We start from the raw sequence: 114497 nt of genomic DNA, 5'->3' as shown, positions 1-114497 counted from the left end.
GGCCGGCGACTTGCTGGGCAAAGCGTTCGATTTGCCGCCCGGCCACGAGCTTTATCATTCCGTCATCGTGCACTTTGAAAACGGGGTACCGATCCAGGTGGAAGACCGCTGGGTCAACCCGCTCTGCGCGCCGGACTATATGGCGCAGGACTTTACCCATACCACGCCCAACGAATACCTGGTGCGGGCGGCGCCGCTGCAGGCCGCCACTTACAGCATAGAAGCCCTGGTGCCGCCGCGCGAGATTGCCGAGATGCTGGCGATGGATGCGCGCCAGCCCTGCCTGGTGCTGCGGCGCCAGACCCAGTCGGCCGGGCGCGTCGCCTCGCTGGCCACCATGTGGCATCCGGGCCATCGCTACCAATTTGGCGGCAGCGTCCCCGCCTGAGCAATGCTATAGTTGACCGCACGCCAGCGCCCCCGCGCTGGCCAGAAAGGGAAGCCTTGTCGCCACTGAGCCAGAAAGCCGCCCCGCCTGTTCCCGCCCGCGCGCAGCGCCGCGCGCGCCGCCTGTGCGCGCTGGTACTGGCCATCGCCGCCCTGCCCATGCTGCCCGGCAGCGCCGCCGCCGAAGCCGTCACCGTCCAGCTCAAATGGCAGCACCAGTTTGCGTTTGCCGGCTATTACGCGGCCCAGGCCAAGGGCTATTACCGCGACGCCGGGCTGGAGGTGACGCTGCGCGAAGCCCAGCCGGGACAGGAGCCGCTGCAAGCCGTGCTCGACGGCAGCGCCCAGTACGGCGTCGGCAATTCCGCGCTGCTGCTGCGCCGTGCGGCCGGCGCCCCGGTGGTGGTGCTGGCCTCGGTGTTCCAGCATTCGCCCCTGCTGCTGGCCGTGCGGCTCGACGAGCAGGGCAAACGCCGGTCCTGGCCCGGCGCGCGCGTCGCGCTCGGCCCCAACACGGAGGAACTGCGGGTCTACCTGCAGCATGAGAAGGTGCCGCTGGCGCAACTGAATATCGTGCCCGCGGCGCGCGACGCGGAAGACATGCAGGCCGGCCGCATCGACGCCATGTCCGGCTACCTCGGTTCCACCCCCTACGCGCTGGAGCGGGCCGGCCTGCGCTACGAGATCCTGGCGCCGCGCAGTGCCGGCATCGACTTTTACGGCGACAACCTGTATACCACCGAGAGCGAACTGCGGGAACACCCGGCGCGCGCGCGCGCCCTGCGCGAAGCCACGCTGAAAGGCTGGCGCTACGCGCTGCAGCATCCCAACGAGATCGTCGACCTGATCCGTGCCCGCTACCCCGAACGCAAGCCGCGCGAAGAGCTGCTGTGGGAAGCGGCCCAGGTGGCGCCGCTGCTGGAGCAGCACCTGATCGAACTGGGCTACAGCAACCCGCTGCGCTGGCAGGGCATTGCCGACAGCTATGCCGCCGCCGGCCTGCTGCCGGCCGACTTCCAGCTGGACGGTTTCCTGTACCACGAAGCCCCCGCCACCCCGACCTGGCACTATGTGCTGGGGGTGGTGCTGGCCCTGCTGGCCGGCGCCGCCCTGTGGCGCCTGCTGCGCGTGTCGCGCGCCCTGCGCGGCGCCGAAGTGCGGGTCGGCGACGCCGAGCGCATTGCCAGCTTCGCGCTGGAAGGCGCCGGCGAAGGCTCCTGGGACTGGCAGCCGCAGCGCCCGGCCCTGCACCTGTCGCCGCGCTACTGCGAAATCCTCGGCTACGCGCCGGGCGAGCTGCGCCCGGCCAACGTCGAACAGTGGCTGCAGCTGGTGCACCCGAACGACCGCGCCCGCATCGCCGACGAGATTGCCGCGCTGGACCAGCCGGAAGTGGGGCGCACCCCGTTCACCCTGGAATTCCGCATGGCCTGCCGCGACGGCAGCTGGAGCTGGGTGCTGGCGCGCGGCATGGTGCTGGCGCGCGACGCCGCCGGCCGCCCCTTGCGCATGTCGGGCACCCTGGGCGATATCTCCGACCGCAGCGCCGCCGAACTGGCGCGCATGGCCGCCATGCTGGACGCCCTGCCCGGCGCCCTGCTGGTGGCCGACCGCGGCGGGCGGGTGCGCCAGGCCAACGACACCGCCGAGGTGGTGTTTGCCGCCGAAACGGGCAAGCTGGCCGGCGCCTCGATGGAACTGCTGATCCCGGACGTGATGCGCGACACCCCGGGCCGCCCGCGCGAACTGTTCGCCCGCCCGCGCATGCCGGGCCGGGTGCTCACCGCGCGCCGCCTGGACGGCGGCCACTTCCCGGCCATGGTGCACCTGGCGCCGATCCAGCTGGCCGGCCAGGGCCTGGTGGTGGTGTCACTGCGCGACATGACCCAGCGCCAGAGGGCCGAAGAAGCGCTGCAAGCCTCGTCCGAACGCTACCGCCTGATCGTGCAGACCGCGGCCGAAGGCATCTGGATGTGCGACGCCGCCGACTGCACCAGCTTCGTCAACCCCACCATGGCGCGCATGCTCGGCTACGAGGTCGAACACATGCTGGGGCGCCCGATGGCCGATTTCATGGACCCCGACTGCCCGGCCCTGCAGGCCCAGCGCCGGCAAGGCGGCGCGCCGGCCATGCCGCCCGAGCCGGCCGAAGGGCGCTTCTACCGCCAGGACGGCTCTTCGCTGTGGGCCCTGCTCTCCACCACCACCGTCAATGCCGACAACGGCAGCTATGCCGGCACCCTGACCATGGTGACCGATATCACGGACCGGCGCCTGGCCGAACTGGCGCTGCGCCACTCCAGCCAGCGCCTGGCGTCCGTCTTCAACGCCGTCACCAACGGCCTGCTGGTATTCGACGCGGCCGGCAATATCGTCGAATGCAATGCCGCCGCCAGCCGCATGCTGGGGCGCGCCGCCGCGCGCGGCGCCGGCCAGTGGGACGGCGTGCACGAAGACGGGCGCCGCTTTTCCGCGCCCGAGCACCCGGTGGCCCAGGCCCTGGCCAGCGGCCAGCCGGTGCGCGACGTGGTGATGGGGGTGCCGGTCGCCGCCGGCGCCAGTGCCGGCGCCGACACCTGCTGGCTGTCGGTCAACGTCGAGCCGCTGCGCGACGAGCACGGCCCGGGCAGCATGCTGGTGGCCAGCCTGACCGACATCACCTACAGGAAGCGCAGCGAAGACGCCTTGCGCCAGGGCGAGCAGCGGCTGCAGGAAATCATCCAGATGATGCCGATCGGCCTGTTCATCAAGGACCAGGACAGCCGCATGCTGCTGATGAACCGCGCCTGCGAGCAGCAGTTCGGCTACACCTTCGACGAATTGAACAACGGCGACTACAACGCCTTCCACGCGCCGGAGGAAGCGGCCGCCTTCCGCGCGCGCGACCTGGAAGCGTTTGCCGGGCGCGCCCTGATCGACTTCGAGGAAACCATCTGGAACCCGGTGCTGGGCCAGTCGCGCCAGCTGCGCACCTTCAAGAAACCGGTGTACGACGCCCACGGCGCGCCGGCCTACCTGATCGGCATGGCGATCGACATCTCCGACAGCAAGGCCAACGAGCGCGCCCTGCGCGAACTCAATGAACACCTGGAAGAACGGGTGGCGCAGCGCACCGCGCAGCTGGAAGAGGCGCGCCAGCAGGCCGAGGAGGCGAGCGCCGCCAAGGGCCAGTTCCTGGCCAAGATGAGCCACGAAATCCGCACCCCGATGAATGGCGTGATCGGCATGGCCTACCTGGCGCTGAAGACCGAGCTGGCACCGCGCCAGCGCGACTACCTGGAAAAGATCCGTTTCGCCGGCGAGCACCTGCTGCGCATCATCGACGACATCCTCGACATCTCGAAGATCGAAGCGGGCAAGCTGGAGATCGAAGACGTCGACTTCTCGCTCGACCATGTGATCCAGACCCTGACCACGGTGGTGGCGCCGAAAGCGGCCAGCCGCGGCCTGCGCCTGACCTTCGACATCGACCCGGCGCTGCCGCCGGTGCTGCGCGGCGACCCGCTGCGCCTGGGCCAGGTCCTGATCAACTACGTCAACAACGCGATCAAGTTTTCCGAACAGGGCAGCATCGACGTCAGCGTGCGCCAGCTGCTGGCCGACGACATCGCCTGCCTGCTGCGCTTTGCAGTGCGCGACCACGGCATCGGCCTGTCCGAGGCCGAGCAGGGCAAATTGTTCCAGGCCTTCCAGCAAGCCGACAGCGCCATCACGCGCGAATACGGCGGCACCGGCCTGGGCCTGGCGATCTGCAAACAGCTGGCGCAGCTGATGGGCGGCGAAGTGGGGGTGCAAAGCGCGCCCGGCGCCGGCTCCACCTTCTGGTTCACCGCCCGCCTCGGCGTCTCGCCGCGCGGCCTGCCGGACGTGATCAACGAGGTCAACGCCGCCGCCGCCGCCCTGCTCGACAGCGCGCGCAGCACGGCCGCCATGCAGGCCCTGAAAGACGCGCGCATCCTGCTGGTCGAAGACAACACCTTCAACCAGCAGATCGCGCTGGAAATGCTGGAGGAAGCCGGCTCCTCGGTGTGCCTGGCCAATAACGGCGCCGAAGCGCTCGACCTGCTGCACCAGGCCGAATTCGACTGCGTGCTGATGGACGTGCAAATGCCGCTGATGGACGGGCTGGAAGCGACGCGCCGCATCCGCGCCGACCCGGCGCTGGCCGCCACCCGCGTGCTGGCCATGACCGCCACCGCCACCAAGGACGACCGCGAGCGCTGCCTGCAGGCCGGCATGGACGATTTCATCGCCAAGCCGATCCAGCCGGCCCTGATGTACCAGAAGATCGCCAGCTGGCTGCCCGAGCGCGAAGCGGGCGCCGCCGCCAACGAGGCCGCCCTGCCGCGCGGCGCCGGGCGCGCCGCCTTCCGCCCCACGCTGGCCGGCGACCCGGCCATCATCGACCTGTCGGTGCTGGCCCAGCTGCTGGGCTACCAGCCGCAAAAGATCCGCAAGTTCGCCTTCAAGTTCCTGCAGACCACCGAAGCCGGCCTGGCCGAAATGGAAGCTGCGCTGGCCGCCGGCGAGCTGCAGAAACTGCGCGAGCTGGGCCACCGCATCAAGAGCAGCGCGCGGGCGGTCGGCGCGCTCGGCATGGCCGAGCTGTGCCTGCAGATGGAACAACTGGCACCGGACGCCGATGCGGCAGCCGCGCGCGCCGTGCTCGAGCGCCTGTGGCCGCTGCTGCACGCGGTAAGCGAGCACATCATGACCAATACAACTTTCGCCGACGATGACTGACACCCCCACCACCCCGCTGCGCATCCTGCTGGTCGACGACGACCCCTTCATGCTGAGCATGTTGGCCGACATGCTGGAAGACCTTGGCCAGCTCAATGTCCGCAGCGAAAGCGACGCCCGCCAGGCCCTGCTGGCGTTGCCGCAATACCGGCCCGACCTCCTGGTATGCGACCTCTCGATGCCCGAGATGGACGGCATCGAATTCCTGCGCAAGGCCGCCGACAGCCACTTCGGCGGCGCGGTCGCCCTGCTCTCCGGCATGGACGCCGGCATCCGCCAGGCCGCCGAAACGCTGGCGCGCGCCCACGGCCTCTCCCTGCTTGGCACCCTGGCCAAACCCGCCACCCCATCCGCCCTCGGCGAGCTGCTGACCCAAGCCGCCGCCCGCCGTGCAGGATGAAAGTCGGGGTCAGGTCCGGCAATCGGACATTCGCGTTGCGCGAATGTCCGATTGCCGGACCTGACCCCGACTTTCGCCTTTCAAGCAGCGTACACGGGCCGGGAAAATCGGTTATTATTTGGGCCATTCCCGCCCTGATTCCCGCTTGACTTCCCAGTATTGAATTAGCGCAGTTCGTCGCCAGATGGGCGATAACAGCAAGGGATCTTCCCGGGCGAACGACCAATTAAGGAAAAACATGAGCGACCTGATCAAACACATTACCGATGCATCCTTCGACACCGACGTGCTGAAGTCCGACCGCCCCGTGCTGGTGGACTTCTGGGCCGAATGGTGCGGTCCTTGCAAGAGCATCGCCCCGATCCTGGAAGAAGTGGCCAAGGAATACGACGGCAAGCTGACCATCGCCAAGCTGGACGTGGACAGCAACCAGGCCGTGCCAGGCAAGTTCGGCATCCGTGGCATCCCGACCCTGATCCTGTTCAAAAATGGCGTGCCAGCCGCACAAAAAGTCGGCGCGATGGCAAAAGGTCAACTGACCTCTTTCATCGACAGCAATATTTGATGTAATATAGGCGGTGCTGCGCCCGCAGCCCGCCTGATTGGCGGGGAAAGTGCCCAAAAACCTTTCCCTTAATACTTATAGACCACGTAGTTCCCTCCCCTACCCTTACTTTCCCGTCACGGGACACTCAAACAGCTATGCACCTTTCTGAACTTAAGGCTATGCACGTTTCAGCTCTGCTGGAAATGGCCATCAGCCTCGATATCGATAATGCGGCCCGCCTGCGCAAGCAGGAACTGATGTTCGCGATCCTGAAAAAACGCGCCAAGGCCGGCGAACAGATTTTCGGCGACGGCGCCCTGGAAGTCCTGCCTGACGGCTTTGGCTTCCTGCGCTCGCCAGACGCCTCGTACATGGCGTCGACCGACGATATTTATATTTCCCCGTCGCAGATCCGCCGCTTCAACCTGCACACCGGCGATTCGATCGAGGGCGAGGTGCGTACCCCGAAGGATGGCGAGCGTTATTTCGCCCTGGTGAAGGTGGACAAGGTCAACGGCGAATCGCCGGAAGCGTCCAAGCACCGCATCCTGTTTGAGAACCTGACGCCGCTGCACCCGACCGTACCGCTGCGCCTGGAGCGCGACATGGCCGGCACCGAGAACATCACCGGCCGCATCATCGACCTGGTGGCGCCGATCGGCAAAGGCCAGCGCGGCCTGCTGGTGGCATCGCCGAAGTCCGGCAAGTCCGTGATGCTGCAGCATATCGCGCACGCCATCACCACCAACCACCCGGACGTGACCCTGATCGTGCTGCTGATCGACGAACGTCCAGAGGAAGTGACCGAGATGCAGCGTTCGGTGCGCGGCGAAGTGGTGGCCTCGACCTTCGACGAACCGGCCACGCGCCACGTGCAGGTTGCCGAGATGGTGCTGGAAAAAGCCAAGCGCCTGGTCGAGATGAAAAAAGACGTGGTGATCCTGCTGGACTCGATCACCCGCCTGGCGCGCGCCTACAACACCGTGATCCCGGCCTCGGGCAAGGTGCTGACCGGTGGTGTCGATGCCAACGCGCTGCAGCGTCCGAAGCGCTTCTTCGGCGCCGCGCGTAACGTGGAAGAAGGCGGCTCGCTGACCATCGTCGCTACCGCGCTGATCGAAACCGGTTCGCGCATGGACGATGTGATTTACGAAGAATTCAAGGGTACCGGCAATATGGAGGTGCACCTGGAGCGCCGCCTGGCCGAGAAGCGCGTCTACCCGTCGATCAACCTGAACAAGTCCGGCACCCGCCGCGAAGAACTGCTGATCAAGGCCGACCAGTTGCAGAAGATCTGGATCCTGCGCAAGCTGCTGTACTCGATGGACGAGATCGAAGCGATGGAGTTCATCCTCGACAAGATGCGCGCCACCAAGAACAACGGTGAGTTCTTCGAGATGATGCGCCGCGGCGGCTAAGTCTGCCGAGGGGTCAGGTCTCGACAATCCGATATTTTCGCGCAGCGAAAATGGCGGATTGTTAGACCTGACCCCGAATCCGCGCTATAATCCGCGGTTCATTTAAACCCAGGCAAGTGAGCGGCAATCGGGTCGAGAGGCAGGAATGACCGACGAAGTGCTGTTTGGCTACCAACATTGAGAGAAAAGCATGAAAGCTGATATCCATCCAGATTACCGCGAAGTCCTGTTCCACGACCTGTCGTGCGACTTCAAGTTCATCACCCGCTCGACCATCCAGACCCGCGACACCGCGACCCACGAAGGTAAAGAGTACCCACTGGTGAAGATCGAGGTTTCCTCCGAATCGCACCCGTTCTTCACCGGCCAGCACAAGATCGTCGACACCGCCGGTCGCGTGGAAAAATTCCGCCAGAAGTTCGGCAAAGTCGGTTCCAAGACCGCAGTTGCAAACGGCTGATCCCCGTCGCAGCGAAAAAAAAGGCAGCCGCGGCTGCCTTTTTTCTTTTTACCCGTCATACTCCAGCTTTCCAAAGAATAACCCTGACCGATGAAGCCAGTCCGTCTGCCCGCTGCCGCCACCCGTACCCTGCCCCGCTGGGCGTTTTTTGCCCTGGGCCTGCTGTACATCCTGCCGGGGCTGATTGGGCGCGAGCCGTGGAAAAACGATGATGCGGCCAGCTTCGGGGTGATGTGGACCATGGCGCACGGCAGCTGGCAGGATTGGCTGTGGCCCAACATCGCCGGCCTGTCGGTGACCGGCGAGGGTCCGCTGGCGTTCTGGCTGGGCGCGCTGGCCATCAAGCTGTTCGGCTGGGCCATCGGCGATGTACTGGGTGCGCGCGTGGCCACCCTCGGCGTGTTCCTGCTGGGCGTGATGGCGGTCTGGTACGCCACCTTCAACCTGGGCCGCCGGCCGGAAGCGCAGCCGCTGCGCCTGGCCTTCGGCGGCCAGCCGGAACCGAACGATTTCGGCCGCACCCTGGCCGATGCTGCCGTGCTGATCTACCTGGGCTGCCTGGGCTTGCTGGTCCACAGCCATGAAACCACGGCCGAGCCGCTGCAGGTATCGCTGCTGGCGCTCACGCTGTATCGCAGCGTGCGCTATATGGAGCTGGCGTCGCTGCGCAATGCGGCCCTGGCCGGCCTGGCGCTGGGCCTGCTGACCCTGACGCGCGGCTGGGTGGTCCCGGCCGCCCTGGTGAGCGCCCTGTTTGCCTGTACCCGCTTCCTGTCCATGCCGGCTGCCCGTTCGCTGCGCGACCTGGCCTTTGCCGTGGCGGTAGCCGCCGCCGTGAGCGCGCTGTGGGCGGTGCCGGCCCTGCTGGCGCGCCCTTACGGGCAGGCGCCGCTGGCCGCCTGGATGGCGTGGAACGAAGCCCAGCTGACGGTGGGCGGCTTCGATGGCTTGCGTACTTTCTTCCGCGTCGGCGTCTGGTTCTTCTGGCCGGCCTGGCCGTTTGCCGCCTGGGCCGTGTGGGCCTGGCGCCGCCAGAGCAACCTGCTGCACATCGTGGTGCCGACCACCTTCGTCACCGTGGCCACCATCCTGGTGCTGCTCAACCCGGCGCCCGAGCAGGGCCACCTGCTGATGCTGCTGCCGCCGCTGGCCATCATGGCCGCGTTCGGCCTGCTGACCATGCAGCGCGGCGCCATCAATGCGATCGACTGGTTCAGCGTGATGGTGCTGACCCTGTGCGCGGCCGTGCTGTGGATTTTCTATTACGCCCAGCTGACCGGCTGGCCCGCCAAGCCGGCGCATAATGTGCTCAAGCTGCTGCCGGGCTTCACGCCGCAAGTCAGCTGGCTGTCGCTGCTGGTCGGCCTGTGTGCCACCGCCGGCTGGTTCGTGCTGGTGCACTGGCGCCTGTCGCGCCGCCCGGCTGTGCTGTGGCGCGCCGTGGTGCTGTCGTCCGGCGGCCTGATCCTGATCTGGATCCTGCTGATGACCCTGTTCCTGCCGCACGTGAACTACAGCAAGAGCTACGCCGCGGTGGCGCGCGAAGCGGCCGCGCTGCTGCCGCCCGGCACCGATTGCGTGCAATCGAATGTCACGCCCGCCCAGCGCGCTTCCTTCGCCTACTTTGGCAAGATGCCGTTCAATGGCGTCGAGCAGCGCCGCTGCGACGTCATGTTGTTGCAAGATAGCATCAAATCTCGTGCCCACCAGCAACAACCCGGTGCCGAGTGGGAGCCGCTATGGGAAGGGCGCCGCGCCTCTGACCGCAGCGAGCGTTTCCGCCTGTTCAAGCGGCGCACGGTTCACGCCAACTGATTGTCCGCCGGCCCGCCTCCCTGCTATCCTGTACTGGACGATAGCAAAGAGGTAGGCATGGTATCAGCAGTAGCGTATCTGGCAATGTTGCTGGCTACCAGCGCCGCCGCGCTGGCAGCCCCGCCGCTCATCATCACGTCCGAGCACTCGCCGCCGGCCAGCATGAAGGTGGGCGCGCAGGTGGTCGGCCGCGAAGGCGAAAAGATCCGCGAGATGCTGGCGCGCAGCGGCTATGCCTACAGCATTGACGTGCTGCCCTGGAAACGCGCCTTCACCATGGCGCAGCGCGACCCCTACACCTGCGTCTACTCCACCTCGCGCACCCCGGAACGGGAAAAACAGTTCAAATGGGTCGGCCCGACCGATGAAGCGCAGTGGGTACTGATGGGCCGCGCCGGCCGCACTTACCATGTGCGCAGCCTGGACGATGCGCGCAAGCTGCGCATCGGCACCTATAACGGCGATGCGCGCGACGAATTCCTGCGCGCCCGCGGCTTCGACGTGGACGGTGCGCCGGACAATGCCTCCAACCCGAAAAAGCTGCTGCTTGACCGCATCGACCTGTGGGCGGTCGGCGTGCGCAACAACGACCTCAGCGGGCTGGCCCTGTATGCCGCCCCCGAGCAGCTGGTGCCGGTGCTGACTTTCCACCACGTCAAGGTCTACCTGGCCTGCAACCCGAGCGTGCCGGACGCGATGGTCGAGCGCATGAATGGCGCCCTCGACAGCATGCGCAAGGACGGCACGTTCACAAGGTTGGAAAAGAAATACGAACAGTGGCAAGCCAGCAAATAGATGCCATTTATTCCTGTTGCGCAACTAAAGTTTTTTTGGAGCGCAGCGAACGCGCGCTTGGTTTACGCGCTATAGTCACCATATGCGGAATGTTGCCGCACAGCATTTTCAACAACACTGGGGCCAGCCGAGGCAGAATGCCACCGGCCATAGGCCCACTAGAAACCCTAGCGATTTCCAGGCCTATGTTCAATATCTACAAGCTCCAGCTCGCCCTCAAGAACCCTCTGGTACGCATCACCCTGGTGCTGCTGGCCACTGCCGCCGTGGCATTTGCGCTGCTGCGCGCCGATGTGGCGCAGGATGCCGCACCGGTGCTGCGTTCGCAGAATATCGGTGAAATCACCGCCCTGGTGGCCCAGCGCGACAAGCTGGACTACCTGCTGATCGCCCGCCCGCTGGCCGATTCGCCGCGCTATGTCTACAAGTTCAAAGGCGACGCTACGCTGCACGTGGTGGTGGTGCCCAGCACCTCGCACCAGAGCCTGGAACGTGAAGTGCTGCTGCGCAATAACATCCCTTATGCCATCGCCAAGGAAGACTTCCTGGCCGCGCACAAGGGCGTGCTGCTGGACGACGGCGGCCAGTGGGCCAGCGTGCAAGCTTTCCTGAAACGCCACGCCTTCGACATCTTCGTGGTGGGCCTGGTGCTGTTCGTGCTGAAGTGGGGCATGCCGGGCATGGGCATGAACGCGTCGGTGATCACGCCGGACCAGCTCAAGGGTTCGATGGACGACCTGATCGGCATGGAAGACATCAAGCAGGAAGTGCTGCACCTGGAAGACATGATCCGCAACCGCGAAGTCTACAAGCAGCACAATATCGACAAGCCGTTCAATGTGATGCTGACGGGCCCGGCCGGCACCGGCAAGACCAAGCTGGCCGGCTACCTGGCCAAGCGCCTGGGCTACCCGCTGATCCAGGCTTCCGGCTCGGCGCTGGAATCGGGTTATGTCGGCGGCGGCTCGAAAGCCCTGAACGCGCTGTACAAGAAGGCTTGCGCACGCGGCAACTGCATCATCTTCCTGGACGAGGCGCAGGCCCTGTTCATGCCGCGCGGCCGCGGCGAAAAGAAATGGGAAGACGATACCGCGAATACCCTGCTCGGCCTGCTGGACGGCGTGAAAAGCGAACAAGGCCAGGGCGTGATCTGGATCGTCGCCTCCAATTTCGACGATGCCTCGAGCGCGATGGATGAAGCCATGCTGCGCCGCTTCAGCGTGAAGATCAACTTCCGCCTGCCGAACAAGGGCGAGCGCCGGGCGCTGCTCGAGTCCTTCCTGAAGCGCAAGCAGGATGGCCTGGTGGACTGGAACGCCATGGACCTGGACCAGGTGGCCGAGATCACCGCCAACCTCAGCCCGGCCCTGCTGGAAACCGTGGTCGACCGCGCCTCCATGATTTCGATCCAGGAAAAGTGCGTGATCAATACCGACCTGATGTTCCGCGCCTTCGAGCGCGCCACCATCGGCCTGACCGACCGCGCCACCACGGCCGAGAAGACGCGCCAGCGCGAGCGCATCGCCTTGCACGAACTGGGCCACTTCTTCATGCAGATCGACCCTTACCTGCGCGCCGGCCTGCCGCTGGCCGAGGTGAAGGAAAAGTCGCACCTGCTGAAGATCTCGACCGAGGCGGTGTCGAAGATGAACGCGCTGGGCTATGTGCTGTCGGCCGGCGACGACATGTCGCTGCGCACGCTGGAAGAAATGGAACGCGACGTCATGCAGCTGTACGGCGGCGTGGCGGCGGAAGAGTTGTTCTACGGTGCGCGCGGCATTTCGGTGGGCAGCCAGAACGATATCGAGAAAGCCACCAAGATGCTGAACATGATGGTCAACCGCCTGTCGATGTATTCGCGCTCCAAGCTCGATTACAGCCAGTTGCGCGGCGAGACCGGCGACGAGCATACGCTGCTGCAGGTGGAAGCCAAGGCGGACGAGTTGTACAGCACCACGCTGGCCGCCATGCGCGACTACCGCACGGTGATGGAATCCATCAAGGAGGAACTGATGGAGCGCTATGTGCTGTCGAAGGATGCCATCTTCGCACTGCTGGAGGAGCGCCTCGATGCGGCGCCCCTGCAGCAAGCCGCGTAAGCCCCGCTAGCGCGAGGCGATCACCGTGATGTGGCGCGCGCTGGCCGCGTCGGCGAGCGACAGTTTCTCGTAGTTGCGGATGGTGACTTCCGTGCCATCGTTATTGAAGGCGACGCGCGTCCCGGCGGCCGTCACCAGCTCCCCGGGCGCGACCGGGAACAGCTCGGTCTGCGGTTCATCTCCCAGCTGGGCGAAGAAATGCTTGCGGTACTGGGTGAAGCGGATGGTCCTGCCGTTGCCCAGGTCATAGGTGTAGGCGTAGTCGCGGAATTCGCTGCGCTGCATGGTATAGCTGCTGGGCGCAGGTACGCGCACCGTCAGTTCGTCTCCCGCCAGGGCGGAAGCACTCAACAACAAGGCGAATGCTGCCGCACTCGCTGCCAGGGTTTTCATGGCGTCGCTCCTTCAGATAAAGCGTCGTGGCGCACCGCTTTGATGCGCCACGGCCGCTGCATTGTCTGCTGTCGTCTTCTTCGCTTGCTTGGCCGTCAGTGCGGCATCGCTGTCCGTAGGCGCCCTGGCCCGTATCCGGGGAGCGCTCGGGGCCGGGGCGGGTGGGGTGCACCTGCGCCGGCTGTCCAAACCTGGTGCCCTGCGCCGCAGCCATCAGCCATGGCGCAGTGGGAGCAAGCTTGCGCTTGCGGCGGCCCCGTGGTGGCCGCTTTGTCTGTTCGACTCAGTCATCCTACGCCCGGCTGTTATGCTTGGAAAGCTGCCCGTGCGCTCATTTTTTTTAATTTGGACACCGCGCCCCATAGCTTAAATATTTGCTGCAGGGTTGCCGCGCGGTGGCAAATCGGTAATAATGCGTGTCGCGTTAAGTGGCCCGAGTGGTGAAATTGGTAGACGCAGCGGACTCAAAATCCGCCGCCGCAAGGCGTGCCGGTTCGATTCCGGCCTCGGGCACCACCCTCTTCTTCCCCAACGCCAGCCTTCAATATACGCTGCGGCGCGCGCCGCGGCATCCGTCAGGCTACCCAGATTCCCGCTGTTCCCCACCTATTTTTTGCTGGATCCGGCTCATGAGCTCGGAGCGGTTGTGCGCCCCCAGTTTGTCCAGCAGGGCCGAGACATGGTGTTCCACCGTGCGCGGCGAGCGCACCAGGCGGCGCGCAATGTCGGCATTGCTTTGCCCGGCCAGCAACAGGTCGAGGATTTGCGCCTCGCGCCGCGTCAGGCCGTCGGGATGGCTGCGCGCCGCCTGGTAAGGCCCGCGCCGCAGCTTGGGCAGGTCGATGCCCTTGCCCAGCTGGCTGGCCAGGCTGCGCGCCAGCGCCGCAGCCGGCCGCGCCCCCAGTTCCTCGAATAGCGCCAGCGCGCGCAGGGCGGCCGGCCCGGCGCCTTCGCCTTGCACGCCCAGCAGGGCCAGGCCGGCTTCGAACGGCAGCCCAAGCGCGCGCCACTGGTCGCTGGCAGCTGCGCCGTCGCCGCGCAGTTCGGCGCCAATCGGCGGCGGCAGCGCCGCCGCATCCAGCTCTGGCGGCAAGCCGGCACGGTGCTGCCACAGCGCGATTTCGCCGCGGTCCCACAGGTTGACGCCGGCAATATCGTATTGCGCCAGCGCGGCCAGGCCGGCGCGGCAGGCTTCCAGCTCGCCGGCGATCCATGCGCTCTCGATGCGGCCCAGGCTCGCTTCCACGATGCGCTGCGGCTCGCCCGTGGCCAGCGCGCCCTGCCAGGCCTGGTCCAGGTGGCGCAGGCCTTCGGGCTTGCCAAGCCGGGCGCAGGTACGGCCCAGCACCGTCAGGGCCGGCAGGCGCATGATCAGGGTCAGCTGCGGCAGCTGCAGCACGCCGCGCGCGATCGTCTCCGCTTCCGCCAGCCGGCCCTGGGCCATGCGCAATTGCGCCTGCCAGCCGACCAGGTAGTGGGTCCAGGCGTCCAGGTCGTGTTCAGTGTCGAACGCGATGCCGTCGCTCACCACCCGCTCGGCCAGGGCGAAACGCTTGGCGGTCACGGCGCACTCGCCCAGGTTGGTGAAGCAGCGTGCCGCATGCTCGTGGTAGCCGTGCTTGAGCGCCAGCGCCAGGCTTTCCTCCAGCATGGCCTGGCCGGCCGGGTCGCCGCCGAACAGGCGCACGGTGCCCACATTGTTCAGTGCATGGATGCGCGTTTCCACATCGCCCAGTTCGGCCGCCAGCGCCAGCGCGCGCTGGCCCCATTCGATCGCGCCTTGCGGCCGGTCCTGCAGCATCTCGTGCTGCGAGCGCAGGCTGTAGGCCATGGCCAGTTCGCTGCTGTGCGGCAGCTGCTCCAGCGTGGCGATGGCTTGCATGCCATAGCGCCCAGCCAGCTCGGCTTCGCCGCGGTACCAGTGCAGGCGCGACAGCCAGCGCAGGTTGAAGCCGACCTTGTCGCTGCGCCCCAGGCTGCGCCACAATGCAATGGCCTTGTGGCGCGCTGCGATCACGTCGTCATCGATGCACACCAGGCCTGCTTCATACGACCATTCCTCGTAGAGCTGGGCGGCCTCCGGCGCCGGCGTCGCGGCGCCGACAAAGCGCAGCGCTGCCGCCAGGTGCGCCGCGGCCTGGCGGTGCGCCCCCAGCCGCGCCGCCTCGTGCGCCGCGCGCGGCGCCAGGCCCAGCACACGGACCGGGTCATGCGCGGCAGCGGCATGGTGTACCAGGCGCGCCAGCTCGGCCGGGCGCTGCGCCGGGGCATGCTCGCTCAGCGCCTGGCAGACGCGCTGGTGCAATTCGCGCAGCCGGGCCGGTGCAAGCTGGCTGGCCACGGCCAGCCGCGCCAGTTCGTGGCGGAACATGAAGTGGCCGGCCGCTGTGGCCTGCAGCAAGCCGCGTGCCGTGCAGCGGTCGCACACTTCCACTACGCCTTCGCCCAGCACGCCGGCCAGCAGCCAGTCTTCGCAGGGCACCGGGCTCACACTCAGCACGTCCAGCAGGCCGCGCTCGGCGCTGTCGAGGCGCGCGACCCGGGTCCAGACCGCGTCGCGCACCGACAGCGGCAAGCTGCCGCCGGCATCGGCCGCGGCCAGCAGCTCGGTGACAAAGAAGGGATTGCCGGAGGTGATGCGATACAGTTCAGCGGCGTCGCGTCCGGCGCCTGTTGCGAGCCGCGCCACGGCCTGCGGCGACAGCGCCGACAGCGCGATGCGTTGCGTGCTCGATGGCGGCAGGTCGCCCACCCAGCGCCAGAATGCATGGCCGGCCACCAGCTCGTCGCTGCGCACGCTGGCCAGCAGCAGCACGCGCAGGCCGGCCACGCGCCGCGCCAGGTATTTCAGCAGGTCGAGGGTGGCCTGGTCGGCCCAGTGCACATCTTCCACCAGCAGCACCGTGGTGGCGCGCGCGCCGGCCAGCCAGGCCAGCAGCCTGGGGAACAGGCGGTCGCTGCCTTCACCGTCGAGCAAAGCAGCCAGTCCATCGCCCAGCAGCGGCGCCATGTCGCGCAAGGGCCCCAGTGCGCGCGGCGTGAACAAGTCTTCGCAGCCGCCTTGCAAAACCTGGTAGCCGGCGCCCAGGCCGGCCGCAAACTCCTTCAGCAAGGACGATTTACCGATCCCCGCTTCGCCGATCACCAGGGCAGTCGCACCCTGCCCCGCAGCAGCCTGCCTGGCCATTTCCCGCAACCGTTGCAACGGCAGTTCACGTTCGATCAACATGCTCGACTTTCGGTCACACCTAAACATTTAAGCAAAGGCAGGCGTGATTACAAGGCCGATGTATCAGGTGAACAGCAGCAGCTTGCGGGCACCGAAGTTGAACAGCACGATGCTGGCGCCGGCCGCCATCTTGGCCGGCAGGTAGCCCAGGCCGGCCTGCTCGACCAGCAGGCCGATCACCAGTGCATTCAGGGCCAGCCCGGCGGCGCCGACCAGCGCAAAGACCGCGAACTCATGGCGCCAGTCCGGCAAGCGGCGAAAATCAAAGACCCAGCGGATCGAGGCCACATAGTGGCACAGGATTCCCAGCAGGTAGGCCAGGCTGGCTGCCAGCAGGTAGTGCAGGCCGGCGGCTTCGACCAGCAGGTATAGCGCCAGCGTATCAATGGCAAACGCGGCCAGGCCCACCGTCGCGTAGCGGAAGAACTGGTGCGCGATGCGCTGCGGTGGCGGTTGCATGATCATTGGCCGCCCCAGCATAGCACAGGGGTGCGGCACATTTGACGCATGGCAATTGTTAATGCAATATTAAATATTTTCAGACTGTGGAAGATTGATGGGCGATACTGCAACAGCCAATCCCGGCGCCACCCCGCGCGCCGGCGCGCCCGGGCCCGCGGCGGCGGCGCGCGAATTCGACCTGCTGGAGCTGCTGGCTGCTGCCTACCTGCTCCTGCCGCTGTTCGTCTTCCTGCTCGGCTGGTTGCGCTGGCCCTTTGCGTTGCCCTTGAGCCTGGCATTGCTGCCGGCCCTGTACCGCGCCTGGCAGGGGCGCCAGCTGCGCGCCGTCCGGCTGTCGCGGCGCGAACTGCTGGCCGTGGCTGCCGTAACGGCCGCCTGGGTCTGCCTGAGCGGCCTGGCGCCCGCCTTCTTCCTCAACCTCGACTGGATGACGCGCATGTCGGTACTGCGCGACCTGGTCGTCGGCAGCTGGCCGCTGGGCTACGACACCGCTGCCGGCGAGATGATCCTGCGCTGCCCGCCCGGCTACTACATGGTGCCGGCACTGGCCGGCAAGCTCTCCTCCCTGCATGGCGCCCGCCTTGCCCTGTGGGGCTGGACGGCGCTGGGCACGGCACTGTTCCTGGGCTTGGTCGTAAGCGCCAACCCGGCGCGCAAGCCCGGCGCCTGGCGCTCCGCCTTGCTGATTGCGGTGTTTTTCAGCGGCATGGATATCCTGGGCTGGCTGATTTCGAGCCACAGCAGCCTGCAATTCGGCGCGCATATCGAGTGGTGGGCCACGCAATTCATTAATGGCAGCCAAATCCAGTATTCGTCGCAAACGACCCAGTTGTTCTGGGTCCCCAACCATGGCCTGCCGGGCTGGCTGCTGGCCGCAGTGGCCTGGCGCCACCGCCAGCACGGCTTGTCGGTGCTGGCAGCGGCGCTGCTGTTGCTCGGTACGGTGTTCTGGGCACCGCTGGTGGCGCTCGGGGCGGCCCCGCTGCTGCTCTGGTGTGCCTGGCGCGGCCAGGGCTGGCGCCAGCTGCTGCAGCAAAGCCTGCGCCTGCCGGTGCTGGCCTTGCTGCCGGCCGGCTGGCTGGTGTGCCGCTACCTGACCATGGGTGCGGTGCCGGCCGGCGCGGCCGCCGGCGGCGACCTGACGATGCAAGTCTATTCCGCCATCATTTTCTCGGCCTTCGAATGGGGCCTGCTGGCGTGGGCCGTCGCGGCGCGCGGCGAACGCGCAGCGCTGCTGCTGCTGGCCTTGCTGCAATTATTGCTGCTGCCCTTCGTGCACTTTGGCCCTTCCAATGACCTGGTCATGCGCGCCAGCATTCCCGCCCTGGTGATACTGATGATGGCAACGATCGAAGCCTGGCAAACGGCGCAGCCGCTGCGCCGCAGCGCCATCACTGTCCTGCTGGCCATCGGCAGCGTCACGCCCCTGCTGGAATTCGAGCGCGCCTTCCAGTCCGGGCCGCGCTACCTGCACGAACAGGCCAACTTTACCGATGTCACCGGGGAATCCGTTGTGTGGCATTACCTCAGCCCCGTGACGCGGCCCGATGTCAAGGCCATGTTGAAACCGGCCCGGCCGGTCCCGGGCGCGGCACAGCAACCCTGAAGCGGTTCTACCTGGCGCCGCGCAGGCGGGCGCAATCGTACAGGTAATAGGTGCGCCGGTATTCGCGGTCCTCGACCCGGGCGATGCCGCCTTCGCCCAGCTGCCATGCCAGCACCACGAAGTCCAGCGCCGGGTCGCCGCAGACATAGGCCAGCCCGGCCTCGCTCGGCACCGGCAATTCCGACATGCGCAGTTTGGCGGTCGAAGCGTCATGCTCGCGCACGGAATCGCGCATGCCAAGCCGGTGCAGGCGTGCCAGCCGGCGCGCCCCTTCCAGCGCCGTGCCGCGATTGAATGCGGCGCCGGCCAGCTGGACCGACGACACATAGTTCGCGCGCTGCAGCAGGAACCAGCTGCCGCGCACATCGTTCTCCCAATACACCACGGCCTTGGGCGCAATCAGGGGCTGGAACACGGCCCGCGCATCGCGCCGCGCCTGGTCCGAGACCGGATACGCATATTCCGGCGGGGCGATGCGCCACAGCGCAGCGCCAGCCAGGCCGGCCAGCGCCGCCAGGCAGGCCAGCAGGTAGCCGCCGCCTCGCCCGGACGCCATGCAGCGCCATACCAGCAGCAGCAGCGCGGCACCGGCCAGCGCCAGGACGCCGGTCCCCAACAGGGTCCAGCCCCAGATGCGTGCCGCGCTATCCTCGATCAGCTGCGGCGCCAGGGCGCCCGAATCGGTGGCCAGCTTCAGCACTTCCGCCAGCCAGACAGTGCCGAGTGCCAGCAGCAGTGCCGTGAGCGCGCGGCTGGTGGCAGCGGACAACGCCAACGGCGCGGCACTGCGCACTTGCCAGCACAGGGTTGCCGCCGCCAGCACGGCAAGCACGCCGCCGATGCTGTTGCGCGTCAGCGTGGCGACGACCAGCGCCAGCAGCAGTAGCCGGAATACTGCGCCGCGCTGCCAGTAGCTGGCCAGCAGCCAGGCCAGGGCAGGTACCGCGCCCAGCTGCAGCAGCCACAGCGCGCGCCAGGGCTGGGCCTGGATCAACAGCAGGTTGTGGAAACATCCCGTCCCCAGCCAGCTCGCCAGCAAGCCGATGGCGCCGGCCGCTGCCAGGGATGCGAAGAAGCGTGCCTGGCGGCCCTGTGACAGGCACGCTGCCGCCAGCACCAGGCTGAATGCCAGCACCGCGCGGCTCAGCCATTTGTCGGCATGCCAACCGTCCCAGGTGACCATGGGCGCCTGCCGGATCACATGGACCAGCCATTCCTTGTCCATGCCCAGCACGATGCGGTCGAAGGGGCTGACGCCGCTGGCCACGCCCAACGCCAGGCCGGCCGCGCCCAGCGCCGCGCCCAGCAGCAGGAGCCGCGGGCGTCCCATGCCCAGGAATAGCAAGCCGGCCAGTGCGGCCCCGGCGGTCATAAGCGGGTGCAGCAGGAAGGCCAGGACCAGCGCCGGCAGGCCCCAGTGCCAGCGGCCGCGCACCAGGCAGGCCAGCGCTATCATGCTCAGCGCCTCAGCAAAGATGCGCGGCGTCGGGAACGGTTCGCCCAAGGTGAAAATCCCGACCAACGGGCCGTAATCCGAGGGCAGCAAGACCAGGCACACCATGCCAAGCCAGAATGGCAAGCCGCGCAGGAAAGTCGCCAGCAGCCAGCCCGCCCCCGCCAGCCATAAGACGCTGCCCAAAAGGTACAACAGCTGCGCCGCCGCCGGCAGGCCCAGGGCAGCGATGCAGGCCGCAAACAGGGGGCTGAACAGGGTGAACGAATCCTGCGAGCCGTACAGGAAGTACAGGTCGTTCTGGAAATTTTCGGGAGAAAGCCGGCGCATGGCCTGCACCGCGTACAGCCGGCTATCGTGCCACAGCCCGGTCCAGGGATGAGCCAGCAGCCAGGCGGCGGCCAGCAGCAGCAGGAGCGGCAGCAAGCGCCGGTCCCAGGTACGCGGCGCCAGGATCATCAGGCCTGCGCCCTTGCCGCCGAGAACAACAGCACCTTGCGGGCGCCGAAATTGAAGAACAGGATCACGGCGGCCGCCACCAGCTTGGCTGCCATATAGGGCATGCCAAGCAACTCAACCTGCAGGCTGATGGCAAAGCCGTTCAGGATCAGGCCGGCAATGCCGATCAGGAAGAAGATGATGAATTCGCGCTGCCATTGCGCCTCGCGGCGGAAATGGAACACCCAATTGACCGAGATCAGGTAATTGCAGACCATGCCCAGCAAATAGGACAGGCTGGCCGCCAGCAGGTAATGCAAGCCGGCGAAATGGGCCAGCAGGAACAGTGCGCCGTAATCGACGACAAACGCCATGCCGCCAACGAAGACATAGCGGATGAACTGGATCAGGCTACTGGCGCTTGGTGCGCCCAACAGTTTCTTTAACATGGTTGATGCTTTCAATGCGACGCGTAGCTGCCGCGCAGGCGCGCGCAGTCATACAGGAAATAGCTGCGGTCAAAGGCCGGATCGTCGGCCTGCGCCACCGCCAGCGCGCCCATTTTTTGCGTAAGCACGACAAAGTCCAGCGCCACGTCGGCGCAGGCGTACGCCAGTTCCTCGGTACCGGGTTGCTTCATGTCTGCCAGCATGCGGTAGCTATCTTCGCGGTTCTTGCCCAGCACCACGTCAGGCGCAGCCAGGCGCTCGAGGCGGTGCAGGCGGCGCGCGCCCTCCAGCGCGTTGCCGCGGTTGAAGACCATGCCATACGTCTGCGCCACCGAGGCATAACTGGAGCGTTGCAGTACAAACCAGCTGGCGCGCAATTCGTTTTCCCAATACACAGTCGCCTGCCGCGGAATCAAGGGCACAAAGGCGGCCCGCACGGCCCGCTCGCCGGCAGCGGAAATCTGCAGCCGGTTGGCGCTATAGCCCTGCCGCAGCAAGGCGGCGCCCGTCACCGCCAGCAGCGCCATGCCTGCCGCCAGCGCCCAGCCCGCGAACTTCCGGCGGCCGGCACAATGCCAGATGCCGAGCATCAAGGCCAGGCCCAACACGGCGCCCCCGCCCAGGCGCAGCAGGGACAAGCCCCAGCCCATGCCGCTGCCGACATCGACGGCGTAATTCCAGTGGCGCACGCCAAGCGGCGTAGTGGCTTGGGCATCCACCTGCGCCAGCCAGATGCTGAGCATGGCAAGCAGCAGGCAGCATAACAAACCGTAGGTTCGGTTGGAGACCGGCTTGGGCGCCGGCTGGCTGACCAGCCAGCACAGGGCAGCCCCGGCCGCCAGGGTGACCAGGCCGCCAAAACTATCGCGCGCGAACACACCCAGCATGATGGTGGCCAGCAAAAACTGGAATAGCCGGCCACGGTGCCAGAACGCGGCCAGCAGCCAGCCCATGGCAATCACGGCGACCAGCTGCACCAGCCACATTGCGCGCCACGGCTGGATTTGCAACAGCAGCAGGTTATGGAAGACCGAAGTGCCGAGCCAGCTGGCCAGCAGGCCCAGGCCGCCCACCAGCGCCACGCAGTAATAGAAACGGGCGCGCCAGCCCGCCGACAGCCGGGCGGCCATCAGCACCAGGCTGAAGGCAACGGTGGTGCGGCTGGCCATTTCACCGAAACGCCAGCCGTCCCAGGTCACGATGACCGACATGCGGGCCACCTCGGCATACCATTCCGCGTCCATCGCTTGCAGCAGGCGCTGGTAGGGCAACAGGTCCAGCGCAATGCCGGCAACAGCCAGGATCGCGCCGGCCACCAGCAGTGGCACGGCTTGGCGGATACCGCCGCTGACCAGGTAGAGCGCGCAGAACAGCAAGGTCGCGATCGTCATCAGGGGATGCATGACCAGCGACAGTGTCATGAACAAGGCCGGCCACAGGCGCTTGCCGCGCAGCAGGCAGGCCAGGGCCAGCATGCTCAGCGCCTCGGCAAGGATGCGCGGCGTCAAATAGGGCTCGGCCAGCGAGAAAGACTTGATCGGGTCGTAATCGGTTGGCAGCAGCAACAGCCAGGCCAATGCCACCCATAGCATCGGGCCGCGCAGGAAGGTTGACAGGAGGAAGCAGGCGCCGCCCAGCCACAGGGCGCTGCCGGCGAGCTGCAGCAGCAGCGAACCGCCGTCCAGGCCGAATGCCTGGATGCACGCACTGTACAGGGGGCTGAACAGGGTGAATTTGTCTTGCGAACCGAACATGAAGAACAGGTCGTTCTCGAACTGCTCGGGGTACAACAGGTGCATGGCCTGGGCGGCATACAGCCGTCCGTCATGCCAGATGCCGGACCACGGACGGACTGCCAGCCAGACGGCCACCAGCGCCAGCAGCAGCAAGGATTCGCGCCAGCCCCAGCGCCGCGCCAGCTGGAGCGGCGGCGCCAGCCGCGCTGGCGGTGCCGGCGGCTGAGCTGCCGGTTCCGCCCGCAAGCTGTGCGCTTGTTGCGTCATGCCGTTTTCTTCTCTTCGTGATACTCGTCGTCGATATTAACGTCCCACAGCGCATCCTTGGACGTTTCGCCGGAAGCGATCGCTTCAGCTGCCAGCTTGGCCGTCAGCATCGAGTGGTCCTGGTTGTTATAGCGGTGCATGCCGTTACGGCCTACCAGGAACAGGTTGCCGATGGTGTCGGTATAGCGGCGCACCACGTCGAACTGGTCGTAGGTGCCGAAGTACGCCGGGTAAGCCTTCGGCACGCGCACCACGGTACCGTCCAGCACATTGGTGCCGGTCAGCATGCCGATCTTGGCCAGTTCGGCGGCGCCGAACTTGATCAGCTCCTGGTCGTCCATCTGCCACAGGTCGTCGTCTTCATTGCAGAAGTACTCCAGGCCCATCCACATGGTGCCTTCATCCTTGACCAGGTGCGGGCTCCAGTTGTTGAAGATCTGCAGGCGGCCGATGCGCACATCCTTTTCCTGGATGTAGATCCAGTTGTCGGGCAGCGCCGCGCCATCGGTGGTCAGCACATCCGACTTGCGCACCAGCAGGCCGACAGTCAGGAAGTCGCGGTACATCAGGCCGTCGGCCACCTTGCGCACTTCGGCCGGCACATCGTTCATGCCCTTGACCAGTTCGCGCACCGGCATGGTCGATACCGCATGCGCGCACTGCAGGCGGAAGTTCTCGCCGCTCTGGCGGTCGATGCCGCTCACGGCCACTACCTTGCCATCCTTGGTTTCCACGCCGGTCACCGCCTGCTTGTAGCGGATTTCGCCGCCGCCCTCGGTGATCATGCGCGCCACTTCCTGCCACATCTGGCCGGGACCGAATTTGGGGTACAGGAACTGTTCGATCAGGCTGGTCTCGGTGCCCTTCTGCGATACCCCGCCCTTGCTCTTGAAGACCTGCTTGACCGCGTGCCACAGCGCCTTGCTGATGTTCAGGCCCTTGATGCGCTGCGCGCCCCAGTCGGCGCTGATCTGGTCGCACGGGATGCCCCACACCTTGTGCGTGTAGTCCTTGAAGAAGGTTTCATACAACTCGCGGCCGAAGCGGTTGATCATGAAGTCTTCCAGGTTCTTTTCCGGCCGGCGCGGGAACAGCATGATCCAACCGTAGGTCACTGCGACCTTGGTCAGGCGCCACAGGCCCAGCTTGGCGGCCGTGGAGGCATTCATCTTGATCGGGTAATCGAAGAAGCGGCGCAGGAAGAAGATGCGCGACAGGCGCGAACGCACCAGCATGCGGCGGTCGTCGTCGCTCTCCAGCGCAGTGCCGGCCACCTGCACCGAGGTCTTCTTGTTCTGGTAGGTCAGGTCGAGCGAAGCATTGGCCGCGGCGTCGATCGGCAGGATCTCCTGCCACCAGTTCATGACCCAGTCGGATTTGGAAAAGAAGCGGTGGCCGCCCAGGTCCATGCGATTGCCGTTGTGGCAAACGGTACGGGAAATCCCGCCCACCTCCTCGCTCGCCTCCAGCACAATCGGGCGAATGTCGGTGTTCCGGATTAACTCCAGGGCCGCAGTCAGGCCTGCGGGACCGGCGCCGATAATAACGGCGTATTGCTGCCCCATAACAACTTTTCCTTCCAGTTTATTCAATAATAAAAGCAGCTGCCCAAGAAACGAGCAGTGCATCAATGAATTTTACCGTGTGGAAATTACAAAAGCTATAACTGGCGTATCGAAATGTCGTGTGGAACCAGCAAATCAGCAGCTTTTTCAGGTGTAACCGTAGCCACGCGCCATGGCAGCGGCGGCGATTGGCAAAAATGCAAATATGTGGATTTCGACCATCAGGCTCTTGCGCACGGCGCGGATGTCGACTTCTTCCGGGGCGAAGCCGGCATCGGCCGACTGCGCCTTGCGCCAGCGCAGCAAGGCGCGGGTCGGCTTGATCGACATCAGCCCGATCACCCCGAACAGCACCACCTTGGTCCAGAACACGTGGTTGTGCAGGTAGAAATCGGCCCCCTTGGCGCCAAAGAACACGCGCAGGAAGCCGATTGCCACCAGCGACAGCGACATGATGCCGAGCGCGATGTCGTACCTGGCCGCCAGCTGCACGGCAGGCGGCTGCATGCCCGGCCGTACCAGCACCAGCTGGGCGGTGATGGCGGCGGCGATGCCGAAGGCCAGCAGGTGGTGCACGATCGCGAGCAGCAGGTCGGTCATCAGCGTGCTCCCTTATGCGCGTTCCGACACCGCGTCGACCACGCACAGCGCCGTCATGTTGACGATGCGGCGCACGGTGGCGGACGGGGTCAGGATGTGCACCGGCGCAGCGCAGCCGAGCAGGATCGGGCCGATCGCGATGCCGTTGCCGGCCGCGGTCTTGACCAGGTTGTAGGCGATATTGGCGGCATCGATATTCGGCATCACCAGCAGGTTGGCGTCCTGCTTCAGGGTGGTGGTCGGCAGCAGCTTGTGGCGGAACTTGGTGTCGAGCGCGGTGTCGCCGTGCATCTCGCCGTCCACTTCCAGTTCCGGCGCGCGCTGGCGCACCAGTTCCAGCGCGGCGCGCATCTTCTGCGCCGATTCGCTGTTGGAGGAACCGAAGTTCGAATGCGACAGCAGTGCCGCGCGCGGCACCAGGCCGAAGCGCTTCATTTCTTCCGCCGCCATGATGGTGATGGCGGCCACTTCGTTGGCGTTCGGGTTTTCATTGACGTGGGTGTCGACCATGCACAGCTGGCGCTCAGGCAGCACCAGGATGTTCATCGCCGCGTAGACGCAGGCACCCGGGCGCTTGCCCAGCACCTGGTCGATGTAGTGCAGGTGCAGCTGGGTGGTGCCGAAGGTGCCGCAGATCATGCCGTCGGCATCGCCCTTCTTGATCATCATGGCGCCGATCAGCGAATGGCGGCGGCGCATTTCCAGCTTGGCGTATTCCTGCGTCACGCCCTTGCGCGCGGTCAGCTCGTAGTATGCCTGCCAGTATTCGCGGTAACGCTCGTCGAAGTCAGGGTTGATCACGTCGTAGTCGACGCCCTGCTTCAGGCGCAGGCCGAACTTCTGCACGCGCGCATCCAGCACGGCCGGGCGGCCGACCAGGATCGGGCGTGCCAGCCTTTCATCGACCACCACCTGCACCGCGCGCAGGATGCGCTCTTCTTCGCCTTCGGCGTAGACGATGCGCTTCATTTCCGGCGGCGCCTTCTTGGCCACCGAGAACACCGGCTTCATGAAGGTGCCGGAGCGGTAGACGAACTGCTGCAGGCTGTCGGCGTAGGCTTCCAGGTCCTTGATCGGGCGCGTCGCCACGCCGGATTCTTCAGCAGCCTTGGCCACCGCCGGCGCGATCTTGGTCAGCAGGCGCGGGTCGAACGGCATCGGGATCAGGTATTCCGGGCCGAAGGCCAGGTTGGCGATGCCGTAGGTGGTGGCGACGATGTCCGACTGCTCGGCGTGCGCCAGGTCGGCAATGGCGTGCACCACGGCGATTTCCATTTCGCGGGTGATGGTGCTGGCGCCGCTATCCAGTGCGCCGCGGAAGATGTAAGGGAAGCACAGCACGTTGTTGACCTGGTTCGGGTAGTCCGAACGGCCGGTGCAGATGATGGCGTCGCCGCGCACCGCCTTCACGTCTTCCGGCAGGATTTCCGGATTCGGGTTGGCCAGCGCCAGGATCAGCGGATTGGGCGCCATCTCCTTGACCATGTCCTGCTTCAGCACGCCGCCGGCCGACAAGCCGAGGAAAATGTCGGCGCCGGAAATGCATTCGGCCAGGGTGCGGTGCGGGGTTTCGCGCGCGAAGCGCTCCTTGTCCGGGTCCATCAGTTCGGCACGGCCCTTGTAGACCACGCCGGCCAGGTCGGTGACCAGGATGTTTTCGATCGGGAAGCCGAGGTCGACGATCAGGTCGAGGCAGGCCAGTGCCGCCGCGCCCGCGCCGGACACCACCAGCTTGACGTTCCGGATGTCCTTGCCGATGTATTTCAGGCCGTTCAGGATGGCGGCGCCGACGATGATGGCGGTACCGTGCTGGTCGTCGTGGAAGACCGGGATCTTCATCTTCTCGCGCAGCTTGCGCTCGATGTAGAAGCACTCGGGGGCCTTGATGTCTTCCAGGTTGATGCCGCCGAAGGTCGGCTCCAGCGAGGCGATGATGTCGACCAGCTTGTCCGGATCCTGCTCGTTGATCTCGATGTCGAACACGTCGATGCCGGCGAACTTCTTGAACAGCACGCCCTTGCCTTCCATGACCGGCTTGGACGCCAGCGGACCGATATTGCCCAGGCCCAGCACGGCGGTGCCGTTGGAGATCACGGCCACCAGGTTGCCGCGCGCGGTGTACTTATAGGAGTTGGCCGGGTCGATGACGATTTCTTCGCATGGCGCAGCCACGCCCGGGGAGTAGGCCAGCGCCAGGTCGCGCTGGTTGGTCAGTTGCTTGGTGGGGGAGACGCTGATCTTGCCTGGCTTGGGGCACTCATGGTACTCAAGCGCGGCGGCGCGCAGTTGTTGACGAAGTTCTTCTTTCTTGTCAGATCCCGAATCCATGCTCTACTGCCCCTTCTATCCTGTGTCCGAAAGCCTCCGATTCTAGCAGATAGAGTGGTTGCTCTAACGTAGGTATTTTTACCAATGCCGAATTTTCATCGGTTTCCATTGCCTTTCAATCAAGAATCATGCCGGGCGATGAGATTTTTCCGTGGAACAAGTTAATAAACTGTCGCGCAGGCGACAATGCTGACTTGCGGCACGAAACCTTAAAATCTTGTTGCGCCAAATCGTATTTGCTTGGAATTTTCGGCGAAAGCAACTTTACATATGGCATTTTCCTGCATAGACTGGGTTTACTGGCACTTAACGGAAGGAAAATACCATGCGTAATGCACTCTGGCATTCCTGGTCCCGTCTGTCCGGCGTCCTGTTCCCTGCGACTGCCGTCGCCTTATTTTTCACACCCCAGGATTCCAGCTATGTTGCCGTGCTTGCCATGGCAGCCCTGGCGTCCGGCGGAACCTGGGTTTACCTGCGCGACAAGCGCGAATAAGGACGGAGCCGGGGTAGCCCGCTAGAATGGCGGGATGCTTTCCGAATTCGACCTGATCAAACAATACTTCGTGCGCCCCCTGGCGGGACGCGCTGCCCTTGGCATCGGCGACGATTGCGCCCTGCTGGCCCCGACACCGGGGATGCAGACAGCCATTTCGTCCGACATGCTGGTCGAGGGCCGGCATTTCTTTGCCGGCGAAGATGCCCTGCGCCTTGGCCACAAGAGCCTGGCCGTCAACCTGTCCGACCTGGCCGCCATGGGCGCCCGGCCGGTGGCGTTCACGCTGGCCCTGGCCCTGCCGGCCGCCGAGCGTGCCTGGCTGGACGGCTTCTCGCGCGGCCTGTTTGCGCTGGCCGACCTGCATCGCTGTGAACTGATCGGCGGCGACACCACCAAAGGCCCGCTGAATATCTGCATCACCGTGTTTGGCGAAGTGGCGCCGGGGCGCGCCCTGCGCCGCAGCGCCGCCCGCGCCGGCGATGACATATGGGTATCCGGCACCCTGGGCGATGCGCGCCTGGCCCTGGCCGGCTATCGCGGCGAACTCACGCTGCCGGCCGAGGCGCAGGCAGCAGCCGGCACGCGCATGCATACGCCGACGCCGCGCGTGGCGCTGGGCGTCATGCTGGCCGAGCGCAGCCTGGCCCATGCCGCCATTGATATTTCGGACGGATTGGTGGGCGACCTGGGCCACATCCTCGAAAAGTCCCGCGTCGGCGCCACGCTGAATGCCGACGCACTGCCGGCCGGACCGGTGCTGGCGACCCAGCCGCAAGCCCTGCGCCGCGCCTTCACGGCGGCCGGCGGCGACGACTATGAAATCTGCTTCACTGCTCCCGCCTCAAGGCGTGATGCGATCCTCGCCGCCGGCGCCGAATGCGGTACGCCGGTCACCCGCATCGGCCGCATCGACGACGCCGCAGGCCTGCGCTGGACCGATGCCAGCGGCGCGCCGCTCCCGCTGGAGCTTTCCAGCTTCGACCACTTCACGCAATAGCGCGGCGATATTCGCCCGGCGGCTTGCCCACCAGCGCGGTGAACTCCCTGATGAAATGCGCCTGGTCATAGTAGCCCAGGCCTAATGCGAGCTGCGCCAGATCCGGCGCAGTGCCGGCCTGCAGCTGGGCCACGGCTTCGTGCATGCGGTAACGCTTGATCACCCACTTCGGCCCGACGCCGACGTATTGCTGGAACAAGCGCTGCAAGGCACGCTTGTTGATGCCGGCCTGTTGCGCCAGGACGTCCACGGCCAGCAGTGCAGGATCGGCGGCAATCGCTGCCACCAACGCAGCTGCGCGCTCCGCCTCGGCATCGGCATCGGCAGGCGGCAGCCGTGACAGCAGGAAGACTTGCGCCGCTGCGGCCATCGCTTCCGGCCCCGAACTTACCGCGCACGCGCGCACTTGCCGCGCCAGCTCATCGCCTTGCGCGCCAAACAGCTGGGCCAACGCCACGCGCTGGTCGGCTATCCCGGCAACGGCGCGGCCAAGCAAAGGCCGGAAGCCGCCCGGCCTGAATTTGATCCCAAACGCAAAGCCCTGCCCCGCCAGCAGCTTGGTGTAGCGCGCCGTATGCACGCCATACACGCCGTCTCGATCGTGCTCGATCACCAGGTGCACATTCGGGTGCGGCAGCGTCTCCTGCTGTTGCGGCGCCTGCCCATGCATATCCCAGCCCACGTACCAGTAATGCTCGACCAGCCCGGCCAATTGCGCGCACGGCGCCAGCCGTTCGTGGCGGAATGTACCCGTCGCAAAATGCGGCACCAGGATGCCGCGCGGTTCAGTATCGATTTGTCGCGTTTTTCCAATCATCAGGCGCAGGAGACTACCATAATGGCCGGCATGAAATCACTGATCCCATTACTATTTGCATTCGCCGCCGCAGCGGCCAACGCAGGAGACAAACCCATGCAAATCGACGGCACGTTCGACGTCAAACTGACGCCCCAGCCACCAGCCGAAGGCCAGACCTGGGGCCGGCAATCCATCAGCAAGACTTTCCATGGCGCCCTCGACGGCACCAGCCAGGGCGAAATGCTGGCAGCCGGCACCGCCGTCAAAGGCTCCGCCGGCTACGTCGCCATGGAGCAGGTCACTGCCACACTGGAGGGACGCAAAGGCACCTTCTTCCTGCAGCACTTCGGCCTGATGGACAAAGGCGCGCCGACGTTGAAGGTGAGCGTGATTCCCGACTCTGCCACCGGCGAGCTCACCGGCCTGCAAGGCACGATGAGCATCGACATCACGGGCGGCCAGCACCGCTACAGCTTCAGCTACAACCTACCGCCCCGCTGAATATGTCATGAAGTGGTAACAACCGGGGACTATTATCCTGCCTGTCTCCACATTCATACCACTCTCTCCCATGAATGTTTCAGCCGCCCCAATGTGGGCGGCCTTTTTTTTTGAAAGTCGGGGTCAGCTCCGGCAATCGGACATCTTCTTCACATTTCAAGCCCGCCGGCATTTGCTCCCGCAAGCAAGATCCGAGTCTCCTCTGATGCATCGAAACGAGCTTCGTTTGCGATCCAGGCTGGCAGGCAATCTACGTCTTTCATCCATTCAACGATGTCCCTCCGGCATAAGGAGCAAGGGTTGGTACGGTAGATAAAACTGGCGATGCCGGCAAGACGCGCGTCGGGATTTTCCTGGCATACGTGAAGTGCCGGCATTTCCATGAAATGCATTCCGTCGGCATCCGTCTTTACTCGTTCCAGCGCACTGATAATGATTTTCTCATCACCTGGCAGGAAGTTTTTCTTGAGCAGTTCTATTTCATCCCTACGATCAACGGAGAAGTCTTCCTCACTCAAGCGGCGCCTGGCCAACTCGCCGACGCGGGTGTCCTCGAGCGACGCCAGTGCCTTGACCGCTGCCAGCCTTACCTCTTGGTCCGGACTGTGCGCCAGGTTCCAGACGGTGTCGTTCCAAGCGCGAAGGTCCCCCCTTCCGAATATATGCAAGAGCCTGATTTGGACCTGCGGCGCAAGCTCGGACTCAAGGATCTGCAGGATCTTCTGGCGTTCGGAGTCGCTCGCCCAGCGCCCGAATCGGCGGAAAATATGGGGTGATACTTTGTCCTGGCTCTGCGCAAGTTCAACAATGCGCGACAGTGGATTTTCGGCGAGATGCTTCCGCTGGTACTCAAGCCTCCGCTTTTCCTTTTGCTCCGGCGAAAGGGCTTCGTCCGCAGCCCGTTTGTCGGACTGTTCCTGATGCATGGCGAGATACGCAGTAATTGCCATATCACCCGGCGCGCGTGCCGACAAATCCAGCAGCACTTGTTCGCGCAGCGCTTCATCCTCGACCAGGAATTCGAGACCGTCGACATATTCGTCGGGATCGGAAATGAGCCGTTGGCCCAAGCAGCGCACCACTTCAATCGCCGCCGGCACGCCATCGAGCATAATGATGGCAAGTTCTCCAGCGAGGTCATTTTCAGCCCATGAGCGACGCAATGCTTCGGCTGCAGCCCGACTGCCGTTAACGGCAATCAAGCCTACCAGGTTGGCGACCTGGAAGAGATCCTGGTCTTCCACGGGGGCTTTGAACGCTTCGATTACGGCCGCACAAATCCTGTCATCGTGCGCAATCATCGAATACAGCCACTTGGCGCGAGGCCCCTCGCATTGCTGGTCATACGCGCGATTTACCAGGCAGGCATCAAGAATGATCTCAAATAGTTCATCTGAGCCATGGTCTTGCACGTGCAGGACAGCACTGCCACGGCCCTGGTGAAGCGCTGTAGTGAACTCGTCTCGATTCAATAACGGCATCGGGCAATTTTGCATGCCGGCACTCTAACACGAAGGAACTGAAAGAATCCGGGGACAAATGTCCGATTGCCGGACCTGACCCCGACTTTCAATCCTCTAGCCGGTGAGGGCGGTGTGGTCTTCGCCGGGTTCGCCGGCGCGGCGGCCGCTGCCGTGCATCAGCCAGTAGTGATGGAAGGCGAGGCGGATGTTGTCGCGCAGCTGGGTGTCGTCCCACGGCTTGGTGTAGAAGCGGTAGATGGCGCCGCGGTTGATCGAGTCGAGCACCGCTTCCAGCCCGGTGTAGCCGGACAGGATGATGCGGATGGTGTCCGGGTACATTTCCTTGACCTTGGCCAGGAATTCGGTGCCGCTCAGGATCGGCATGCGCTGGTCGCATACGATCACCTGCACCGGGTAGAGCGCCAGCAGGTCGAAGCCTTCGGCTGGTGTCACTGCGGTCAGGATGCGGTAGCCGTCGCGCCGGAACAGGCGGTGCAGCGAGGACAGCACATTGACATCGTCATCCACCAGCAGCAGGGTTTGCGGCGGTTCGGCCGCCACGTTCGGGTCGGGCGGCAGGCTCTTGCCCGACTCGGCCAGCGCGCCCATCTCCGCTGCCGCCAAAGGCCGGCTGAAGAAGTAACCCTGGATCTCGTCGCAGCGGTTGCGGCGCAGGTATTCCAGTTGCGGCCGCGTCTCCACGCCTTCCGCGATCACGCGCAGCTTGAGGCTATGCGCCATGCTGATGATGGCCAGCGCGATGGCCGCGTCGTTGGGATTGGTGGTAATGTCGCGTACGAAGGCGATGTCGATCTTCAGCTTGTCGATCGGGAAACGCTGCAGGTAGGCCAGCGAGGAGTAACCGGTGCCGAAATCGTCGATCGCCACCTTGGTGCCGATCTCCTTGAGCACCGTCAGCACCTGGATAGTGCGCTCGGCGTTCGACATCAGGGCCGTTTCCGTCAATTCAAGTTCCAGCAATTCGGCCGGGACCTTATGCCGCTCCAGTGCTTGCCTGACGTCGCTCTCCAGGTCGCCCTCGACGAACTGGCGGCTGGCCACGTTGACCGCCACGTGCACCCCGCCTACCGGCGTGCGCAGCCAGGTTGCGATCTGGCGGCAGGCAGCATCAATGATCCAGCTGCCCACGCGCACGATCAGTCCCGTATCTTCCAGTACGCTGACAAATTCGGCCGGGTAGACCAGTCCATAGCCTGGACGATTCCAGCGCAGCAGCGCTTCCGCCCCGCTGATGCGGCCTGTAGTCAGGTTGACTTTGGGCTGGTAATGCAGCTCCAGTTCGTTGTTGTCCAGCGCGCGGCGCAGCGCCATTTCCAGGTCGAGGCGCGCCAGCACCTGCACATTCATGCCGGCGGTGAAGAAGCGGTAGCCGTCGCCGCCGGCGTCCTTGGCGCGCTCCATGGCGGTGTTGGCGTATTTGACCAGCGTTTCGGGATCGTTGGCGTCGTCCGGGTACATGGCAATGCCGATGGAAGCCGTCAGCGTGGCCTGGTGCTCATCCAGCTCGAAAGGCGTGCGCAGCGCTTCGCGCACTTCGTTCGCCACCAGCACGGCATCCTGCTGGTCGCGCGTCATGGTCAGGATCAGCGCAAACTCGTCGCCGCCCAGGCGGCCCACCGTGTCGCGCAGGCGCACGCATTGCACCAGGCGGTTGGAAAATTCGTGCAGCAGCTGGTCGCCCATGGCGGCGCCCATCGAGTCGTTGACCTTGCGGAAGCGGTCCAGGCCAATGAACAGCACCACGATGCGCCATTCCTTGTCCTGCGCCAGCTCGATCGATTCGCCCAGGGTCTGGAAGAACAGGGTGCGGTTGGGCAGGCCGGTCAGGCGGTCGTAGTGCGCCATGTGGCGCAGGCGCTCTTCTGCCAGGCGGCGTTCGGTGATGTCGCGTGCCACGCAAATCAGGGTGCGATGCGCGGACTCGCCTTCGCTTTGCAGCAGCCAGTAGACCTCCACGGAAACGGCGGCGCCGTCGCTGCGCAGCAGTTCGATTTCACTCAGTTCCGGTGCACGGTGCGGGGCTGTCAGCGCCTGGCCGGCCCGTTCCGCCTGCGCCGACAGGGTTTCGCGGGTGCCGAGCCCGAGCCGGCCGGGTTCCAGCGACAGCAGCTGCGCACGCGGGTGGCCCAGCATGCGGCAAGCGCCTTCGTTGACGTCCACCAGGGCCAGCGTGCTGGTGTCGATCAGGAAGATGGCATCGGCCGTGGCATCCATCGCGCTGCGGAAGCGCTGCAGGTCGGCGGTGCGGGCGCGCACGGTCTGCTCCAGCACCTCGTTGTAGTCGCGCGCCTGCTGGTGCAGCAGCCGCACTTCCAGCATATTGTTGATGCGGGTGAGCACCTCGACCGGGTCGAAGGGCTTGCTGATGAAATCGCGCGCGCCGGCATCCAGCGCCGGCAGCTTCTGGTCCGGCTGCGCGGTCACCACCAGCACCGGCAGGTATTCCGGCTCCAGCGGCTTCAACGCCTCCATCACGTCGAAGCCGCTCATGCCGGGCATATGCAGGTCGAGGATGATCAGGTCGTAGCGGTGTTCTTCATGCCATGGCGCCACCACGCGCGGGTCGGTGGTGGAGCTGACGTTCACATAGCCGCTGGTCTGCAGCAGGTATTCCAGCAGCTGTACGTTGACCGGCTGGTCGTCCACTATCAGGACTTTGGCGTTCAGGATATCGTCGCGACTGATCACTTGGACGTACTCCCTTCCTCCTCCCTGCGAGCCAGGAAGGCCATGGTGCTGTTGATCGCTTCGGTGAACTCGTCGATGTTGATCGGCTTGATCAGGTAGCGGAAGAAGCCTGCCGCCAGGCCTTTTTCAACATCGCGCGGCATGGCATTGGCGGTCAGGGCGATAACGGGGATGTGCGCGGTACGCGGGTCGGTAGCCAGCAGCTTGACGGCATCGATGCCGTTCATGCCCGGCAGGTTGATGTCCATCAGGATGATGTCCGGCTGGTGGGCGCGCGCCAGTTCAATGCCGAGGTGGGCGTCCGGCGCGGAAATCAGTTTCAGGTCCGGGCGGAAGCTGATGATCTCTTCCACCAGCTTGAGGTTGGCCGGGTTGTCTTCCACGTACAGGACGGTGGCCGGCTCGCCCGCCGCGTGGCGATGATGCTGGGCCGGGCGCTCGGTTTGCTGGTCGATGCGCGACGGCGTCGGCTCGGTCGATTCGAGTTCGATCCAGAACATGCTGCCCACGCCCTGGCTGCTGGTCACGCCAATGGTGCCGCCCATCAGCTCCACCAGGCGCTTGGTAACCACCAGGCCGATGCCGGTGCCCTCTTCCGCGCCGCTTTCCTGGCCCAGGCGGTTGAACGGCTGGAACAATTGCTTGACCTGCTCCGGCCTGAGTCCCATGCCGGTGTCCTGCACCGAGAGCCGCACCAGGTTGGGCCCGCTCGGGCTGCAGTCGACCACCACGGCGCCACCATCACGGTTGTACTTGATGGCATTGGACAGCAGGTTAAGCAGGATCTGTTTGAGGCGCGTGCGGTCGGCCGTGACGTTGGCCGCGCAGCTGTCGGGGAACAGCAGGCGGATGCCGCGCGCGCTCGCCAGCGGCGCCACCATGCTCTCGCATTCCTGCAGGATTTCAGTGAGCGCGACCGGCTCCAGCGACAGCGCCACGGCGCCCGACTCGATCTTGGCCAGGTCGAGGATTTCGTTAATCAGGGTCAGCAGGTGGCGCCCGGACTTCAGGATATGGTTGGCGAATTCGCGCTTCTGCACCAGGGTGGAGGGCAGCTTTTCCGAGGTCAGGATTTGCGCGAAACCAAGGATGGCGTTGAGCGGCGTGCGCAGCTCATGGCTCATGGAAGACAGGAAGGCCGACTTGGCCTGGTTGGCGCTCTTTGCCTCCTGCATCGCCATCGCCAGTTCGCTGTTGGCCTGCTCCAGCTGCAGCGTGCGTTCGTGCACGCGCTGCTCCAGTTCCTCGTTCAGGCGCATGACTTCCTGCTGCGCCTTGCTGCGCTGTTCCGCTTCGCGCGCAATTTCGCTGCTGGAGGTTTCCAGTTCGCGCGTGCGGCTTTCGATCTCGCTCAGCATCTTGTTGAAGGAATCGGCCAGTTCGGCCACCTCGTCGTTGCTGGTACCCGGCGCGCGGCGCGAATAGTCGCCGGTTGCCATCACTTCGCGCGCCACATCGGCAATCGCCAGCACCGGCTGCGTGACGACCTTGTTCAGGGGCCGCATCAGGAGGTAGGCAATGCCCATCGCCAGGAAGGTGGCGATAATCGCGATCATCACGTAGTCGCCGAAGCGGCCCAACAACTCATAATCAGACTGCAGGTAGACCGTGCCCAGCAACTCGCCGTTATCGCGGATGCGCCGGTACAGCATCATCTTGCCATCCTCGAACGCCACACCATCGGCCTGCGGTGCAGTGGGCACACTGAGATCGACTCCCGGCGCCACGTAGGTGGCAAACAACTGGCCGCGCGCATTGTAGATAGCCCCGGCATTGACTTTCGGCCGCAGGCGCAGCAGCGCCAGGTTTTCCTTGGCCAGGCGCGGATCGTCGAAGGTCAGCGCCGGCGCGCTCATATGCCCAAGCAATTCGGCCTGGGTGGTCATGTCGGAACTCAGGGACTGGTGATAGGCCCGCAGGTCATACGCGATGATGGTGCCGAGCGATACCAGCAGGACCACCAGCGTGACCAGCATCACCACACCGAGCAGCTTTTGCGGCAGGGAGCGGCGGCGCGCCATCATCCTGCCACCTGTTGCACGCGAAGGGCGGCCGACAGCATGCGCGCGCTGATTTTCAGGCGCGCTACGGCCGCATGTTTCAGGGAGACTTCAAAGCGCAGTCTTTCGTCGGCGATGACGAAATTGATCATGCTGCCCATGCCGAAGGTTTCGTCGCCATCGGTCACGGTCAGCACCGGCTGGCCGCGGCTGGCCGCCAGCAGTTCCTGTGCCAGTACTTTGTCGTGCGCCGGGATGAACAGTATGTGGATGCCGGCCAGGCTGTCGCCGCGCTTGACGCGCTTGACCTGCAGCGCGCGGCCGTTGGCGGTATGCCCAGCCACAGTTTGTTCCAGTTGCTCGGACAGCGGATCGGCGCCGGCGACGCCGATCACGATTGGCGACTCCGGGCGGGCGAAGCTGCCTTCGGGCCATTCCACGAAACCGGCAAATTTGTACAGGTAGGCCGCTTTGACCTGGCGCTCCAGGCTGGAGGCCGATTGGGCATGGGCGAGCAGGGGCAACAGCGCAGCCAACAGCAGCGCCACCCAGAATACGGGACATCTTGCTTGGAGAGTCCTCACCGCCGTGCCTCGCGAACAGGGGATTTGGGGCATTCTATCGCTGAGTACCCGGGAGCGGCGCAATTATTGGTTTATCGCACCACAAAAGCCTTCCCAGGCTTGCAAGTTAGACGTGACGCCACATTATTGCGGTGCAGCGTGGTCAATCTGCGCAGCTGCGCGCTAGAATGGGCTCAAACGCTTTTGTTTGCTAAAGGAGCCACAAGTGAGTACAGACATCAACGAACTGGCCGCCCAGGTGGGTAAGGCCCTGCAAGACAAAGGCTTGCTGTTGGCAACCGCGGAATCGTGCACTGGCGGCGGCATCTCGACGGCGATCACGGACATTGCCGGCTCCACCGGCTGGTTCGATTGCGGCTTCGTTTGCTATTCGAACGCGTCCAAGACCGAGATGCTGGAAGTACCGGCCGCCATGATGGCGCAATTCGGTTCCGTCAGCGAAGAAGTGGCAGCCGCCATGGCTCAGGGTGCGCTCGGCTCGAGCAACGCCCATGTGGCGATATCGGTGACCGGGATCGCCGGCCCGACCGGCGCAGTGCCAGGCAAGCCGGTGGGCACGGTCTGTTTTGGCTGGGCCAATGCCGACACGGTACACACCGAACGCCTGGTGTTTTCCGGCGACCGCCAGGCGGTGCGCACGCAGACCATCGAGCATTCGCTGAAAGGCCTGCTGCGCTTTATTAATTAATTCAGCAGGCGGCTGCGGCGCTCCGCCGCAGCGGGTTCGAACAGGGTCAGGCCGCCGATGGCGCGGCTGATCGCTACATACAGGTAGCGCCGCTCCTCGGCGTATTCATCCCCATTGCGGGTGGCGCGCGGGAACTGGCCTTCCTCCATATACGGCAGCAGCACCTGCTGCCATTCCCTTCCCTTTGCCGACTGCACGGTTGCCAGCGCCAGCGCCTTGCTTGCGCCGCCGCGTGCAGCAGGCTTGCCGCGCGTCGCCACCTGGCGCCGGCGCAGTTCTTCCAGGAAGGCCTGGGCCTTGGCATCGCCCTGGCGCCGGGCGAAATCCATGAAGGCACGCAGGGTGCGCAATACGGAGTCGGCGTGGGCGCGCTTGACGAAAGTGCGGCGGGTCGCGGCTGGCAGGTCGAGGCCAGTGCTGGCCAGCTCCAGCAACTGCGCGGCGCTGGCCGTAGCGGCCTGCGCCTTCATCTGCGCCAGCACGTCGGCCAGGCGCTGCTTCCAGCGCCGGGTGGCGCCGCTGTCGTAGTGCTGCTGCGCGCAGAGCAGGCCGCTGAACATGAATTCCAGCGTTTCCGGATCGCGCACCACGGCATCTTTCTGCTGCTGGTAGGCGTCGCCGGAGCCGTACATGCCGTGGCTGGACTCGTAATCCCGGCGGTCGCCCGAGACGGCGAAATAGGTTTGCAGGCCGTCGACCATCAGCTCGCAGCTTTCCTTGTCCGCTTTCAGCGTGCTGTAGTCGCCGCTGGCCACGTGCAACAGCGCGCGCAAGGCCATGATCTCCGGGCGCTTCAGGTAGGAGGCGAAGCCGTCGCAGTTGTAGGGCAGGCCGGCATCCAGCAGGGCATTCTCGATTTCCACACTCTGGTCGACTTCACGCAGGATGATGGCCAGGTCCGGACCCAGCGCCAGCTCTTTGGCCTTGGCGACGACCACGCTGGCACAGGCTTGCGGGTCGCTGTGGTCGTATTCGACGTGGCGCACTTCGGAGTAGGTGTCCGGGTGCGATTCGAAGCCGCATTTCGGCACCGCGCGTTCCAGCAGCTTTTTCAGCGATACGCCGCAGCGGCGCGACTGCGACAGCGGCAGGCGCTCGGCATCGGGGAAGGCCAGTTCGAAACCGCCGCCCGAGAAGCGCGGGTCGGCGCCCCTTTCGGCATTGATCACCTGGTGACGGTCGCCCACCACCACCAGCCGCGCATTGCGGCGGAACAGCAGCAGCAGCTCGAATTCGGCGGCGTTCACGTCGTGCCATTCATCGACCAGCAGCAGGTTGGCTTGCGGCATATCGTGCACCGCCTCCGGGAAGCGGCGCAGGATCGAGACCAGGTCGGTCGCGTAGTCGACCGGCGCCTGCCACAGGATATGGCCGGCCTGCGGCTGGCGGCGGCGCTCGAACTCGTGGAAAATTTCCACGATCTCGCGGTCTTCCAGCTGGAACTCGTTGCACAATTCATCGAAGGTGAAGTCGTCGAAGACCTCGTCCTCAAAGCGCAGCGTAGCCAGGGTGGCCTTCATCTGCGCCAGCAACTGCAGCATCATCTCCACGCGCTGGGTGCTGCGCTCGAAGTCGAAATCGAACTCCGTGTAGCGGCCTTCATGGCGCTGCCAGATCGTATTGGCGGCAGCCACCAGCATGGGGCGCATCTGCTCCAGGCTGGACCAGCGCTCCGGCAGGTCGAGCCAGTTGCCGTGCTCCGCGATACGGGTGAGCTGCGAGCGCGCCAGCGCTTCCACCGTCAGCACCTGCACCTTGCGGCCGGGGCATTCCTGCGCCAGCTTCTCGTAAAAACGCTGGCGCGCCCCTTCCGAGAAGCACAGGCCCAGCACGATGCCCGGTTCCTGTGCCGCCAGCATGGACAGCGTGGTAGTCTTGCCTGTCCCGGCGCGCGCCTCGATCATCAAGGTCTGGGCGCTGGACTTCAGGATCGCTTCCTGCTCGCTGGATGGTGAAACTCGCATGCCTGTTCAAATGGTGCCAATGAAAACACGCATTCTACCTTGGCTGGCTGCCGCAGCCCTCTCCGCCCCCGCCGCCGGACACGCGGCGCGGCCCCTGACGGTGTACGCCGCCGGCGACATTGCCGATTGCCGCTATAACCACGCCGCCGACTCCGGCGCCGCAGGAACCGCCGCCCTCATCGCCAAGGGCGACCCGGACGCCCTGGTCCTCACCCTGGGCGACCATACCTACCCGAACGGCGCGCCGGCCGAATTCAGCGACTGCTATGCCCCCACCTGGGGCCGGTTCAAAGCGCGCACCCGTCCCACGCCCGGCAACCACGAATACACCAGCGGCAAAGCCAGCGCTTACTTCGAGTACTTCGGCGAACTGGCCGGCCCGCCAGGCCGCGGCTATTACAGTTTCGACAAGGGCGGCTGGCACTTCATCTCCCTGAACAGCGACTTGACGGCGGCCGAGCACCAGCGCCAGCTGCTGTGGCTCAAAGACGACCTGGCCGCCAGCAAGGCGCGCTGCACCCTCGCCTACTGGCACGCGCCCATGTATAGTTCTGGCGGACACACCCCAAGCAAGAGGATGCAAGAGGCCTGGCGCGCGCTGTACACCGCCGGCGTCGAGCTGGTCCTGTCGGGGCACGACCACGACTACGAGCGCCTGGCCCCGATGGATGCCGAGGCGCAGCCCGATGCCGCGCGCGGCGTGCGCCAGTTCGTGGTCGGCACCGGCGGCGCCATGCTCACGCCCTTCCTCTGGCTGAACGAGCAGAGCGAGGCGCGCTCCAATTGGCGCACCGGTGTGCTGAAACTGGTTTTGAAGGAAAACAGCTACGAATGGGAGTTCCTGCCGGTCCAACCGAAGACGGCGCCGGAGCACCCGCAGCAGGAGGCCCGCGACAGCGGCACGGCCAACTGCCACTGATAACAGGAGCATCAATGCAAAATACGGTTCACTTCGTCCTGCAGGGCAAAGGCGGCATCGGCAAGACCTACGTATCGACCATCCTCGCGCAATGGCTGCAAGCCAAGAGCGAGACCCCGCTGCGCTGCTACGATACCGACCAGGAGAACACCACGTTCTCGCGCTACAAGGCGCTGGACGTGAAGCATGTGCCGGTGATGACCGAATCGCGCACCATCGACCCCAAGCGCTTCGACGCGCTGATGATCGACATCCTGGAAACGGACGGCAACTGCGTGATCGACAACGGCGCCAACACCTTCTCGCCGCTGATGGCCTACCTGATTGAGAACGACTGCTTCAACCTGCTGGAAGAATCGGGCCGCAAGGTGTACATCCACACCATCGTGGGCGGCGGCGACACGCTGCACGACACGGCGATGGGCTTCGTTACGACGGCCAAATCGACCCAGGTACCGCTGGTGCTGTGGGAAAACGAGCATTTCGGGCTGCTGCAGTCGGCCTCCGGCAAGTCCTTCCTCGAATCGCAGACCTACTCCGACAACTCGCAGCGCGTGCGAGGCCGCATCGTCCTGAGCGCGCGCAATGCCGACACCTTCGGCGCCGACGTGAAGAAGATGAACACCGGCCGCCTGACGGTGGACGAAGTGAAGGCAAGCGACAAGTTCAATGTGATGGAAAAGCAGCGCATCAAGGTCGTGTTCCGCGACCTGTTCGAACAACTCGACCTGGTGAACTGGTAATGGCCCTCGACCCGCAGAAACTGCGCCTGCATGTGTTTGAAAAGACCGGCATCAAAGTAGATGTCGACGATCCGATCTTCGCCCTGGTGGCCTTGAACGAAGCAGTGCTGGAAGAGGCGGTCGAACGCCACTTGGCGCGGCTGGCCGGCACGCAGGCCCCGGCAGCAAACGCACCGGGTGCAGCCTACATCCCGCCGCCGGGCGCCCGTCCCATCCCCACCTCGCACGAACCGTTCTCGCGCCGCGAGCTGCGCCTGCTGGCGGCGGCCGCCGGCGTAGCAGTGCTGACCGCCGCCCTGGTGCTGATCGGCCAGGCCATCCTCAGCAAGCCCGCCGGCATCCCGCCGGCCAAGCTGGAGCGCGCCCTGCAGACCTTGGACGCCAAGTCGCGCGCCGCCTTCGAAGCCGAAATCGCGAAACCCTGAGAAGGGTCCACGCTCATCCCGGCATGGCTTCCAGCTTGCGCGCGGCAGCGAGAAGACCGCCCAGGATCTTGTCGGCGACCTTTTCCGAGAATCCTGCGGGCAGCTCGCCCCGGACCTTTTCCACTACGGCCGGCGTGCGGGCAATGAAATCGTTCAGCAGCGGTTCCGCATTCGCGCCGTAGCCGACTTCCTTCGCCGTGCTGTTGAAGTGCCGGCGCTGGATGGTATGCGCCAGATAGTGCCGGCTGTTGCCTAGTAGCGCGATCGCCATCTTGAGCTTATGTTCCGCCCACTGGTTCGGCCCTGGGCCAATAACGGGGTAACCGGACATCACGTCATGGATCGGCGTCAACTTGAAACGGCCCTCACCTGCGAGCAGCTGGATACTGAAGTTTTTGGCGTGGCCATCTGGAGCGCTCAGCATCCAGAAGAGCAGTTGCGAGGCCATGAGCGTGCGCATATCAGTTGCGGCCTGCTGCGATTGCTGCAAGAGGGCGAACATCTGCTTCAGGCCAGGCCCGCCTTCATTTTCGTATTTCAGTAGTGGCGAGGTTCCCGTTGCCTGGCAAAAGTCCTCCTGGACAAGCCGGAACAGCTGCTGGCCGTTTTGGGATGGCACGCGGTCGAAACGTTCGACGACGAGCACTCTTTGTGAGCCGAACGTCGCAATCTCGGCATTCGCCGTGGGTAGCCCGTACTCCTTGAATAGGCGCAGGCATAGCCATTCGTTATCGACCGACGTGGTGAAGTCGGCCTTTTTCCCCCCGACCATCCCGATCGGGAGTTTGAAGATGTGCGTTGTCGGCGTAGCTCCCAGTGGCTTCAGCCATTTACCACCCCACCGCAGGAAGGCGTGCTTTTCTTGCGCGCCGGCCAGCGAAATCCGGAAGTCGTCTTCGGAGTTTTGCGGGGCGCCATGCCGCTCCAGGCTCACCACTTCAATCAGGTGCCGCTCGATGTCGGCTTCATCAACGGCTATGCCATTAACTTGTGCAAGTCCTTCCGGGACAACGCCTTCGGGCAAGAGCTGCAAGGCGCCGACGCAATCCCGGCCAATAGCCGCCAGCAGGTCGAAAGCTTCAAGAGAGCCTGTCTTGAACCGGGCCGCAACACGTCTTCGAATAATGTCGCTGTCGGGTAGCAAGCCCTCGAAATAGTTCGAGACATTGGCTCCTTTAAGCGGCTCGTTATGTATATTGAACGGTAACGACAGCGAGATTGGGCGCCCCAGTTTTGAGGCGCGCCAAGCTTCGTCATACGCCAGTTCCGGGTCCCCATTGGCTTTGACCGTCCAACGTCCGACGTAACCCCCATTAGCCCAGAGATGGAGGGTTTGGCTGTGTGAGCGGCGCCCCACGATTACCACTCCGCCGAACTGCTTGCGGCAGATGTATCTCTCTCACCCAGCCGCAGCTCCAGCTCCAGTGCCGAGCACCAGCTGAGCAACTGCCTGATGCTGATTTCGTCCGGGTGTTTCTCCAGGTGGGAGATGCGGTTTTGGCTTAATCCGACACGGCTTGCCACCGCGGCTTGCGTGAGCTTACGCCGCTTGCGTGTCGCAACCAGCAACTGACCGAGTTGTGGCGCGGTGAGGAGGAGAAGGGAGGCGGGCGCGAAAGCCATGTTTGAGATATCCGGTATCCAGATAAATGGATTTTAGCCGAATATCAGATAAAGTCAATATATCTGAATAACCGATAAAATGCAGCGTGCAAGCAGGCCCAGGATTTTTCGTGCTAACATATGAATACCTATTCATTTGTTTGCTATGGCTATCTATTCTGATAACGATGCTTCCGTCGCGGAGCTGGCGGATTTGTTCCATTTACTGGGGGATGCGACCCGGCTGCGTATCGTGCTGGCTTGCCTGGAGCAGCCGATCGCGGTGAGCGATATTGCGGGCTCGCTGCAATTGAGCTCATCGCTGGTCAGCCACCACCTGCGCCTGTTGCGCGCCGCGCGTATCGTCAAGTCCGAACGCCAGGGCAAGCAAGTCTTCTATTCCACCGCTGATGCCCATATCAGCGGCGTCCTGCGCGATATGCTGGAACATATCGCCGAACCATCCAACGGTAACGAACAATGAGCGCCCATCATCACCACGGACATGGCCACGACCACGGCCATCATCACCATCACGGCGAAGTAGGCCACGGCCGCGCCTTCGCCATCGCGATCGCGCTGAATGCGGTGTTCGTCGCGATCGAGTTCTTCTACGGTTTCCTCGCCAATTCGACCGCGCTGATGGCCGATGCGGGCCATAACCTGTCGGATGTATTGAGCCTGATCCTGGCCTGGGGCGCTGCCGTCCTGGCCAAGCGCGAACCTTCCGGCCGTTATACCTATGGCCTGCGCAGCAGCTCGATCCTGGCGGCGCTGTTCAACGGCATGCTGCTGATGGCGGCGACCGGCGCTATCGCCTGGGGCGCCTTCCAGCGCTTGATGGAGCCGACACCTGTGGCGGGGCTGACCGTGTCCGTGGTGGCCGGCATCGGCATTGCCGTCAACGGTATTTCGGCCTGGCTGTTCATGAAGGGCAGCAAGGATGACCTGAATATCCGCGGCGCCTACCTGCACCTGGCGGCCGATGCTGCCATTTCGCTGGGCGTGCTGATTGCCGGACTGGTGGTCATGTACACCGGCTGGGCCTGGATCGATCCTGCCGTTTCGCTGGTGATCGTGGTGCTGATCATGAGGAGCACCTGGTCGCTGCTGCGCGAGGCGCTGGACATGACCCTGGGCGCGGTGCCGGGCAATGTGGATGCCGCCGAGGTGGAGAAATTCCTGCTGGCCAGCCCTGGCGTGAAAGGGGTGCACGACCTGCATATCTGGTCGATGAGTACCACCGACGTGGCGCTGACTTGCCACCTGGTCATGCCGGGCGGTTATCCGGGCGATACGGCGATCGACGACATCGCGCGCCAGTTGAAGGAGCAGTTCGGCATCCATCATACGACCCTGCAGACCGAGCAGGGCACCACGCAGCATGAATGCTGCCTGCAAGGCCCGGCCCACGCGGACGGCGACAAACACGACCACGCCCATGACCATGATCATGGCCATGATCACGGCCACCATCACGGCCACAGCCATTAAGCCCCATTGCAGGCCTAACCAAAAAGTCGTACAACGCCCCTCCAGACCGTCCAAGCCTTGGGACGGATAAATTACCTGTCGGCATCATTGATATGCCGGCAGGCTTATAAATCAAGCACTTACCGGACTCCATTCCGCGCAACGACAGCAGGCACACGGCTTGCTGTTGAGGCAGGACCCCGCCACCAACGCGGGGACCTACACAACGGAGACCGGAATGCAAAAGAAGTGCCCCCTTACCCTCTACATCCTGTTCGCGATGCTGCTTGGCATCGCGGTCGGCTACGCTTGTCACACGGTATTCCCTGACAAGAAACTCACGGCCGACATTTCGGCCCACATCTCGCTGGTCACCGACATCTTCCTGCGCCTGATCAAGATGATCATTGCGCTGCTGGTGTTCTCCACCCTGACCGTCGGCATCGCCAACCTGAGCGACGGCAAGGCCGCCGGCCGTATTGGCGCCAAGGCTTTCGCCTGGTTTATCGTCGCCTCGCTGGTCTCGCTGGCACTGGGCATGCTGCTGTCGAACCTGATGCAGCTCGGCACCAACCTGGGCCTGCCGCTGCCCGCCATCGACGCCAGTACCGGCCTGAAAACCTCGGCCTTCACGCTGAAGGACTTCATCAGCCACGTGGTGCCGAAGTCGCCGATCGAGGCCATGGCCAATAACGAGATCCTGCAGGTGCTGGTGTTCTCGATCTTCTTCGGCTCCGCATTGGGCGCGCTGGGCGAATCCGGCAAGCGCTTGCTGGACGTGGTCGACGAGCTGGCGCAAGTGATGCTGCGCATTACCGGCACCATCATGGGCATGGCGCCGCTGGCGGTGTTTGCCGCCATGGCTTCCGTGGTCACCACCAATGGCCTCGGCATCCTGGCCACCTTCGCCAAGTTCATGGGCGGCTTCTACCTTGGGCTGTTCTGCCTGTGGGTGTTGCTGATCGGTGCCGGTTTCGCGGTCCTGGGCCCGCGTGTGCTGCGCCTGGTGGGACTGATCCGCGAACCGTTCCTGCTGGCCTTCTCCACCGCCAGCTCGGAAGCTGCCTATCCAAAACTGCTGGTCGCACTGGACAAGTTCGGCGTGCAGCGCCGCATCTCCAGCTTCGTACTGCCAATGGGCTATTCCTTCAACCTGGACGGCTCGATGATGTATTGCACCTTTGCCGTGCTGTTCATCGCCCAGGCCTACGGCATCGACCTGTCGCTTGGCACCCAGGTCACCATGCTGCTGCTGTTGATGCTGACCTCCAAAGGCATGGCCGGCGTGCCGCGCGCATCGCTGGTGGTGATCGCCGCCACCCTGACCCAGTTCCACATCCCCGAAGCCGGCCTGCTGTTGCTGATGGGCGTGGACCAGTTCCTCGACATGGGCCGCTCGGCCACCAACGCAGTCGGCAATGCCATCGCCACCGCCGTCGTGGCGAAGTGGGAAGGCGCGCTTGGCGAAGAAGCGCAAGCGGATGAGCACAGCTACATCCGCGCCGCATAACAACAACGACCTCAGGAGAAACCTCAATGAAATACACTGCCACCACCTTGCTGGCCCTGGCCTGCTGCAGCGCGCACGCGCAATCTTCGGTAAAAATCTATGGCGTAGCCGATGCGGGCATCGTACTCGAACGCGGCGCCCCCGGCGGCAGCACCACCAATGTGAGCAGCGGCATCGCATCCGGCTCGCGCATTGGCTTCAAGGGCACGGAAGAGCTGGGCAACGGCCTGTCGGCCGGTTTCGTCGTCGAGAGCGGCTTTGCGATGGACACCGGCGCTTCCGGCCAGGGCGGCCTGACCTTCGGCCGCCAGTCCTTTGTCTCGTTTGGCAGCCCGCTGGGCTCCATCAGCGCCGGCCGCCAGTACTCGCCTTACTACAAGGCCCTGCGCGACATCGCCGATCCTTTCTCCGACGGCCTGGCGGGTCAGGCTCCCAACCTGATGGTCCCTAACCGGCGCATGGACAATTCGCTGTACTACGCTTCGCCGAAACTGGCGGGCTTCTCGACCGACCTGGCTTACAGTGCGGGCGAAGTGGCAGGCGACAGTACCCGCAAACGCGCGCTGAGCGGCGCGATGAATTACGACCAAGGCCCATTGGCGCTGTCGGTATCCCACTTCCGCCGCGAGGACGCCAGCGTCGGCCTGCACGCGCACAACACCCTGCTGGCGGCGCGCTACAAGCTGGGCGACTACCAGCTGCACGCCGGCTACGCCTTCAACCGCGGCATGGGTACCGTCGGCGGCGGCGGCAGCAGCACGCTGGGCAACGGCGCGACCAGCAACGGCGGCACCGTGACCAGTGCGACCAGCGTCATCACCAGCGGCACGGTCGGCGTGCCGGGTGCCTCCAGCCGCGACGTGGTGCTGGGCCTGTGCGCCACCTTCGGACCGCACAGCTTCGCCGGCTCGGTAGTGCAGCACATGGATCGCAGCGCGGCGAACCAGGATGCGCGCCAGTATGGCATCGCTTACCTGTACTCCCTGTCCAAGCGCACCGACCTGTACGCCGCTTATGCCCGTATCAATGGCCGGAATGGGGCGCCTTTCACGGTCGGCAACGCGACCGACGACGGCAAGGGCAACCGCGCTTTCAACCTGGGGTTACGCCACCAACTGTAACGAGGTTTGCTATAGTTGGCTGTTATGCCAGTTCAGCCAGACAACACCGTAAGCTACCAGGCGCAGGCGCGCCCGACCCAACACGTCCGTACTTTGTGGGGGCTGGTGCTGCTGGCTGGCCTCGCCCTGCCCTACCTGGCTTACTGGTGGGCCGACAGCGCAACCACCGAGCGCCTGCGTGAAGCGGGCGCGCAAAGGCTGGAGGTCTATGCCACCAGCCTGGAGAACCTGCTGGACAAGTACGACCTGGTGCCGCGCATGCTGGAGCTGGACAAGGACGTCGTGCGCCTGCTGGAAAATCCCGGCGACGAAGATGCGCGCAACAGCGTAAATGAATACCTGGAAGGCTTGAACAAGAAGGCCGAGTCCAGCAACATCTACATCGTCAACCTGCAGGGCCGCACCCAGGCTGCCAGCAACTGGCGCCAGAAGGACAGCTTCATCGGCGACGACGTCAACTTCCGGCCGTATATCCGCAATGCGCTGCGCGGCCGCCCCGGCGGTTTCTATGGAGTCGGGACTACCAGCCTGGAACCGGGATACTTCTATGCGCACGGCATTTACAAGGACGGCCGCATGCTGGGCGTGGCGGCAATCAAGGTCAGCATCGAGAACCAGCAGCGCAGCTGGACTCAAGGCAGCGACAAGGTGGCGCTGGTGGATCCCAATGGCGTGATCTTCCTCAGTTCGGATCCGGAATGGAAATTCAAGGCCCTGAAACCGCTCTCGCCCAGCGTGCGCGCGGAACTGGAGCAGACCCGCCAATACTTCGCGCAGGAATTGCCCGCGCTGACACTGAAGTACGATGAAGCACTGGCCAACGGCAACCGCCTGCTGGTAATCCGCGACAGTAATGCCGCCGGTGCTGCGACCACGCCGCTGATGCTGGCACAGACCCGCTCGCTGACGCCGCGCGACTGGACTTTCATTTACCTGTCCGACCTGAACGCGGCGCGCGGCAATGCCAGCGTTGCCTTCCTGTTTGCACTGCTGGCGTATGGCTTCCTGGTGCTGCTGTTCCTGTACTGGCGCCAGCGCTTGCGCGCCAAGGAGGAGCTGGAGCGCATGGTCGACGAGCGCACCGCCAGCCTGGCGCGCATGACGCAGGACCTGAGCAAGGAAGTCGAAGTGCGGCGCCAGGCCGAGCAGCAATTGCAGATCACGCAAAATGAGCTGTTCCAGGCGGGCAAACTGGCCGTGCTGGGACAGATGTCAGCCAGCATCACGCACGAATTGAACCAGCCGCTGACGGCGCTGCGTACCATGTCCGACAACGCCGTCCTGCTGTTCGAGCGCGGCCGCATGGACGATGTGCGCAACAACCTGAAGACCATTTCGCAGGTGGTGGCGCGCATGGGTACCATCACCGGCAAGCTGAAAAGCTTCGCCCGCAAATCGAATGCGGAGCTGGGGCCGGTGTCGATCCACACCTCGATCTCGAACGCCCTGGTGCTGGTGGAGCGCCGCATCCAGCTTGACAAGGTAACCTTCCAGTTGCGCATCGACCAGGCCGATACTTACGCACTGTGCGACAGCAACCGCCTGGAGCAGGTGCTGCTCAACCTGATGACCAATGCGCTCGACTCGATGGCCGGTAGCGCCGTGCGCGAACTGGTGCTGGAAGTTAGCAGCCAGCCAGGCCGCGTTCTGATCCGCGTGGCCGACAGCGGCCCCGGCCTCAGTGACGAAGCGCGCGAGCGGCTGTTCGAGCCCTTCTATACCTCCAAGCCGCAAGGCGAAGGCCTTGGACTGGGGCTGGCAATTTCAGAACAAATCATCCGCGATTTCGGCGGAAGCTTAAGAGCGGAACAGGCCAGTGCCGGCGCCTGCTTCGCGATCGAATTAAAATCGGCGCAGGAGACATGATGGACAATATACAAGTGCTGCTGGTCGAAGACGACCCGACCGTGCGCGCCGGCAGTGCGCAGGCGCTGGAGCTGGCCGATTTCACCGTTAGCAGCTATGAAAGTGCCGAGCCGGTCACCAGGCTGCTGCAGCCGAACAGCGCGGTGGTACTGGTGAGCGACGTGCGCCTGCCCGGCATGAGCGGCCTGGAATTGCTGGAAACGGCACGCGCCATCGATCCCGAACTGCCGGTGATCCTGGTGACCGGCCACGGCGATATTTCGATGGCGGTGCAGGCGATGCACGACGGTGCCTACGATTTCCTGGAAAAGCCCTACTCCTCTGAGCAGTTGGCCGACGTGGTACGGCGCGCCGCCGACAAGCGCCGCCTGCAACTGGAAGTGCGGGCCCTGCGCCAGAAGCTGGAGCATAGCGAAGGTATCGAAGCCTGCATGCTGGGCAATACGCCCGCCATCCGGGCCTTGCGCCAGGTGATCCTGGACGTGGCCGGGCAGCCGGCCGACGTGCTGATCTACGGCGAAACCGGTACCGGCAAAGAACTGGTGGCACGCTGCCTGCACCAGTTCAGCGGGCGCGGCAAACACCACTACGTGCCGGTCAATTGCGGCGCCATTCCGGAATCCATTTTCGAGAGCGAACTGTTCGGCCACGAGCAAGGCGCCTTCACCGGCGCGGCCAAGCGCCAGGTCGGCAAGATCGAACACGCCGACCAGGGCACGCTGTTCCTGGATGAGATCGAAAGCCTGCCGCTGGCCATGCAGGTCAAGCTGTTGCGTGTGCTGCAGGAGCGCTCGGTCCAGCGCCTGGGCTCGAACGCCCCGGTGCCGCTGGACATTCGCGTGATTGCCGCTTCCAAGGAAGACCTGAAGGAATTTTCCGACCAGGGCAAGTTCCGCAGCGACCTGTATTACCGCCTGAACCTGATCGTGCTGCACATTCCGCCGCTGCGCGAGCGCCGCGAAGATATCCCGCTGCTGTTCGAGCATTTCATGATGGATGCCGCAGCGCGCTACAAGCGCCCCTGCCCGGTGGTGCCGGCGGCGCAGATGCAGCAGTTGATGGCGCAGGACTGGCCCGGCAATGTGCGCGAGTTGCGCAATGCGGCCGACCGCTTTGTGCTCGGCCTGTCGTCCTCAGCGGAAAGTACGGCGCCGGCCTCGCTGGCAGACCAGGTCGGCGCTTTCGAACGCATGCTGATCGAGCAGGCGCTGCGCGCGGCCGGCGGCAACGTCGCCACCGCCTGTACCGCGCTGAGCCTGCCGAAGCAGACCTTGTACCACAAGATGCAGAAGTACGGCCTGGCGGCCGACGACTACCGCTGACTTACTTGACGTCCATCAGTTCGACGTCGAAGATCAGCGCCGAGTTAGCAGGAATGTTCGGCATGGAGCGCGAGCCGTAAGCCAGTTCCGACGGAATGATCAGGGTGCGCTTGCCACCCACCTTCATGCCGACGATGCCCTGGTCCCAGCCTTTGATCACTTTGCCGGTGCCCAGCTTGAAGTCCAGCGGTTCGCCGCGGGGGATCGAGCTGTCGAACTGGCGGCCGCGCTGGTTCTTGGCCAGTGGGCGGTACAGCCAGCCGGTGTAGTGCATGAAGACGGTATTACCCACATTGGCTTCTGCGCCTTTGCCGATCTTGTGGTCGGTAATGATCAGTTGCTCGGCGGCTGGACCAGGCTGGGCCGAGCCCGGCACGACCGGGGCTGGCTGGGCCGACGCTGCAGCTTCAGCTTGCGCCGCTGGAGCGGCTGGCTGCACCTGGGCAGGTTCTTGGGTAGGCTGCTGTGCCTGCGCCAGGCTGGCGGCGCACAGGAATGCGAACAGGATCGAAGTGCGTTTCATGTATATTCGTTAAGTGGTTTTAAAGCGGCTGCCATGATAACAAAACAAGCTGGGCACAAACTGTTTTTTGCGCTCTGGCCGGACGACGCGGTTCGCCAGGCCCTGGTGCGGCTGCAAACACCAGTGCGCGGGCGGCTGATCCCGCCGGAGAAACTGCATCTTACGATGGCGTTTCTCGGGCAGCAACCGGCCGAGGCCTTGCCCGTTTTGCTCGGTATCCTGCATGCAACGCATGTCCCGCCCTTGCAGTTGACGCTGGATTGTTATGGCTACTTCAAGCGGCCGCATATTGCGTGGGCGGGGATGGGCACGGCGCCCGGAGGCCTGCTGGCGGCGCAGGCGGAACTGATGTCGCGGCTCGCGGCGGCGGGCTTCAGCGCTGCAACGCATGGGGAATTCAAGCCGCATGTCACGCTGGCGCGAGAGGCGAAGGAAGCGCCAGCCGAGTTCGGCGCGGTGCCGGTAGTGTGGAACGTGGAAGGATTGGCGCTGGTTGAGTCGATGCCGGATGGGCGTTACGTGCCGGTCACTAAAACCGGTAAACCAGTGTCAGACACAAGTGCCTGACACTGACACGCGGCCGCCGCAGGCAAGTGTCAGGCGGTTTCAGCCTGCTCAGCCAGCTTCCGCAGCAAATGTCCCGCCGCCACCATCCCAAACGTCGCAGTCACCACCATCGCCGATCCAAACCCCGCGCAATTAATACCCGTCAGCCCCGGCTTCGCCGCCTTCTCATCGCCATCAACGGTGCACACCTCCCCCGTCTCCGGAAACTTCAAAGGCTCCATCGAAAACACCGCATCCACCCCCAACTTGTTCTTCGAATTGGGCGGATAGTTGTACTGGCTGCGCAAACGCCGCCGCACCTTCTTCAGCAACGGCTCCTGCTCAGTCTTCGACAGATCGCGCACCTCGATACGCGTCGGATCAGTCTGCCCACCCGCACTGCCGATCACGATCAGCGGAATCTGCTTGCTGCGGCAATAGTGGATCAAGGCCGTCTTCGATTGCGCCGAATCGATCGCATCCACCACATAGTCGAAGTGATGCGCGCCCACCATTTCATCCAGGTTGTCCGGCGTAATGAAATCCTCCACCTGCACTACTTCGCAGAAAGGATTGATCTGGGCAATGCGCTCGGCCAGTGCCGTAATCTTCGCCATGCCGACAGTACCGGACAGCGCCTGGATCTGGCGATTGATATTCGACTCGGCCACGTTATCGAGGTCGATCAAGGTCAGCTTGCCAATTGCCGAGCGCGCCAGCGCCTCCACAATCCACGAACCGACACCGCCCACGCCAATCACGCAGACATGTGCCCCACGGAAACGTGCGAGGGCTTTTTCGCCGTATAGGCGGGCAATGCCGCCAAAACGGCGGTCAAAATCGATATCTTCCAGAACTGGATCAACAATTTGCGGGGAATTCATCCCGTCATTTTACCGGACCCGGGCTACAATGTTTTCTCTTGCCAAGTACACCAGACCCGCACCATGAGTAATTCCTTGATCGATACCGCTCCCGGCTATGACCAGCCGATCGCCGTCCTGAAGCACTGCCACGACAAGATCCGCAAGCAATTGCAAACCTTGCAAAACCTCTTGAGCCACCTGCCCCAGCACGGCGCCGACGCCGCGGCCCAGCAGGCAGCGCAGGCCGTGCAAAAGTACTTCAACAAGGCCGCGCACCTGCATCACGCCGACGAGGAAAACGACCTGTTCCCCCTGCTGACCGCAGCGGCGCAAGGTGACGATTCGACCCTGCTGGCCAAGCTCGGCCCGCAGATCCTCGCACAGCACAAGCAGATGGATCTCGACTGGGATATACTCAATTCGCAACTTGATAAGATTGCCAACGGTTCCAGCGCGGCCTTGAATGCCGCCGATGTAGAGCGCTTCGTGCAAGCCTATACCTCGCATATGGAAACCGAAGAGGCGCACATCGCGCCCATGGCCAAACGGATACTCAGTCCCGCCCAGATGTCGATCCTGGGTGAAGCCATGCAGCAGCGCCGCGGCATCCTGCCGGCGGCCATCGCCGGCGGAATCGCCCTGGCGGACCTGCGCATGGATTATGGCCGCGCCAGCCTGTCGGAAACCGACACCCTGGCCGACCCGATTGCGCAGTTTGCCAAGTGGTTCAATGAAGCCATGAAGGCGCAGGTGAACGAGCCCAACGCGATGAGCGTGGCCACGGTCGGCAGTAATGGCCGCCCGAGTTCGCGCATCGTGCTGATCAAGCAGTACGACGAGCGCGGCTTCACCTGGTACACCAACTACCAGAGCCAGAAAGGCCGGCAACTTGCGGAGAATGCGCACGCGGCAATCCTGTTCTTCTGGCCCGAACTCGAGCGCCAGGTAAGGATCGAGGGCCGCGTCGAGAAAACCTCTGCCGAAGAGAGCGACAAGTATTTCTACAGCCGCCCGGTGAAGAGCCAGTTGGCGGCCATCGCTTCGCAGCAAAGCCGGCCGATCGGCAGCCGCGAAGCAATGGAAGAGAGTTATGCCGCTGTGGAGGCGGCCAGCGGCGCGCAGCCGCAACGGCCCGAGCACTGGGGCGGTTATCGCCTGGTGCCGGACCGCGTAGAGTTCTGGCAAGGGCGCGCCTCGCGTTTCCACGACAGGATAGTCTATGACTTGCAGGACGGTAGCTGGCATAAGGAACGCATCCAGCCCTGACCCGTCCTCACTCAGGGAAGGGGCAGGCGCATGTTTGTACAAAACCGCATCAATAGCTGGATCAGCAGCATTGCGCCGCAAGTTGCCCTGCCCCTGAGGATAGAGCTGTGGAATGGCCGCAGCTTCGACTTCTCGCAAGAAGCGCCGCGCGTGACAATCCGCGTTCCCAGCCCGTCCGCGGCGCGCTACCTGCTCAAGCCCTCGCTCGCAAGCCTGGGCACCGCCTATGTCGAAGGCGCAATTGAAGTGACCGGGCGCGCGGTCGACATGATCAAGGTAGTCAATGCGCTGGCGCGCAGCTCCCTGAAAGACACCAGCAGCCTGGCCCGCATCACGCGCACCTTCCACCACAACCGCAAGGGTGATGCGGAGGCCGTGCGCTACCACTACGACGTATCCAACGAGTTCTACCAGCAGTTCCTGGACCCGAACATGGTGTATTCCTGCGCCTACTTCGAAAATGGCGACGAGGACCTGGCCACCGCGCAAATCAAGAAGATCGACCATATCCTGGCCAAGATCAAACTCCAGCCGGGGCAGACGCTGCTCGATATCGGCTGCGGCTGGGGAGCATTGGTGATCCGCGCGGCGCAAAAATATGGCGTGCGCTGCGTCGGTATCACGCTCAGCGAAAACCAGCATGCGCTGGCGCAGGAACGCGTTCGCGCCGCCGGCCTATCCGACCTCATTGAGATTCGCCTGCAGGATTACCGCGACGTCCGGGGCAGCTTCGACCGCATCACCAGCGTCGGCATGTTCGAGCACGTTGGCGTCAAACACCTTGTGGAATACTTCGGGATTATCAACAAGCTGCTTGCCGACGATGGCCTGGCAATGAATCACGGGATCACGTCGACCGATCCGGACAACGGCGAAACGCCTTATGGCGGCGGCGAGTTCATTGATAAGTACGTTTTCCCGCACGGCGAACTGGCCCACATCGGGCAGGTACTGCACGCCATGCAGGAAGGGCAGCTCGAAGCATATGACGTAGAAAACCTGCGCCGCCATTACGCCCGCACCTGCACCATCTGGACCGAGAATTTTGAGGACAACGAAGAGAAGGTGCGTGAGCTGGCAGGTGACAAGCGCTTCCGCATCTGGCATGTTTACCTCGCCGGCTGCGCCTATGCCTTCGACCAGGACTGGATCAGCCTTTACCAGATCGTGTGCGGCAAGGCGGGACGGCATCCATCTGCCCTTCCCTGGTCACGGAGCTACATGTATGTCCAAAGCTGAACACTTCGAAGGTGGCTGCCTTTGCGGCGCCATTCGCTACCGCGCAACGGCACAACCGCTGCGCGGGGTCATTTGTCATTGCGAGATATGCCGCAAGCATTCAGGCGCACCTGCGCTCGCATTCATTCACTTCGCAAAGGCATCCTTTAGTTGGCTGCGCGTGGAGCCGGCTTGGTATCGCTCCTCTTCTTTCGCGGAGCGCGGATTCTGCCCGATCTGCGGCAGCACTCTCGGCATGCGTGAAGAGGTCTTATCTGACCGGGTGCAGGTATGCGCAGGCAGCCTCGATGAGCCAGCGCGCGTCAAGATCCAGGACCACGTCTGGACCTCGTCGCAAGTCTCATGGTGTGACATCCACGACGACCTCCCGCGCTTTGCCGAGAGCAGTTCGGCTGTTCCATCCAAAGCGATGAAGTAATAGTGTTTACGCTATCGATTTCATAATTACAATCAATTAGATCAATCATAATCCTTGCCTTAGCCTAAGGTTTCCCCGACAACAACGACAAGGAGAAACCGTGATGAGCAATCGCAAACTCGCCGTGCTGGCCATGCTGGCAGGCCTGCTTCCACTAATCGAACCGCAGCTCGCCTATGCTGCCGACAAGGTAGCCGGCGGCCAGAGTTGGTGGCCCGAGAAACTCGACCTCCAGCCGCTACGCCAGCATTCAGCCGAATCCAATCCCTACGGCGCCAACTTCAACTACGCCAAAGAATTCCAGAGCCTCGACCTGAAGGCAGTCAAGAAAGACATCAACGCCCTCCTCACCAGTTCCCAACCCTGGTGGCCGGCAGACTACGGCAACTACGGCCCCTTCTTCATCCGCATGGCCTGGCATAGCGCCGGCACCTACCGCGTGGGCGATGGCCGCGGCGGCGCAGCCAGCGGCCAGCAACGCTTTGAACCGCTGAATAGCTGGCCCGACAACGTCAGCCTCGACAAGGCGCGCCGCTTGCTGTGGCCCGTCAAGCAGAAATACGGCCGCAAGATTTCGTGGGCCGACCTGATGGTCCTGGCCGGAAACGTCGCAATGGAAAACATGGGCTTCAAGACCATTGGCTTCGCCGGTGGGCGCACCGATGCATGGCAAGCCGACACTGTGTTCTGGGGCGCCGAAAACAAGTGGCTTGGCGCCGACCGCTTCAGCGGCAAGCGTGAACTGAAAGGCGCGCTGGCCGCCACGCAAATGGGCCTGATCTATGTGAATCCTGAAGGCCCGGAAGGCAAGCCTGATCCAATCGCCGCAGCAGCCGATATCCGCCAGGCCTTCGGCCGCATGGCGATGGACGACGAAGAGATCGTCGCATTGATCGCCGGTGGCCACACCTTCGGCAAGGCACATGGCGCACACGATCCAGGGAAGTGCGTGGGCTCCGATCCTGCCGATGCAGCGATGGAGCAGCAAGGCCTGGGCTGGCAGAACAAATGCGGCAAGGGAAACGCAGAAGACTCGGTGACCAGCGGCCTGGAAGGCTCCTGGACTTCGAACCCGATCGCTTTCACCACGCAGTACCTGGACAACCTGTTCGCCTTTGACTGGGTGCAGAGCAAGAGCCCTGCCGGCGCGACGCAATGGGTGCCCGGCACGCCGGATGCGGCAACCCTGGTGCCGGACGCGCACATCGCCGGCAAGCGCCACGCGCCGATCATGTTCACCACCGACTTGTCATTGAAGGAGGATCCCGAGTTCAGGAAGATCGCCAAAAGCTTCCAGCAAGATCCGAAACTCTTTGCCGATGCCTTCGCCCGTGCATGGTTCAAGCTGACCCATCGCGACATGGGCCCAAGCGCCCGCTACATTGGCGCCGACGTGCCGAATCAGTCGTTCCTGTGGCAAGACCCGATTCCCGCGCCAGGCTATACCGCAATCAACAGCCAGGACGCGGCGCAACTGAAGCAGAAAATCCTGGCGTCCGGCCTTAGTAATCAGGAACTGGTGAAGACCGCCTGGGCCGCCGCTGCCAGCTACCGTGGCAGCGACAAGCGCGGCGGCATCAACGGCGCCCGCATCCGTCTCGCACCGCAGAAGGATTGGGCGGTGAACGAACCGGAGCAACTGGCCAAGGTGCTGGCAAAGCTCGAATCCATCCAGGCCGACTTCAACAAGGGCCAGAAAGGCGGCAAGAAAGTCTCGCTGGCCGACCTGATTGTCCTCGGTGGCAACGGTGCTATCGAGAAGGCTGCAAAGGCCGGTGGCCATGCCGTGCAAGTGCCTTTCAGGCCGGGTCGCGCCGATGTGACGCAGGCTCAAACTGACGTGAAGTCGTTTGCCGTGCTGGAATCGAAAGCCGATGGCTTCCGTAACTACTACGACAGCGAAAGCAAGCTGTCGCCTGCCGAAGCGCTGGTCGAAAAGGCCAACCTGCTCAGCCTGACCGTGCCTGAAATGACGGTGCTGGTCGGCGGCCTGCGCGCCCTCGATGCCAACTACGGCCACTCGGCCAACGGCGTGTTGACCAGCAAGCCGGGCACGTTGAGCAACGATTTCTTCGTCAACCTGCTGACCATGGACACCAAGTGGAACAAGGCTCCCGGTATGGAAGGCTTGTACGAGGGCCGCGACCGTTCCAGCGGAGACCTCAAATGGAAAGCGACACCGGTCGACCTGGTATTCGGTTCGAACTCTGAACTGCGCGCCGTAGCCGAAGTCTATGCCGCCAACGATAGTCGTGATAAATTCGTCAAGGACTTCGTGGCCGCCTGGAACAAGGTCATGAACCTGGACCGCTTCGACTAAGAACTGGGGCCCTGCGGGGCCCCTTCCTCCATCAGGAGACCCTGTGCTCGAAAAGAAAAACCTTACCAGCATCCTCAGCCAGCTTACCCACCTGCCCAACCGCACGCCGGAAATGGCTTTCGACGGCGCGGCCGACCAGGCTTTCGCCGAGGTTGCGCCGTTCCGCGAAGGCGGCATTTCAGTTGGCTATTACTCCGGCAGCAGCGAATGGGAGCGCCATCCCGTGGGCGACGAGATCGTGATGGCGCTGGAAGGCCGCACCACCGTCATTGTGCTGGTGGAGGGCGAACAGCAGCGCATCCAATTGAATGCCGGCGAACTGCTGGTGGTCCCGCAGAACCACTGGCATCGCTTTGAAAACTCGGATCACCTTAAAATCCTTGGCGTGACCCCGCAACCTTCAGACCACAGCCTTGAACTCCCCGACGCCTGATTCGCAAGACGTTCACATCCTCCCGCTGCCAGTTGCGCATGCCGCGCAATATCGCGAGCTGATGCTGCACGCCTTCAAGCACGAGCCGGACGCGTTCACCTCCACGCACGCCGAACGCGCCGCCTTACCGTTCTCGTGGTGGGAACAGCGCATCGACGATCCGCAGCAGAACAGCATTGTGTTTGGCGCCATCGCTGGCGGAAAGCTGGTGGGCACCGTCGGGTTGGAATTTTCGGTACGGGCCAAGACCAGCCACAAGGCCCATTTGATTGCCATGTACACGCTGCCGGAGTGGCGCGGAATAGGCATCGGCGGCAAATTGCTTGGGGCAGCCCTCGCCTATGCACGACGCAGGCCAGGAGTCGAAGTTGTCACGCTGACGGTCACCGAAAGCAACCGCCCCGCGATTACCATCTACGAAGCCGCCGGGTTCTGCAGCTTCGGGCTTGAACCGATGGCGATACGTACCAGCGATGGCTACAAAGCCAAGAACCATATGTGGTTACACCTGATGGCTCCGTAACCTTCAAGCTGGAATTTTTGCTGGCCGAAAATCTTCAAATTCCCAGGGCTCTACCGCGATGCACCCTCGATATCTCCAACAGTCGTCAGTAATACCTAAGCCCTCCCATGTTGGCGTAAGAACCCCGGCGGACTGCAACGCCGAGGCCCGCAAGGAGTGCGCTAATTGATAATGAAATTCGCGTTCGATACGTCAAAGAACACGTTGCCAATCGCCTCAACCTTGATGCGTGCAGCATTCGTCGCCACCGATGGCAACATCACCGCTTTGCTGCCACTGTTTGGCGTACTTGAAGCAAGCACGTAAGGGAAAGTCAGGCCGCCATCCGTCGACAGGCTGATTTTTACATTGGCCGTACTCACCGGCGCCGCAGCAGTATTCGCCACATTCCAGGTCACGTTCAACTGCGAACCACGCGCCACCGACACCGCGGTATTCGGCGCTGTGACCAGGAACGGACCCGCGCCCGTCGCCAGCACCAGTGCAGTCGCCGCACTGCCCACGCCCCCATGGCCATCACGGGCCGTCAGGCGGAAGTTCAGTGTCGCCGGCCGCGCATTGACTTTGCTGTAGCCGGTATAGCTCGCCGTGGGCAGGAATTCCGAATAGCAGGCGATATTTGCGGCGGTCGGCGGCGATGCCGCAGCCGGGCAGGAACCCGCCTCCGCATTGGTATTGTTGGCGAGAATCTGCGCCATGTCCGGGAAGGCGCGGGTCGGATCCGTGCTCACGACATTCTCTCCCGGCGAACCATAGAGCAATGCATCGCTGTCGCTGACAACCGCCTGCAAGCCAAATTGCCGGAACAGCGGCCCATTGGCCTTGCTGTTGCTCATGAGGGCCGTGCCGCCTGTACCTGCGCGGTCGTTCTGCTCCCACATATAGGTCATCTGCTCGCCTTCCGCATTGCTTGCGCTGCCAGTCAGCGCGAACGGAGTGCGGATCGGAATGTTATAGGTTGGCACCACGCTGACCACCGGCGTGCTGTTGCCCGTTTGCGTGACAACGCCACGCTTCCTGGTCGGCCCGCCTGCCACAATCTCGTTCACGTGGCCGCTGCATCCGCCGGAGCAATTGGCCAGTTGCAGTACCCCGGCCGTCACCCCGGCCAGCGAACCGCCGAAGGTGACGGTGAAGCCAGCATCGCTGACGGCGCTCACACTGACACTGGCAGTCGACGGCCAGCCAGGAATCGACTGGATAGCCGACTTGATTCCATTCGTCGTGTAATTGGTGCCGCGAACAATCGGCGCGGAGGCATTGCCGCTGTAGGACAGCGTGAACTGCTGGCCGTTGGTCGTGAAGCCGCGCAGCACGCCCATCTGCACCGAGGTCAGGTTCGATTCAGTGCCCGATGTGTAGGCCGTGATTTCATCGAAGCTACGCTGCGACCAGTACGCGTCGCTGTGGGTCTGCAGGTTGTCGGTGCCGCAGATGCCGGCATAGGCCATGATGGAGGAACCGCTACCTGGTTCCACGGAAGTGCTTGCGTTACGGTTGCCGCCGGCGCAGCTGCCGGTGGTGCCGTTGAAGGTGTGGTTGCCGGCGAACTGGTGACCCATTTCGTGCGCCACATAATCGACTGCATAGAAGTCGCCCACCGGTGTTGGAATGCCGGTGCATCCTTGCGCCTTGTAGTTGCCGCCGACTACGCCCAGGCTGGCGATGCCGCCGCCATTCAGGCCAAGGGCAATATGGCCGACATCGAAATTGCCGGCACCGGCGAGCAGGCCGACGACCGTGCGGTTGCGCGTCAGCGTCGCGCCGCTGCAGCCGGAAGCCTGGTCCGGCGTGAAGCAGGCGGTGGCGCCACATGGGCCGTTGGCTCCGGTCATCTGCGCATCGGTGTCCAGGTTCAGCGCATCGGTATTGTTGATCAATACCAGCCGGATCGAAGTTTCGTCTTCATAGACTTGCGTCACGCGGTTAATCAGGCTGACCTTCGCTGCCGTTACGTTTGCGCTGCCGCCGAAATAATTGGCGTAAGAAGGATCCGTCAGGAGTGCCAGCCGATAACTGCGCAGCTGCGTGCCGGCTGCCGCTGCTGCACTGATCTCCTCCGGCACCACATGGTAGGAACTGGTCGTCGCGCCGGAGCCATCTGAAGCGGTGACAGAATAAGCACCGACCCCACGCGTCGGGTCTGCAGCAAAGGTGGCCGATACCACGCCGTCTTTGTCGGCCATCGCCACCATGCTGTGAACGGGACCAAAGTCCGATCCTTCGTTGCGCACGGTAAGGGTGACTGACGCGCCTGGAGCGAAGCCAGCGCCCCGCACTTCCACTTCATCACCAGCGTGGACAAAACTGCGCGTGAGGATCACCTGCGGCGCCTTGATTTCACCTTCCTTGAAAGGGCCATGGCGGTTTGACAAATCGCGCGCGGAGTAGCTGGTGTAGACGCTGTCATCGAGGTGATGGGCCGGATCGACGTACCACGCACCATTCGGCGAACGCACCGAAGCACGCAAGCCAAGCGGCGAAATATCCATGCGCAAGGTGGCGGATGGATCGTCGATGCCGCGCCCGGCGTAAGTCCTGATCTCCGGATGTTTGGCGGCCAGTTCCGGCTCCATCACTGGCGAATCCACGACACGGAAGCGCTGGTAGCCGCCCTGCGGATGCGGCAACGAGATGATGACATCACTTTGCTTGGCCGATTGCGCACGTTCATGGGGTGCGTGCGCAAGCATCTGCGCCAGCGCGGCACGGTCCAGCGTCGCCGCATGATAGTGGCGCGGCAGTGCTGCGGCATTGGCACTCTTGCCGTGCACGCGCTGCACATCGGCCTCTCCGGCATCGCGCCAGTAAGCGCCGCTCGCCTGCACCGGGATATTTCGCTTGCTTGTGTTTTCTGCTGCCAGGGTATTCACAGCGCTGAAGATCAATGCACTCGCGAGTGCGAGCTTTAGTGGGGTATGCGTAGTCATTCCGTGCCTTGTTAGTTGGAAGGTTGTTGAAGGTGGAAACTGTGCAACTACTGCAATGGAAGAGTATTTCGGAATTGATGAGTTACCTCAAGCGATGTTCGATTGACGCGTCGCCAGAAGAAGACACAGCAAGCCGCGTGCAAGCGCCGTGCTACCATTTGCCAAGTATCAACACCGGTCTCGACATCGTGCTGCTACTCAACCAGCTTTTCCAGGGCCACGCCCAGCACCCGATATCTATTTCGGTTCGCCTGACACTGACGCTTGTCTTGCTGTCCTACTTTTACCGGGGTTTCACCTGGGCGCGCGTAGTTACCGGCTTACTGCTGCTTGTCACAACAATCGATTGCGCCGTCGCAGCGGCTTCGCGGCAATCGTGGGTCTTGTGGCCACTGCTGGCAACGTATGCATTCGCGCTGTATGTTGTATTTCTCTCGCCTTCAGTGCGGCGATTCCTCACAGCGCAAAAAGCAAAACGCACTTACATTCCGCAGGAAGCTCCGGCGCACATCAACAATGAACGAAATTTACATCAGCACTGACGTCGAAACCGCCGGACCGATTCCTGCGCCTCACTCAAATGCTCAGCTTTGGGTCCGCAGGTATTGGTGCCGCAAACTGACGGCCTTGTGAACTCATGAAGAAACTCCTGCTAGTGCTGCGCCAGCGGCTGCGGAGCGAAAAGCTCTCCCGTTAAAAATTGATGCGGAGGTGAAAAGACTGTCTGCTCAGGGAGACCAGCTCGCTAAAACCGGCAAGTTTAGCGAGGCTATTCCAGTTTACTGGCAAGCGTGGGATATCCTTCCCGAACCAAAACAGGATTGGAATGCCGCGTTATGGCTCTTGGCTGCAATCGGCGATGCCAACTTCGGCTTCAAGAACAAAGACTACGTAGCATGTCGCGATAACCTTTCTTACGCCATGCGTGTTCCGGGGGCCATCGGCAATCCCTTCCTGCATCTGCGTTTGGGGCAATGTCAGTTCGAGCTTGGAAATATGGGAAGGGCTGCAGATGAACTGGCGCGCGCCTACATTCCCGAGGGAAGAGCCATCTTCAAAGAAGATGATCCCAAGTATTTGGGATTTATTAAATCGAAATTGAAGCCGCCTCCGGCGGGCTGGCCGAAAGGATGGTGAACTTTCTGACGCGCGGGTATTGAACCTCACACGGTTTCGGAAGCCCAAAGGAGACAACTCGACTGCTCGATGCGCTCCGCAATCAGCATCCAGGTAAGCCGGACGCGATTTAGCTGCTCCGCTCGTACATGACATCCGACCTCAACACGTATTTGGTGCCCGCGCTAATCTCCGCGCCCTGGTGCGACTGGTTGTGCGGGAAGACCAGCAGCATACCTTCGTGCGGCCGCACGGTCTCCCACCTGAACTGGGTGTCGCCGCCTTCGAAGCCGGCATTCAGGTAGATCAGGAACGTGAGCATGCTCACCTCGTCCGGCGATTTTTCGAACGAGCCGTCTTTATGCCACTTGAAGTATTCACCGCGGCCATAGCGATAGAAACGAAAACGCTCATTCAGCCCTTGCAGGCGCCATTCGCCAATGGATGCAGGCAGTAGAGGGGCCGCGCGCTTGAACAGCAACTCGGCCAGGCATGGATCGTCGAAGATTACCCGGTCGTTATTGCGGATATCCTCGCGTCGGACCGATCCCATCGGCAGATTGACTTCAGACGGCTGGTAGCCCATCTGTTCGCCCATTTCGATGTAATGCTGGCATTCGGCCTTATTCAGGAATTGGTGCACCGTGAAGATGCCGAGGCCTAGTTGTTCCACTTGCATGATGTCGCCTTGGTTTTTATCTTAGTGCGCATATTACACTAACTTAGCTCCTATTTTCACTAAGTTATTTTTAATTATCACTAAGGCGGTTACAATGGCCGCTCAACAAACGAGGGCATCCATGAGCGGCAGCGAAACAGAGCAGGAATTTCTGCGGAAATACAATATTCACGACTTTGACGTTCCGCTCACCAGCGTCGACCTGGTCATCTTCACGATTCGTGAGCAGGCTTTGCACGTGTTGCTGGTCAAGCGCGGCGAACATCCGCATAAAGGCCGTTGGGCTTTGCCCGGTGGCTTCATCGACATCCATCGCGACAAAGATCTCGATGCGACTGCGCTGCGCAAGTTGCGTGAAAAGACCGGTGTGGAAGCGCCCTATCTGGAACAGTTGCAAGGCTTCGGCAGCGCCACGCGTGACCCGCGCGGCTGGTCAGCGACCTTTGCATACTTCGCCTTGATCGGCTCTGATGGCATGGAGCTGCGCCATGGCTCCGGCAGCGACGCGGCCAGTTGGCATCCGGTGGAAGGCCTGGCGGCACAAGATGCGCTGGCCTTTGACCATTCCGCCATCGTCGACGTGGCCCTGCAGCGCTTGCGCAACAAGGTTGAATACACTTCGATCCCCGTGCATTTGCTGGCGGCTGAATTCACGCTGTCAGACCTGCAGCGCGTTTACGAAACCATCCTCGGGCGACCGGTGGAAAAGAGCGCGTTCCGCAAGCGGATCAAGGAAGGCGATTTCCTCGAAGAGATTCCGGGCAAGCAGCGCCATGGCAGCAACCGCCCGGCGCAGATGTATCGTCTGCGCGCGGGCCATCCAACTGTCTACTTCAACCGCGTGATGGGCGCGGGCGGCTGAACTCTTCGATGTACATTGGCGTAAGTCGAAGTGCTTCGAGCTTCGCAACCTGGCTATATCGCGTACGAAGACGAATAGCAAGTCGCGGCCGAGCCCTTCAAGGAAACTCGAACGTGACATTAGACTTGAAAGTACGTTAACCATGGCTACTCTCGAACGAGCTATTGAAATTGCCTCTGCCGCACACGCTGGCCAGGTCGACAAGGCCGGGCAGCCCTATATTCTTCACCCGCTACGCGTGATGCTTCGCCTCTCAAGCGATTACGAACGCATGGCTGCGGTGCTGCATGATGTGGTTGAAGATACGCCGGTTTCGCTGGCGCAGTTGTCCGAAGCAGGCTTTCCGGCCGAAGTCATCGCAGCCGTCGAAGCACTGACCAAGCGTCGCGGTGAAACCCGGCTGCAGGTAGCAGCGCGCGCGGCGTCGAATCCGATTGCGCGCGTCGTCAAGCTCGCCGACAATGCAGAAAATATGGACCTTAGCCGCATCGCCAATCCAACGGAGAAGGACTTTGCGCGCATTGAGGAATATGCGCAGGTTCGCGCACTCTTGCTTGCATCGGATTCAAATTGACTCGTACTCTCGACATCACACTGGCGCTTGGACTTGGGGCTGCACTGCTGACCGCAGTTTTCATCTTCGGTGATCCCGCATATTTGGGGCCTTGGTATTACGTGCTCGCCTGGTGCGGCCTGGTCGGCCTGGTCCAGCTCACGAAGGCACCACCTTTATCTACGCTGGGTGCCGCAACCGCGTTGACGGCGACCTTCCTTGGCTATTGGGCATGGCAAGCCTCGCTGGCACGACCGGAAGGCTTGCTGGGCCTGGGCCATCTTTTCTCGCTGCCAGGCCTTGCGTTGGCCGCAGTGCTTGCGGCGTTATACGCACGTCGCCGCTGCTTCAAGCCCGCGACTGCATTCGCGATGACTTTTGCTGGATGCTGCGCTGGCTTCGGAGTCGCGCAGCTCGTCGTTTGCAGGACCGCTCTTTACTGCGGCCCGATATCGGGGATGTGAATTACTCTTCCGAAGGAGCACCGCCATGGCGACACCTGTTGGACCATTCGATGCCGTCGACACTTTCCTGCACCTTGGCCCGGAAGGGACTTCGGTCCCGCTCGAGGTCAACGAATCGTTCTGGCAGGACCTGACTTCGGGCGGCTTTGCCCACCTGGGCCCGGGACGGTTGGTGTCGACGTATGACTTCAGCGAAGACTGGGCAAGCTGGGAGCAGCACCCTGCTGGTGAAGAAGTCGTCGTGCTGATTTCCGGTGCGCTCGAGTTTGTGCTGGAAACGGATGACGGCGAGCGGAAGATAAAGCTGGACCAGCCCGGCCAATTCCTGCTCGTTCCGCGCGGCACGTGGCACACCGCAAACGTCCCGCAAAACGCCAAAGCGCTGTTCATCACGCCCGGTGAAGGCACCGGTCATCGCCCAAGGTCATAGGATGCAGGAAAAAACGAAGGCGCTCGCGCCTATCCTGTCTTTGATCAGTAAGTCGGAAAAGGCGCAGCAAAAGGTAGCGCCGGGAACATGGCAGCACGCGATGCTCGGAGCAAACCTCAAGGCCTTGCATATTGCCGTTATCCTGTTCAATGAAAACCAGGGTGCGGCTGCCCGGTTTGAGCAAGGCGAACTGCAAGCGGCCATGCAAAGCTTGGCGTCAATGATCGAAAAAACTGAAGACGCACGAACCAGATTCGCAGCGGGAACCCCGCAACACACACTCTTGAAAAACAGGTTCAATGCGCTGCGAGCGGCTGAAGCCCGCGTCGGCGCCGCACAAAACCGCTAGACCACTACCCCCCGGGCGCCTTATCAAGGCTATTACGATCAACATGGCTGTGCCGATGAGCGAGCGAACGATCCATTACACTGGCCTCAAACATTACGTGGAGTGTTCGCGGTATGACTTCGCAACGCAATACGACGACGTGGAGCTCAAGTAAAGACCAGTACCTGACGGTTTGGCATGATCTCTTTCAAACAATGACGTTCTGAATTTCAAAGGTACTGCCCATGAATGATGTCGTTTCGCCGAACCGGGTTGCAGCCAGCCTGGACGAATACTGGTCACCTCGCGTAGTGGCTGAGCTTGACGACTCCTTCGTCAAGGTTGCCAAGGTCCTTGGCTCGCTCACCTGGCACAGCCACGAAGATGAGGACGAACTTTTTTACATCCTCAAAGGCTCGTTGGCAATCGAAATGGAAGACAGGACGGTCGTCCTGCATGAAGGCGAAACGTTTGTCGTCCCCAAAGGCGTGAGGCACAATCCCGTCGCGGAGCAAGAGTGCCACATCATGCTCATCGAACGTAAATCCACGCTGCATACCGGTGCTGAAGTGACTGAAAAAACGCGCAGTCTCGCAGACCAATTACGCCCGGTATAGGAAACTGGCTCTAAGTCTTGAGCTTTTCGGCGTACATCTTGCGGAACTTGGCCACCTTGGGCGCCACCACGAATGCGCAGTAACCCTGCAGCGGATGCTGGGCGAAGTAGTTCTGGTGGTAGTCCTCGGCCTTGTAGAACGGCGCAGCGGGCGCCAGTTCGGTGACGATCGGTGCATCCCAGACGTGGGCCATTTCGGCGATCACCTGCCGCGCAGTGGCTTCCTGTTCGCCGTCCTGGAAGAAGATCACTGATCGATACTGGGTGCCGACATCATTGCCCTGGCGGTTCAGGGTAGTCGGATCGTGGATCGTGAAGAAAATGACCAGCAGGTCGCGATAGCTGATCTGGGTCGGATCAAATTCAAGGCGCACTACTTCAGCGTGGCCGGTTTCGCCGGTACACACCTGTTCATACGTGGGATTCGGCTGCGCGCCGCCCATGTAGCCGGATTCGACCTTGGTGACACCTTTCGCCTCCAGGTACACCGCTTCGGTGCACCAAAAGCATCCACCGCCCAGGATTGCTACTTCAGCCATATCGCCCTCCTCACGTACCGGAAGTATTACTGTAGCGCAAATCGGCGCGCACTGCTCAAAAAGTGCCGCCTTAGCTAAAATCCCCGTCGCTTTCGCCAAAGGTTAGACTATCGTTCTTTGGCATAATCTCTTTGAAACAAACAGGTCCCGCATGAATACCAGCTCCCCACGCGCCGCCGCGCGCGAATTCGACAGTGCGCATTTTCGCCAGGCACTGTCGCAATTTGCCACGGGTGTGACCGTGATTACTACGCGGCTCGCTGATGGCAGTTTCCGTGGCTTGACGGCCAGCTCCTTCAATTCCGTCTCGCTCGACCCGCCATTGGTGCTGTGGAGCCTGGGCACCGGCGCCAACAGCCTGCCCATTTTCAGCGGTAACTCGCACTATGTGATCAATGTGCTGAGCGCCGACCAGGCCCATTTGGCCAAGCTGTTTTCGACCCGCACGGAAGACCCGTTCGGCACGGTCGAATTTGAGCTGTCGCGCACCGGCCAGCCGGTCCTGAAAGGCGCCACGGCGTGGTTTGAATGCCACAACCGTAGCCGCTACCCGGAAGGCGACCACGTGATTTTCGTGGGCGAGGTCGAGCATTGCGAGTTTGCCGGGAACGCCCCGCTGGTTTTCCACGGCGGGAAGTTCCGTGACCTGTTGAAATGATTGATTTTTTATAAACAAAGAGAGACAGGAAGCATAATGAGCAAAGCCGCATTCCACTGGGACGATCCCCTGTTGCTGAACGACCAGCTTACCGACGACGAGCGCATGGTGCGCGACGCCGCCGCGGCTTACTGCCAGGACAAGCTGCAACCGCGCATCCTGGAAGCCTTCCGCCACGAGCAGATGGACACCTCCATCTTCCGCGAAATGGGCGAACTGGGCCTGCTGGGCCCGACCATCCCCGAGCAATACGGCGGTCCTGGCCTGAACTATGTGGCCTACGGCCTGATCGCGCGCGAAGTGGAACGTGTCGATTCCGGCTACCGTTCGATGATGTCGGTGCAGTCCTCGCTGGTGATGGTGCCGATCTATGAATTCGGCACCGAAGCCCAGAAACAGAAATACCTGCCAAAACTGGCCACCGGCGAATGGATCGGCTGCTTCGGCCTGACCGAGCCTAACCACGGTTCCGACCCAGGTTCGATGATCACCCGCGCCAAGAAGGTGCCAGGCGGTTACTCGCTGACCGGCTCCAAGATGTGGATCACCAACTCGCCAGTAGCCGACGTATTCGTCGTGTGGGCGAAAGACGATGAAGGCGCGATTCGCGGCTTCGTGCTGGAAAAAGGCATGAAAGGCCTGTCCGCACCTGCGATCCACGGCAAGTTCGGCCTGCGCGCCTCGATCACCGGCGAAATCGTGATGGACGAAGTGTTCTGCCCTGAAGAAAACGCCTTCCCGGATGTGCGCGGCCTGAAAGGCCCGTTCACCTGCCTGAACTCGGCCCGCTACGGCATCGCCTGGGGTGCACTGGGCGCCGCCGAAGCCTGCTGGCACACCGCCCGCCAGTACACCCTGGACCGCCAGCAGTTCGGCCGTCCACTGGCAGCGAACCAGCTGGTGCAGAAGAAGCTGGCCGACATGCAGACCGAAATCACCCTCGGCCTGCAAGGCTGCCTGCGCCTGGGCCGTATGAAGGACGAAGGCACCGCCGCTGTCGAAATCACCTCCATCATGAAGCGCAACTCCTGCGGCAAGTCGCTGGACATCGCCCGCGTGGCGCGCGATATGCTGGGCGGTAACGGCATCTCCGACGAATTCGGCATCATCCGCCACATGGTGAACCTGGAAGTGGTCAACACCTACGAAGGCACGCACGACATCCACGCCCTGATCCTGGGCCGCGCGATGACCGGCATCCAGGCCTTCCAATAAAAAAATGGGGACGTACCCCATTTTTTGAGCAAGCCCCGCCGCGAGCGGGGCTTGTTGTTTGCGGTTACACCGGCTGGGTCAGGAAGTTGAGGTTGGCAGCGGCGCTGGCCGTCCCTTTCGCCGCACCCTTCTTGCCATCCGTTGAGAGCTTCTGCCAGCGGTCGACGAAATCCGATAGCGCATGCATCAGCGCTACCTGCTTGTTTTCCGTGGCGATGATTTCGCCGAGCGCTTTGTGCAGGCGGCTCGATTCATCCACGATCTTCTGCGTGGGCGATTCGGTCGATACCGGGCCGAAGCGATGCATGAACGCTTCATGCGCATCGCGGAAGCGCGCAATCATGTTGGCCATATCGAGATAGGCAGCAGCTGCGGCGGCTCGTGCGCCGTCGGTGCTGCCGGGGTCGGAGGCGGCATCTTCGAATTCATTCTGTTTCGCTTTAAGTCGCTTCAGGGAATCGAAGTAATCCAGCATGTATTGTTCTGTGAGTGACGCCATCTTCGCCTCCATTAGTTATTAGCCTTCTTTTCAGCTTCTTCGATTTTCTTCTTGCCTTCTTCAACGCTGTCTTTCACAGCCTTGATGAAGGCTTGCAGTTCGCTGCGCCGGATATCCCAGCCAAGTTCTTCGCCCATCTCCGCCAGCCTTGCCTGCGCGGTGGATGTGCCGCTACGGGTATCCGTGATTGGCGCCAGCAAGGCTGCCACAGCCGCCTCGTTCCTGGCATTGGTATCCGAGTACTCGGCCTGGCTCAATGCCAGCCCTTCCGTATTCGCGACCAGGTTATCGATCAGGGTTGCCGACAGCTTGTCGCCTGCGGCTACACGCGCCTGCAGGTCCCGCTGCTTTTCGCGGTCGACGAATGCTATTGCCTTGCGCTGGGCCAGCAGTGAGTCGGCGCGTGCTTTCATGGAATTGCCCTCTACCCTTCGAAACTCGGTAAGGGACGACTCGAGCTGGGCAATCAGGCCGACGCCATGGTTTGCCTGTTCCATCGCGGGCTTGGGAGTGGAGCAGCCGCACAGCGCCAGCGCGGCAAACATCAACGGAATACGCATTATTGAACTCCTTTTGCGATGAACAGCAGTGCAATCGAGTTCACCAGGCTGGTGATGTCTTCCTTGCGTACGCCCGCGTCGCCATACTCCGCGAGCTGGTTGATGGTCGACGAGATCAGCACATTCCACTGCGCGATATTGCCTTCCGCATAGGCGATGGCACGTTCATGGTCGAGCGCATTGCGCTGGATATCCGTCTTGTTCACCTTCGCAGCCAGGCGCCCGTTGGCATCGAGGTAGGAGGCAGCGCTCTTCCACACCTTGGTTTTGTCCTCAAAAGCTTTGCCGGAAGTCGCTTTCGTCGTTTCCACAGGCGCCAATGCAGCCCGCAGCTGCGTCGCCGCCATCTCTGCGCTTACGGTTTGCAAGGCTTGATGGCCATAGCTCAGCGAACGAAGCTGCTCGAGCTGCCAGTTCATTTTTGACTCGAGCAGTTGCAGCTCCATCGCCTGCAACTGGGCGTCCTTGGCTGCGGCGTTCGCCTTGGCCTGCTCCAGGTTGCGCAGCAAGAGGGCCGCCGCCAGGCGCGGCTTCTTCGCATCGGCAAGCGCCACGTGCGCCTGGTCGAACCATTCGGCCAGGCTGGCCAGCGCCGCGCTGGTGGCATGGCTTTCGCCCTTGCTGTCGACATTCCCGGCCAACGAAGCCAACGTCGCATCAAGCGCCTTCACCCTGTGCTCGGACACGAACTGGCGCGAGACAGGATCCGGCAGCTTTTCGATTTTTGCCAGCGCATCGCCAAGCTCTTTGGCGATGGACTTCAACTTATCCTGCGCCCGGGAAGGTTCTGCGGAGAGCTTTTCCAGCTCGCCGCTGTATTCCTTCGATAATTTGGCAACCTGGTTGCGCGCCGCAAGGCTGGCCACCTTGGCGTCGATCATCGCCGAACGCGCGTCAGCCACTGCCTTCTGGGTGATCGCCAGCGCACCGCCCTTGAATTCGAAACTGGAGCCGGCAGTCAGCCCGCTGCCCGAGCACTCGTCAACGGCGCTCATCCATGCTGCGCGCAGATATGCCGGTACGCCGGCATGGGACTGCAACCAATTGTCAAACGACTGCGTCACCAGGCTGCTGCAAGCAGGCATCTCAACGCCAGCGCGCGTAAACTCGATTTCCGCATCGTGCAGGTTGCCCTTCGCCCTTTCTTCTTTCCTGAGGGCGGCGGCCCAGGCGACAGCGACTTGCGGCGAACCGGCCAGCGCCAGCAACTGCTTCTCAATCGGCTCCTTCAACTGCGACGCAACGCTGCCTTCAAATACCATGGCGCGGATCAGCGCATCGCGTTTGGCCTTCTGCAGTGCTTCTTCAGTCTTGAGCTGTTCGGCCAGCAGGGCTGCTTCACACTTGCGCGCGGCGCTGAGCTGGCCGGCGATATCGACCGACTTCCACGCTTCCTTGGCAGCCTCGCCCTGCTTGTGCCGCGTTTCGCTATACACTGCACAACCGGTGAGGTTGAAAAATGCCGGCAGCAAGGCGGCAATACATATCGTTCGAAATTGCAAGCTACTCCCCTATTCAAAAGGACTGGCACTATGCCCCAAGATCACGTTCCAACTTTGTACGAATGGGTTGGCGGCACCGAAGCCCTGAACCGCTTGACCATTCGTTTCTACCAGCACGTCAAGGCCGATGCACTACTCGGCCCGGTCTTTGCCCACATGGGCGACCACCACCCCGCCCACGTTGCTGCCTTCCTCGGCGAAGTGCTGGGCGGCCCGTCCGCTTATTCGGAGGCGCATGGCGGGCACGCGCACATGATCCAGCAGCACCTGAACCGCCACCTGTCGCAGCAGCAACGCCGCCGCTGGGTGGCGCTGCTGCTGGAGACTGCCGACGAACTGGCCATGCCGGACGATCCTGAATTCCGTTCCGCCCTGGTGGGCTACCTGGAATGGGGCTCGCGGCTAGCCGTCATCAACTCCCAGCCCGGCGCCACGGTCGATGCCGACCAGCCGATGCCGAAATGGGGCTGGGGCGAGGTCAAGGGGCCGTATAACCCTTCGTAGCGCGTTTGCCGGGCTTCAGTGCCAGCGGGCGCACGTAGGTCAACAGGCTGGCCAGCGTCTTGCCCGGCTCTTCCCACGGCATCATGTGCGCCGAATGCTCGAACCATACGCTTTGCTTGTATGGCGCCTTCAACTGCGCCATCCATTTCACCACCGGCGCGGTTGGCGTGGTGTAGTCATGCCGGCCGAGGAACATCACGACCGGGATCGGGAACTGCCTGATGCCGGAGAAGTCCACCTCCGTCCATTCTTTCAGCACCGTGCCCAGCGTCATCTCGCTGCCCTCCCCGATCGCCTCCCAGTCGGCCTGGTCGTATTCGGGCGACAGCATCGGCGCGCGGAAGAAATACACCGAGTCGTTCTTGTAGGCGCTCAGGCCGCCGTAATACTGCGGCCACTTGCGGGCGACGATGATGCGCTCGCGCGTGATCGGCTCGTTGCCTGGATAGGGCGCGATGCTTTCCATCTCCTTCAGCGCTTCGGTGTTGTTGTGCTTTTTGGCCTGCTCGACGCCAAAGTCATAGCTGATGCGTTCGTTCTCGCGCATATTGGCGATCTGGCCGATGCCGACGTAGGCGTAGAACAGGTCCGGCCGTTTCAGCACGGCGCGCGTGGAGACCACAGTGCCCCAGCTATGGCCGATGATAACCAGCTTGTCCTTCTTGTATTTGGCGCGCAGGTGTTCGGCTACTTCGATCGCATCGTCGACGAAACGGTCAATGCGCAGCGTGCCGGCCACCGCTTCCCTGTCATTGGCGCGCAGGGTCTTGCCGACCGCGCGCTGGTCGTAATGCGCGACGGTGAAGTATTCCTCGATGGGACGCTGCCATTGCCAGGTGGTCGGCATGGCCGGCGATGCGGGGCCGCCGTGCACGAACAGGATCATCGGGTTGGACCGGTCCTGGCCGCGCACATTGATCCACTGGTCGATGCCGCCGATCCGGGTCTTGTAGGTTTCCTGCACGCCTTTGGGTGCAACGATGCGGGTCAGGTCTTCCACGGCGGCGCGGGCGCGCATGCACGGCGGAGATTCGGCGCAGGTCTGCGCCATCACAGAGCTGCTGATCCACAGGGCAGCCAAGCCCAGCCAGGCTGATTTCATGCAGGTCCCTTTCGACAATCTTGTTTGCGAAATGCGCAACGATAATAGTGCAAATTTTGCATCTATGCTCGTCGCGGGACGAAAAAGAACCCCGCCGGCTTAAAAATTCACGCGTTCCAGTTCCACCACCAGCGGCATCTTGCGCACCTGCGTGTGGATGGAACCGATGTACTCCCCCAGCATGCCGATGAAGAAAGCCTGGATTGCGCCGAAGAAGAAGATACCGATCAGCAAAGGCGCCATGCCCAACTGGAAGGAATTCCAGAAGCACAGTTTGGCGACGAAAAAGGCCAGTGCCACAATCAAACTCAAAAATGCCAGCAGGAAGCCGCCCATCGCCATCAGCCGCAAGGGAATCTTGGAGTGATTGGTGATGCCCAGCATGGCGATATCGTACAAGGTGTAGAAATTGTTCTTCGTGATGCCGCGCGCGCGGCGCGGCTGCTTAAACTCCACCGTCGCAATCGGGAAGCCTATCTCGCACAGCAAGCCGCGGAAATACGGATAGGGATCATCGATCTTGCGCAAGATGTCGAGCACGGCACGGTCGAACATGCCGGCACCAGTAGCGTTCTGCACCAGCGGCACATCGGAAATGCGCGTAATGAAACGATAGTAGGCTTTGCGCACGAAGAACATGAGCGATGATTCTTCGCTCTCCGGCTTGACCGCCAGCACCGTCTTATAGCCGGCCTCCCACTTCTTGATGAACTCGGGAATCATCTCGGGCGGATCCTGCAAGTCCGAAGCGATCAGCACGCAGGCGTCGCCGTTGGCCTGCAAGATCGCATGGTAGGGCGACTTGATGTGGCCGAAGTTACGCGCATTGACAATAATCTTCAGCCGCTTGTCGCGTGCAGCGAGTTCCTTCAGCTTGCGCAGCGTGCCATCGGTCGAGGCATTGTCGATGCAGATATGCTCGTAATCGTAGGGCTGGCTTGCCATGACTTCGGCGATGCGCTTGTATAGCTCATCGATGTTGTCTTCCTCGTTGTAGCACGGCGTTACTATGCTGATCAATTTTCTTTCCGACATCACGTCAACCTTTTTTATAAACCCAATGATTCATCAACAGCCACCCCAGAAGCACGCCAAACGGAATGCACCATAACTGTCCCAGGTAAGGACCCAGGCCCCAGGCGACCGCGAACAAGTGCAGCAGGCCGGCATTGACCGCATAGATCAAGGCATATGCCAGCACAAATCTGGCAAAGACTACCCTGTTCATGTGGCCATCGAATACCATCCGGCCAAAACTGAAATAATTGAAAATGACTCCCGCCACCGTCGAGATGAACAGGGCGGCCAGGTACGGCAAGGTAAGCAGGAGCAAGGCGGCATATACGGCATAGCCGAATGCCGTGTTGAGCATGCCGGCGCCGATAAAGCGCAGCAGCCTGGCGGCGGCGCCGGAATCAGGCTTTGCTGTGCCGGCGCCTTGGGACGGGATCGTCATGCTTGCTATTCCGCTCAGTTGCGCGGGTCGACAAACCAGCGGTAAGTACGATCGATGGCTGCTTCCAGCGCGCAGGTCTCGCGCACGCCAAGACGCCGCAGCGAGTGGCTCATTTCAGGAAACAGGTCGTCCTGTTGCGGCGCCTTGTTCAGGGTATTGAGCTGCACGCGCGGCTTCGGCGATACGTGTTCGCCGATCAGGCGTACCAGTTCGTTGTGGCTGACCGGGTGGGCACTGCCCAGGTTGAAGATGTCGCCATCGCCGCCCTTGACCAGCGCTGCCAGCGTCCACCATGCGGCATCGCTACCGTACAGGTAGGAGCGGCGCGCACTGCCGTCGCCATGGATGCGGATGTCGCTGCCGGTCAGGGCATCGCGCAGGAAGTTGTTGATCGCCCATGGGCGATCCAGCTCCTGATAGGCGCCGGTCAGCGTGAACGGACGCACGGTGGTTACCGGCAGCCGGTATTGGCTGCGGTAGATCGCCGCCACCTGCTCCGCCGAGCGCTTGGCATCGGCGTACACGGTATGCAGCTGGCCGGACGGAATTGGGAAGTAATCCGTTTCCTGCAGCGGCCCGGCGCGGTCCGGCGTGCCTGCCACCAGGCAGGAGCTGACGTTGACGAAACGCAGCAGGCCGTCCAGCTGGCAGGCCGCTTCCAGCGCGTTGGCGATGCCGTTCACCGTGGTCTGGTGCACGCGCAGCGGGTCGGAAGAGTGCACGCGGTTGTTCGGGATGCCGGCTGCATGGACGATGTAGCTGGTGCCCTTGGCAAACTCGAAGGACGAGCGCACGTCCTGTGAGCGCAGGCGCACATCCAGACGGCCAGCCAGGTGCGGATACTTCTGCGGCCACTCGACGATATTGCGGGCGTACAGGTCGAGCGTGATGCCGAGGTGGTATTCATCGTTCAGCGCAGCCACCATTTCAGCGACCCAGGTGCCCAGGAAGCCGGTGCCGCCGGTGACGGCGATATGCTGGCGCGCCAGTGCGCCGCGGATCTCAGGGTTGCCGGCGCAGGCCGCCAGGCAGTCCTGGCGCATTTCGGCGAAGCGTGTGGCGGTCATTGTCAGCCTTTCGTTGCGGCGGCAGTACGTTGTTCGGCGAGGTCGCGCGCAACCTCGATGATCAGGCTCTCCTGGCCAGCCACTGCATTGCGCTTGCCGAGCCCGAAGAAAATGTCGCGCGGGTCGACGTTATAGTCCTGGGCGGCGCGCGCCACCGGCTTGGCGAAACCGGAAAACACGCCGGCCAGGCCGGAAACGATAGACAGCGGCGAGATCGAAGGCGCCACCGGGTTGAATTCCTTCTCGGCGATGTCGGCCGCGTCGAGGATCTTGTACAGGTCGATGCCGGTCTCGAAGCCCATGCGCTCGAACACCGCCACCAGCACTTCCAGCTGGGTGTTGCCGGCGCCGGCGCCAAAGCCGCGGATGGTGCCGTCGATGATGGTGGCTCCGGCTTGCACCGCCTTCACCGAGTTGATCACCGCCATGCCCAGGTTGTTATGGCCGTGGAAGCCGACCGGAATCGACAGGCCGTTGGCCAGCGTGGAAATGCGTTCGCTCACTTCATCCGGGAAGTAGGCCCCGGCCGAGTCCATGATGACGATCGCTTCCGCGCCGTAGGATTCCATTTTCCGGGCTTCTTCCAGCAGCACCGCCGGCGAGGCCATATGGCTCATCATCAGCACGCCCCAGGCTTCCTTGCCGGCCTGGCGCACGTAACCGATGTGGCGGTCGGTCACGTCGGCCTCGGTGCAATGGGCGGCAATGCGGAACACGTCGACGCCCAGGTCGATTGCCTTCGCCAGGTCCTTCTTGATGGTGCAGAAGCCGGGGATCACGTGGATGCCCAGGCGCGATGTCTCCAGGTGGGCGCGCGCGGTAGACAGGATCTCCTCGTCGCTCAGCCTGCACTCGCCGACCAGCATGGAGGAGGCGCCCAGGCCATTGCCGTGGCCGACTTCGACGATCGGCACGCGTGCCGCGTCCGCCGCCTGGCAATAGGCCACGAACGCTTCGCGGCTTAGCTGGTGGCGCACTGCGTGGTTGCCGTCGCGTAGCGTCGGGTCGCTGATCAGGATTTTCTTAGCCATGTCGGCGCTCCTTGGATTGCGGTGCGGTGGCGATCATTTCAGCCATCGCGATCGCAGCGCAGTTGATGATGTCAAGATTGCCGGCATATTGCGGCAGGTAGTCGCCGTTGCCCATCACCTTGATGGTGGTGACCACGCGGCCGCCGTCGACGGTGGGCGGCACGATCAACTGGTAACCCGGCACATAAGTCTTCAGCCGTGCGACCATCGCGTCGACGGCGGCGCGGATGGCGTCCAGGTCCGGGTCGGCGATCTTGGCGTAGATCGTCGTCTGCATATCGATCGGCGGATTGGCCGGGTTCAGGATCAGGATCGCCTTGGTACGCAGGGCGCCGGTGAAGCGCTGCAGCGCGTCCTCGGTGGTTTCAATGTATTCGTCCAGGTTGGCGCGGGTCGCCGGTCCGGCGCTGCGCGATGCGATGCTGGACGCCACTTCGATGTATTCAATGCCCTGGTGGACGCTGGCGATGGCGTTGGCGATCGGGATCGAGGACTGGCCGCCGCAGGTAATCATGTTGATGTTGCGCGCTCCGCTGTCAAGGCAGGCCTGGGCGTTGATGGCCGGGATGGCGAATTCGCCCAGCTTGGCAGGAGTCATGTCGACCACTGTTTTGCCCAGCTTTTCCAGCTGCGCCCAGTGTTCGGCGTGAGCCATGGCCGAGGTGCAGTCGAACACCACATCGCAGATGGCCGGGTCCTTGACGATCGCCTCGATGCCGCGGTCGGATATCGGCACGCCCAACTGGCTGGCGCGCTTCATGCCTGCCGAATTGAAGTTACGTCCCGCGAACAAGGTGCAGGTCAGGTGCTGCGAACGCATTGCCTTGACCAGCAGGTCGGTGCCGATATTGCCGGAGCCGATGATCGCGATCTTCAGTTTGTCGGTTGATTTCATCTGTTTTCACTCATTTTTGGTGCGCTACCGCTTGCCAGGATGATCGCGGATTCCGCGGCAACGCCCTCGGCGGAAGAATAGGCTGGCTGATAGCCCAGCGCAGCGGCCAGTCTCTGCGTCGAATAATAGTGCGGCTTGCCGCCGGTAGCATTGACGCCTGCCGCCCCGGCAGCCAGTTCATAGCGCAGGCCGAAGCGCTGCTGCATCAGGCTTAGCAGCTCGGTCTTGCTGATCGGCGCCCGGCTGTAGCAGTCCAGTGCCAGGTTGCCCGGCGCGCCATCGAGCACGCAGGCCACCATGCGGTGGAAGTCGTCCGGGTGCAAATAGTCGCGCACCATCTGGCTGTCGCTGGCCTGCAGCACCTGGCCGTCGCGAATTGCGCGCAGGATGTCGGTGATAAAGAAGCGACCCGCCAGGTCCTGGCTGCGGCTGAAGTAATTGAACACGCGCAGGTCCGTGATCGCATGGTCGGGCATGGCGCGGTGCTTGCACTCGGCGTGCAGCTTGGCAACCGCGTAGTAATCCTGCGGCGCCAGGTGGTTGATCGCCAGGCTGGCCACGGTATCCGGACCGGCCGGCTGCAGGAAGCCGCTGCCATAGGCGGCGCCGCTGCTGAGGAACAGGTAGCGGCGCTCCGGATTGGCGCGCAGGCCGGCCAGGGCCAGGTCGTCGTATTGCTGGGTAATCGCAAAGATGTCGCCGCCCATCCTGGCCGCCCGCTGCGGATCGCCAACCCCGACGAAATTCAGCACCGCTTCATGCGGCGCGCTGCCGTAGCTGTCGTAGCCGTGCACCGCGCAGTCCAGTTGCCGCGCCGCCAGCCAGTCTCGCATGGCGGCCTGGTCGCGCACGTACAGCAGGAGGTCGCGTCTGCCTTCGCGCGCCAGGGACAGGATCAGGTCCTTGGCGATCTGGCTGTTGGCACCGAGGATGGCAACGCGGCTCATGGGGTTCACAAGGTCCTGGACTTTTCGTGCATGCCCTGCAGCATGGCCTGGTCCAGTACATCGCGCGGCAGCAGCGGCGACAGGTCTTCCAGCGGCGGCGAGACCAGGCTGCCATCTTCCCGCGCAACGACCGAGAGCTTCGGCGAGAACAGCTGTTCCGGATGCATGAAGACCTCGCAGATTACCGGGCCTGTTGCCGCCTGCACCTGCTCCAGGGTCGCATCGACTTCATCCCACTTGCGGATCTGGAACGATGGAATGCCGAACGCGGTCGCCAGCTTGGAAAAGTCGGGGCACGACACGCCGGACTTGCGGTCGGTGCCAACGTAGCCGGACCTGAACAGCGAGTTCTGCGTATGCTTGATCATCAGGTAGCCATCATTGTTGAAGATGAACAGCTTGATCGGCAACTGGTGGTGCACCATGGTTTGCAGTTCCTGCAGGTTCATCATCATGCCGCCGTCGCAATTCAGGCACATGACTTCGCCGCGCTCGTTGGCGAACGAAACGCCGAGCGCGGCAGGCAGGCCGTAGCCCATCTCGCCCAGGCCGGTGGAGGTCATCAGGCGCTGGCCATCCTTGATGCGCAGCACCTGATGGCCGCACAGCAAGGCGGTGCCCATATCGGTGACCACCACCTGGCCGGGCTTGAAATGGCGGTTAAGGCGCTCCATGAAGCGGTAGGAGTTCATGAAGCCGCCCTTGTCGGCATGCTCTTCGCCCACCCAGGGGAATTGCGCCTCGTAGGCGCGGCATTTCTCCAGCCATTCCTGGCGCGCTGGCAGCGCGGCCATGGCCTCCAGCCGGCTGAGCAGGGCATCGAGGAAGACTCCCGCATCGCACACAATATTCTGCGTAGTGCGGCTGGCCAGCTTGTGCGCTTCAGCGTGGTCGATATCGACCACGTCGATGCGCGCCATGCGTGCCAGCTCGGTCAGGTCGTATCCGACCTGCGGGATCGCAAGGCGGGTGCCGATGGCCAGCACATAGTCGCTGTTTTGCAGGATAAAGTTGGCGGAGCGCTGCCCGTACACGCCGGCGCGGCCGAAGACCAGCGGGTGGTCGGAGTCGATCATGTCGATGCCGGCCCAGGAAACCAGCGCCGGCATGCCCAGCTTTTCCAGCAGCGGCGCGATCTTACGCTCGGCGCCCGCCAGGCGAATGCCGTTGCCCAGCCACAGCAGCGGGCGTTCGGCCGCCACCAGCGCGGCGACCGCGCTGTCAACCTGCTGCGATACCGCGGCGTCCAGGTAGCCGGTGGCGACCGGCGAATCGAAGTGCGCAACGCTGTCGCGCGTGATGCGTGCGGCCTGCACATCCATCGGGATCTCGATCCATACCGGCCCCGGACGCCCGGCCAGCGCAAGATGCACGCCCTTCTCCAGTTCAAACACGGCCTGCTCGCCCCGGGTAACGCGCTGCTGGTACTTCGATACACGCTCCACCATCTGGCACGAATCGTAGCCCTGCACGCCCCACATGCGCAGCGGGTTCTCAGCGAAGGTGAATTTCGAGTTCTCGTTGCCGGCGATGACCAGGCAAGGAATCGAATCGGCCCAGGCCGACACCACGCCGGTCACGCCGTTGGTGGAACCGGCGCCGGTGGTCAGCAGGGCTGCCGCCAGGCGGCCGTTGGTGCGATAGTAGGTCTGCACGGCCATGGCGGCAGCCTGCTCGTGGTGTACGCACACGATCTCGGTGTAGCCGTGCCGGGTAATCGCTTCGAACAGGTGGACATTGCCGGCGCCGATGATGCCGAAAACATGCTTGATCCCCAGCTGTTCCAGGGCTTCGGCCAGCAACTGGGCAACCTTGATTTTGTCTTGTGCATCCATCAGAAATTCACGCCAAAGTAAGCTTCGATTTTTTCAACGGCGTAGTCCAGCATTTCGCGGGTCAAGCCCGGGAATACGCCAATCCAGAAGGTGTCGTTCATGATCCGGTCGGAGTTGGTCAGCTCACCCGAGATGCGGAAATTACGGCCCTGCATGTACGGCTGGCGCACCAGGTTGCCGGCGAACAGCAGGCGCGTACCGATCTTGTGCTGGTCCAGGTAGGTCAGCAGGTCGACGCGCGCGGTGTTCGCTTCCGGCTTCAACGTGAGCGGGAACCCGAACCAGGACGGGTCGGAATTGGGCGTTGCCTCGGGCAGGATCAGGAACTCCGCACAGCTGGCCAGGCGCTCTTTCAGGTAGGCGAAATTGGCCTTGCGGGCGGCGATGAAATCGTCGACGCGGTCGAGCTGGGCGAGGCCGCAGGCAGCCTGCATGTCGGTGATCTTGAGGTTGTAGCCCAGGTGGCTGTAGGTGTACTTGTGGTCATAGCCGGGCGGCAGCGTGCCGAAGCACTGGCAGAAACGCTTGCCGCAGGTATTGTCCTTGCCCGGCGGGCAATAGCAGTCACGGCCCCAGTCGCGGAAGGACTCGGCGATCAGCTTCAGTTCCGGGTTGTTGGTAAACACCGCGCCGCCCTCCCCCATGGTGATGTGATGGGCTGGATAGAAGCTGATCGTGCCAATATCGCCGAAAGTGCCGACCAGCTTGCCGTCATAGGTGGCGCCCAGGGCATCGCAGCAATCCTCGATCAGCCACAGCTTGTACTTCTTGCACAGGGCGACAACGGCCTCGAGGTTGTACGGATTGCCCAGCGTGTGGGCCAGCATGATGGCCTTGGTCTTGCCGGTGATGGCCGCTTCGATCAGCGTGGCATCGATGTTGTAGGTGCCCAGTTCGACGTCGACGAATACCGGCACCGCGCCGAATTGCAGGATCGGATTGACGGTAGTCGGGAAACCGGCTGCAACGCCGATCACTTCGTCACCGGGCTGGATGGCGCGCGCGCCCAGCTTGGGCGAGGTCAGCGCGCTGAACGCAACCAGGTTGGCCGACGAGCCGGAATTGACGGTGATCAGGAATTCCACGCCCAGGTACTTGGCCAGGCGCGCCTCGAACTGGTCGTTGAAGCGGCCGGTGGTCAGCCAGGCATCGAGAGATGCCTCGACCATCATCTGCATTTCCGGTGTGCCGACTACCTTGCCGGCCGGCGGAATCACGGTCGTGCCTGGGTCGAAGGCGCGCGGTGCGCCGGCCAGGGCGCCGTATTCGGCCACCAGTGCCGCGATCTCCTGGCGCAATTGTTGGGGAGTTTTTTGTGTGCTCATCTTGCTTGACTTGGTGGCTGGATAATTGGAATCAGCTTGTTTTGATAGGCGTGGATTTGACCCAGCGTCAGGGCGCGCACGTCGGCGCCGCCCTGGCGCTGGCGCGACCAGTCGACGATCATGCCCAGCGCAGGCTCCAGGCGCAGCGCCGGCTGCCAGCCGAGCCGGGCACGCGCCTTCGAAATATCGAGCTTGAGGTAGGTCGCCTCGTGCGGATGCTCGCCGGCATCGACCTGTGACCGCGCGCCCTCGCCCCACAGCGCGGCCATGGTGTCGACGATCCAGCCGACCGGCATGGCGTCCTCGTCGTTGGGGCCGAAATTCCAGCCTTCGGCAAATGCCACGCCGTCGCCATACAGCTTTTCAGCCAGCATCAGGTAGCCGCGCAGCGGCTCGAGTACATGCTGCCATGGACGCACGGCATGCGGGTTGCGGATATGCACCACGCGGCCTTGTTCAAAGGCGGCCAGGATATCGGGCAGCAGGCGATCCTGCGCCCAGTCGCCGCCGCCGATCACGTTGCCGGCGCGCACGCTGGCAATGGCCACGCCGTGCCGCGCATAGTCCTTCTCGTGAAAGAAGGACTGGCGGTAGGCCGCGGTGACCAGCTCGGCGCAGCCCTTGCTGCTGCTGTACGGATCGTAGCCGCCCATCGGCTCGTTTTCGCGGTAGGCCCAGAGCCACTCGCGGTTTTCGTAGCATTTGTCGGTGGTAATGTTGACCACGGCCTTGACGCCGGGCGCCAGGCGCACGGCTTCGAGCAGGTTGACGGTACCCATGACATTGGTGGCATACGTTTCGACCGGCTCGGCGTAAGAATGGCGTACCAGCGGCTGGGCCGCCATGTGGAACACGATTTCGGGACGGTGCTCGGCCACCACGGCGCGCACGGCGGCCAGGTCGCGGATATCGCCGATCACGCTGTCCATGCCGGCCGCTACCCCAGCCTCGTCGAACAGGCTGGGACTGGTTGGCGGAGCCAGCGCATAGCCCACCACCTGCGCGCCCATGGATTGCAGCCACAGCGCCATCCAGCTGCCTTTGAATCCGGTGTGGCCCGTCAGCAGGACGCGGCGGCCGCGCCAGAACCCTGGATTCACGACCAAACCTTCCACGGTGCTTCGCCGGACTGCCACAGCTCTTCCAGGTAGGTCTTGTCGCGCAGGGTGTCCATCGGCTGCCAGAATCCGTGATGCGGGAAGGCGGCAAGCTGGCCTTCGCTGGCCAGGCGCTCGAGGGGCTCGCGTTCCCATACAGTCTTATCGTCGCTCAGGTAATCAAGTACGTCCGGCGAGAGAACAAAGAAACCGCCATTGACCAAGCCGCCGTCGCCCTTGGGTTTTTCGACAAAGCTGACAACCTTGTCGCCCTGCAGGTCGAGCGCGCCGAAACGGGCTGGTGGCACCACGGCCGTCAGGGTCGCCTTGGTGTTCTGGGTGCGGTGGAATTCGATCAGGGCGCCGATATTCACGTCGGACACCCCGTCGCCGTAAGTCAGGCAGAAAGCCGGCTCGTTCTTCACATGGTCGGCGACGCGCCGCAGGCGGCCCCCGGTCATGGTCTGTTCGCCGGTATCGACCAGGGTCACTTTCCATGGTTCGGCGTAACGCTGGTGCACCTCCATCTGGTTGCGCGCGATATCGAAAGTCACATCCGAGGTATGCAGGAAGTAATTGGCGAAATACTCCTTGATCATGTACCCCTTGTAGCCGCAGCAGATCACGAATTCGTTGATGCCGTAGGCCGAATACGTCTTCATGATATGCCAAAGGATAGGCTTGCCGCCAATTTCGACCATCGGTTTCGGCCTGACATGGGTTTCCTCGGAAATACGCGTTCCAAGCCCGCCTGCCAAAATTACTGCTTTCATTTTCGCCCTTTACAAAGTCCAGAACAAACCCCGGCATCTGGAGGCTGTTACCCGTGGTGCCAATATGTCAATAAACCCACAGCCTGAACGGGCGCGTTATTGTAATTTACTTTTTCCCATACGCAACGGAATCGCCTTTCATAAAATACAATTCCCGGACGCAACCGTCGCCTTGACGATTATATTAGGGCTCGATCGTTCGACAATGGCGGAGCAATCCTTTGTCGCATTATCGCCATAGCGCCAGGATCGTTGCTGACCTCGAAAGAAAAAAGCCGCCTTGCGGCGGCTTTTCGGTCTTGGCCCGGGCTTAGAAACGGTAGCCGACCGACAGGCTGACTGCCAGCGGGTCCAGCTTGATGTCCAGCGTCTGGCCGGTGGAGAAGTGGGCGGTGGTCTTGAGCTTGGTCTTGACCACGTTCAAGTCGGCAAAGTAACGCTCGCCGAGCTTGGCGGTGGCGCCGATCACCAGGCTGCCTGCGTGCTTGGCATCCAGCGAGTAGGTTGCCGGCTGGCCGCCGGTATTCAGCACGGCGGTCAGCTGGGCCGAGCCGGTCTCTTTCTGGAAATAGGCGTAGCTGTAGCCAACGCCAACGTAGGGACGCACGGTTGCAGTCGGCTCGAACATGCGGTACTGCAGGAAGAGCGTCGGCGGCAGCGCCTCGGCGGTACCGAGCTTGCCGGTGCCCTCGATCGTGCCGGCGCCGTACAAGGTGTGCTTGTACGGCACGCCCAGCATCAGTTCGGTGCTCACGTGATCGGTGATCATGTAGCCGATGCTGAAGATCGGCTTGGTGTCCGAACCCACGTCAGCCTTGATGCCAGGCTTGGAAGGCGCGGTCACGTCGCCCGAGGTAACGTCAGGCGAAATGCGGTTGACGCCGACCTTGCCCAGCCATTCACCCTTGGATTGCGCCGCTGCGCCCGACGCTGCGCCCAGCGCGGCCACGACGGCCAGCAGCTTTACGGCGGTGTTGATACCTTGTGTCATTTTGTCTCCTGTGTCCTGTAATTACAGCCAGCCCTTGGCTACCATTTTTTCCGAAACATAGCGCGCCAGCAGCAGGTGCAGGAACGGGGTCGGATGCACGGTGTCGGCATAGGCGTAATGGCTCACATCGCCGGCCTTCAGGTTGCTCGCGCTGCAGCCCAGCGAATTGCCCAGGATATTCTTGGCGGGAGTCAGGTCGCAAGCGGATTCGGTGACATTGGTCAGGCCGTATGGCGCAGGATTGGTTGCCTGGTCGTGGCTGGCGCTGTACGTGTCCACCAGCAGGATCTTGGCGTCGCCCGACAGGCCGGCCGCCAAGGTATCGTTGAAGGCCTTGACCATACCGTCGATCAGTGCGCGGGTGCTGGCCGATTGCGACAGGCCGGACGGGGTGTTGGCGATGTCCGGCATATTGTTCACCACCACGAAGTTGGCGCCATTGGCCACGACCTGGGTCTTGACCAGTGCCACCAGTTCGGCGCCTGCCTTGGCAATGTTCTGCACCAGGACCGGCGCCTGCGCGGCGGCGTAGTCGGCACCAGCCTTGGTACCGGCGGCAGTGGCATCAGCCTCCGCCTTGACACCCATCGGGCCATACACGGCTGGTGAAGCGGCGGCGGCATTGCCAGCCAACTCGGCTGCCTTCGCGGCGGCAATCACGATGGAGGTGCTGGTGCTGCCAGCACGTGCGGCTTCGGTGGCGATGGCCAGCGCGATCGATTGCACGGCAGTGGCGGGGTTGGTGGCGCCGGCCGCCAGCTGGGTTGCCAGGCTGGTGGCGAAGGCGGTCTTGGCGGCAGCAGTGCCGGCGGCGGTTGCACCAGTCGACAATTGCTCGAGGCTGATCAGGACATCGTTGTTGCCGCCCATGACGTAGACGATCTCGTCGCCCTTGAACTTGCCGCCCACGATCGCCAGGTGGTTCTTGACCTGGGTAACCAGCGGTACGGTCAGCGCGCCCAATGGGCTGCCGGCCAGTTTATTGCCTGGACCGACAGGATTGGTCACGCGGGCGCCGCCCTGCGCATAGCCAAAGCAGCCTGCCTTGGCTTGCACCGGGACGCTGAAGCCACTGGCGGCATCGCCATCCAGGCCGGTCACGGCCGGGCATGGTGCCGGCAGGCCGACTTGTGCAGCCATCAGCTCGGTCCAGTTCTTGCCGGTCAGGGCCGGATTGGTCTTGGTGCTGTCGCCGTTGATGGTGAAGGTGCCGCCGCCGATGGCTTGCACGGTGCCGACCTTGTAGGTACCGACGTCCGACAGGCTGTCGCCGAAGGTGATCTGGGAGGAATATTTAAGCTTGGGGGCTTGATCGCCTGGACGTGGATCGTTGCCGCCGCAACCGGCAATAACTGCCGCTGCCATGACCGTCATGGCAAGTTTGAAATGACGCATTGTGTCTCCGGAATGGTTTTTTTGAGTGCTTTGCGAACGTGCGTGCTATTCGCTGCCAAACTAATATGCCAGCACACACTTGCCCGTTACAAGTAGAAATTTGTAAAAACGATAGCATTTCTCAATCAAGGGCAGCGACTGTAGCAGCCATACATCAGCATTGCAAGTTACTCCCCTTCCGCCCAGGCCGGCTGGGCAAATTCCTGCTTCAGGATATCGGTGAAACGCCGCGTGCGCCAGCTCTTCAGCACAGACTTGATTCCATTCATTATAATTTCCATAATGAAAATCCCTCTCCTTCTCCTTACCCTTGGAGTGCTGTGCAGCGCGCCACTCCACGCCGATCCAGCCCGGTTTACACCATCCCAGTTGCAGCAAGACCTGCAATTCGTCCGCACTGCCATCGAAAGCACGCACCCGGAACCGGCGCTGCGCTCGGGGCAGCAAGCCTACGAGAAAGCCTTCCAGACGGCGCAAGCCAAGCTTGGCCAGCCGCTGTCGCGTGACGAAGCATGGCGCGTGCTGGCGGCCATGAATCCGGTTTTCAACGATGCCCACCTTGGCGTCGTTTTCCCCGACTGGCGGGCGGAAACACGGACCCACCTGCAAGCGGGCGGCAAGCTGTTTCCGTTCGAGGTCATGATCGACGGCCAGCAACGTTTGCGCATCGTCGCCGGCCTGGGCGGCGCCACAAGCACACTGGCAGGCAGCGACATCGAAAGCATCAACGGCATGCCGTCGGCGCGCATCCTGCGCGAGCTGGGAGCGCTGGTGCATGGCGATACGCCGGCCTTCCGCAACAAGCTGCTGGAGCGGCGCTTCTGGCTGTACTACTGGAAGAACTATGGCGCAGCCGAACACTTTATGCTGAAGGCAGGCGCCCAGGAGATGGACGTTCCCGCCGCAGCCTCGCTACCGGCCGCAGTAGCCGGTGAAAAATCGTTCGAGCAGACTTTCCAGTTCCGCATGCTGCCAGGCGGCGTCGGGCTGCTGACCGTCAACCAGTTCGCCTGGCCGGACAAGCAGCGCTTCTACGATTTCACCGGACGCGCCTTCACCACTTTGCGCGATGCCGGTGCTCAGACGCTATTGATCGATGTGCGTGAAAACGGCGGCGGCGATGACGATATGTGGAAGACCGGCATCCTGCGCTACATCGCGGATAAGCCCTATCGCAACGGATCGAGCTATGTGAAGAAGGTGCTGGAGGGCCGTGCCGGCCCTGGCGAAAAAGTTGGCGATATTGTCAGCGGCAACGTCGATAGCTGGGTCCAGCCGGAACCGGCGCATCCGCTGCACTTTGGCGGCAAGGTCTTCGTGCTGGTGGGCGACCTGACTTATTCCTCCGCCATCCTTTTCAGCAATACGGTGCAGGATCACGGCTTCGCCAGGCTGGTCGGCGCCGGCGGCTACGCCTACGTGCGCCAGACCGGCGGCACGCAGAAACAGCATGTGCTGCCGAACACCGGGCTCGAAGTCGTGGTGCCGCGCTTCGTGCTCGACCGCCCCTCAGGCAAGCGTGAACCGGCTCTGGTGCAGCCGGATATCGTGCTGGCCGACGATCCTTTCGATCGCGACGCGCTGGTCAGGGCGCTCCTGAAGCATCCTGCCGCAGCAGCGAATTGAAGTAATTCCGGGCGGCCAGCAAACACGGGGCGCCGGCCAGGCGCGAGTGGTAGCTTTCCATCAGAAGTTCGCTGGCGCTGCGGCCGCTCTTGCCCGCTTCTTCCTCCGCCTTCTTCATGCTCTCCGCACTGATCAGGGCGAAGCTGCGGCGGGCGGTGCTGAACTCGTCCTGGGTACCCTGGTCTTCCAGGTCGACCACTGTGGGCGGCGCACCGTGCTGGCTGAAATATTCCGCCGCCGCCGTGGCGTTAAAGAAGGGCACGGAAGGATCCTTGCTGCCGCCGCACAGCAGCAAGGGGCTTTGCGGCGTGTAATTGCGCAGGTCGTTTTTCAGCATCCATTTACGCAGGTTGTTGGCGGGCGTGCAGTCGCCGTCATCGCAGGGATGCTGGGCCAGGTCTTGCAAATAGGCGTCGCGGTAGCTGGTGCGTACCAGGTGCGGATTGCTGAAATAGGCGGAAGCGCCCCTGCCCTGCGGCTGCGAATCGAGCGCGAAGAGCGCAGCCTTGGGCAGTTTGCCTTGCTTGACCAGTTCCTTGCGCGTCATCCTGGTCGGGAACAGGGTCTCGATACCGCTGGCATATTGCAGCTCATACAGCTCTTCCGGCTTGCCGTAGATGGCGGCGCCCGCACGCTGGGCGGAAGTGGCGATCAGCGGCAGGTAGATGGTGATGCCGGCGTTCGGCTGGCCGCTGAACACCATGTCGGAAAAGCGCGCCATCGCATATGGTCCGGACAGGCCCGCGGCAGCGGCAACCTTGAATTCGCTGCCCTGCTGCATGGCGCGCTGGGTGGCCAGCGTCACGTGGCCGCCTTGCGAGTAGCCGGCCAGGAACAGCTGCGGTGCCGCCTGCACTTTGAGTTGCGCCATCGCGCTGCGGGCGGCGCGCATGGCGTCGATCATGTCGGCCGATTGCTGCTCCGCGTTCAGGTAGGGATGGTAAGGCAGGGAGGAGCCGTCATAGCCGGCGTAATTCGGTGCTACGACAATATAGCCTTGCGCCGTGAACAAGGCAGCCACCAGCTTGGCCTCGCCGCGCAGGCGCGCCATATTGTGGTCCTTGGCGGTCGAGGTACCGTGGGCGTACAGCAGCACCGGCCGCGGCCCCTGGCAGGCAGGGTCCTTCCCGGACGGCAGGATCAGCGCGGTGCTGGCATCAGTCGGCTCGCCGCTGCCGCCAACGGTGCTGTACCGCAGGCTGTAAGTGGTGATGGTGCAGCGCGGTTTGCCGGCAGCTTCGGCCAGCGCACTGCCGGCTTTTTCCAGCACTTCGGCCAGCATCTCGGGTTCGATGCGCTTGGAGGTGCTGAACACACCGGTTTCGATACGGGACAAGGTGGGGCCGGACAACAGCGTGCCGCGTCCGGGCGCGGCCAGCGTGGCGCGCGAGACGGCGCCCGATTCAGCGCCGCCATACGCCGGCGCGCCGGGCAACATGGCAATCGTGGCGGCGCACGCCACACTGCGTGCGATGTGTACCGTGCTGCGGGACATGGCTGCCTCCTCGCTTGCGCAGGAGGCGGGCCGCCCCGCTGCGGTTACGACTTCAGGAAACGCTCAATAATGCCGGTCGAACCGAAGGCGGCGCGGCGCAGGCGGTCGTTGACGCCCAGCCAGGCATCGTCGCTCGGCGGTGCTTCCACGAGGATCAGCTCTACCTGCTGCTGGTCCATCGCGCGCAACGCGGCATACACACCATAAGCATACCCTTTTGGCTCGGCCGGGAGCGCCACATTTGGTTGAGTGAGCGCAAACGGCGAGTAGTGGATCAGCGCGGCACACCGCCCACGCAGCGTGAGTTCCGCAAGGGTTTTTTCGATGTCGCCAGTCGGCAACAGTGCTACCGGCGCCTTGGGCGCGTAATGCGATTCCAGCGTGCCTGAGGCGCGCGGCGCGGCCTGGTCGGGCTGGCGCGGCATGCTGCCGATCACGTCCGCGATCTGCTGTGCCGTGATGTGGCCGGGACGCAGCAGCACCGGGCCATGCGAGGCCAGGCGCGACATGTCGAGGATGGTTGATTCGATGCCAACCTGGCTCGCACCGCCATCGAGGATGGCGGCCAGGCGCGGGTCGTCGCCGAACTCGTCATGCACGTGCTGGGCGGTGGTTGGGCTGACGTTGCCGAACTTGTTGGCCGAAGGTGCTGCCACGCCACCCTTGCCTTCCTTGAATGCTTGCAGCAGCTGCATCGCCACCGGGTGCGACGGGCAGCGGATGCCGACCGTATCCTGGCCGCCGGAAACGGCGTCGGGAATGCGGGCATTGCGCTTCAGGATCAGGGTCAACGGGCCGGGCCAGAAGGCACGCACCAGGGCGCGCGCCTCATCCGGTACTTCGGTGGTCCAGTAATCGATGTCGGCGCCGGGGGCGACGTGTACGATCACCGGATGGTCCTGCGGCCTGCCTTTGGCGGCGTAAATCTTTGCTACGGCAGCCGGGTTCTCCGCATCCGCACCGAGGCCGTACACGGTCTCGGTGGGGAACGCGACCAGGTCGCCGTTCGCCAGCGCGGCTGCCGCGCCGGCGATGTTGCGCGATGCTGCGTCGGTCATGCTTCGATCCCGAGGATGGCGCAGGCCGCGTTGAGGTGCTGCTGCGCTTCCGCCAGCGTCGGTGCGACGAAGGTCAGGTGGCCCATCTTGCGGGCACGGCGCGGTTCTTCCTTGCCGTACAGGTGCAGGTTGGCGCCTGGCAGCGCCAGGACCTTGTCCCACGCCGGTTCGCGTACATCGTCGCCCTCGCCTTCGTACCAGATGTCGCCCAGGATGTTCAGCATGACAGCCGGCGAATGCTGGCGCACATCGCCCAGCGGCAGGCCGGCCATGGCACGAACCTGCTGTGCGAACTGGCTGGTGACGCAGGCGTCGATGGTGTAGTGGCCGCTGTTGTGCGGACGCGGCGCCATCTCGTTGACCACCAGCGAACCATCGGCCAGCACGAAGAACTCGATGCACAGCACGCCGACGTAGCCCAGCTCCGCCACGATGGCTTTCGCTGCGGCCTGCGCTTTGGCGGCGCAATCGTCGGTGATGTTCGGACCCGGCACAGTGGTGGTGAACAGGATGCCGTCGCGGTGCACGTTTTCGGCGATCGGGTAGACCACCGAGGCGCCGTCGGCAGCACGTGCGGTCAGCACCGACACTTCATACGCCAGCGGCAGCATCTTCTCCAGCAGGCAGGTAACCTTGCCCATGCCGTCGAAGGCGGCACGCACGTCGTCGCGCGACTTCACGCGCACCTGGCCCTTGCCGTCGTAGCCCATGCGGACAGTTTTCAGGATACCCGGCAGCAGGTCATCGCTGATGGCGTCGATATCGGCGTCGGCCGCAATGACTTTATGCGGCGCCGGCATCACGCCCGACTTGGCGGCACTGGCGACGAAGAAGCTCTTTTCCGCAATGCGGTCCTGCGCCACGGACACGCCGTGCGCATTCGGCGCCACGAAGACCGATTGCGCCAGGCGCGACAGGCTGTCGGCCGGAACGTTCTCGAACTCGGTGGTGACAGCCACGCATTGCGCAGCCAGTGCATCGAGGCCGGCGGCATCGCTGTAGCCGGCGTTGATCAGGCGATTCGCCGCCTGCCCCGCAGGGCAGTCAGCGGCAGGCTCCAGCACGGCCACGTTGTAGCCCATGCTCTGCGCGGCGTGCGCGAACATGCGGCCAAGCTGGCCGCCGCCCATCACGCCCAGCCACGCTGGAGGGTTCTTCACATTGCTCATACAGGCAAAACCATTGCTTTAGCGGCCGCGGTCTGGGTCACGCGGAATTCTTCCAGTTTGGCAGCCAGCGCATCGTCGGTGGTGGCGATGATCGCCACCGCGGTCAGGCCCGCGTTGGCAGCGCCAGCCTCGCCGATGGCGAAGGTCGACACCGGCACGCCTTTCGGCATCTGCACGATGGACAGCAGCGAGTCTTCGCCGCGCAGGTACTTGGAGGGCACAGGCACGCCCAGCACCGGCACGATGGTCATTGCAGCCACCATGCCAGGCAGGTGGGCCGCGCCGCCGGCGCCGGCGATAATGGCGCGCAGGCCGCGAGCGCGGGCGCTCCTGGCGTAGGCGTACATCTCGTCCGGCATGCGGTGGGCGGAGATCACTTGCGCTTCATACGGCACGCCGAACTGCTTCAGCATGTCGACCGCGTTCTTCATCACGTCCCAGTCCGAGGACGAGCCCATGATGATGCCGACCAATGGCTTGTTTTGATCGGACATGGCTTATACCTTCAGCTTTTCGCCGGTCAGGCGTTCGATGGCTTCGAAGTACTTGGCCTGGGTCTTTTCGATCACTTCCGCTGGCAGCGCTGGTGCCGGCGGGGTCTTCTGCCAGTCCGTCAGGGTTTCCAGGTAATCGCGCACGAACTGCTTGTCGTAGGACGGCGGCGAGATGCCTGGACGGTAGGAGTCGGCCGGCCAGAAGCGCGAAGAGTCGGCGGTCAGCACTTCATCCATCAGGTGCAGGACACCGTTGTCGTCCAGGCCGAATTCGAACTTGGTGTCGGCGATGATGATGCCCCTGGTGGCAGCGTAGTCGGCAGCGGTGGTGTACAGCTTGATCGCGACTTCGCGGATCCTGGCAGCCAGTTCGGCGCCGATTTTCTTTTCCATCTCTTCGAAGGAGATGTTTTCATCGTGTTCGCCCAGGTCGGCCTTGGCGGCCGGGGTGAAGATTGGTTCCGGCAGCTTGTCGGCTTGCTGCAGGCCTTCCGGCAGCTTGATGCCGCAGATGGAACCGCTGGCCTGGTAGTCTTTCCAGCCGGAGCCGATGATGTAGCCGCGTACCACCGCTTCCACCAGGATTGGCTTCAGGCGCTTCGCCACAACGGCGCGGCCTTTCACCTGCTCCACTTCGTCCTGTGCCACCACGGACTCCGGCGTCACGCCGGTCAGGTGGTTAGGGACGATGTGGCCCAGTTTCTCGAACCAGAAATCGGACATCTGGTTCAGGACCATGCCTTTGCCGGGGATCGGCTCGTTCATCACAACGTCGAACGCGGACAGGCGATCGGTGGTGACGATCAGGATCTTGTCGGTGCCGACGGCGTAGTTGTCGCGCACTTTACCGTGGCCCAGCAGGGGGAGGGATTTGATGGAGGATTTGTACAGGCTGTTCATGGCGGGGGTACTTTGAGAGTTTTAAACCGGTAAACCCGGGTCAGACCCAAGGGTCAGACCCGACCGGCGGCGGTCGCGTGTCCGGGTCAGACCCTTGGGTCCGACCCTGCCTTACCGGTTTTATTACTTGACGATCTGGGCCAGCTCGCCGGCCTTGTAACGCTCAGCCATCTTCTCCAGCGAGATCGGCTTGATCAGGGACGCACGGCCTTCGCAGCCGAACGACAGGAAGCGTGCCTTCACCACTTCTTCAGCAGCAGCGCGGGCTGGCTTCAGGAAGTCGCGTGGATCGAACTTCGATGGGTTTTCGAACATGTACTTGCGCACAGCCGCAGTCATGGCCAGGCGGATATCGGTGTCGATATTGATCTTGCGCACGCCGTGACGGATGCCTTCCTGGATCTCTTCCACAGGCACGCCGTAGGTTTCCTTCATGTCACCGCCGAATTCACGGATGATGGCCAGCAGTTCCTGCGGCACGGACGACGAACCGTGCATCACCAGGTGGGTGTTAGGAATGCGGGCGTGGATTTCCTTGATGCGGTCGATCGCCAGGATGTCGCCGGTTGGCTTGCGGGTGAACTTGTAGGCGCCATGCGAGGTGCCGATAGCGATTGCCAGCGCATCGCACTGGGTCTTCTGCACGAAGTCGGCAGCTTGCGCCACGTCGGTCAGCAGCTGTTCGCGGGTCATGGTGCCTTCCGCGCCGTGGCCGTCTTCCTTGTCGCCCTTCATGGTTTCCAGGGAGCCCAGCACGCCCAGTTCCGCTTCCACGGTCACGCCGATGGAGTGGGAAAACTTCACCACTTCCTTCGACACTTCCACGTTGTACTCGTAGGAAGCAACGGACTTGCCGTCAGCCATCAGGGAACCGTCCATCATCACCGACGAGAAGCCGGATTTGATTGCAGCCATGCAGACTGCCGGCGACTGGCCGTGGTCCTGGTGCATGACGACCGGGATGTGCGGGTAGGCTTCGATCGCGGCGTCGATCAGGTGACGCAGGAACGCCTCGCCAGCGTACTTACGGGCGCCAGCGGAAGCCTGCATGATCACCGGCGCGTTGACAGCGTCGGCGGCGGCCATGATGGCCTGCACTTGTTCCAGGTTGTTGACGTTAAAAGCCGGGATGCCGTAGCCGTGTTCAGCGGCGTGGTCCAGCAGTTGGCGCATGGATACGAGGGACATGGTAGAACTCCAATAACAATAAAGAAATCGTTAGCGTTTATCGTGCCGAGTCGGCGCGGTGAGTGAACTCACCCACTTTCACGATACGCAATGCGTTCGTGCCGCCCACCTTGCCCATCGGTGCACCCCAGGTAACCACAATCATATCGCCCTTCTGGGCAATACCCTGTTTTACCAGGAGGTCTTCCGCGTTGCGCAGCACGACGTCGGTCGGTGCGTCCTGCATCAGCTGGTGGGTGCAAACATTACGGTACAAAGCCAGCTTGCGCTGGGTGGTGGTGCTCGGCGTGAGCGCAATAATCGGGGTGTCGATGTTGTGGCGGCTCATCCACAGCGCGGTGGAACCGGACTCGGTCAGGGCCACAATCGCCTTCACGCGCAGGTGATGCGCGGTGAACAGGGCGCCATAGGCGATCGACTGGTCGATGCGGGTGAAGCGGGCGTTCAGGAAGTCCGCATCGAGTTTGTTGTATTCGGATTGCTCGGCTTCGGTACAGATGGCCGCCATCATTTCCACAGTTTCCACTGGGTATTTACCGGACGCGGTCTCGGCCGAGGTCATCACGGCATCGGTACCGTCCAGCACGGCATTCGCCACGTCGGATACTTCGGCGCGCGTCGGCACCGCGTTGAAGATCATCGACTCCATCATCTGGGTCGCGGTGATGGCAATCTTGTTCGACTCGCGCGCCATGCGGATCATGCGCTTCTGCAGCGCAGGCACGGCGGCGTTGCCTACCTCAACAGCCAGGTCGCCGCGGGCCACCATGATGCCGTCGGAAGCGTTCAGGATCTCCTGCAGCGCAGGAATCGCTTCCGCGCGCTCGATCTTGGCGATCATCAGCGGCTTGAAGCCGAATGGCTCGCCGGCGATATTGGCCAGCTGGCGCGCCATTTCCATATCGGTAGCATTTTTCGGGAAGGAAATCGCCAGGTAATCGGCCTGGAACGACATCGCAGTCTTGATGTCTTCCATATCCTTGGCGGTCAGCGCCGGCGCTGTCAGGCCGCCGCCCTGGCGGTTGATGCCCTTGTTGTTGGACAGCTCGCCGCCGATCTTCACGGTGGTATAGATTTCGCTGCCGATGATCTTATCCACGGTCAGCACGATCAGGCCGTCGTTCAGCAGCAGCACGTCGGCCGGCCTCACGTCGCTCGGCAGGCTCTTGTAGTCCAGGCCCACGCGCTCCTGGCTACCCAGCTCACCATTTTCGCCCCACTTGGCGTCGAGGATGAACTTGTCGCCCTTGGCCAGCTCGATCTTGTTGTTCTCGAACTTGCCGATACGGATCTTCGGACCCTGCATGTCGGCCATGATCGCCACTTCCTTGCCGCATTCCGCAGCCGCCTTTCGCACCAGCGCAGCGCGATCGATATGATCCTGCGCCTTGCCATGCGAGAAATTCAGGCGGACCACGTCGACGCCCGCCTTGATCATCTGGATCAGGATGCTGAGGTCGGTCGATGCTGGGCCGATAGTTGCGACGATCTTGGTACCACGTGCCATGAAGGTTTCCTTCGTGTGAGCTTAAAAAAGTTCAAAAGGCGCCTTGCGGGCGCCTTTTACCGTGTTACTGGGCGCGTTGCGCCAGGATTTCCACTGCCGGCAAGGTCTTCCCTTCCAGGAATTCCAGGAAGGCGCCGCCGCCGGTGGAGATATAGCCGATCTTGTCGGTGATCTGGTACTTGGCGATTGCCGCCAGGGTGTCGCCACCACCGGCGATCGAGAAGCCCTTGGAGTTGGCGATTGCCATGGCCAGGGTCTTGGTGCCTTCGCCGAACTGGTCGAACTCGAACACGCCCACCGGGCCGTTCCAGACGATGGTGCCAGCTTCGGCGATCTGGGCCGCCAGCTTGGCCGCCGTCTTCGGACCGATGTCCAGGATCATGTCGTCGTCCGCCACGTCAGCCACATCCTTGACGGTAGCCACAGCGGTCGACGCAAACTCCTTGGCGCACACCACGTCGGTCGGGATCGGCACCTGGGCGCCACGGGCAGCCATCATGTCGATAATGGCTTTGGCATCGGCCACCAGGTCCGCTTCGGCCAGCGACTTACCGATCTTCAGGCCGGCAGCCAGCATGAAGGTATTGGCAATGCCGCCGCCGACGATCAGGTTGTCCACCTTGTCAGCCAGCGATTTCAGGATCGACAGCTTGGTCGACACTTTGGAACCGGCAACGATAGCCAGCAGAGGACGTGCCGGCGCGCCCAGGGCCTTGCCCAGCGCATCCAGCTCAGCGGCCAGCAGCGGGCCGGCGCAAGCGATCGGAGCGAACTTGGCGATACCGTGGGTGGTAGCTTCAGCGCGGTGCGCGGTACCGAAAGCATCGTTCACGTACACATCGCACAGCTTGGCCATTTTCTCGGCCAGCTCATCGGAATTCTTCTTTTCGCCCTTGTTGACGCGGCAGTTTTCCAGCAACACAACCTGGCCAGCGGCGACTTCCACGCCATCGACCCAGTTCTGCTTCAGTTCAACCGGCTGGCCCAGCAGCTCCGACATACGCTTGGCGATCGGCGCCAGGCTGTCTTCAGCTTTGAATTCGCCTTCGGTTGGACGGCCCAGGTGGGAGGTAACCATGACTTTTGCGCCGGCGCCCAAGGCCGCCTTAATCGCCGGAATCGAAGCACGAATGCGCGTATCTTCGGTGATATTGCCCGCATCATCCTGCGGCACGTTCAGATCTGCACGGATAAAGACGCGCTTGCCCTGCAGCGCGTTCTGCGCTACGAGGTCTTCCAGGCGGTTGAATTTCAGCATGGTTACTCAGGGGTCACAGTTGGAAAGAGCGCTATTTTACCTTAAGCCGAGCCCCCTTAGCCGCCTGATAAGCTCGGGTAAGGCCGATATTTAGTTGCAATTGCATCAATCAAATTCAGTGCCAGGTCTGTCATTTGGACACGAAAACCGCACTTTTGATCTTTCTCAAACCATCGTCGCGCAATTGTGCAGGTGTCAGGCCCAGCACTTGGCGAACGCTGCGGGCCATATGGCTTGGGTGCGAGAAGCCGGCCTCCAGCGCGATCTCGGTATTGGTCAGCATGCCTTCCTGCAGTAGCTGTCGGGCACGCTCAACGCGGCGGGCGAGGACAAAGCGGTGCACCGGCATCCCGGCTGCCTGACGAAACAGTTCCTTGAAGTGGGAAACGCTGAAACCGGCCACGGCTGCCAGTTCCGCCAGCGTCAGCTCCTGGTCGAGCCTGGCTTCGATATAGTCCTGGACGGCGCGCAGCCGCCAGGCCGGCAAGGCGCGGGCGGGCGCCGCGGCGGGCAGGCGGGAGGCTGGCGTTTGCAGCGCCAGCAATCGCGCGGCCAAGGCGCTGGCCAGGCTGTCGGCAAAGATGCGGCCACTGGGATGGCCGTCCTGCTCCTCGGCTCGCATCATCCAGCCGATGTGCTCAATTTGAGGGTCGCGGAGGTGAATGGCAGGCGCCAGCTCAGCGCCCAGGCGCATGTGCTCGGCAGTCTCCCTCATCAGCGATGGGTTCAGGCGCAGCAGCAATGAGGTAGCAGGCGCCGTCAACGTCCAGCGCGTGCTGGAGCCGGCTGGAACCACGCAGAACTGGCCGTGCAACCGGGTCCCCTGCCGTTCATACCGGCAAGCGCGATAGCTGACAGGCACCGGCGCGCCCAAATGCAGGCACAGCACATGCCGGCCATCCACCGGCGAATCGAAGCGGCCGTGCGGGACGGGCGAAGTCAAAACATCCAGCAGCGGCACCTCCTCCCGCACCGGGTAACACGTTGGTCGATTAGTCATTGCGTCCTCTCACGCAGGAAATGGGAGAGTGCGCCGATTCCGGCCAAGGCGCAATAAATTAATCGGCCGATTGTGCTCGCCAGCGGCCGATTATGCGCGCGGCCTGCCAGCGCTGCCGATAGCATCAGTCCAATCAATCAGCCACCGCATGGAGACCTCAATTGAAACGCCGAAACTTCCTTTCCCTGGCTGGCGCAGCGCTTGCCGCCAGCACCGTTCCGCAGCTATCCAATGCCGCCGCCGCAACCGAGGTCGAAAAATTCCGCGCAGCGCGCCGCTTTGCCGGACTGCCCTTTGGCCGCATCGCCTACGTCGAGCGCGGAAACGGACCGGCAGCAGCGCTGTTCCTGCACGGTGCCCCGCTGAACAGCTTCCAGTGGCGCGGCGCGCTTGAGCGCCTGTCGCCGCACCGCCGCTGCATCGCACCCGACTTCATGGGCCTGGGATATTCGGAAGCGCCCGCGCACCAGTCGCTGGCAGCATCCGCCCAGGCCGACATGCTGGCCGCCTTGCTCGACAAGCTCGGCGCCGGCACAGTGGATGTCATCGCCAGCGACAGCGGTGGCGCCGTCGCGCAGCTATTCCTGCTGCGCTACCCGCAACGCGTGCGCAGCATGATGTTGACCAACTGTGATATCGAACCGCACAGCCCGCCCGCTGAAATCGCCCCAGTGCTGGAGATGGCGCGCAACGGCACCCTGGCCGACGACACTGCCAAATGGCTGACCAATAAGGCAATGGCCCGCGCCACTTTTGGCGCCGCCGTCTTCCACAATCCCGCGCAATTGACGGATGAAATCATCGAATACTACGCCGCCCCGCTGGTGAGTTCACCGCTGCGGCGCAAGCAATACCATGAATTCCACAATGCCCTGTCGCCGAACCCGCTGGCCGGCATTGAGGCCGAACTACGGCGCAGCAGCGTTCCCGTAAAAATGGTCTGGGGCGCCAGCGATACGATCTTTACGCTCGCCGATGCGCGCTACCTGGACCAGCTCTTCCCGCGCTCGCAGGGCATTCGCGCCATCCCGGAAGGCAAGCTGTTCTTCCAGGAAGAATTCCCCGACATCATTGCCGAAGAAGCGCGCAAGCTGTGGCAGGTTTAGTAGCGGATCTCCAGGTTGTGTCCGTCCGGGTCTTCGAAGTAGCAAGCCAGCGCCAGTCCGCGCGCACCGTACTGGGGCTGGGGCGTGCTGCCCGAGCGGTCCATATGGTTGCCGCCGAACGGAATGCGGCGCTCGCGCAACTGCATCATCACGCGCTCGAAGTGTTCGGGCTCGACGCGGAAGGCCAGGTGCAGGTGCATGGTTGGCGGCTCCGCCAGCAGGTCCAGCGTGAAACCCTCGCTGACGCGTACGATCTCGAACGGGCCAGCCCTGCCCTCATGCTGGAAGCCCAGCACGCCTTCATAAAAGCGAATTGATGCCGCCGGGTCGCTCACCCGTAAAATCATGTGATCCAGTTCGACCATTTATCCTCCCAACTGTGCTATTGAGATTTCAGGACGGCGCGCTACTGGTTGCTTAGTTGAACACCAGGGAATTTGTGAACCGTTCCCAGCTCTTCAGCGACTCGCCCTCAGCACCCTGGGGCATTGTTACACCAAGCATGTATGTACCTCCCGGCACGCGAATAAACAGGCTACGGGTTGCCATTGTGCTCTCGCCAGGAAGGGAACCTTTCGACAGGACCGATGGGTATCCCCTGAAATTCACTACCTGCTCGGGACTCGCCTTCTCCATTTGCTGATCGTAACTACGGTGCATGCCTGCATCGCGGCCCGACCGCTCGAATACAGCCATGAAGGTAGAGCCAAATGTGTCTTTGGAGCGCAAGATAAATCCGGGTGCATCGCCATTCGCCTTGGTCGCGTCGAATACTTCCCCTGGCAGGTCGACAGAAAAGCCGCCTTCGGTCGAGCGAACATGCTGCCATCCGTCTGCCAACGCTTTCGCCCCCTTATTTTCGTGGGGACGTGTCACCAACCGCGAAATTGCATCCTGGATCGCGGGCATCTGTTTCTCGACCGGCTCCATATAGAAGAACCGGCGCAGTGGAGATACGGCATGGCGCGTGCCGTAGAAGCGGTAGCGCTTACCTTCCATTTGATCTTTGCCGCGCGCCTTGAATGGTTTCCGGCCGCCGGCAAAACAGGGGCTGATTTCCAGCGTCAACGACTTGCCGATCTTTTTCGGATCGCGTTCGGCCACCATCTTGGCTTCTTCAACAGTCACATCGGAGGGATATAGTTTGCCGTTGAAGGTAATGATCGTGTAAACGGTGGCCTCCATGATCCAGTCGGCCTTGTTTGCCGCCTCTTGCGCCGTCGTCACCGCCGATGGGCAACTTCCGTCTCCATAAAAGTCTGCCGCCTGGGTAGCGCCGGCAATCATCAGCAAAGCTGGGATCAGGAAGTTTCGTGCCATAGTTTAGGAGAGAATTAATCGCAATGCCGTAAAGCATGCCATGCCGAACACAATTGTCTCAAGCATATTTCGGCGAACGAGGTAATAGGCGATGGCGGCGGCGCCAGCCAGCAGCTTGTAGTTGTGGAGGCTGAATTCGACTGTGCCTTGCGGGTCGAGCAGCAGGTCGGGCCCGATGATGGCGGCCAGCGCGCAGGCGGGTGCATAGCGCAGCATCTCCTGCACCCGGGTCGGGATCGAGACGTGCTCGCCGATCACCCAGAACGAGGAGCGCGTGACTGCAGTGGCGCAAACCAGGGCGCCGATCGTCAGCCAGATTTCAAGGTCAGACATTGGCGCCCTTTCGTCGTTCGATCATTCCTTCAACCGCCATGGCAGTGACCATGCCAACCAGGACCGCGGCCAGCAGGCCCAGTTTGTACGGGAAGCCATGCGCCAGCACTGCGGTCACGCCGGCTACCAGCGCGCCGCACAAGGCCGGACGACTGGCCACCATCGGCACTGTGATGCAGACAATCGCCAGCGTGCCGGCAAATCCGAGTCCCCATTCGGCCGGCACTGCGCTGCCAAGCAAAATGCCGGCGATGGAGCCGGATTGCCAGGCGAGAAAGTTTGGGTACAGCAGGCCGCGCAGGTAAGACACCTTGCCTGCCTCCGGCTTTTCGGTCGGGTAGCGCTGCATGAAAAAGGCGGTGGTCATGTCGCCGGCGCCGTAGCCAAGCAGGAAGCGGCGCCATAACGGCAGCTTGGCAAAATGCGGCGCCAGTATGGCGGCAAAAATCACGAATCGAAGATTGACCACCACTGCGGTCAGGAAGATCACCCAGATCGGCGCGGCAGCGGCGATCAGCGGCAGCGAGGCGAGTTGCGCGGAACCGGCAAACACCAGCAGGGTCATGCCCAGCGCCTGCCCTACGGTCAGGCCGGATTTGACCATGGCCACACCCACCACCAGGCCCCATGCGGTGATGCCGAACAGGGTTGGGGTGCCGTCTTTCAGCCCTGCGCGCCAGGATGGCTCGTGGTGGGCTGCGACATCGGGCAGGCTATCTGGAGAACTCATTTGCAACCGCTTGGGAAAGCCGACATTCTACCGACGAATGCTTTTCGCTGCCGGGATGCATTAAAATCTTGGTTTTTGATCTTGCGGAGTGTTATAAGATGAGCAACGCCACCCAGCCAGTAGAACTCGATGGCAAAGACCTGCCGGCCTACTGCCCGAATCCAGCCATGCCGCTGTGGTCTTCTCACCCGCGCGTGTTCCTGGACTTCAAGCATGGTGAAGCGAAATGCCCATACTGCGGCACCCAGTACCAGCTGAAGCCTGGTACCGAAGTCGGCCACCACTAATCTATCCCCGGAGCCCGGATGGCAGCACGTAAACACCAGAATGGCAGTGCGGCAGAAGTCGAAGCAGCCTTTTACGATGCCTTGAACCGGGCCGACCTGGAAGCCTTGATGGCGCTGTGGGCGGATGACGAGGAAATCGTCTGCATCCATCCCGGCGGCCCGCGCCTGATCGGGCATGGCGCCATCCGCGATTCCTGGAGTGCACTTTTGGAACACGGCGGGTTGCAAATTCGCCCGTCCCAGCTGCATGAGACACACAACCTGATGAGTTCGGTGCATACTGTCATCGAGGGCGTCACAGCGGCAAGCGGCGAGCCGGCGCACCTGATTGCGACCAATGTGTACGTTAAGACACCGAAGGGTTGGCGCATTGTGTTGCATCATGTGTCTGTAGCGCCGGGACCTGTTCCCGTCGATCCGCGCGCTCAAATACTGCACTAAAAAAAGGGGGATCCGGCCCGCTGGGTCGATCCCAGCCGCGCCATGAACTACATCGCCCCATTCTGGCTGCCGAGCGGCCATTTGCAGACCATTTACCCGGCTACCTGCATAGCCAAGCCCGACGTCCGTTTCCGCCGCGAACGGTGGCATACCCCGGACGCGGATTTCATCGATGTCGATTTCGTCGACGGCACGCCGGGCAAGCCCTTTGTGGTGCTGTTCCACGGATTGGAAGGCTCGTCCGACAGCCATTACTCGCGCGCCCTGATGGCGGAAATCACGCGCCGCGGCTGGTCCGGCGCCGTACCGCATTTCCGCGGCTGTTCCGGCGAAGCGAACCTGGCGCCGCGCTTCTATCATTCCGGCGATTCCGGTGAACTGGACTGGATCATCCGCCGCCTGCATCCGCATGCCACCGGCAAGTTCTACGCTTGCGGCGTTTCGCTGGGCGGCAATGTGCTGCTGCGCTGGCTGGGCGAATCGCAGCACCAGGCAGGGTTTATCGACGCGGCTTGCGCCGTATCGGCGCCGCTCGACCTGGCGCAAGGCGGCAACGCCCTGTCGCGCGGCTTGAGCCGCCTCTACACGCGCATGTTCCTGCAAACGCTGAAACCGAAATGCCTGGCCAAGCTGCAGCAATTCCCCGGCCTGTTCGACCTTGATGCGCTGATGGCAGCGCAGGATTTGCACGCCTTCGACAATGTGGTTACGGCGCCGCTGCACGGCTACCGCGATGCGGACGATTACTGGGACCGCGCCAGCGCCAAACACGTGCTGACCGATATCACGGTGCCGACCCTGGTGCTGAATGCGAAGAACGACCCCTTCATGCCGGGTGCATATTTGCCGCGCGATGCATCGCGCCATGTGGTGCTGGACTATCCGGAAGAAGGCGGCCATGTGGGTTTCGCCACCGGCCGCATGCCGGGCAGCCTCGATTGGCTGCCACTGCGCATGCTGAACTTCCTGACCGCCGTCGAAACCCGCGAGATGGCCGAGGCTTGAACAATGGATGAAATAGTCAAACAGGCGATGGTCAAGTGGCCGAATGTGCCGCATTGCTACGGCTGGCTGGCGCTCGATGCGCGCGGCAACTGGCGCATGCGCGATGAGCGCGCGCAGCATTTCAACGAAGCGGGCGACAAGCTGACCAACCCGGCACTGGTCGGCTTCATCACGCGCAATTACCAGAGCGATGAACAGGGCCGCTGGTATTTCCAGAACGGCCCGCAGCGCGTGTACCTGAACCTCGAGACCACACCGTTCATTGCGCGCACCGATCCGGTCCACGGCTTCGTGCTGCATACCGGTGCACCGCTGGGCGAAGTGGATGCGGCCTGGCTGACCGAAGCCGGCGAGCTGCTGCTGCGCAGCGGCGATGTGCTGGCACAGCTCGACGACCGCGACTTCGCGCAAGTGCTGCCGCAACTGGAACTGAACGGCCGCCAGGTAGGCGACAACGCCCTGCTGGCATGGCTGGATGCCGCGGCCAGCGATCCTGCCAGCCTGTCGCCGCTCACCTTGCGCGTCGGTGAGCGCGCCGTGCCGCTGGCGGCAATCGCGCGCGACACCGTGCCGCAAGCATTCAGTTTCAAGCGCCAGCCGCAACCTTGACCGGTTGCCCTCTCCGGGGCATGATGTTAAGAGAAAAACAATCCCGGAGAACTCCCTGATGAAACGTGCTGCAAAGTGGCTGGGCGGTATTGCGCTCGGCCTGGTTGTGCTGGCCCTGGCCCTCGTCGCCCACACCTGGTATTTCAAGCCCCTCAAGCTGGACTGGTTCTACGCCCGCGTATTTGCCGCCTATGCGATCGACAGCCCCGAAATGCTGTCCGACATGCGCATCCTGCCCGGCTGGCTGGACTTTTACAGCAAGAAGCTCGATGACGCTTCGCCCGCCCACAGCGTCAAACAAATGGCACAACTCAAACAAGACCTGGCCATGCTGGAGAGCTACAGCACGGAAGGTCTCGATGCCGAGGGCAAGCTGTCCTACGACACGCTGCGCTTCTTCCTGAAAAGCCAGGTAGAGGGCGAAGCATTCATCGATCATGGCTTCCCGGTCAACCAGATGATGGGCGTGCAGAGCATGCTGCCGCAATTCATGACCGACGTGCACCAGGTTACGGACAAGGGCGAGGCGGCAGCCTATATCGCACGCCTGAACCTGTTCCCGGTCAAATTCGGCCAGGTGGCGGAAGCGATTCGCCATAGCGAAAGCAAAGGGATCGTGCCGCCGAAATTCACCGTCGACAAAGTGCTGGCGGAAATGAAGGCCGTTGTCGCCACGCCGGTCAACGAGCATGTGCTGGTGACCAATATGCGCGACAAGCTGGCCAAGGTGAAAGAGCTGTCCGACACCGAGCGCAGCGCCTTGCTGGCCCAAACCGAAAAGGCAGTGCAGGAGGCGGTCTACCCTGCCTATGGCAAGCTGATTGATGCTTTCACCGCGCTGCAATCCAAGGCCACTACCAACAATGGCGCCTGGAGCTTGCCGAACGGCGAAGCTTACTACGCCTGGGCAGTGCGCCAGCATACGACTTCGAACCTGACGCCGCAGCAGGTGCATGAACTGGGCCTGGCGGAAGTCGAGCGCGTTGGCGCGGAGATGGATGCCATCCTCAAAGGTGAAGGCCTGGCCGAAGGTTCGATCGGCAAGCGCGTGCAGATCCTGGCTTCGCGCCCTGAGCAGCAGTATGCGAATACCGACGAAGGCAAGAAGGCCATGCTGGCGCAGTACCAGGCCATCCTGGACGAGGTCAACAAAGGCCTCGACCCGGTGTTCGACGTGCGCCCGAAACTGGGCGTTGAAGTGCAGGCGGTGCCGGTCGCATCGCAGGCGACTGCACCAGGTGCCTATTATATGCAGGGCTCTTTCGACGGCAGCCGGCCGGGCGTGTTCTACGCGAACATGCGCGCACCGGGCGAAACGCCGAAGTTCGCCATGCGCACGCTGGCTTACCACGAAGGCATTCCGGGCCACCATTTCCAGATCGCGATCCAGCAGGAGATGACGGGCGTACCATTCTTCCGCAAGATCATTCCGTTCACTGCCTACAATGAGGGCTGGGCGCTGTACGCGGAACGGCTGGCGGCGGAACAGGGGTTCCAGAAAACCCAGCTGGATAACCTGGGCCGCCTGCGCGACGAAATGATGCGCGCGACCCGCCTGGTGGTCGATACCGGCATTCATTACAAGCGCTGGACGCGCGAGCAGGCCATTGATTACATGATGAACACCACCGGCATGGCGGAAGGCGATGTGACGGCGGAGATCGAACGCTACTTCGTCAATCCAGGCCAGGCGCTGGCTTACAAGGTCGGCATGCTGAAGATTCTCGCGCTGCGCGAGCAGGCGAAGAAGGAGCTTGGCAACAAGTTCGACCTGAAACAATTCCACAACGAAGTACTGATACACGGCGCCTTGCCATTGACCCTGCTGGAAGGCGTAGTCAATGACTGGGTCGCCAAACGGAAAACCGCATGAATAATTTTGAACGCGCAGAAGAACTGAACGAACAAGGCATCGCCCATCGTGAGGCCGGCAATGACGACCTGGCGCTCCAGGCTTATGAAGAGGCATTGCGGCTCAACCCGGACGCAGCAAAAACGCTGTACAACATTGGCCTGATCTACAAGTACCGCAACGACTGGGTCAAATCCTTCGATTACAACCAGCGTGCATATGCACTGCGGCCGGACGACGAAGCGAGCCGCTGGAACCTGGCCATCGCAGCGACTGCGCTGCGCGACTGGGCTACGGTGCGCCAGGCCTGGGCCGATAACGGCATCAAGCTCGAGGGGACAGAAGGGCCGATTGACATGGACTTCGGCCCGACGCCTGTTCGGCTGAACCCGGACGGCGACGGCGAAGTAGTCTGGGCCACCCGTATCGACCCGGTACGCGCCGTGCTGCGCAACATTCCATACCCGGACTCAGGATTCCGTTGCGGGGACATCGTCCTGCACGACGGCGCCAGCGTCGGCAAACGCGAGTCGGGCGGCCGGGAATACTCGGTATTCAATGTGCTGGAGTTGTTTGAGGCATCGAAGCTCAGCACGTTCTGCATGGAAGTGCAGGAAGCCACCGAGCAGCAGATGGCGACGCTGGAAGCCGCATTCGAAGCGGCCGGCATGCCGTTTGAAGACTGGACGTCCAACGTGCGCACGCTATGCAAAGCGTGTAGCGAAGGCGTGCCGCACGAGCATGCCGAGGGCGAAGAAGAGGAGCCAGCGTGGAATCCAACGCGCCTGGTGGGCGTTGCCGCGATTTCGTATGACGAAATCGCCGCAATCCTCGACAAAGTTCCGGGCATGGAGCAGATGGAAATCGAGATTTCCATCGAGCTGGAACCTCCAGCCTGATTACTCCTTGTCTTTCTTCTTATCGCCCATCATCTCGCGGCGCTTTGCCTGCAGCTCGCGCTCGCGGGCATCGATCACCGACTGGTCGTAGTAAGTCGCATCGGGTGCCTTGCGGGCCAGCGCCAGCTGGTCCAGCGCGGCCAGCACGCCGCCCAGCAGCACATAGGATTCCGCCAGCGAGATATGCTGCAGGGCGATCTTGCCCTGCTTGGCGTAGGCCTGCGCCATGTAATCGTGCAATTCCGGCTCGCGGCGGTACATCTGCAGCTGGTCGCGCAGGAAGCGCGTGGCTTCATCGTATTTGCCGCCCTTGATCAGGGCGTCGGCGTATTGCCACACCAGGCCGCGCGATAACGGGAAACGGCCTTGCGCCAGCTGTGCTTCCTCGATAGCGGCGGTGATCACTTCCGGCTTGTTCTCCTGCGCCAGCTTGATCTCGAGCGACATATAGGCCAGCGCCGAATCGGTCGTGCCAAGCGGGATAGGCGTGCTGAACGCGCCCGCAACCGGCGGCTTGTCGATGGTGCCGCGCGCCTTGTCCAGCCATTCCTGCGCGGCAGCAAACTCGGAGCGCTTGAGCGACACCATCGCCATGCCGTACTGGCCGGCGGCCACGTTCTGCCGGCCAGGCTGCTGTATCTGGTTCCTGAACACCGCTTCCGTGTCGGACAGGCCTTTGCTGCTTTCGTCCTGCAGCACGCGGGCACGGGCGCGGATCAGGTGGAAGTCCATGCCGTCCACGCGCTGGCTGAATTTCTGATCGCGGATGCGGGCCTGGATATCGGCGATACGCTCCGTGGTCAACGGGTGGCTCATCAGCCAGGGCGGCATCAGGTCGCTGTACATGCGCGTGCTGTTCTGCATGCGCTGGAAGAAGGACACCATGCCGCTGGCGTCGTAACCGGCAGCATTCATGATCTGGAAACCGACACGGTCCGCCTCGCGCTCCGCGTCGCGGCCGAAATTCAGCTGGCGCTGGATGGCCAGGCCCTGCCCGCCCAGGAACACGCCCATTGCCGCATCTGAACTGGACTTGGCAGCCAGCGCAGCAAGCAGCATCGCAGCCAGGGGGATCAGGGCATCGTTCTTTTGCGCCCCAAGCTGGCGCGCGATATGGCGCTGCGCCACGTGGCCGATCTCGTGCGACAGCACCGACGCCAGTTCGGATTCGTTCTGCGCCGCCAGCAGCAACTGCGAGTGCACGCCAATATAGCCGCCCGGCATGGCAAACGCATTCAGGTTCTTGTCGCGGATCGCAAAGAAATAGTACTCAAGGTTGGCATCGCCGCGCGCACCCGGCCGCGCATCCACCAGCTTGGTGCCGAAGCTGTTCAGGTATTCGATGATCGGCGGGTCATCCAGGTAGTCGCGCTCGAAGCGCAGGCTTTGCATGATCTCTTCGCCCAGGCGCTTCTCCATCACAGGAGACATGTCCTCGCGCGAGGCATCGCCCAGCGTCGGCAATTCAGTCTGCTGCGCCTGCCCTGCCGGGGCAGCGATCAGCAGGCCGGAAACCAGTGCCGCCAGCAAGGGACGGCGAAAATGTAGTGCATTCACAGTGCTATCATACCCGTTCAACAAGAGAGCTACGCGATGACCGAACACCTTACTCATTTTGACGCTGCCGGCCAGGCCCATATGGTCGATGTCGGCGCCAAGGCCGAAACCCACCGTATTGCCGTTGCCACCGGCAGTATCCGCATGAAGCCGGAAACGCTGGCGCTTATTCTATCGGGAACCGCCAAGAAAGGGGATGTCCTTGGCATCGCCCGCATTGCCGCCATCATGGCCTCCAAGCGCACGGCCGACCTGGTCCCCTTGTGCCACCCTTTGGCCCTGACCCGCGTCGCAGTGGACTTTACCACCGATGAACCCAGCAACACCCTCCATTGCCGCGCCCAGGTCGAAACTTACGGCAAGACCGGCGTGGAAATGGAAGCCCTGACCGCGGTGCAGGTCGGCCTCTTGACCGTCTACGACATGTGCAAAGCCGTCGACCGCGGCATGGTGATGACCGATATCCGCGTCACCGAAAAAGCGGGCGGCAAGTCCGGCGACTGGAAAGCCTGATGCTGCGCCGCGCGGCTGTCGCATCATGCTTAGCCCTGCTCGCAGCCTGCGACAGCGAAAATGGCGGACGCGGCGCAATAGCCGACGTGGCGAATACCGAATGGCACCGCAAAGACCTCAACGTCCACCTGTCTCGCTGGCTGGCAGTGGCGCCTACGCCTTCCGGCCTGCTGCAGGCACAGTTCGAGCGTAGCTGGCTGCCGGCCAGCAGGATTCCCGGCGACCTGACCGGCCATTCCCGCATGGTGTACACCATGCTGATCGGGTATGAAGCGACTGGCGACGCGCGCTACCTGGAAGTGGGCAAGCGCGGTGCAGACCTCCTGCTTACCACCTTCCACGACCCGCTGCATGGCGGCTTTTTCCAGGGTGTCGATGCGCAGGGCAAGCCGGTCAACATGAAAAAGAACAGCTACGGCCACGCCTTTGCCCTGCTCGCGCTGTCGCATGCGGCACGTGTGACGGGCGAACCGAAGTACAAGGAAGCGGCGCTGGCGGCCTGGCACGACATTCGCAATAACCTGCGCGACCCGGCCGGTGGCTTGCGCAGCAGCGCGCCCCGCGACTTTACTCCGGCGCCGGAGAAATACCTCTCGCAAAACCCCATCATGCATATGTTCGAGGCCTTGCTGGCCCTGATCGATGCCACCGGTGACCAGCAAGTCGTGGCAGATGCGCGCGCACTGGGCGACTTCGTGCTGAACCGCCTCATGATCGGCCTGCCGGATGGCGGTGCTTACATTCCCGAGTGGTATGACCTGCAGTGGAAGCCCCTGGCCAATGATGAGGGCTACATTGACATTGGCCACCAGTTCGAATGGAGCCACCTCCTGCGCAGCGCGGAGAAGCGCGGCCTGCCACCGCTGTATTCCGGCGTGGCCGACCGCTTGCTGAAGTTTGCAGTGGCAAAAGGCTATGACGAACAGGATGGCGGCGTCTTCAACCGCATTTACACGAGCGGCCAGGTCGATCGCGGAAAATTCTGGTGGCAGCAAGCCGAAGGAATGAAGGCCTTCCTGGCGGTGGCGCAGCGGCCGGAAATGGCGCGGCGCTACGAGGAAACGCGCGAGCTGGTGGATAAAGAAATTCTCGACCACGACAACGGCGGCTGGCGCTTCGGCGCCAAGGAAACCTGCGCGCGGGTCAATTGCGGCAAGATACAGCCCGACCCATATCACCTGGTCGGCCTGGACTGGATGGCCCTATCGACAAAGCGCTAATTGATGCGTGGCGTTAATATACAATGGGAAATTGCTCATAAACAGACAATAACGACGATGGCGAGCGAAAACAAATTGCAGGAATATGCGTTTGAACAGATGAACCTGCAGGTTGGCGGGCGCATCCAGTTGATCACCCATCGTACCCTGCGGCCCATGCAGCATTTCTCCACCGTGATTGGGTGGGTGCGCGACGAGTACATGATCGTCAAAATCCCGATGGAGAACAATGGGCCCATCGCTGTCACCGAAGGCGACAAGCTGACAGTGCGCGTCTTCTCCGGCGTGAATGTCTGCTCGTTCTCGACTGTCGTGCAGCGCGTCTTCCTGCGGCCGCTGATGTATGCGCACGTGGCCTTCCCAGGCGAGATCCAGGGCACCAGCCTGCGTGCGGCCATGCGCGTGAAGGTTGAGATCCCGGCCAAGATGTCGCGCGACGACGGCAGCCATGCTTCGGTCTTCATGGTGAACCTGAGCGTTTCCGGCGCGCTGATCGAATCGGCCCAGCCTTTGAGTCGCGAGGGCGAAACGGTGCAGTTGGACTTTACCCTGCTGGCGCCGCCAGATGACCGGCAAGTGCGAATCAATACAACGGCCCTGGTACGCAATGCCACGGTGGCGCAGTCGCAGAAGATGGATGGGCGGGATGTGTTCAGCTATGGCGTGCAATTCACCGGGCTCGATCCGGCACACTTCACCCTGCTGCAGAACCTGACTTACGAGGCCATGCTGGCTGATCGTCAGAAGATCGTTTGATTGCCCGCCAGCCGCGCCCATGCAGCTGGCCATCAAGGCACTTTTGAGTGTCCGCACCCAGCGCGACCGCCAACAGCACACGCGCCCACTTTCGTGACAATTCGATAGTTTTGCAACATTCCCGTCCGGATACAATAGTTCCCGAATGTAATAAGTATGGGTGTTCGCGACGAAATGGCCTACCCCGCTTGCCACCGTCAGCTAAGTGGTACGCATGCTGACCATGATGTTACTTCCCCGCCTTCATCCTTATCCCGCTTTAACAATTACCTGATCAAACGCGTCGTCACACGCGTCTCTTCAATGGATCAACAATGTATATAAGAAAATCGAAAATCTTGGCTGAAATAGGTTCAGCTATTTTATGGGCTTATTTGCTGTGCATCAGTCCGGCTTCAGCCACTGAATATGCAAGTGCTCATATCACCTATCTGGCCAGCGGAGTGGGCTATATGGATAGCGGCGATGCAGCAGCACAAGCGTGGGCCAGCTCGCGTTGGGGCGGCAGCATCGGCACCTATACTGGGCCTGCGTTTAACAACGGCCAATGGGAATGGCGGGGCACTTGGACTTATACCACCGAAGATGGGCGCAGCCATACGGTTCCCACAGGAGGGTTAATTAGTGTTGGTTGCCCTAACGGATGGTGGCAAGTAATGCATCCTTCAGTCTGGCCGGCCCTGTGTGCCCGCAACGAGCCTCCCGAACCGCCTTGCGATGAATGTGATAAGCGGAAGGCTGGCCGGGTTGGTAATCCAATTCTGGTGAACGGCGGCGTCAAAATTCAATCGGAAGTGGATTATGAGAGTCCATCGGGTACATTGCAGCTTGTACGGACATACCGGAGTGATGATGGCGTGTGGCGCCACAACTACCAGATCTTTGGCATCGACTTCACCAACAAAGCCGCCAAAACGTCGCCTGATTTCGCGTGCTTCATAGGACGAGAGCCCGGAAGTACAAAAGATTACTGCTATCCGTACGCAGGCAAAGGCACGCCAAAGAGCTTTGGCGTTCGCAGGGGAGCAGGCCGCCTGACTCACTTTGGCAGCGACGTCGATTATTCGCCGTCGAAGGACGTGAACGACCGCGTTCAGCAAGTTGTAGATAGCAGCGGCGCTGTCATCGGCTGGCAAGTCGCAAATGCTTCCAACGAAACAACAGAACTATTTTCAATGGATGGCCGGTTGCTGAGCAAAACGGACCGGAATGGACTCGTCACAACCTTCGTTTATAGCGACACAGATACTCCGCCGGAAATTGCACCGCGCGCCGGCTACCTGTTGAAAGTACAGGACCCGTTTGGCCGAGCGCTGCAGTTCACGTACAACGACAAGGGCAGCATGGCCACAATGTCGGATCCCGCCGGGAACGTTACAGCGTACGAATACGAGAGCTCGCAGAATCTCTCGAAAGTGACCTATCCGGACGGGAAGAGCCGGACCTATATTTACGATGAGCCCGCATTGGCGTCGAACCTGACAAACGCCCGCCTTTTGACTGGCATCATCGATGAAAACGGCAAGCGCTATGCCACGTTCTCTTATGACTCGCAACGCCACGCAACCTCGACCGAGCACGCCGGTGCCGTAGAAAAGTACACGCTAACGTACCCCAACTCACCATTAACGTGGATGACCGATCCATTAAATACGACGTATACCTACAGATATTCGAACATCCTCGGTGTCCTGCGCCAGACCAGCGTTTCGCGCCAGTCTGTACTCAATCCATACATTCCGGCAAGCGCGTCAACGGAGTACGACGCGAACGGCAATATTGCTCGTTACACGGATTACGACGGAACGGCAACGGCATATACGTTTGACCTTTCCCGCAACCTGGAGACCCAGCGTATCGAAGCCTCCGGCACGACCGTCGCGCGTACGATTCAAACAGAATGGCACCCGACCTTCCGCCTGCCAGCTCGCATATCCGAGCCGCTGCGCCGAACCACGTTTAGCTACGACGCAGCCGGCAATGTGCTGACCAAAACGCTCCAGGCGACAACGGACGCCACCGGCACGGCTGGATTCAATGCAGTATTGAGCGGCAAGCCTCAAGTGTGGACCTATACCTACGATAACTTCGGCCACGTGCTGACCGCCAAAGGACCACGCACCGGCGTCAACGCAACATCGACCTTCACGTACGACGCTCAAGGCAACCTGTCCACCCAAACCAACGCGGCTGGCCACGTAACGACCTATTCGAACTACGACGCGAATGGCCGGGCAGGCCGCATCACCGACCCGAACGGCCTGGCCACAGACTTGAGCTACACGGCACGCGGCTGGATCTCCACCGTCACAGTCGGCAGCGAAACCACCAGCTATGACTACGACGGTGCCGGCCAGGTCACCCAGGTAACCCTGCCAGACGGCAGCGCCATCTACAACACCTACGACGACGCCCACCGCCTGATTGGCGTGCGCAACACCCTGGGCAACAGCATTACCTACGTGCTCGACGCAATGGGTAACCGCACCAGCGAACAAAGCAAAGATGCCACCGGCGCCCTGACGCGCCAGATCACACGCGCATACGATGGATGGAACCGCGTGAAGCAAATTACGGGAGCAGTGCAATGAAATTGAAGCAAATGCTCTTCATACCAACCGCACTGGCCCTGGCTAACGCCAGCCAGGCGCAGGTTCAAGACACGACAACTAATTACGCCTACGATGAGGTCGGCCGAGTGACTCAAGTCACCGACCCGTTGGCGCGCGTCACCAAGCATGAATACGATGCGCAAGGCCGCAAGACCAAAACCACAGACGCCAAGAACGGCATCACGCAGTTTGCCTACGATAGCTTGGGTCAACTCACCAAGGTCACGGATGCCCGCAACCTGGCCACCAGCTATACGATTGATGGCCTGGGCAACCTGATCCAGACCAGCAGCCCTGATACCGGCAACACAGTTAATACTTACGACGAGGCTGGCAATCTGACGACTCGCACCGATGCGAAAAACCAGACCACGACATACAAGTACGACGCGCTCGACCGCGTCACTAGCGTGACCTATGCGGACGGCACCAGTGCAACCTACACCTACGATCAAGGGGCTTATGCGCTTGGCCACCTGAGCCAGATCGCTGACGTCAGCGGGGCCACCCAATATGGCTACGATCAGCGCGGCAGGATGGCCAGCGAGACCCGCACTATTGGTGGCCAAGCCTACACCACGGCCTACCGCTATGATCAATATGGCCGCCTGAGCGGAATGACCTACCCGAGCGGCCGTAGCGTTGACTACGTGCGTGACGAAGCGGGCCGTATCAAGGAAATCCGAACAACGAAGGACGGTGCTGCTGCGCTCCTGATCAGCCAAGTTAGTTATCAGCCCTTTGGAGCGTTGCAATCGCTGGTATTTGGGAACGGCCAGACCTACTCGCGTAGCTACGACCTGAACGGCCGCATGACGAGCTACACGCTCAATGGCCAGGTACAGACCTTGACATACGACGCCGCAAACCGCATCACGGGTGTAGCCGATGGCGGCAATGCAGCCAACAACCGTAGCTACGGCTACGATCAACTTGATCGCATCACAAGCGAGCAGCGTGCCCAGCGTAGTCTCGGCTACAGCTACGATGCGGTGGGCAACCGCACGCAGTACGTCAATGGCGCGGCGGTGACCAACTACACCTACGGGACGACCAGCAATCGCCTGACGCAGCTGGCCGGCAGCCAGAACACCAGCATTGCCACCGACGCCAACGGCAGCATCACCAATAACGGAAGCGCAGCATTCAACTACGACGCGCGCGGCCGGATGGTCTCTGCCAATACTACGATTGGCCTCGTTAGATACAACATCAACGCGCTTGGCCAGCGCGTGTTGAAGACCACCCCGACAGCCAGCACCGTCTACCACTACGACCAAAGCGGTAAGTTGATCGCTGAGAGCACGGGCGATGCCCTGACCGAATACGTGTACCTGGATGACATACCGGTCGCAGTTACTGCAACCGCAGCCCTGGCGGCTGGGGAAGCTACAGTGCACTTTGTCCACACTGATCAGCTCAACACGCCGCGTGTGATCACTAATGTTGACGGCGCAATGGCGTGGCAATGGAACAGCGACCCATTTGGCAAGGATGCGGCTAACGAGCAGCCGGCCGGTCAGACCACGTTTGCTTACAATCAGCGGTTCCCGGGGCAGCAATTTGATCGCGAAAGCAATCTGCACTACAACTACTACAGGGATTATGATCCGCAGACCGGGCGGTATGTGCAATCCGATCCGATTGGGCTCGAAGGTGGGATTAATACGTACGCGTATGTAGG

At 62.6% G+C, this 114497-nt stretch carries 106 protein-coding genes, 1 tRNA gene and 1 pseudogene (1 of these 108 running past the window's edge); 56 read left to right on the top strand and 52 right to left on the bottom strand.

Features of this window, described 5'->3' with window-relative positions; genetic code table 11:
* The 9 genes from hutC to ASE26_RS10895 form a co-directional block, all read left to right on the top strand.
* Positions 1-388: the 3' portion of a histidine utilization repressor gene (hutC, locus tag ASE26_RS10935; protein ID WP_055933743.1), read on the top strand. It extends 332 nt beyond the left edge of the window; the window shows 388 of its 720 coding nt (coding positions 333-720); the start codon falls outside the window, past its left edge; it ends in the stop codon at positions 386-388.
* A 56-nt stretch (positions 389-444) separates the two neighbouring features.
* Positions 445-5130, top strand: coding sequence for a PAS domain S-box protein (locus ASE26_RS10930; protein ID WP_057246215.1), 4686 nt, complete (start codon positions 445-447; stop codon positions 5128-5130).
* Positions 5123-5530, top strand: a complete 408-nt coding sequence (locus ASE26_RS10925) for a response regulator (protein ID WP_082507425.1) — start codon at positions 5123-5125, stop codon at positions 5528-5530. Before ASE26_RS10930 ends, ASE26_RS10925 begins: the two co-directional genes overlap by 8 nt.
* Positions 5531-5768: 238 nt before the next feature.
* The gene (gene trxA / locus ASE26_RS10920; RefSeq protein ID WP_055933746.1) at positions 5769-6095 is read left to right on the top strand and encodes a thioredoxin TrxA; all 327 of its coding nucleotides are present in this window, start codon (positions 5769-5771) and stop codon (positions 6093-6095) included.
* A 137-nt stretch (positions 6096-6232) separates the two neighbouring features.
* A complete protein-coding gene (rho, locus tag ASE26_RS10915; protein WP_028101995.1) occupies positions 6233-7495 on the top strand; it encodes a transcription termination factor Rho in 1263 nt (420 codons plus the stop codon).
* Between the two features lie 190 nt (positions 7496-7685).
* Positions 7686-7955: a type B 50S ribosomal protein L31 gene (locus ASE26_RS10910; protein ID WP_055933749.1), complete on the top strand. Its 270-nt coding sequence runs from the start codon at positions 7686-7688 to the stop codon at positions 7953-7955.
* A 90-nt stretch (positions 7956-8045) separates the two neighbouring features.
* Positions 8046-9770, top strand: a complete 1725-nt coding sequence (locus ASE26_RS10905; RefSeq protein WP_055933750.1) for a glycosyltransferase family 39 protein — start codon at positions 8046-8048, stop codon at positions 9768-9770.
* Positions 9771-9827: 57 nt separating this feature from the next.
* Positions 9828-10565, top strand: a complete 738-nt coding sequence (locus ASE26_RS10900; protein WP_229207206.1) for an ABC transporter substrate-binding protein — start codon at positions 9828-9830, stop codon at positions 10563-10565.
* A gap of 185 nt (positions 10566-10750) precedes the next feature.
* The gene (locus tag ASE26_RS10895; RefSeq protein ID WP_055933754.1) at positions 10751-12664 is read left to right on the top strand and encodes an AAA family ATPase; all 1914 of its coding nucleotides are present in this window, start codon (positions 10751-10753) and stop codon (positions 12662-12664) included.
* 6 nt (positions 12665-12670) lie between these two features.
* On the opposite strand, the gene ASE26_RS10890 is transcribed toward ASE26_RS10895, so the two are convergent.
* A complete protein-coding gene (locus ASE26_RS10890; RefSeq protein ID WP_055933756.1) occupies positions 12671-13057 on the bottom strand; it encodes a hypothetical protein in 387 nt (128 codons plus the stop codon).
* Positions 13058-13488: 431 nt separating this feature from the next.
* Here ASE26_RS10890 and ASE26_RS10885 point away from each other — a divergent pair.
* Positions 13489-13573: transfer RNA gene (locus ASE26_RS10885), tRNA-Leu, on the top strand.
* A 64-nt stretch (positions 13574-13637) separates the two neighbouring features.
* Here ASE26_RS10885 and ASE26_RS10880 read toward each other — a convergent pair.
* Both ASE26_RS10880 and ASE26_RS10875 read right to left on the bottom strand, forming a co-directional pair.
* Entirely contained in the window at positions 13638-16286 is a 2649-nt protein-coding gene (locus ASE26_RS10880; RefSeq protein WP_055933758.1) for an AAA family ATPase, read from the bottom strand.
* A gap of 63 nt (positions 16287-16349) precedes the next feature.
* Positions 16350-16751, bottom strand: coding sequence for a GtrA family protein (locus tag ASE26_RS10875; RefSeq protein ID WP_055933760.1), 402 nt, complete (start codon positions 16749-16751; stop codon positions 16350-16352).
* A 91-nt stretch (positions 16752-16842) separates the two neighbouring features.
* Between ASE26_RS10875 and ASE26_RS10870 the strand changes: the two genes are divergently transcribed.
* A complete protein-coding gene (locus ASE26_RS10870) occupies positions 16843-18354 on the top strand; it encodes a hypothetical protein (RefSeq protein WP_055933761.1) in 1512 nt (503 codons plus the stop codon).
* Positions 18355-18361: 7 nt separating this feature from the next.
* On the opposite strand, the gene ASE26_RS10865 is transcribed toward ASE26_RS10870, so the two are convergent.
* From ASE26_RS10865 to ASE26_RS10840, 6 genes are all read right to left on the bottom strand, one after another.
* Positions 18362-20266 (bottom strand): hypothetical protein, encoded by a 1905-nt coding sequence (locus ASE26_RS10865; protein WP_057246213.1) that lies wholly within the window; start codon positions 20264-20266, stop codon positions 18362-18364.
* The gene (locus ASE26_RS10860) at positions 20266-20694 is read right to left on the bottom strand and encodes a GtrA family protein (RefSeq protein WP_055933765.1); all 429 of its coding nucleotides are present in this window, start codon (positions 20692-20694) and stop codon (positions 20266-20268) included. Before ASE26_RS10860 ends, ASE26_RS10865 begins: the two co-directional genes overlap by 1 nt.
* An 11-nt stretch (positions 20695-20705) precedes the next feature.
* Positions 20706-22697 (bottom strand): hypothetical protein, encoded by a 1992-nt coding sequence (locus ASE26_RS10855; RefSeq protein WP_055933767.1) that lies wholly within the window; start codon positions 22695-22697, stop codon positions 20706-20708.
* Positions 22694-24262, bottom strand: coding sequence for an NAD(P)/FAD-dependent oxidoreductase (locus tag ASE26_RS10850; RefSeq protein WP_055933769.1), 1569 nt, complete (start codon positions 24260-24262; stop codon positions 22694-22696). Before ASE26_RS10850 ends, ASE26_RS10855 begins: the two co-directional genes overlap by 4 nt.
* A 147-nt stretch (positions 24263-24409) precedes the next feature.
* Positions 24410-24862, bottom strand: coding sequence for a DUF2214 family protein (locus ASE26_RS10845; RefSeq protein WP_055933771.1), 453 nt, complete (start codon positions 24860-24862; stop codon positions 24410-24412).
* Between the two features lie 12 nt (positions 24863-24874).
* Positions 24875-27190, bottom strand: a complete 2316-nt coding sequence (locus ASE26_RS10840; protein WP_057246211.1) for an NADP-dependent malic enzyme — start codon at positions 27188-27190, stop codon at positions 24875-24877.
* A 325-nt stretch (positions 27191-27515) separates the two neighbouring features.
* Here ASE26_RS10840 and ASE26_RS30555 point away from each other — a divergent pair, with 325 nt between their 5' ends.
* Positions 27516-27686 (top strand): hypothetical protein, encoded by a 171-nt coding sequence (locus ASE26_RS30555; RefSeq protein ID WP_156398089.1) that lies wholly within the window; start codon positions 27516-27518, stop codon positions 27684-27686.
* 34 nt (positions 27687-27720) lie between these two features.
* Entirely contained in the window at positions 27721-28686 is a 966-nt protein-coding gene (gene thiL / locus ASE26_RS10835) for a thiamine-phosphate kinase (protein WP_055933775.1), read from the top strand.
* Here thiL and ASE26_RS10830 read toward each other — a convergent pair.
* The gene (locus ASE26_RS10830) at positions 28676-29503 is read right to left on the bottom strand and encodes a helix-turn-helix domain-containing protein (RefSeq protein ID WP_055933777.1); all 828 of its coding nucleotides are present in this window, start codon (positions 29501-29503) and stop codon (positions 28676-28678) included. The two genes, thiL and ASE26_RS10830, sit on opposite strands and share 11 nt — an antisense overlap.
* Positions 29504-29599: 96 nt before the next feature.
* Here ASE26_RS10830 and ASE26_RS10825 point away from each other — a divergent pair, with 96 nt between their 5' ends.
* Positions 29600-29986, top strand: a complete 387-nt coding sequence (locus tag ASE26_RS10825; protein ID WP_055934463.1) for a DUF3224 domain-containing protein — start codon at positions 29600-29602, stop codon at positions 29984-29986.
* Positions 29987-30135: 149 nt separating this feature from the next.
* Here ASE26_RS10825 and ASE26_RS10820 read toward each other — a convergent pair whose 3' ends face one another.
* The 4 genes from ASE26_RS10820 to ASE26_RS10805 form a co-directional block, all read right to left on the bottom strand.
* Positions 30136-31482, bottom strand: a complete 1347-nt coding sequence (locus ASE26_RS10820) for a HEAT repeat domain-containing protein (protein WP_156398090.1) — start codon at positions 31480-31482, stop codon at positions 30136-30138.
* Positions 31483-31563: 81 nt separating this feature from the next.
* A complete protein-coding gene (locus ASE26_RS10815) occupies positions 31564-34158 on the bottom strand; it encodes an EAL domain-containing protein (protein WP_055933781.1) in 2595 nt (864 codons plus the stop codon).
* Entirely contained in the window at positions 34155-36182 is a 2028-nt protein-coding gene (locus tag ASE26_RS10810) for an ATP-binding protein (RefSeq protein ID WP_229207207.1), read from the bottom strand. The genes ASE26_RS10815 and ASE26_RS10810 overlap by 4 nt, the downstream gene beginning before the upstream one ends.
* Positions 36179-36694, bottom strand: a complete 516-nt coding sequence (locus tag ASE26_RS10805; RefSeq protein ID WP_162246587.1) for a YfiR family protein — start codon at positions 36692-36694, stop codon at positions 36179-36181. The genes ASE26_RS10810 and ASE26_RS10805 overlap by 4 nt, the downstream gene beginning before the upstream one ends.
* Positions 36695-36947: 253 nt before the next feature.
* Here ASE26_RS10805 and ASE26_RS10800 point away from each other — a divergent pair, with 253 nt between their 5' ends.
* On the top strand, positions 36948-37430 hold the full coding sequence (locus tag ASE26_RS10800) for a CinA family protein (RefSeq protein ID WP_055933786.1): 483 nt from the start codon (positions 36948-36950) through the stop codon (positions 37428-37430).
* Here the strand turns inward: ASE26_RS10800 and ASE26_RS10795 are convergent.
* Entirely contained in the window at positions 37427-39394 is a 1968-nt protein-coding gene (locus ASE26_RS10795; protein WP_055933788.1) for a 3'-5' exonuclease, read from the bottom strand. The two genes, ASE26_RS10800 and ASE26_RS10795, sit on opposite strands and share 4 nt — an antisense overlap.
* A gap of 19 nt (positions 39395-39413) precedes the next feature.
* On the opposite strand from ASE26_RS10795, the gene ASE26_RS10790 reads away from it, so the two are divergent.
* From ASE26_RS10790 to ASE26_RS10780, 3 genes are read left to right on the top strand one after another with little or no spacing between them, the layout of a single operon-like run.
* Positions 39414-40313: a metallophosphoesterase gene (locus ASE26_RS10790; protein ID WP_229207208.1), complete on the top strand. Its 900-nt coding sequence runs from the start codon at positions 39414-39416 to the stop codon at positions 40311-40313.
* A gap of 14 nt (positions 40314-40327) precedes the next feature.
* Positions 40328-41056, top strand: coding sequence for a hypothetical protein (locus tag ASE26_RS10785; protein WP_055933791.1), 729 nt, complete (start codon positions 40328-40330; stop codon positions 41054-41056).
* Positions 41056-41481 carry a hypothetical protein gene (locus tag ASE26_RS10780; protein ID WP_057246210.1) on the top strand — a complete coding sequence of 142 codons (426 nt, stop codon included), beginning with the start codon at positions 41056-41058 and terminating at the stop codon, positions 41479-41481. The genes ASE26_RS10785 and ASE26_RS10780 overlap by 1 nt, the downstream gene beginning before the upstream one ends.
* Before the next feature lie 13 nt (positions 41482-41494).
* On the opposite strand, the gene ASE26_RS10775 is transcribed toward ASE26_RS10780, so the two are convergent.
* Both ASE26_RS10775 and ASE26_RS10770 read right to left on the bottom strand, forming a co-directional pair.
* On the bottom strand, positions 41495-42838 hold the full coding sequence (locus tag ASE26_RS10775) for a type II toxin-antitoxin system HipA family toxin (protein WP_057246231.1): 1344 nt from the start codon (positions 42836-42838) through the stop codon (positions 41495-41497).
* Between the two features lie 2 nt (positions 42839-42840).
* A complete protein-coding gene (locus ASE26_RS10770) occupies positions 42841-43104 on the bottom strand; it encodes a helix-turn-helix domain-containing protein (protein WP_055933796.1) in 264 nt (87 codons plus the stop codon).
* Positions 43105-43249: 145 nt separating this feature from the next.
* Between ASE26_RS10770 and ASE26_RS10765 the strand changes: the two genes are divergently transcribed.
* The 6 genes from ASE26_RS10765 to ASE26_RS10740 all read left to right on the top strand — a co-directional run bounded on the left by ASE26_RS10765 (position 43250) and on the right by ASE26_RS10740 (position 50375).
* Positions 43250-43567, top strand: a complete 318-nt coding sequence (locus ASE26_RS10765; protein WP_055933798.1) for a helix-turn-helix transcriptional regulator — start codon at positions 43250-43252, stop codon at positions 43565-43567.
* The gene (locus ASE26_RS10760; protein ID WP_057246208.1) at positions 43564-44577 is read left to right on the top strand and encodes a cation diffusion facilitator family transporter; all 1014 of its coding nucleotides are present in this window, start codon (positions 43564-43566) and stop codon (positions 44575-44577) included. Before ASE26_RS10765 ends, ASE26_RS10760 begins: the two co-directional genes overlap by 4 nt.
* Before the next feature lie 217 nt (positions 44578-44794).
* Positions 44795-46066, top strand: a complete 1272-nt coding sequence (locus ASE26_RS10755; RefSeq protein WP_057246207.1) for a dicarboxylate/amino acid:cation symporter — start codon at positions 44795-44797, stop codon at positions 46064-46066.
* 26 nt (positions 46067-46092) lie between these two features.
* On the top strand, positions 46093-47187 hold the full coding sequence (locus tag ASE26_RS10750) for a porin (protein ID WP_057246205.1): 1095 nt from the start codon (positions 46093-46095) through the stop codon (positions 47185-47187).
* A 24-nt stretch (positions 47188-47211) separates the two neighbouring features.
* Positions 47212-49053 (top strand): ATP-binding protein, encoded by a 1842-nt coding sequence (locus tag ASE26_RS10745; RefSeq protein WP_082591333.1) that lies wholly within the window; start codon positions 47212-47214, stop codon positions 49051-49053.
* On the top strand, positions 49050-50375 hold the full coding sequence (locus ASE26_RS10740; protein WP_057246200.1) for a sigma-54 dependent transcriptional regulator: 1326 nt from the start codon (positions 49050-49052) through the stop codon (positions 50373-50375). Before ASE26_RS10745 ends, ASE26_RS10740 begins: the two co-directional genes overlap by 4 nt.
* A 1-nt stretch (position 50376) precedes the next feature.
* On the opposite strand, the gene ASE26_RS10735 is transcribed toward ASE26_RS10740, so the two are convergent.
* Positions 50377-50898 carry an FKBP-type peptidyl-prolyl cis-trans isomerase gene (locus ASE26_RS10735; RefSeq protein ID WP_055933808.1) on the bottom strand — a complete coding sequence of 174 codons (522 nt, stop codon included), beginning with the start codon at positions 50896-50898 and terminating at the stop codon, positions 50377-50379.
* A gap of 33 nt (positions 50899-50931) precedes the next feature.
* On the opposite strand from ASE26_RS10735, the gene thpR reads away from it, so the two are divergent.
* On the top strand, positions 50932-51465 hold the full coding sequence (thpR, locus tag ASE26_RS10730) for an RNA 2',3'-cyclic phosphodiesterase (RefSeq protein WP_057246198.1): 534 nt from the start codon (positions 50932-50934) through the stop codon (positions 51463-51465).
* A 29-nt stretch (positions 51466-51494) separates the two neighbouring features.
* Here thpR and tcdA read toward each other — a convergent pair whose 3' ends face one another.
* On the bottom strand, positions 51495-52328 hold the full coding sequence (gene tcdA / locus ASE26_RS10725; RefSeq protein WP_057246197.1) for a tRNA cyclic N6-threonylcarbamoyladenosine(37) synthase TcdA: 834 nt from the start codon (positions 52326-52328) through the stop codon (positions 51495-51497).
* A 63-nt stretch (positions 52329-52391) separates the two neighbouring features.
* Between tcdA and pdxH the strand changes: the two genes are divergently transcribed.
* The 6 genes from pdxH (at position 52392) to ASE26_RS10695 (ending at position 58509) form a co-directional block, all read left to right on the top strand.
* Positions 52392-53576, top strand: coding sequence for a pyridoxamine 5'-phosphate oxidase (gene pdxH, locus ASE26_RS10720; RefSeq protein ID WP_057246195.1), 1185 nt, complete (start codon positions 52392-52394; stop codon positions 53574-53576).
* Positions 53577-53606: 30 nt separating this feature from the next.
* Positions 53607-54815 (top strand): cyclopropane-fatty-acyl-phospholipid synthase family protein, encoded by a 1209-nt coding sequence (locus ASE26_RS10715; protein ID WP_055933816.1) that lies wholly within the window; start codon positions 53607-53609, stop codon positions 54813-54815.
* Entirely contained in the window at positions 54802-55233 is a 432-nt protein-coding gene (locus ASE26_RS10710; RefSeq protein ID WP_057246193.1) for a GFA family protein, read from the top strand. The genes ASE26_RS10715 and ASE26_RS10710 overlap by 14 nt, the downstream gene beginning before the upstream one ends.
* 103 nt (positions 55234-55336) lie before the next feature.
* A complete protein-coding gene (gene katG, locus ASE26_RS10705) occupies positions 55337-57553 on the top strand; it encodes a catalase/peroxidase HPI (RefSeq protein WP_057246191.1) in 2217 nt (738 codons plus the stop codon).
* 43 nt (positions 57554-57596) lie between these two features.
* Positions 57597-57986, top strand: a complete 390-nt coding sequence (locus ASE26_RS10700) for a cupin domain-containing protein (RefSeq protein ID WP_200960805.1) — start codon at positions 57597-57599, stop codon at positions 57984-57986.
* Entirely contained in the window at positions 57967-58509 is a 543-nt protein-coding gene (locus tag ASE26_RS10695) for a GNAT family N-acetyltransferase (protein WP_055933822.1), read from the top strand. Before ASE26_RS10700 ends, ASE26_RS10695 begins: the two co-directional genes overlap by 20 nt.
* A gap of 161 nt (positions 58510-58670) precedes the next feature.
* On the opposite strand, the gene ASE26_RS10690 is transcribed toward ASE26_RS10695, so the two are convergent.
* Positions 58671-61439 carry a M12 family metallo-peptidase gene (locus ASE26_RS10690; protein ID WP_082591331.1) on the bottom strand — a complete coding sequence of 923 codons (2769 nt, stop codon included), beginning with the start codon at positions 61437-61439 and terminating at the stop codon, positions 58671-58673.
* A gap of 41 nt (positions 61440-61480) precedes the next feature.
* Here ASE26_RS10690 and ASE26_RS10685 point away from each other — a divergent pair, with 41 nt between their 5' ends.
* The 3 genes and pseudogenes from ASE26_RS10685 (at position 61481) to ASE26_RS10680 (ending at position 62576) form a co-directional block, all read left to right on the top strand.
* A complete protein-coding gene (locus ASE26_RS10685; protein ID WP_156398092.1) occupies positions 61481-61981 on the top strand; it encodes a hypothetical protein in 501 nt (166 codons plus the stop codon).
* A pseudogene (locus ASE26_RS32045) lies at positions 61956-62046 on the top strand (exonuclease); the annotation flags it as partial. The gene ASE26_RS10685 and the pseudogene ASE26_RS32045, both read left to right, overlap by 26 nt.
* A 104-nt stretch (positions 62047-62150) precedes the next feature.
* Complete coding sequence (locus ASE26_RS10680) at positions 62151-62576, top strand: tol-pal system YbgF family protein (RefSeq protein ID WP_229207209.1); 426 nt, start codon at positions 62151-62153, stop codon at positions 62574-62576.
* 109 nt (positions 62577-62685) lie between these two features.
* Here ASE26_RS10680 and ASE26_RS10675 read toward each other — a convergent pair whose 3' ends face one another.
* Positions 62686-63234, bottom strand: coding sequence for a 2OG-Fe(II) oxygenase (locus ASE26_RS10675; protein WP_055933830.1), 549 nt, complete (start codon positions 63232-63234; stop codon positions 62686-62688).
* 121 nt (positions 63235-63355) lie between these two features.
* Between ASE26_RS10675 and ASE26_RS10670 the strand changes: the two genes are divergently transcribed.
* The 6 genes from ASE26_RS10670 to ASE26_RS29810 all read left to right on the top strand — a co-directional run bounded on the left by ASE26_RS10670 (position 63356) and on the right by ASE26_RS29810 (position 66488).
* On the top strand, positions 63356-64096 hold the full coding sequence (locus tag ASE26_RS10670) for an NUDIX domain-containing protein (RefSeq protein ID WP_156398093.1): 741 nt from the start codon (positions 63356-63358) through the stop codon (positions 64094-64096).
* Between the two features lie 142 nt (positions 64097-64238).
* Entirely contained in the window at positions 64239-64670 is a 432-nt protein-coding gene (locus ASE26_RS10665) for an HD domain-containing protein (protein ID WP_055933834.1), read from the top strand.
* Complete coding sequence (locus ASE26_RS10660; RefSeq protein ID WP_055933835.1) at positions 64667-65113, top strand: hypothetical protein; 447 nt, start codon at positions 64667-64669, stop codon at positions 65111-65113. Before ASE26_RS10665 ends, ASE26_RS10660 begins: the two co-directional genes overlap by 4 nt.
* A 25-nt stretch (positions 65114-65138) precedes the next feature.
* Positions 65139-65543, top strand: coding sequence for a WxcM-like domain-containing protein (locus tag ASE26_RS10655; RefSeq protein WP_055933837.1), 405 nt, complete (start codon positions 65139-65141; stop codon positions 65541-65543).
* Between the two features lies 1 nt (position 65544).
* The gene (locus ASE26_RS10650; protein WP_055933839.1) at positions 65545-65892 is read left to right on the top strand and encodes a hypothetical protein; all 348 of its coding nucleotides are present in this window, start codon (positions 65545-65547) and stop codon (positions 65890-65892) included.
* 224 nt (positions 65893-66116) lie between these two features.
* The gene (locus ASE26_RS29810) at positions 66117-66488 is read left to right on the top strand and encodes a cupin domain-containing protein (RefSeq protein WP_055933842.1); all 372 of its coding nucleotides are present in this window, start codon (positions 66117-66119) and stop codon (positions 66486-66488) included.
* Positions 66489-66498: 10 nt separating this feature from the next.
* Here ASE26_RS29810 and msrA read toward each other — a convergent pair whose 3' ends face one another.
* A complete protein-coding gene (gene msrA / locus ASE26_RS10640) occupies positions 66499-67026 on the bottom strand; it encodes a peptide-methionine (S)-S-oxide reductase MsrA (RefSeq protein ID WP_055933843.1) in 528 nt (175 codons plus the stop codon).
* 151 nt (positions 67027-67177) lie between these two features.
* Here msrA and ASE26_RS10635 point away from each other — a divergent pair, with 151 nt between their 5' ends.
* Both ASE26_RS10635 and ASE26_RS10630 read left to right on the top strand, forming a co-directional pair.
* Complete coding sequence (locus tag ASE26_RS10635; RefSeq protein WP_055933845.1) at positions 67178-67684, top strand: flavin reductase family protein; 507 nt, start codon at positions 67178-67180, stop codon at positions 67682-67684.
* A gap of 36 nt (positions 67685-67720) precedes the next feature.
* Positions 67721-68899 carry an acyl-CoA dehydrogenase gene (locus ASE26_RS10630; protein ID WP_055933847.1) on the top strand — a complete coding sequence of 393 codons (1179 nt, stop codon included), beginning with the start codon at positions 67721-67723 and terminating at the stop codon, positions 68897-68899.
* 64 nt (positions 68900-68963) lie between these two features.
* Here the strand turns inward: ASE26_RS10630 and ASE26_RS10625 are convergent, their stop codons facing one another.
* From ASE26_RS10625 to ASE26_RS10615, 3 genes are read right to left on the bottom strand one after another with little or no spacing between them, the layout of a single operon-like run.
* A complete protein-coding gene (locus ASE26_RS10625) occupies positions 68964-69398 on the bottom strand; it encodes a hypothetical protein (RefSeq protein ID WP_156398094.1) in 435 nt (144 codons plus the stop codon).
* An 11-nt stretch (positions 69399-69409) separates the two neighbouring features.
* Positions 69410-69958, bottom strand: a complete 549-nt coding sequence (locus ASE26_RS10620; protein ID WP_055933851.1) for a hypothetical protein — start codon at positions 69956-69958, stop codon at positions 69410-69412.
* Positions 69958-71460 carry a hypothetical protein gene (locus tag ASE26_RS10615; protein WP_156398095.1) on the bottom strand — a complete coding sequence of 501 codons (1503 nt, stop codon included), beginning with the start codon at positions 71458-71460 and terminating at the stop codon, positions 69958-69960. Before ASE26_RS10615 ends, ASE26_RS10620 begins: the two co-directional genes overlap by 1 nt.
* A 30-nt stretch (positions 71461-71490) precedes the next feature.
* Between ASE26_RS10615 and ASE26_RS10610 the strand changes: the two genes are divergently transcribed.
* The gene (locus tag ASE26_RS10610; RefSeq protein WP_055933855.1) at positions 71491-71964 is read left to right on the top strand and encodes a group II truncated hemoglobin; all 474 of its coding nucleotides are present in this window, start codon (positions 71491-71493) and stop codon (positions 71962-71964) included.
* On the opposite strand, the gene ASE26_RS10605 is transcribed toward ASE26_RS10610, so the two are convergent.
* The 13 genes from ASE26_RS10605 to ASE26_RS10545 all read right to left on the bottom strand — a co-directional run bounded on the left by ASE26_RS10605 (position 71939) and on the right by ASE26_RS10545 (position 85878).
* Positions 71939-73066, bottom strand: a complete 1128-nt coding sequence (locus tag ASE26_RS10605) for an alpha/beta fold hydrolase (protein WP_057246184.1) — start codon at positions 73064-73066, stop codon at positions 71939-71941. The genes ASE26_RS10610 and ASE26_RS10605 overlap by 26 nt on opposite strands.
* Positions 73067-73165: 99 nt before the next feature.
* Complete coding sequence (locus tag ASE26_RS10600) at positions 73166-74086, bottom strand: glycosyltransferase family 2 protein (RefSeq protein WP_229207210.1); 921 nt, start codon at positions 74084-74086, stop codon at positions 73166-73168.
* 19 nt (positions 74087-74105) lie between these two features.
* Positions 74106-74522 carry a GtrA family protein gene (locus ASE26_RS10595; protein ID WP_055933861.1) on the bottom strand — a complete coding sequence of 139 codons (417 nt, stop codon included), beginning with the start codon at positions 74520-74522 and terminating at the stop codon, positions 74106-74108.
* A 14-nt stretch (positions 74523-74536) separates the two neighbouring features.
* Positions 74537-75589, bottom strand: a complete 1053-nt coding sequence (locus ASE26_RS10590; RefSeq protein ID WP_055933864.1) for an NAD(P)-dependent oxidoreductase — start codon at positions 75587-75589, stop codon at positions 74537-74539.
* 2 nt (positions 75590-75591) lie between these two features.
* Positions 75592-76620, bottom strand: a complete 1029-nt coding sequence (gene dmpG / locus ASE26_RS10585; RefSeq protein ID WP_055933865.1) for a 4-hydroxy-2-oxovalerate aldolase — start codon at positions 76618-76620, stop codon at positions 75592-75594.
* Positions 76613-77515: an acetaldehyde dehydrogenase (acetylating) gene (locus tag ASE26_RS10580; RefSeq protein ID WP_055933867.1), complete on the bottom strand. Its 903-nt coding sequence runs from the start codon at positions 77513-77515 to the stop codon at positions 76613-76615. Before ASE26_RS10580 ends, dmpG begins: the two co-directional genes overlap by 8 nt.
* On the bottom strand, positions 77512-78462 hold the full coding sequence (locus tag ASE26_RS10575; protein WP_055933869.1) for an NAD(P)-dependent oxidoreductase: 951 nt from the start codon (positions 78460-78462) through the stop codon (positions 77512-77514). Before ASE26_RS10575 ends, ASE26_RS10580 begins: the two co-directional genes overlap by 4 nt.
* Before the next feature lie 5 nt (positions 78463-78467).
* Positions 78468-80297, bottom strand: coding sequence for a thiamine pyrophosphate-binding protein (locus tag ASE26_RS10570; protein WP_057246182.1), 1830 nt, complete (start codon positions 80295-80297; stop codon positions 78468-78470).
* Positions 80297-81622, bottom strand: a complete 1326-nt coding sequence (rfbH, locus tag ASE26_RS10565) for a lipopolysaccharide biosynthesis protein RfbH (RefSeq protein ID WP_055933874.1) — start codon at positions 81620-81622, stop codon at positions 80297-80299. Before rfbH ends, ASE26_RS10570 begins: the two co-directional genes overlap by 1 nt.
* Complete coding sequence (rfbG, locus tag ASE26_RS10560; protein WP_229207211.1) at positions 81619-82737, bottom strand: CDP-glucose 4,6-dehydratase; 1119 nt, start codon at positions 82735-82737, stop codon at positions 81619-81621. The genes rfbH and rfbG overlap by 4 nt, the downstream gene beginning before the upstream one ends.
* Positions 82719-83492, bottom strand: a complete 774-nt coding sequence (gene rfbF, locus ASE26_RS31475) for a glucose-1-phosphate cytidylyltransferase (RefSeq protein ID WP_055933877.1) — start codon at positions 83490-83492, stop codon at positions 82719-82721. Before rfbF ends, rfbG begins: the two co-directional genes overlap by 19 nt.
* Positions 83493-83802: 310 nt before the next feature.
* Positions 83803-84483, bottom strand: coding sequence for an OmpW family protein (locus ASE26_RS10550; protein WP_055933879.1), 681 nt, complete (start codon positions 84481-84483; stop codon positions 83803-83805).
* A gap of 21 nt (positions 84484-84504) precedes the next feature.
* Entirely contained in the window at positions 84505-85878 is a 1374-nt protein-coding gene (locus ASE26_RS10545; RefSeq protein ID WP_055933881.1) for an SGNH/GDSL hydrolase family protein, read from the bottom strand.
* A 282-nt stretch (positions 85879-86160) separates the two neighbouring features.
* On the opposite strand from ASE26_RS10545, the gene ASE26_RS10540 reads away from it, so the two are divergent.
* Entirely contained in the window at positions 86161-87504 is a 1344-nt protein-coding gene (locus ASE26_RS10540) for a S41 family peptidase (RefSeq protein WP_082507432.1), read from the top strand.
* Here the strand turns inward: ASE26_RS10540 and ASE26_RS10535 are convergent.
* The 9 genes from ASE26_RS10535 to ASE26_RS10495 all read right to left on the bottom strand — a co-directional run bounded on the left by ASE26_RS10535 (position 87464) and on the right by ASE26_RS10495 (position 97573).
* Positions 87464-88999 (bottom strand): S9 family peptidase, encoded by a 1536-nt coding sequence (locus tag ASE26_RS10535; RefSeq protein ID WP_055933885.1) that lies wholly within the window; start codon positions 88997-88999, stop codon positions 87464-87466. The two genes, ASE26_RS10540 and ASE26_RS10535, sit on opposite strands and share 41 nt — an antisense overlap.
* Before the next feature lie 44 nt (positions 89000-89043).
* Positions 89044-90057, bottom strand: coding sequence for an L-threonylcarbamoyladenylate synthase (locus ASE26_RS10530; RefSeq protein WP_055933887.1), 1014 nt, complete (start codon positions 90055-90057; stop codon positions 89044-89046).
* Positions 90054-91187: a 5-(carboxyamino)imidazole ribonucleotide synthase gene (locus tag ASE26_RS10525; RefSeq protein ID WP_229207221.1), complete on the bottom strand. Its 1134-nt coding sequence runs from the start codon at positions 91185-91187 to the stop codon at positions 90054-90056. Before ASE26_RS10525 ends, ASE26_RS10530 begins: the two co-directional genes overlap by 4 nt.
* Before the next feature lie 35 nt (positions 91188-91222).
* A complete protein-coding gene (gene purE, locus ASE26_RS10520; protein ID WP_055933891.1) occupies positions 91223-91720 on the bottom strand; it encodes a 5-(carboxyamino)imidazole ribonucleotide mutase in 498 nt (165 codons plus the stop codon).
* A gap of 3 nt (positions 91721-91723) precedes the next feature.
* Positions 91724-92620, bottom strand: coding sequence for a phosphoribosylaminoimidazolesuccinocarboxamide synthase (locus ASE26_RS10515; RefSeq protein ID WP_055933894.1), 897 nt, complete (start codon positions 92618-92620; stop codon positions 91724-91726).
* Positions 92621-92743: 123 nt separating this feature from the next.
* The gene (fba, locus tag ASE26_RS10510) at positions 92744-93808 is read right to left on the bottom strand and encodes a class II fructose-bisphosphate aldolase (protein WP_055933896.1); all 1065 of its coding nucleotides are present in this window, start codon (positions 93806-93808) and stop codon (positions 92744-92746) included.
* A 37-nt stretch (positions 93809-93845) separates the two neighbouring features.
* Positions 93846-95315, bottom strand: coding sequence for a pyruvate kinase (gene pyk / locus ASE26_RS10505; RefSeq protein ID WP_055933898.1), 1470 nt, complete (start codon positions 95313-95315; stop codon positions 93846-93848).
* Between the two features lie 64 nt (positions 95316-95379).
* On the bottom strand, positions 95380-96573 hold the full coding sequence (locus ASE26_RS10500) for a phosphoglycerate kinase (RefSeq protein ID WP_055933900.1): 1194 nt from the start codon (positions 96571-96573) through the stop codon (positions 95380-95382).
* Positions 96574-96703: 130 nt separating this feature from the next.
* Positions 96704-97573: a helix-turn-helix domain-containing protein gene (locus tag ASE26_RS10495; protein WP_055933902.1), complete on the bottom strand. Its 870-nt coding sequence runs from the start codon at positions 97571-97573 to the stop codon at positions 96704-96706.
* A gap of 161 nt (positions 97574-97734) precedes the next feature.
* Here ASE26_RS10495 and ASE26_RS10490 point away from each other — a divergent pair, with 161 nt between their 5' ends.
* Positions 97735-98679 carry an alpha/beta fold hydrolase gene (locus ASE26_RS10490; protein WP_055933904.1) on the top strand — a complete coding sequence of 315 codons (945 nt, stop codon included), beginning with the start codon at positions 97735-97737 and terminating at the stop codon, positions 98677-98679.
* On the opposite strand, the gene ASE26_RS10485 is transcribed toward ASE26_RS10490, so the two are convergent.
* From ASE26_RS10485 to ASE26_RS10470, 4 genes are read right to left on the bottom strand one after another with little or no spacing between them, the layout of a single operon-like run.
* Positions 98676-99044 carry a VOC family protein gene (locus ASE26_RS10485; protein WP_055933906.1) on the bottom strand — a complete coding sequence of 123 codons (369 nt, stop codon included), beginning with the start codon at positions 99042-99044 and terminating at the stop codon, positions 98676-98678. The genes ASE26_RS10490 and ASE26_RS10485 overlap by 4 nt on opposite strands.
* A gap of 52 nt (positions 99045-99096) precedes the next feature.
* Positions 99097-99999: a hypothetical protein gene (locus tag ASE26_RS10480; RefSeq protein ID WP_055933908.1), complete on the bottom strand. Its 903-nt coding sequence runs from the start codon at positions 99997-99999 to the stop codon at positions 99097-99099.
* Between the two features lie 3 nt (positions 100000-100002).
* The gene (locus tag ASE26_RS10475; RefSeq protein WP_055933909.1) at positions 100003-100332 is read right to left on the bottom strand and encodes an AzlD domain-containing protein; all 330 of its coding nucleotides are present in this window, start codon (positions 100330-100332) and stop codon (positions 100003-100005) included.
* A complete protein-coding gene (locus tag ASE26_RS10470; protein ID WP_055933911.1) occupies positions 100325-101062 on the bottom strand; it encodes an AzlC family ABC transporter permease in 738 nt (245 codons plus the stop codon). Before ASE26_RS10470 ends, ASE26_RS10475 begins: the two co-directional genes overlap by 8 nt.
* 98 nt (positions 101063-101160) lie before the next feature.
* On the opposite strand from ASE26_RS10470, the gene ASE26_RS10465 reads away from it, so the two are divergent.
* The 6 genes from ASE26_RS10465 to ASE26_RS10440 are packed head-to-tail and all read left to right on the top strand — an operon-like array spanning position 101161 to position 106155.
* Positions 101161-101349 carry a zinc-finger domain-containing protein gene (locus tag ASE26_RS10465; protein ID WP_055933912.1) on the top strand — a complete coding sequence of 63 codons (189 nt, stop codon included), beginning with the start codon at positions 101161-101163 and terminating at the stop codon, positions 101347-101349.
* 18 nt (positions 101350-101367) lie between these two features.
* On the top strand, positions 101368-101790 hold the full coding sequence (locus tag ASE26_RS10460) for a nuclear transport factor 2 family protein (RefSeq protein WP_055933914.1): 423 nt from the start codon (positions 101368-101370) through the stop codon (positions 101788-101790).
* Positions 101791-101832: 42 nt separating this feature from the next.
* The gene (locus ASE26_RS10455; RefSeq protein WP_055933916.1) at positions 101833-102795 is read left to right on the top strand and encodes a YheT family hydrolase; all 963 of its coding nucleotides are present in this window, start codon (positions 101833-101835) and stop codon (positions 102793-102795) included.
* Positions 102796-102798: 3 nt separating this feature from the next.
* Positions 102799-103404 (top strand): DUF2946 family protein, encoded by a 606-nt coding sequence (locus tag ASE26_RS10450; protein ID WP_055933919.1) that lies wholly within the window; start codon positions 102799-102801, stop codon positions 103402-103404.
* A 58-nt stretch (positions 103405-103462) separates the two neighbouring features.
* Positions 103463-105277 carry a DUF885 family protein gene (locus ASE26_RS10445; RefSeq protein WP_055933921.1) on the top strand — a complete coding sequence of 605 codons (1815 nt, stop codon included), beginning with the start codon at positions 103463-103465 and terminating at the stop codon, positions 105275-105277.
* Positions 105274-106155 carry a tetratricopeptide repeat protein gene (locus ASE26_RS10440; RefSeq protein WP_055933922.1) on the top strand — a complete coding sequence of 294 codons (882 nt, stop codon included), beginning with the start codon at positions 105274-105276 and terminating at the stop codon, positions 106153-106155. Before ASE26_RS10445 ends, ASE26_RS10440 begins: the two co-directional genes overlap by 4 nt.
* On the opposite strand, the gene ASE26_RS10435 is transcribed toward ASE26_RS10440, so the two are convergent.
* Complete coding sequence (locus ASE26_RS10435) at positions 106156-107769, bottom strand: M48 family metalloprotease (protein ID WP_082507456.1); 1614 nt, start codon at positions 107767-107769, stop codon at positions 106156-106158.
* On the opposite strand from ASE26_RS10435, the gene moaC reads away from it, so the two are divergent.
* The 5 genes from moaC to ASE26_RS10410 form a co-directional block, all read left to right on the top strand.
* On the top strand, positions 107749-108225 hold the full coding sequence (gene moaC, locus ASE26_RS10430) for a cyclic pyranopterin monophosphate synthase MoaC (protein WP_055933926.1): 477 nt from the start codon (positions 107749-107751) through the stop codon (positions 108223-108225). The two genes, ASE26_RS10435 and moaC, sit on opposite strands and share 21 nt — an antisense overlap.
* Positions 108225-109445, top strand: a complete 1221-nt coding sequence (locus ASE26_RS10425; RefSeq protein WP_055933927.1) for an AGE family epimerase/isomerase — start codon at positions 108225-108227, stop codon at positions 109443-109445. The genes moaC and ASE26_RS10425 overlap by 1 nt, the downstream gene beginning before the upstream one ends.
* A 57-nt stretch (positions 109446-109502) precedes the next feature.
* Positions 109503-110201 (top strand): flagellar brake protein, encoded by a 699-nt coding sequence (locus tag ASE26_RS10420; RefSeq protein WP_055933929.1) that lies wholly within the window; start codon positions 109503-109505, stop codon positions 110199-110201.
* Between the two features lie 314 nt (positions 110202-110515).
* Positions 110516-112792 carry an RHS repeat protein gene (locus ASE26_RS10415; RefSeq protein WP_082507434.1) on the top strand — a complete coding sequence of 759 codons (2277 nt, stop codon included), beginning with the start codon at positions 110516-110518 and terminating at the stop codon, positions 112790-112792.
* The coding region (locus ASE26_RS10410; RefSeq protein WP_057246180.1) for an RHS repeat-associated core domain-containing protein at positions 112789-114497 on the top strand (1709 nt) is incomplete at its 3' end. The genes ASE26_RS10415 and ASE26_RS10410, both read left to right, overlap by 4 nt.

The organism is Duganella sp. Root198D2 (assembly GCF_001428585.1).
In the GTDB taxonomy this organism is placed as follows: Bacteria; Pseudomonadota; Gammaproteobacteria; order Burkholderiales; family Burkholderiaceae_D; genus Rugamonas.
This window is presented reverse-complemented; position numbering and strand designations above follow the sequence as displayed.

Bases quoted from the DNA above. Each gene is read 5' to 3' on its own strand.
- rfbF (WP_055933877.1), bottom strand. From the start codon at position 83,492: ATGAAAGCAGTAATTTTGGCAGGCGGGCTTGGAACGCGTATTTCCGAG.
- ASE26_RS10755 (WP_057246207.1), top strand. From the start codon at position 44,795: ATGCAAAAGAAGTGCCCCCTTACCCTCTACATCCTGTTCGCGATGCTG.
- ASE26_RS10785 (WP_055933791.1), top strand. From the start codon at position 40,328: ATGCAAAATACGGTTCACTTCGTCCTGCAGGGCAAAGGCGGCATCGGC.
- ASE26_RS10675 (WP_055933830.1), bottom strand. From the start codon at position 63,234: ATGCAAGTGGAACAACTAGGCCTCGGCATCTTCACGGTGCACCAATTC.
- ASE26_RS10710 (WP_057246193.1), top strand. From the start codon at position 54,802: ATGTCCAAAGCTGAACACTTCGAAGGTGGCTGCCTTTGCGGCGCCATT.
- ASE26_RS10435 (WP_082507456.1), bottom strand. From the start codon at position 107,769: ATGAGTAAGGTGTTCGGTCATCGCGTAGCTCTCTTGTTGAACGGGTAT.
- ASE26_RS10485 (WP_055933906.1), bottom strand. From the start codon at position 99,044: ATGGTCGAACTGGATCACATGATTTTACGGGTGAGCGACCCGGCGGCA.
- pdxH (WP_057246195.1), top strand. From the start codon at position 52,392: ATGAGTAATTCCTTGATCGATACCGCTCCCGGCTATGACCAGCCGATC.
- ASE26_RS10905 (WP_055933750.1), top strand. From the start codon at position 8,046: ATGAAGCCAGTCCGTCTGCCCGCTGCCGCCACCCGTACCCTGCCCCGC.
- ASE26_RS10665 (WP_055933834.1), top strand. From the start codon at position 64,239: ATGGCTACTCTCGAACGAGCTATTGAAATTGCCTCTGCCGCACACGCT.
- purE (WP_055933891.1), bottom strand. From the start codon at position 91,720: ATGTCCGATCAAAACAAGCCATTGGTCGGCATCATCATGGGCTCGTCC.
- ASE26_RS10650 (WP_055933839.1), top strand. From the start codon at position 65,545: ATGCAGGAAAAAACGAAGGCGCTCGCGCCTATCCTGTCTTTGATCAGT.
- ASE26_RS10465 (WP_055933912.1), top strand. From the start codon at position 101,161: ATGAGCAACGCCACCCAGCCAGTAGAACTCGATGGCAAAGACCTGCCG.
- ASE26_RS10570 (WP_057246182.1), bottom strand. From the start codon at position 80,297: ATGGATGCACAAGACAAAATCAAGGTTGCCCAGTTGCTGGCCGAAGCC.
- ASE26_RS10820 (WP_156398090.1), bottom strand. From the start codon at position 31,482: ATGCAAAATTGCCCGATGCCGTTATTGAATCGAGACGAGTTCACTACA.
- pyk (WP_055933898.1), bottom strand. From the start codon at position 95,315: ATGGCACGTGGTACCAAGATCGTCGCAACTATCGGCCCAGCATCGACC.
- ASE26_RS10765 (WP_055933798.1), top strand. From the start codon at position 43,250: ATGGCTATCTATTCTGATAACGATGCTTCCGTCGCGGAGCTGGCGGAT.
- ASE26_RS10460 (WP_055933914.1), top strand. From the start codon at position 101,368: ATGGCAGCACGTAAACACCAGAATGGCAGTGCGGCAGAAGTCGAAGCA.
- ASE26_RS10545 (WP_055933881.1), bottom strand. From the start codon at position 85,878: ATGCGTCATTTCAAACTTGCCATGACGGTCATGGCAGCGGCAGTTATT.
- dmpG (WP_055933865.1), bottom strand. From the start codon at position 76,620: ATGGCTAAGAAAATCCTGATCAGCGACCCGACGCTACGCGACGGCAAC.
- ASE26_RS10455 (WP_055933916.1), top strand. From the start codon at position 101,833: ATGAACTACATCGCCCCATTCTGGCTGCCGAGCGGCCATTTGCAGACC.
- ASE26_RS10450 (WP_055933919.1), top strand. From the start codon at position 102,799: ATGGATGAAATAGTCAAACAGGCGATGGTCAAGTGGCCGAATGTGCCG.
- ASE26_RS10595 (WP_055933861.1), bottom strand. From the start codon at position 74,522: ATGACGATCCCGTCCCAAGGCGCCGGCACAGCAAAGCCTGATTCCGGC.
- ASE26_RS10855 (WP_055933767.1), bottom strand. From the start codon at position 22,697: ATGACGCAACAAGCGCACAGCTTGCGGGCGGAACCGGCAGCTCAGCCG.
- ASE26_RS10925 (WP_082507425.1), top strand. From the start codon at position 5,123: ATGACTGACACCCCCACCACCCCGCTGCGCATCCTGCTGGTCGACGAC.
- ASE26_RS10735 (WP_055933808.1), bottom strand. From the start codon at position 50,898: ATGAAACGCACTTCGATCCTGTTCGCATTCCTGTGCGCCGCCAGCCTG.
- ASE26_RS10580 (WP_055933867.1), bottom strand. From the start codon at position 77,515: ATGAAATCAACCGACAAACTGAAGATCGCGATCATCGGCTCCGGCAAT.
- thpR (WP_057246198.1), top strand. From the start codon at position 50,932: ATGATAACAAAACAAGCTGGGCACAAACTGTTTTTTGCGCTCTGGCCG.
- msrA (WP_055933843.1), bottom strand. From the start codon at position 67,026: ATGGCTGAAGTAGCAATCCTGGGCGGTGGATGCTTTTGGTGCACCGAA.
- trxA (WP_055933746.1), top strand. From the start codon at position 5,769: ATGAGCGACCTGATCAAACACATTACCGATGCATCCTTCGACACCGAC.
- ASE26_RS10900 (WP_229207206.1), top strand. From the start codon at position 9,828: ATGGTATCAGCAGTAGCGTATCTGGCAATGTTGCTGGCTACCAGCGCC.
- ASE26_RS10525 (WP_229207221.1), bottom strand. From the start codon at position 91,187: ATGGGCGGCGGCCAGCTTGGCCGCATGTTCGCGCACGCCGCGCAGAGC.
- ASE26_RS10605 (WP_057246184.1), bottom strand. From the start codon at position 73,066: ATGAAATCAGCCTGGCTGGGCTTGGCTGCCCTGTGGATCAGCAGCTCT.
- ASE26_RS10830 (WP_055933777.1), bottom strand. From the start codon at position 29,503: ATGATTGGAAAAACGCGACAAATCGATACTGAACCGCGCGGCATCCTG.
- ASE26_RS10575 (WP_055933869.1), bottom strand. From the start codon at position 78,462: ATGAGCCGCGTTGCCATCCTCGGTGCCAACAGCCAGATCGCCAAGGAC.
- ASE26_RS30555 (WP_156398089.1), top strand. From the start codon at position 27,516: ATGCGTAATGCACTCTGGCATTCCTGGTCCCGTCTGTCCGGCGTCCTG.
- ASE26_RS29810 (WP_055933842.1), top strand. From the start codon at position 66,117: ATGAATGATGTCGTTTCGCCGAACCGGGTTGCAGCCAGCCTGGACGAA.
- ASE26_RS10635 (WP_055933845.1), top strand. From the start codon at position 67,178: ATGAATACCAGCTCCCCACGCGCCGCCGCGCGCGAATTCGACAGTGCG.
- ASE26_RS10860 (WP_055933765.1), bottom strand. From the start codon at position 20,694: ATGTTAAAGAAACTGTTGGGCGCACCAAGCGCCAGTAGCCTGATCCAG.
- ASE26_RS10540 (WP_082507432.1), top strand. From the start codon at position 86,161: ATGAAAATCCCTCTCCTTCTCCTTACCCTTGGAGTGCTGTGCAGCGCG.
- moaC (WP_055933926.1), top strand. From the start codon at position 107,749: ATGACCGAACACCTTACTCATTTTGACGCTGCCGGCCAGGCCCATATG.
- ASE26_RS10445 (WP_055933921.1), top strand. From the start codon at position 103,463: ATGAAACGTGCTGCAAAGTGGCTGGGCGGTATTGCGCTCGGCCTGGTT.
- ASE26_RS10740 (WP_057246200.1), top strand. From the start codon at position 49,050: ATGATGGACAATATACAAGTGCTGCTGGTCGAAGACGACCCGACCGTG.
- ASE26_RS10780 (WP_057246210.1), top strand. From the start codon at position 41,056: ATGGCCCTCGACCCGCAGAAACTGCGCCTGCATGTGTTTGAAAAGACC.
- ASE26_RS10795 (WP_055933788.1), bottom strand. From the start codon at position 39,394: ATGCGAGTTTCACCATCCAGCGAGCAGGAAGCGATCCTGAAGTCCAGC.
- thiL (WP_055933775.1), top strand. From the start codon at position 27,721: ATGCTTTCCGAATTCGACCTGATCAAACAATACTTCGTGCGCCCCCTG.
- ASE26_RS10895 (WP_055933754.1), top strand. From the start codon at position 10,751: ATGTTCAATATCTACAAGCTCCAGCTCGCCCTCAAGAACCCTCTGGTA.
- ASE26_RS10810 (WP_229207207.1), bottom strand. From the start codon at position 36,182: ATGATGGCGCGCCGCCGCTCCCTGCCGCAAAAGCTGCTCGGTGTGGTG.
- ASE26_RS10415 (WP_082507434.1), top strand. From the start codon at position 110,516: ATGTATATAAGAAAATCGAAAATCTTGGCTGAAATAGGTTCAGCTATT.
- ASE26_RS10535 (WP_055933885.1), bottom strand. From the start codon at position 88,999: ATGTCCCGCAGCACGGTACACATCGCACGCAGTGTGGCGTGCGCCGCC.
- ASE26_RS10495 (WP_055933902.1), bottom strand. From the start codon at position 97,573: ATGACTAATCGACCAACGTGTTACCCGGTGCGGGAGGAGGTGCCGCTG.
- ASE26_RS10500 (WP_055933900.1), bottom strand. From the start codon at position 96,573: ATGCTGAAATTCAACCGCCTGGAAGACCTCGTAGCGCAGAACGCGCTG.
- ASE26_RS10425 (WP_055933927.1), top strand. From the start codon at position 108,225: ATGCTGCGCCGCGCGGCTGTCGCATCATGCTTAGCCCTGCTCGCAGCC.
- katG (WP_057246191.1), top strand. From the start codon at position 55,337: ATGAGCAATCGCAAACTCGCCGTGCTGGCCATGCTGGCAGGCCTGCTT.
- ASE26_RS10610 (WP_055933855.1), top strand. From the start codon at position 71,491: ATGCCCCAAGATCACGTTCCAACTTTGTACGAATGGGTTGGCGGCACC.
- ASE26_RS10715 (WP_055933816.1), top strand. From the start codon at position 53,607: ATGTTTGTACAAAACCGCATCAATAGCTGGATCAGCAGCATTGCGCCG.
- ASE26_RS10825 (WP_055934463.1), top strand. From the start codon at position 29,600: ATGCAAATCGACGGCACGTTCGACGTCAAACTGACGCCCCAGCCACCA.
- ASE26_RS10745 (WP_082591333.1), top strand. From the start codon at position 47,212: ATGCCAGTTCAGCCAGACAACACCGTAAGCTACCAGGCGCAGGCGCGC.
- ASE26_RS10475 (WP_055933909.1), bottom strand. From the start codon at position 100,332: ATGTCTGACCTTGAAATCTGGCTGACGATCGGCGCCCTGGTTTGCGCC.
- ASE26_RS10770 (WP_055933796.1), bottom strand. From the start codon at position 43,104: ATGGCTTTCGCGCCCGCCTCCCTTCTCCTCCTCACCGCGCCACAACTC.
- tcdA (WP_057246197.1), bottom strand. From the start codon at position 52,328: ATGAATTCCCCGCAAATTGTTGATCCAGTTCTGGAAGATATCGATTTT.
- ASE26_RS10420 (WP_055933929.1), top strand. From the start codon at position 109,503: ATGGCGAGCGAAAACAAATTGCAGGAATATGCGTTTGAACAGATGAAC.
- ASE26_RS10870 (WP_055933761.1), top strand. From the start codon at position 16,843: ATGGGCGATACTGCAACAGCCAATCCCGGCGCCACCCCGCGCGCCGGC.
- ASE26_RS10790 (WP_229207208.1), top strand. From the start codon at position 39,414: ATGAAAACACGCATTCTACCTTGGCTGGCTGCCGCAGCCCTCTCCGCC.
- ASE26_RS10620 (WP_055933851.1), bottom strand. From the start codon at position 69,958: ATGCGTATTCCGTTGATGTTTGCCGCGCTGGCGCTGTGCGGCTGCTCC.
- ASE26_RS10890 (WP_055933756.1), bottom strand. From the start codon at position 13,057: ATGAAAACCCTGGCAGCGAGTGCGGCAGCATTCGCCTTGTTGTTGAGT.
- ASE26_RS10845 (WP_055933771.1), bottom strand. From the start codon at position 24,862: ATGACCGACCTGCTGCTCGCGATCGTGCACCACCTGCTGGCCTTCGGC.
- ASE26_RS10630 (WP_055933847.1), top strand. From the start codon at position 67,721: ATGAGCAAAGCCGCATTCCACTGGGACGATCCCCTGTTGCTGAACGAC.
- ASE26_RS10625 (WP_156398094.1), bottom strand. From the start codon at position 69,398: ATGGCGTCACTCACAGAACAATACATGCTGGATTACTTCGATTCCCTG.
- ASE26_RS10655 (WP_055933837.1), top strand. From the start codon at position 65,139: ATGGCGACACCTGTTGGACCATTCGATGCCGTCGACACTTTCCTGCAC.
- ASE26_RS10530 (WP_055933887.1), bottom strand. From the start codon at position 90,057: ATGACCGACGCAGCATCGCGCAACATCGCCGGCGCGGCAGCCGCGCTG.
- ASE26_RS10550 (WP_055933879.1), bottom strand. From the start codon at position 84,483: ATGACACAAGGTATCAACACCGCCGTAAAGCTGCTGGCCGTCGTGGCC.
- fba (WP_055933896.1), bottom strand. From the start codon at position 93,808: ATGTCCCTCGTATCCATGCGCCAACTGCTGGACCACGCCGCTGAACAC.
- ASE26_RS10760 (WP_057246208.1), top strand. From the start codon at position 43,564: ATGAGCGCCCATCATCACCACGGACATGGCCACGACCACGGCCATCAT.
- ASE26_RS10515 (WP_055933894.1), bottom strand. From the start codon at position 92,620: ATGAACAGCCTGTACAAATCCTCCATCAAATCCCTCCCCCTGCTGGGC.
- ASE26_RS10750 (WP_057246205.1), top strand. From the start codon at position 46,093: ATGAAATACACTGCCACCACCTTGCTGGCCCTGGCCTGCTGCAGCGCG.
- ASE26_RS10480 (WP_055933908.1), bottom strand. From the start codon at position 99,999: ATGGCACGAAACTTCCTGATCCCAGCTTTGCTGATGATTGCCGGCGCT.
- ASE26_RS10850 (WP_055933769.1), bottom strand. From the start codon at position 24,262: ATGGGGCAGCAATACGCCGTTATTATCGGCGCCGGTCCCGCAGGCCTG.
- rfbH (WP_055933874.1), bottom strand. From the start codon at position 81,622: ATGAGCACACAAAAAACTCCCCAACAATTGCGCCAGGAGATCGCGGCA.
- ASE26_RS10880 (WP_055933758.1), bottom strand. From the start codon at position 16,286: ATGTTGATCGAACGTGAACTGCCGTTGCAACGGTTGCGGGAAATGGCC.
- ASE26_RS10875 (WP_055933760.1), bottom strand. From the start codon at position 16,751: ATGATCATGCAACCGCCACCGCAGCGCATCGCGCACCAGTTCTTCCGC.
- rho (WP_028101995.1), top strand. From the start codon at position 6,233: ATGCACCTTTCTGAACTTAAGGCTATGCACGTTTCAGCTCTGCTGGAA.
- ASE26_RS10440 (WP_055933922.1), top strand. From the start codon at position 105,274: ATGAATAATTTTGAACGCGCAGAAGAACTGAACGAACAAGGCATCGCC.
- ASE26_RS10910 (WP_055933749.1), top strand. From the start codon at position 7,686: ATGAAAGCTGATATCCATCCAGATTACCGCGAAGTCCTGTTCCACGAC.
- ASE26_RS10865 (WP_057246213.1), bottom strand. From the start codon at position 20,266: ATGATCCTGGCGCCGCGTACCTGGGACCGGCGCTTGCTGCCGCTCCTG.
- ASE26_RS10470 (WP_055933911.1), bottom strand. From the start codon at position 101,062: ATGAGTTCTCCAGATAGCCTGCCCGATGTCGCAGCCCACCACGAGCCA.
- ASE26_RS10590 (WP_055933864.1), bottom strand. From the start codon at position 75,589: ATGACCGCCACACGCTTCGCCGAAATGCGCCAGGACTGCCTGGCGGCC.
- ASE26_RS10670 (WP_156398093.1), top strand. From the start codon at position 63,356: ATGAGCGGCAGCGAAACAGAGCAGGAATTTCTGCGGAAATACAATATT.
- ASE26_RS10690 (WP_082591331.1), bottom strand. From the start codon at position 61,439: ATGACTACGCATACCCCACTAAAGCTCGCACTCGCGAGTGCATTGATC.
- ASE26_RS10840 (WP_057246211.1), bottom strand. From the start codon at position 27,190: ATGGATTCGGGATCTGACAAGAAAGAAGAACTTCGTCAACAACTGCGC.